Origin of the sequence: Maribacter huludaoensis (assembly GCF_029350945.1) — a bacterium.
Classification (GTDB): Bacteria; Bacteroidota; Bacteroidia; order Flavobacteriales; family Flavobacteriaceae; genus Maribacter; species Maribacter huludaoensis.
The window spans coordinates 60,046-175,388 of record NZ_JARKMS010000001.1 but is presented as its reverse complement, the minus strand read 5'-3'; the positions used below and the strand labels follow the sequence as shown (position 1 = coordinate 175,388).

The following is a 115,343-nucleotide window of genomic DNA, read 5'->3' as shown; positions in this document are numbered from 1 at the left end:
TCTAGCGCATATACGTGCAGTGCTTTGTTCTGAATTTCTGAAGTCAAATTTTGAAGCGCAGCGATATTTGCGGTATAAATACTTCTACCATGCGTACCCACCACTAAATGTTTGGCATCTTGTTGTATGACCAAATCATGAACGGCAACATAGGGCATTCCATTTTGGAAAGATTGCCATGTTGTTCCCCTATCCAATGAAACGTATAAGCCATTATCCGTACCAACAAATAAAAGGTTTTCATTTTCCGGGTCTTCTACTATAACGTTCACGGCAGATGTAGGTATGTTATTAGAAATGTTTTTCCAAGTAGACCCTTTGTCATCACTTACAAAAATATAGGGAGTAAAGTCGTCTGAACGGTAACCGTTTAATGTAGCATATACTCTATTTTCGTTATGTTTTGAAGCAATGACCCTGCTTACCCATAAATTTTGAGGTAGGTTATTAGATACGGTTATCCAACTACCACCACCGTTATCAGTTCGTTGAATTAGACCATCGTCACTACCGGTATATAACAATCCGAATTTATAGGTAGATTCAGAAATTGTGGTCAAGGTACCATAGGCTACATTACCTTGTTTTCCTCCTTGGGTCAGGTCAGCTGAGATAGTTTCCCATGTGTCTCCTTTATTTAAGGAACGATGCATTTTATTACTGCCCATATATAAAATATCTTGGTTATGGGGAGAAAGTAAAATAGGAGTTTGCCAGTTGAAACGGTAGGGAGCCTCGCCTAGCTCATGTTTTGGTTGAATATAATTTCTTTGGTCTTTTTCTAAATCGATTCTAAAATAATTTCCGAATTGATATCCCGTGTAAACGATATTAGCGTTGCGATCGTCAATCTCTACTTGCATACCATCTCCACCTAAAATAGATTTCCAAGGGTGTTGCCCTGTTTGCTGCCATTCGCTGTTTTCCTCTGCATTGTGCGGTCCCATCCAAACTCCGTTGTCTTGTAATCCGCCATATATGTTATATGGTTTTTCATTATCTACGGCAATGGCATAAAACTGACCAACCGTGGGAGAGTTGTTCTTAAACCAATTTTTACCGTCATCGTAGCTCGTGTTAACTCCGCCATCATTCCCGTTAATGAGATGACCGGGTAATTTTGGATTGATCCATAATGCATGGTGATCTGAATGAACGTTATCACCATTTATTGATGTATATGTTTTGCCGCCATCTTTAGAAGCTATAATGGGTACACCGGCTAAATAAATGGCATCAACATTATTAGGATCAACAGTAACCTGGGCAAAATAATACCCGTAGCTGTAAAAAAGGTCGTCTATATAGTCTTCGTTTTGTTTTGACCAAGTTTTACCGCCATCATTACTTCGGTAGACTTCTGCACCAATAACCGGCGTATCAAACAACATACTGTTGGCATCTTCTAAATATAACGCCAAGTCTGCCGGTTGTACGGCATTACTACGAACCATTTGCTTGACATTGGCAGCTCTATATTTTTCGTGAAAATTATTGGTTTTTAGAAATTCGTTCAGCTCTTTGTCGTTCAGCTTCAAGAACTGTTCTTTGGAGAGCGATTTAAAATCATCTTTTGTTAAGCCCGACTGTTTCTCCTTTTTTTCTTTGGATTTTTCTCTTCTAAATTGATTGTCATGAACCGCATAAAGAATGTTGTCATCAAAAACAGCTAAGCCAATTCTACCAACTCCTTCTCCCGTAGGAAATCCGCTTGAAGGTGTTGAAATTTTTGTCCAAGTGGTGCCGGCATCTGTACTTTTGTAAATGCCAGAACCTTCTCCACTACTGCTAAAATTCCATGCTTTTCTATCTTTTTGCCAAGCTGCTGCGTATTGTATCTGATAATTATTAGGGGAAACCGCAACATCGATGATACCTGTATTGTCATCAATGAATAAAGTTTTTTTCCAAGTTTTACCGCCATCTGTGGTTTTGTAAATGCCGCGTTCTTTGTTAGGAGAATATAAATGACCAGTAACGCCCACGGTTACTTCATTTGCATTATCAGGATTTACTATAATGCGCCCAATATGGTGCGAATCTGATAAGCCCATATGTTGCCAGGTTTTACCCTTATCGGTAGACTTTAATATCCCGATACCGGCGTAAGATGAACGTGATGAGTTATTCTCTCCCGTACCTGCCCAAATGGTTCCGCTTTGCCAATGAACCGTAATGTCGCCAAGATTCTGGGTTTGGGTTTCATCCATTACCGGAGTAAAGGTGTTGCCGTTATTGTTAGTGTACCACAATCCGCCAGAAGCGTATGCTACGTAATATTCTGTTGGGTTGTTGTCGTTGACCGCTAAATCTACTACACGACCACTCATTACAGAAGGACCTATATTTTTTAATGGAATATTTTTGACCAGTGAATTGGCATCCATAGCCTGTTTGGCAATCAATGATTCATCTATTTTTTCAGATGTAGTTGGTTGAACCTGTGCCGATACTATAGAAATACCGATTAGTAATAGGAAATAAAACTGTTTCATTATAATGTTTTTGATACTGCAGATGGTAAGTTACTGATTAGTTTTTAGAGCTGGTTTTCAATTTCTTGATCAATTCTTGTGATTTTAACGATACCCTTGATTGTGATTCTTTAATGGCGTTTTTAATATCACCATTTGATTTTGAAACAACATCGCTGGTGGTTGAGATGGCTTTAACGTACCAATCTTCCCAAGCTTCTAGAATAGCCTTTTCATTCTCAATAGAGTTACCATCCTTAATAGCGTTTACACTTAATTGAAATTCGGTCTGTAAACGGTCTATGGCTTTTTGTTCCAATAAAGATATTTGTTCTAAGGCAAATGCGGTATTTGAATTTACTAGGGTGAGTCCGCTCACTAGTGCCGCAGTACCCACATTTTTCATGGTTTCTTGTGAAACCTTGTCTATACGGTCATTATCGGTATGGTAAAATTGGTCTGTAAAATGCCAAAGTAAAAGTCCGGGTATATCAGCTTGTAAAAACGGAGTGTGATCGCTGCCGCCTTCAAACGGGTTGGTTTCTACCACCCAATTCGCAAATTCGCCCTGTTTTTTAAAGGTCGATGTTATAAAATCATTTAAATAGTGTGGTTTCATGTCCTTCAGTTTCAAAACTTCACCGCCCCATTCACTATGTTTATCATTGCCACGAGTCCAAATAGTACTTGGGTCTGGCATTTTTTCAATTAAGAAAGTGCCGCCTGTTACTGCAGTATTTTCGCCTACCATATCAAGACTAATTCCCCATTTAATTCCTTTTGCACGCTCTGAATTTTCTTGAATATACCGGTTGGTAGAAACAATTTCATCGCCCCATAAAAAAGTCATACTTCTTTTAAATGCTATTTTGTTTTCGCCAAATAATTTGGCTGCGGTTTTAGCCATTTCTAATTGCGTGCCAACACCCGTTGCGTTGTCATTGGCGCCGGGTTCTTGAACATGTGCGCTGTACACCAAACGTTCGTTTGGCAATTCACTTCCTTTAATATCGGCAACAATGGTTAGTTCTTCGGATGGATATCTTTTGGTTTCTATCTTTACTAAAACTTCGGTAGTACCTGTTTTAAGTTGTGATATTAATTTTTCTTTTGCCTCATATGACAGGGCAATGCCCCAAAAATCACTATCAGATGGTGAAGGAAGACTTCTAAATTGAATTGAAGTGGTATTTTTCTCTGGTTGTAAATACTCTGGGTTGTCATAGGTGAGAATTCCTATTGCCCCTTTTTTCATTGCGGTTTTGTACAACTTTCTAGCACTCATTTCTGCAAAAACTACTTTGTCTTTCATGGAGGCGGACTCCATATCTTCAACAGATGTTACCCATACAACTTCTGCCTTAATACCCTCTTTTGGGGTAGAAGCCGAATTTAAATAAGTCATGTTCCTATTGGTTTGCGAAAGTAGCAAGGGCATTTCTTGACCTACAATTTGTAGTGACGCTGAAACAGGTTCCCAAGTTTGGCGGCTCATTGCTCGCTTTTCAATACGGTAGGTAAAACGGTCACCAATTTTTGCATCCTCTTCTAATACATAACCTGCGGCTTTTAGACTATCTGCAATAAGGTGAATTGTTTTATTAAAACCGGTGTTGCCTACAACACGCCAATAATCTTCTACAAAATCTGTAGTTTCATAGGCAAGCTTACCAGTGAATTCTGGGCGAACAAGCTCAAAATAATCTACTGGTTTTTCTTCAGGTTGCTGAGAGCATCCTGCTAAAAAAGAAAGGCAGAGTAATGCGGGTACAATGCCCTGCCTTAATAATTTTCTTTTGATGGAGATTACTCTTCCCATTTCCATTCGTTGCCAATGATCAATTTCTCCTTTAAATCATTTTTGATCATGAATTCTTTAGTGGTTTCACTATCCATTTTTGTTGCTGGTAAAGTATCGGCATTTGCCAGAGCATACAACATCATTGTACCAAAACGTGCCGTATTTTTCATATGGTCTTCATTCACCAAATGAAAATCGTCACAATCAGAATGGTAGCATCCGTAGATAGAGCGGTCTAAATTACTATGTACCGATAAAATGGGAACTCCCTCAAGCATAAATGGTTGGTGATCGCTATGTAGCCCAGATTTGTTGGAGAATTTGTTTTGATAAATAGTATCCTGTTTTTGAATGGCAGCACCTAAATCTTTAAAGAACTGTTCATTATCTAGTTTACCGCCCGCATTCATACCTATTGGGTTACCGGACATATCTAGATTCATCATATATTTAATGTTTTCAATGGTATTGTTTTCAACAGCTTGTTCTACCAAATATTTAGAACCTAGTAAACCTTGTTCCTCTCCCATGAACATAACAAACTTCACGGTTCTTTTTGGCTGTAGATTATTAGCCTTGAATGCCCTTGCAATATCAAGCACCGCAAATGAACCAATACCATTATCTATGGCACCGGTAGCCAAATCCCAAGAATCTAAATGACCACCAATTACAATTTCTTCTTGAGGTATTTCCGTACCTGGTAATGTTGCAACTACGTTTCTTGCCTTAATCATATCGCTTGTATTGGTCATGTCAATTTTGGCGGTAGCTTTTTTGGTCTTCAATGTTTCTTTTAATGCCATGCCATCTTCCTTGCCAATACATACGGCAGGTATTGGAATCAACTCTCCTGTAACCGAAGCTGTACCTGTAAGCAAAACGCCATTATCCACTTGGTTAATGATAATAATACCAATAGCACCATATTTTATGGCTAAAGCCGTTTTCTCGCTACGGTGTAAATTGTTTAACCCTTCTTCGCTACCTGGTAGAATATTAATATATACCAAAGCTATTTTTCCTTTTACGGCATCTGGGTTTGCTGCATAGTCTGCATCTAGTCCATTGCCCATGTCTACAATTTCACCGGTAACGTGTGCCTCTACAGGTGCATGACCTAAAGTGACTACCATAACATCATCCTCGTTGATGTTTAAAGCAACTTCGCCTCTTGCCCATGCCTCAACTTCAAAAGTTTGGTAAACAACATCTTCAAAACCATATTCCTTGAATTTGTTATAGGTGTATTCTTCTGCCTGTGCACCGTTGGTAGATCCTGTTAACCTATGACCTATAGTTTCGGTAGCTTCCTTTAATGTGCTATAGCCTTTGGAATTTTGTTTTATTTCGGTATCAATACGGGCAAAAAGATCGGTTTGTGTTTCTTCTTTCGGCGTTTCTGAACATGCCTGTAAACATAGTGTACCTAAGATGAGGTAAGCAATTTTTCTCATGAGTTGTCTTTGTTTGGTTTAGGTATACAAGTTAGCCATTTTGTAGCTAAGAAGTTGTGCTAACATTCTTGTAAATTTTATAATTCCATGCCCTATTTTTTAAGGAAACAACACATAATGCGTAATTTTATATCAAAATATAAATTCATGAAATACGATCAAATACCTAACTCCCTATTTATAAAGAACCGTAAGAAATTTATGGACTGCATGCAACCTAAAAGTATTGCAGTTTTTAACTCTAACGATATTTACCCAATAGGAGCCGATAGTGTTTTGCCTTTTGAGCAACATAGAGATATATTTTACCTATCCGGTGCTGATCAAGAAGAAACGATACTGGTGTTATTTCCCGATGCTGTAAATAAAAAACATCGCGAAGTTTTGTTTGTTCGTGAAACCAATGAGCATATTGCCATTTGGGAAGGTGAAAAATTAACCAAAGAAAAGGCTACGGAAGTATCTGGTATAGAAACCATTTGTTGGTTGCAAGATTTTGATAAAATCTTCTTCGATCTAATGACCGAAGCCGAGACTATTTATTTTAATACAAACGAACATTACAGGCAGGCGGTAGAAACACAGACTAGAGAAGATCGGTTTATTGAAAAATGTAAGCGCGAATACCCTGCTCATCGCGTAGCAAAAAGTAATCCTATTTTGCAGGAAATTAGAGGTGTAAAAGAGCCTGAGGAAATTGAAATTATGCAAACGGCTTGTAATATCACTGAAAAAGGATTTCGCAGACTGCTTGGTTTTGTGAAACCGGGCGTAATGGAATATGAGATTGAAGCAGAACTTTTACATGAATTCGTACGAAATAGATCTAAAGGTTTTGCTTACCAGCCAATTATTGCTTCTGGCAATAATGCGAATGTATTGCACTACTTAGAGAATAATAAGCCTTGTAATGATGGCGATTTAATTTTGATGGATGTTGCAGCAGAGTATGCAAATTACTCAAGTGACTTAACAAGGACTATTCCTGTAAACGGTACATTTACAAAGCGCCAAAAAGAGGTATACAATGCTGTTTTGCGTGTAAAAGACGATGCTACCAAAATGTTGGTGCCTGGTACGCTTTGGGCAGAATATCACAAGGAATGTGGTAAAATAATGACCTCAGAACTTTTAGGTCTTGGTTTGTTGGATAAAGCCGATGTACAAAATGAAAATCCCGAATGGCCTGCATACAAGAAATACTTCATGCACGGTACAAGTCACCATATTGGTTTAAATACACATGATTACGGGGCTTTGAAAACACCAATGAAAGCGAATATGGTGTTTACCGTAGAGCCAGGTATTTATATACCTGCAGAAAATATGGGTATTCGTTTAGAAGATGATGTAGTTATTCAAGAAAAAGGAGAACCTTTTAACTTAATGGCGAATATTCCGATTAAGGCAGATGAGATAGAGGAATTAATGAACAACTAAATAACAAGCATGAAATTAGTATCGTGGAACGTTAATGGAATTAGGGCTTCGGTTAAAAAGGGATTTGAGGATGTTGTAAAGGAATTTGATGCCGATGTATTTTGTGTTCAAGAAACCAAAGCGCAAGATGATCAGGTTGCCGAAGCATTGAAAGATATTACAGACTATGAACTGTTTAGTAATAGTGCCGAAAGAAAAGGGTATTCTGGTACTGGAATTCTTTCTAAACAGAAACCCGTGGCGTTCAACAAGAATATGGGGGTAGAAATTCATGATTTAGAAGGAAGGATTACCCATTCTGAATTTGAACACTTTCATTTGGTGAACGTCTATATTCCAAATAGTGGTAGTGGACTAAAAAGATTGGATTACCGTGCAGGATGGGATAAAGATTTTACCAATTACCTAAAAGAGCTTTCAAAATCAAAACCGTTGATCATTACAGGTGATTTTAACGTGGCACATACTGAGAACGATTTAGCCAACCCCAAAAGTAATTACAACAAAACTTCTGGATTTACCCAAGTGGAGATAGATGGGTTTGACCATATGTTGAAAGAGGTCAATTTAGTTGATAGTTTTAGAAAACTACACCCTACTACGTTCAATAAATATACTTTTTGGAGTGCACGTGGTGGTGCAAGGGGTAGAAACGTGGGCTGGCGTTTAGACTACTTTTTGGTAAGCGAATCTATTTGGGAAAAAGTAAAGTCCGCCGAAATTCATGATCAGATTATGGGCAGTGATCATTGCCCGATCAGTTTAGAAATTGAATTTTAGAAATTCGCTTTAATCTGTATTTGTTCTGGCTAAAAGATTGGTCAGAACAAATGCTAAAAGTGCTGGAAAGACCCAGCCTAAACTATACTGCTGAAGCGGAATCCACGAAAACGTATTTGCTTCAGGTGTTACTGCTCCTATACTTCCCAAGAAATCAGGAATACTAAATAGTATGGTGGCTATGGTTACCGCTCTAAATACCAAAGACGATGCATATTTATCTGGCACTACATTCAAAACAATGAGTATAATGGTAATGGGATAAATGAACATTAAAGAGGGTATGGCTACGGCAATAATATAAGCTACATTGAACTGACCAACAAGAACACCTAATACACTACCAATAATAGCCATAATGGTATATGCCGATTTTGACTCATTAAATCTTGATGCTACAAAATCTGCCGTACCGGTTACGATACCTACTGCGGTGGTAAAACATGCTAAACCTACCAGTATACTTAAGAACAAATTACCGATGTTACCTAAACTCTGTTTTGCTAAACCGGATAATATTTCTGTTCTGGTCGTTTCTGCATTAAAGACAGCATGAGATAAGGCTCCAGAAAGAATAAGCCCCATATAAATTAAAAACAAGGCCAAACCGGCAAACCAAGCAGCATTTCTAATTAATGTTTTCTTTTCGTCATAGGTTGCGTCAACATATTTTAGGTTGATGGATATGATGATTACCCCACCAACAACTACAGCGCCAATGGCATCGAATGTTTGGTAGCCTTCTAGTATTCCGTTGACAAACGGACTGGCAATCGTAGTGCTTCCAAAATCAAAGGGGAAAGAGAAAATCGTTATTCCTATTACCAAAAGAAGAATTAGGATTATTGCCGGCGTCAATATCTTGCCCAGTATATTCAATATTTTAGAACGGTTAAGTGCAAACAATAACACCAAAGCAAAATAGATACTACTAGTGTACCAGGAAGATATATCCCAAAATGGCTGAATGGCCATTTCATGCGTTACAGATGCTGTTCTAGGGCTGGGAAGTGCTATGGCAATGGCGTATATGAAAAATGCATATATTAAGCTGAAAGTAGGTGATACCTTATTGCCAAAGTCTATAAGGGAACCTTGTAATTTTGCATGGGCCAAAATACCAAAAATGGGAATGGCAACCGCAGAGAGTCCAAAACCGATAGTGACTACCAACCATTGGTCACCAGAATTGAAGCCTAGTAAAGGAGGTAAAATAAGGTTGCCTGCTCCAAAAAAAAGAGAGAATAGGGCAAAAGCTGTAATTAAGGTTTCCTTCTTCTTGAACATGAATGCAAAGTAAGTGAAAGATTATTAAATAACAGGAGGTAGAGGGTTTTTCAATTTTTATAACCGCAAAAAAAAGTGCATTGACAACATGTTAGATCAAACTCACAACAAATAGTGGTGCAGACCTTTAATATACAGTACTTTAACCAAAGGAAATAAAGCTTATGCAATTTTCCGTTAGTTTCAATTTAAAATATTAATAGCATTTTCTCGATCACCCAAATCGAAATTTTTGCAAAAACATCCTACAGCATGAAAAAAATATTCTGCAGCATCTTTGGCCATCACTATTCAATATCCAAAAAAGTAACATCTCATATTAAAGAGTATAAATGTATACATTGTCAAAAAGAAGTAACTACTGATGTAAGTGGTAAACTTTCTGCTTTGACACCTGAATTACAAGATATCAATAGAACTTTAGAACATATATACCAAAGAAGACATACTACCGCTGCACAACAGCAAGTAGCCTAATTGTCCGCTTTTAGTTAAATGAATTCCAACCCTGTGCGGTTAACGGAATCTTAGTATTGTTCCTGGAAATTAAGTAAGCCCCTTCGTCTTTTCCCGTGGTATGCCCTATGACGGTCAAGTGTGGATTGCCCTTTATTTTTGGGAATTCTTTTTGGTCTATTGTAAACAATAGTTCATAGTCCTCTCCACCGCTTAACGCTACAAGGGTGCTGTCTATCTTGAATTCTTCACATGCAGATATTACGGTAGGGTCTAACGGAATTTTGTCCTCGTACAAGTCAATTCCCAATCCGCTGCTTTTACTCAAATGAAGAATTTCTGAAGAAAGTCCGTCACTAATATCGATCATAGATGTTGGGTGAACTTCCAATTGTTTCAATAACTCAGGAATATCTTTTCTGGCTTCAGGCTTTAACTGTCGCTCCACAATGTAAGAATAAGGTTCTAGATCTGGTTGGCTGTTAGGGTTCACTTTAAATACTTCTTTTTCTCGCTCCAATACCTGTAAGCCCATATATGCTGCACCTAAATCACCGGATACTACCAAAAGATCATTTGGTTTTGCACCAGAACGGTAAGCTATGTCTTCTTCTTTTGCAATACCAATTGCGGTAACGCTGATCATTAATCCTGTTTTTGATGAGGTTGTATCACCGCCCACTAAATCAACATTGTATGTTTTGCATGCCGTTGCCACACCTGCATAAAATTCCTCAAGTGCCTCTAATGGAAATCTATTTGATACCGCTAAGGAAACTGTTACTTGTGTAGCTGTTGCGTTCATGGCATAGATGTCAGAAAGATTGACCATGATAGATTTATAACCTAAATGTTTTAACGGCATGTAGGCAAGATCAAAGTGCACGCCCTCTATTAATAGATCGGTACTTAATACTGTCTTTGTTTTTTCATAATCTAGCACGGCGGCATCATCGCCAATTCCTTTTACGGTAGATTTTTGAGTAAGTTCAAAATCTTTGGTGAGGTGTTCTATAAGCCCGAATTCACCTAATTTCTCTAATGATGTTCTTTCTTGTTCTTTATCTTCTAGCATGTTGCAAAAATAAGAAGTAAAACAAGATGTACCGCATAAAAAATCCGAAGCTATAAAGCATCGGATTTACTGTTGAATTTTAGAATGGTATTGTAGTCTAACCTAACGAATACCCATCTCTATAATTGCGTTTTACATATTTGTTCGCAGGTTCAAAATTGGTAATTTTCATATTTTCTGCATCCCATTGTAAACGTTTTCTACCATGGTACTGTTTTCCGCCGCCCCAAAAGCTTGGATTTTCAACGGTGGGGTCTATTTCAAAATAAGATTTTAACGCCAAGTTGCCAATTAAAATACTTTCGGTAAATGGTCCGGCGTAATCAAATGATGAACTGGTTTCCGCATTTCCGTAACCGGCCATACATGCATTTACCCATTGCACGTAATGGCCTTCTGGTACGCGGGCTATTGTTTCTTCAACTTCAAACTGTTCATTTAGGCTCAGTGGAAGTAAACGCGGATTTGCACCATAACAATCTGCCATTAACTTTCCTTTGGTACCTATGAACAATACACCACCATCCCAGTTTCCTAAAGCTTCATCATCACCTAGTTCCTCTGGTCTTTCAGGTAATAGTCCGCCATCCATCCAAGTAACTTTAATCTTTCCTTTGCCATCCGTTCTTGGGTAGCTTAAATGTATTTTACTAGAATTAGGGAAGCTTTTAGGGTAGTCTTTATATTGAAAATTTCCGCTGAAGGAGTCAGATACACTACATTCTACGGTATCCGGATACAAAATGGGTAATATTCTGTATACCGGATCCATAATATGGCATGCCATGTCACCTAATGCACCTGTTCCAAAATCTGACCAGCCTCTCCAATCAAACGGAAGGTAGGCCTCATTGTAATCTCGCATTGCTGCCGTATTTAACCAAAGATCCCAGTTTAGACCTTTGGGAATACGATCTTTTTTAGTCGGTGTTTGTAATGCCTGTGGCCAAATGGCTCTGTTGGTCCAACATTTAACGGTATGTACCTCACCTATGATTCCAGTATCGTACATTTCTTTCATGGTACGCACGCCATCACCAGAACCGCCTTGGTTACCCATTTGAGTAACAACTTTGAATTTTTTGGCAGCCTCTGTTAACATTCTTGCTTCCCAAATATCATGGGTCAATGGTTTTTGAACATAAACATGCTTCCCCATGGACATTGCTTTATAAGTTGCAACGGCATGGTTGTGATCAGGGGTAGAGACAGATACGGCATCTATGTTTTTGTCTTCCTTATCTAACATTTCCCTGTAATCATTGTAATAGGATGCTTTTGGAAAATTTGTTCTTGATGTAACCGACTGTCTATCATCTACATCGCAAAGCGAAACAATATTTACATTGGGGCTTTCGGCAAAAGATGTAATGTCGCTTTGTCCTTTTCCGCCCACACCTATACTTGCTATGTTTAGTTTATCGCTCGGGGCAACATATCCGTTTCCCCCTAAAACGTGTCTGGGTACGATCATAAAACCTGCTGCTGCCATACCGGTATTTTTTATGAATGTTCGCCGGGTGTTATCTTTGTCGTTAATTTCTTTGTTTGGCATAAGTTGTTGTTGTTTGATTTGGTATTGAAGGTAATAGAAATCTGTTAGATTTTTGTTGATTGTAAAATGATTTGATAGATAAAGTAGGAATTTTTTAGGTGCGAGTTGTTGATTGTTAGTTGATTAAGATGTGTGATTGAGTTTTACATTTGATAACAAAATTGTTTTAAAGGCGCATCATGTTAATTGTTGACGGTCTATGATTATAAGGTGTTTTACAATGGGTAAGTATTAAATTTCTTAGGTATATACAGGCAAATCATGTTTTTACTAAAGTTAATTTTGAGTAGTAGATTTATAAAAAAAGATAGTATAAAAAGACAATTATGCTTCTGTTTGAAACTATAGTATTTCTCTATTAGAATATACTTTATAATAATGTTAGGTTCTATGGTAAAAACCTACTTATAACGTATATTTGTAAACTATTTTAGATTAAATCGGGATATTATGATTCAAGTATCAGAAACGGCTAAACAGAAAGTCATCAGCCTTATGACAGAAGAGGGTTTTGATGCTTCTAAAGATTTTGTGCGTGTTGGTGTTAAGAGTGGCGGGTGTAGTGGATTATCTTACGAGTTAAACTTCGATAATAAGAAAGATGAAGCTGATAAAGTGTTCGAAGACAATAACGTACGAATTATCGTAGATAAAAAGAGCTTTTTATATTTAGTAGGAACTGTGTTGGAATACTCAGGTGGTCTAAACGGAAAAGGATTTGTTTTTAACAACCCTAACGCACAAAGAACCTGTGGTTGTGGCGAAAGTTTTTCATTATAAAATAAAGTAAAAAGAGAAAAAGGAAATAAGTAAAGGTAATTATGTATAGTTCTTTTGAAGATTTAGAAGTATACAAATTATCGATAACGTTTACAGGGAATATTTATAGATTGCTAGAAAGGCAGCCTCTGAAAAATGATTTTTCAATGGTTGATCAATTAAGTAGAGCAACAATTTAAATTTCAAATAATATTTCCGAAGGTTTTGAACGAGAAACGGATAAGGAATTGATTAGGTTCCTATATTTTGCGAAAGTATCTTGAGAAGTGAGAAATCTTTTCAATGTAATGGAGGAAGTAGGATATTTTGATAAAAGGGAATTAATAGAGTATAGAGCGCAAATTGTGGTAATTTCAAAGCAGCTAGCAAACTATATTAAATATGTTAAGAGGAGATGTAGTTAGTTTTTAACTCATTAACTTTTAACTTATTAACTATAAATATATGGCATATACAGAAGAAGAATTAAAGAAAGAACTGGAAACCAAAGAATATGAGTATGGTTTCTATACAGATATTGAGTCCGAAACGTTTCCCAATGGTTTAAACGAAGAGATCGTTATTGCTATTTCTAAGAAAAAAGGAGAGCCAGAATGGATGACGCTTTGGAGATTGGAGGCTTTTAAGTACTGGAAAGAAATGGTGGAACCTGAATGGGCAAATGTTCATTATGAAAAGCCGGATTTTCAAGCGATATCTTACTACTCTGCCCCAAAGAAAGCAGATCCGAACAAAACTTTAGATGATGTTGATCCAGAGTTGTTGGAGATGTACAAGAAGTTGGGTATTTCTGTAGATGAGCAAAAGAAACTTCAAAATGTTGCGGTAGATATTGTAATGGATTCCGTATCCGTAGCAACAACATTTAAAAAGACCTTGGCAGAAAAAGGTATTATTTTCTGTTCTATTTCAGAGGCTATAAAAGAGCATCCAGAATTGGTAAAGAAATATATTGGTTCTGTTGTTCCACAAAGAGATAATTTTTATGCCGCATTGAACTCCGCTGTTTTTTCAGATGGTAGTTTCTGTTATATTCCTAAAGGTGTTCGTTGTCCAATGGAATTATCGACATACTTCAGAATTAACCAAGCAGGTACAGGTCAGTTTGAGCGTACATTGGTTATTGCTGATGAAGATAGTTATGTAAGTTACCTTGAAGGTTGTACAGCACCTTCTAGAGATGAAAACCAACTGCACGCTGCGGTTGTAGAACTTATAGCTTTAGATGGCGCCGAGATTAAATATTCAACGGTACAGAACTGGTTTCCTGGTAATAAAGAAGGAAAAGGTGGTGTGTACAACTTTGTGACCAAAAGAGCTTTGTGTGAAAAAAATGCAAAGGTATCTTGGACACAGGTTGAAACTGGTTCTGCAGTTACCTGGAAATATCCTTCTTGTATCTTAAAAGGGGATAATTCGATTGGTGAATTCTATTCTATTGCCGTAACCAACAATTACCAACAAGCAGATACGGGAACTAAAATGGTCCATATTGGTAAGAACACCAAGAGTACCATTATTTCTAAAGGTATTTCTGCAGGAAAATCTCAAAATAGTTACCGTGGACTGGTGCAGGTGAACAGCCGTGCAGAAGGTGCACGAAACTTCTCTCAATGCGATTCTTTGTTGATGGGTAATGAATGTGGTGCACATACTTTTCCATACATAGAAGCAAAGAATAAGAGCGCTATGATAGAGCATGAGGCTACTACCAGTAAAATTGGTGAAGACCAAATATTCTATTGCAACCAGAGAGGTATTGATACAGAGAAGGCGATTGCATTAATTGTAAACGGTTTTAGTAAAGAAGTACTAAATAAGCTACCAATGGAATTTGCTGTAGAGGCCCAAAAATTATTGGAAATTAGTTTAGAAGGTTCTGTAGGATAAATAATAATTAAGATTTTTAGTAAAACGCCATAGGCGCCACAATATTTAAAGTAACATATTATGTTGAAAATTAAAGATCTGCATGCTAATGTAGAGGATAAGGAAATATTAAAAGGAATTAACTTAGAGGTAAAGGCAGGTGAGGTACATGCCATAATGGGACCAAATGGTTCAGGTAAGAGTACATTGGCTTCTGTAATTGCCGGAAACGAAAATTTTGAGGTTACCAAAGGCTCTATTGAACTTAGTGGTGAAGATTTAGAAGATGTATCCCCAGAAGAAAGAGCGCATAAAGGTGTTTTTCTTTCTTTCCAATATCCAGTTGAAATTCCTGGTGTTTCCGTAACCAACTTTATGAAAACGGCTATCAACGAATCTCGTAAGGCAAAAGGTTTAGAGGACATGCCTGCCAAGGATATGTTGAAATTAATTCGTGAGAAATCTGAGTTACTTGAAATTGACCGTAAGTTCTTATCTAGATCTTTGAACGAGGGATTCTCTGGTGGTGAGAAAAAGAGAAACGAAATTTTTCAAATGGCAATGTTAGAGCCTAAAGTTGCCATATTGGATGAAACCGATTCTGGTCTGGATATTGATGCCTTAAGAATTGTTGCTAGTGGTGTCAATAAGCTAAAGAGTAAGGATAATGCCGTAATCTTGATTACTCACTACCAACGTTTGTTAGAATATATCGTGCCAGATTATGTACATGTTTTGCATAACGGTAAAATTGTGAAATCTGGTGGTAAAGAACTTGCGCTAGAGTTAGAAGAAAAAGGATACGACTGGTTAAAGCAAGAAACAGCGGTGTAATTAAGTATACAGTATTCAGTGGCAGTAATCAGAGATTATAACTGCCAACTGTTACTGCAAACTGGCAACTGAAAAAAATATGGATTTAAAAGATAAATTGATTTCCTCTTTTATGGCGTTTGAGAACAACGTGGATGTAGAGCATCCGGTACATGATGTTCGTATGGCGGCCATAAAAAACTTTGAGGAAAAAGGGTTTCCTTCTAAAAAGGAAGAGGCTTGGAAGTATACTTCGTTGAATAGTATTCAAAAAATAGATTTCAGCATATTTCCAAAAAAAGAAAATGCGTTGGAGTATAAGGATGTAAAACGCTATTTTATCCACGAAATAGATACCTATAAGATTGTTTTTGTGGACGGTATTTACAGTTCTTACCTTTCTGAAACTACGCATGACGGTGTAGATATCTGTTTAATGAGTGCCGCGCTGACAAAACCGATGTATAAGCCGGTTATAGATGTGTATTTCAATAAAGTAGCTTCTAAGGACGAGTCGTTGACTTCATTGAATACGGCATTTAGTAGAGAAGGAGCTTATATTTACATACCTAAAAATAAAATGCCTAAAAAACCAATTGAAATTTTGCATTTCTCTACGGGTAATGAGGCATCTTTATTATTACAACCAAGAAATTTAATTGTAGTAGAAGAAAACGCTGAGGTTCAAATTATTGAACGTCATCAAAGTTTAACCTCAAACGAGGTACTTACCAATGCGGTTACGGAAATTTTTGCCGCTAAAAGTGCTATCGTCGATTTTTATAAGATTCAGAACGATGTTGAATCTGCATCATTAATTGACAATACCTATATTGATCAGAAAGACAAAAGTCTTGTAAAAGTACATACGTTCTCTTTTGGAGGTAAATTGACACGTAACAACCTTAACTTCTATCAAAACGGGGAGTATATAGACTCTACCATGAAAGGTGTTACTATATTAGGAGAAAAGCAGCATGTAGATCATCACACTTTAGTACATCATATAGAGCCAAATTGTGAAAGTCATCAAGATTATAAAGGAATCTATGGTGATGCTTCTACAGGTGTTTTTAACGGTAAAATCATCGTTGATAAAATAGCTCAAAAGACCAATGCTTTTCAACAGAATAATAACATTCTAATTAGTGATAAAGCTAGCATCAATACAAAGCCTCAATTAGAGATTTTTGCAGACGACGTAAAATGTTCTCACGGTTGTACTATTGGTCAATTAGATGAAGATGCATTGTTCTACCTACAATCTAGAGGTATTCCACAGAAAGAAGCAAGAGCATTATTAATGTATGCGTTTGCAAATAACGTTTTGTCTTCTGTTCGTATACCAGAATTGAAGATTAGAATTAATAAATTGATTGCAGAAAAACTAGGGGTGAACCTTGGGTTTGATTTGTAGATAAGAGCAATCTACTTAACATATTGTTATAAGACTTTAAAAAGCGACACTTCATCAGTGTCGCTTTTTTTATGAAAGAATTTACTTATAAATTAACGGCTTAATAATAAACCAACAACCAATTTACCTATGAAAAAACACTATTTGTTTGTGCTTTCTTTTTTCATTTTCAATGCCTCTATTTGGGCTCAACAAGCTAGATTTGGAGTAAAAGCTGGATTAAATGTATCTAACATAGATAATAATGATTCTTTTTATGATAAAAATAGCAATTATAGAACTTCATTTCATACAGGTCTTTTTGCTGAAATACCATTGAGTTCTAAATTTTCATTTCAGCCAGAGCTGTTGTATTCTTCAATAGGTAAAGTAGATGAATATGATTTAAATTATAGAAGTTTTGACTTAGAACCGTTAAGCGCAGATTCTTTTAAGCTCGTGCAAAAAAGAAATTACCTTGCTATTCCTTTAACATTCAGGTGGTTCGTAGGAGAACGTTTTTCTATCAATGCAGGACCCCAAGTAAGTTTTCTTTTAAATACCGTAAGTAAAGCTAAAGGAGATGATTTACCTGAATCTTTTAATGAAGTTTATAAAGCTTCAGGAGATTTTAAATTAGATTATGGGGCTGTTCTTGGTGTTGGTTATACCATAAATGACAATTTAAATATTGGTCTACAATATTATAGAGGGTTGAAAGATTTATTTGGTGATTCTGATTTTGATATCATTGATCGTAAAGCTTACCATTCTGTGTTTCAATTAACGGCATCATATTCTGTTTTCTAAATTAAATTCAATTAAAATTAACAGTTCGTTAAGTAATCCTTAACGAACCGTTGTATTTTCTTATAGCCTAAGTTATTTGCGGAGTTACCTATTCCTGGTCTATCTGCTCTTAGACCTCAAATTGGTATAGGTTATTCGTTTAGTATAGTTGATATATATTATGATAACGGAGATCAATTTTTTTCTGATAATATCAATACGGAAGGAGGATTAAACCTAAATCTGGGATTATCTTATGACATATCTCAACGATTTTTTGTTCAGGTACAGTATGATTATATTAATTTGAATTTTGAAGGAGAATCTGAAATTAATTGTCAAACAAGTACTTACGATTTTAAAGAGAAAACAGGCTTTTTAAAAGCTGGTGTCGGATTTCGGTTTTAAAACTAACAAATCAACCACTTCACAAAAGGATAAACAATACCCGATATGTTTTCATTATCGGGTATCTTTGTATATAAGAAGATTGACTATGTTAGATATTAAAAAAATAAGGGAAGATTTTCCAATACTTAAGCGTCAGGTAAACGGTAAGCCATTAGTTTATTTGGACAATGCCGCTACATCACAAACGCCACAACAGGTTATTGATGCTATTGTAGATTATTATCAGAACTACAATGCCAATATACATCGTGGGGTACATACGCTTTCGCAAGAGGCTACAGATAAGTATGAGCAGGCTAGATTAAAAATTCAGAAGCATTTTAATGCCGCCAAATCTTATGAAATCATATTCACGTCCGGAACAACGCATAGTATAAATCTTGTTGCAAACGGATTTTCCTCACTCATAAAGAAAGGAGATGAGGTTATAGTTTCAGCAATGGAGCATCATTCTAATATTGTGCCATGGCAAATGCTATGTGAACGTACAGGGGCTGTTTTAAAGGTAATACCTATGAATTTGGATGGAGAATTGCTAATGGATGTTTATGAAGATTTACTATCGGATAAGACTAAGCTGGTTTTCTGTAATCATATTTCGAACGCTTTAGGAACTATTAACCCTATTGAAGAGATTATTGAAAAAGCGCATGCAGTAGGTGCAGCCGTATTAATTGATGGGGCACAGGCAACTCCGCATTTAGTTGCTGATGTACAAGCTTTAGATGTTGACTTTTATACCTGCTCGGCTCATAAAATATGTGGACCAACAGGTGTTGGTATGCTATACGGTAAAGAAGAGTGGTTAAATAAATTACCACCGTACCAAGGCGGAGGTGAAATGATTGCCGAGGTAACTTTTGAAAAAACGACCTATGCAGATTTGCCGCATAAATTTGAAGCGGGTACGCCTAATATTTGTGGTGGTATTGCTTTTGGTGCCGCTCTAGACTATATGAACGCTATTGGCTTTGAAGAAATTGCCAAATATGAGCATGAGTTGTTAGAATATGCCACACAGGAGTTACTGAAGATAGAAGGACTAAAAATTTACGGTACGGCAAAAAACAAGACTTCTGTTATTTCTTTTAATATAGAAGGTGTACATCCATATGATATGGGTAGTATTTTAGATAAGTTGGGTATTGCGGTACGTACCGGGCACCATTGTGCACAACCTATAATGGACTTCTTTAAAATACCAGGTACGGTGCGGGCAAGTTTTGCTTTCTATAACACAAAGGAAGAAGTAGATGTGTTGGTACAAGGTGTTTTAAAAGCTAAGAGCATGTTGCTTTAAAGCTTATTAATTATTTAATCATTATTGGTCTTATCGTAACATTTCTTTAACATAATGTTAATATTTTGTATATTAGGTCACACTAATTATAATACATTAACTATTTATGAAAAAAGTAATTCTAAGCGCAGCTTTACTAGGCTTGTTTCTAGTCTCTTGCGAAAATGATTCCCCTAACATTGATGATACGGTAGAAGATTTTCAGGAAGTACAGATAGATATGAGCGACTTTAGCTTATATGTTGATCAAGATGATATTGCAGGTAAATCTGCCAATAGTATTGAAAAATGTGTTTCTATGAAAAACTTGGAATACAGATTGTCAAAAAATAAAGGTCTGGCTAAAAAGATGTATGATATTGAATACAATACTCGTAAAGCTATTGCATTAAAAAACCAAGGGAAAGGTAAACCCGGAGGAGGAAATGGTGGTGGAGGAAGTACACCCACAATATTTGAAGGGTCAATTACTATTCCTGTAGTTGTTAATATTATAGAACAGTTTTCAGGACAGGTTACCCAGAACCAAATCAACTCTCAGATAAGAGTTCTAAACGAGGACTTTCAAAATAATAATAGTAATACGGTTGGGGTTCCTTCGGAATTTGCAGGTCTTGTTGCAGATGTTGATGTTGCTTTCGTATTAGCAGGTGTCAATAGAGTAGTAAATTCCAAAGCATCTTGGGGAACTAATGATGCTATGAAAATCCCTTCTCAAGGTGGTATAGCACCAACAGATCCATCTAGTAACTTGAACTTATGGGTTTGTGAAATAGGTGGTGGTATACTTGGTTATGCACAATTTCCTGGTGGATCAGAAGCTACTGATGGTGTTGTGATCGGTACCAATTTCTTTGGAGAAACCAATGCTGGAGGTATTTATGGAAAAGGACGAACCGGAACTCACGAAGTAGGACATTGGCTGAATCTTCGTCATATTTGGGGTGATGGCAGATGTAATAGAGACGATTTCGTTGCGGATACACCTTCTTCAGATGCTCCTAACTATAACTGTCCATCATATCCTACAGTAAATTGTAGAACTGCGGATATGACAATGAATTATATGGATTATGTTCAAGATGATTGTATGTATATGTTCACTGCTGGTCAAAATGATCGAATGAGAGCATTATTTGTTGCAGGCGGACCAAAAGAAAGCTTTGTAAATTAAATACGGTTAAAGCTATTTGATATTTAGGGACATCTTAAAAGATGTCCTTTTTTGCTTTAAAAATTCTAAGAATGTGAAATTTTAAATCAGTGTCAAAAGTAATTTTCTCTATTTTTTAATTTTAAATAGTACTTTAAAAAAGGTTTTTCTAAATAGAAAAAATTACTTTAATTAATTAAATAAGAGCTATTGCCAAAACTGTTGATTGGCATAATTACTTGTTGTAATTTTGTACAAAATAAAGCAATGGAAATTAAAGAGATACAAGAAGAGATTATTGATGAATTTTCCATGTTCGATGATTGGATGCAGCGGTATGAGTATATGATCGAGTTGGGTAAATCTTTGCCATTGATCAAAGAAGAATTCAAGACCGATGATAATATTATAAAAGGTTGTCAAAGCAAGGTTTGGGTACATGCGGAGCTTGAGGATAATAAGTTGGTTTTTACCGCGGATAGTGATGCTATTATTACAAAAGGTATTATTGCCATTTTAATAAGGGCGTTCAGTAATCAAAAGCCACAGGATATATTAGATGCGGACACTGAGTTTATTGATGAGATTGGATTAAAAGAGCATTTATCGCCTACACGGGCAAATGGTTTGGTAAGTATGATCAAACAGTTGAAGTTATACGCAGTGGCGTATCAAACACAAATTGAAGAATAGAAATTATGAGTGACGAAAATATAGCAGAGGATAGTGCAGAATTAGGGGAGAAAATTGTTCGTATTTTAAAAACAATTTATGATCCGGAAATTCCTGTAGACATCTATGAATTAGGTTTAATTTATGATGTTTTGGTAAACGAGGACAATGAAGTAAAGATTTTAATGACACTTACTTCTCCTAATTGCCCCGTAGCGGAAAGTTTGCCTGCAGAGGTTGAAGAGAAAGTAAAATCTTTGGATGCCATTAAAGATGCAGAGGTAGAAATTACTTTTGATCCACCTTGGACGCAAGATTTAATGAGCGAAGAAGCGAAATTGGAATTAGGATTACTTTAATCATAAAAAGCAATTGATAACGTGCTTCTATGGAAGATGAAATTGTAAATAAAGTTGCCCAAAGCAAATTGATCACCTTTAACCTTGAGGATTATTATTCAAAAGGTGAAAGAATGGTTTTGGACATCAAAGATTGGCTGTATGAAGGCTTTATTCTCAAAGAAAAAGAATTTAGAGCCTTTGTTGATGCCCATGACTGGTCGCAATATAAGGATGCATACGTTGCCATGCATTGTTCCACAGACGCTATAATACCTGGCTGGGCTTACTTATTGCTAAGTGTAAAGCTTAGCGGTATAGCCAAAAAAGCTATTCAAGGTAGTTTGGTAGATTTAGAAACAAGTATATACCAAAATGTTATTGAAACTATAGATGTTTCTGATTATCAAGATAAGTTGATCATTATAAAAGGCTGCAGTAAAAAACCTGTTCCTGCCAACGCTTATTTGTTTCTAGCAGAGCGTTTAAAACCAGTTGCAAAGTCCATTATGTATGGTGAGGCATGTTCTTCTGTGCCATTATATAAAAGAAAATAACATAATCGTGTTAAAAGAAGTTGCGAAGTATTATTACCTTTGCGCCACTATAAATTATAAACATTAATTATTATGAAGAAAATTGTATTAACTCTAGCCCTTGCATTTGTTGCAACTGTTGGTTTTTCTCAGACAGAAGAGGAACTAAAAGGTCAATTAAGTGCAACAAAAGATTCTATTGCGGCTATTCAAGGAAGAGCTGACGCTATTCAAGGTGCTATAGATGCATTGCCAGGATGGAAAAAAGGTGCATTCGGTACTATCGGTGCCAACTTAAGTAGCTTTAACAACTGGTACGGTCAAGGTACTCCAGATTTATCTTCTGGTAACATTGGTGTAACCGTAAACGCTTTTGCTAATTTGAACGAAGAGAAGTTCTTCTGGAGAAACTCTGGTAACATTAATTTAGGATGGGTAAAGTTTGACGATAAGAACGATCCTACAGATGATGATAGCTTTAAGCAAGGTACAGATGTATTCAATATTACTTCTCTTTACGGAAGAAAGCTTAGTGAAAAATGGGCTATTTCTGGTTTAGGCGAGTACAGAACCACAATATTGAACAACTTTAACGATCCAGGATACCTTGACTTAGGTGTTGGTGCTACTTGGACTCCTATTGCAGATTTAGTAGTTGTAATACACCCATTAAACTACAACTTTGTATTTAGTGATAACGATGCAGTATTTGAGTCTTCTTTAGGTGCTAAAATAGTTGCTGATTATACAAAACAAATAGGTGCGGTTAACTTTAAGTCTAACCTTTCTATGTTCCAAAGCTATAAGAGCGGTGATCTTTCTAACTTAACTTGGATCAATTCATTTGGTTACACCTTATGGAACGGTATTGGTTTAGGTTTTGAATTTGGTCTACGTGATAACAAGCAAGAAGCTTTAAATTTTGCATTGACTGAAACTCCTACTGAAACGTTTGATACAGTTGATAATAAATTACAAACCTATTTCTTAATTGGTCTTAACTACTCTTTGTAGTCTTAGATAGTATTTTAAATATTAGTATATATTAAAAAAGCCCTCTAATTAGAGGGCTTTTTTCGGTTAAGTATTATCGTAAAATTTGGGGTTTTACTTTTTAGTTTTCATAAGTTAAATATCGATTTGGGGTCAAGACTTATCTTAAGTACACTGTAAAATTAATGCATAAGGTCTTGTTGCAAACAATTTATGTTGTGAACTGATCGCATAATGTGGTGAGATTTATCATCGGTTTAATTTCATCGATGAACTACATCTTTTCACTTATAATTGGGTTCTAATACTGATCTAAATGTTCTGGATAAAGAAAATTATTATAAGGAAAGCGGGTTACGTGAATATCTCTGACTTCATCATAAACACGTTTTCTAAACTCATCTAGGTTCTCTTTATTCAATGCAGAAATAAAAATGGCACGGTCGCCTACTTTTTCCATCCATGTTTGTTTCCAGTCATTAATGGTAAAATGCTTTCCGGTACGTTCGGTGACCAGATCATCATCATCAATAGTTTCGTGTTCATATTGATCGATCTTGTTGAAGATCATGATGCTTTTCTTATCTGAACTTTTAATTTCGGACAAAATTTGGTTTACAGATTCTATATGCTCCTCAAATTGCGGGTGGGAGATATCCACTACATGTAATAATAGATCTGCCTCCCTTACTTCATCTAAAGTACTTTTAAAGCTTTCTACTAGTTGTGTAGGCAGTTTTCTTATAAATCCTACCGTATCACTTAACAAGAACGGTAAGTTCCCTATAACTACCTTTCTTACCGTAGTATCCAAGGTGGCAAAAAGTTTGTTCTCTGCAAATACATCACTTTTACTAATGACGTTCATTAAAGTAGATTTACCAACATTGGTATAGCCAACTAAGGCAACACGGACCAAAGCACCACGGTTGCCCCTTTGGGTCTCCATTTGTCGGTCAATTTTTTTCAACTTGTTTTTAAGTAGTGTAATACGATCCCGTACAATACGTCTATCCGTTTCAATTTCCGTTTCCCCGGGTCCGCGCATACCTATACCACCTTTTTGTCTTTCAAGGTGAGTCCATAGTCCGGTAAGTCTTGGCAGCAAATATTCATATTGTGCTAGCTCTACCTGGGTTCTAGCGTAACTTGTTTGTGCACGTTGAGCAAAGATGTCTAATATTAAACTGGTACGGTCAATTATTTTACATCGTAATTGTTTTTCTATATTACGTTGTTGACCTGGGGTAAGTTCATCATCAAAAATAACGGAACCTATTTTGTGTTCTTCTACATAACGTTCCACTTCATCCATCTTACCGCTTCCTATAAGAGTTTTTGGGTTGGGTACATCCATTCGTTGTATAAAGCGTTTGGTAACTTCACCACCGGCCGTATAAGTAAGAAACTCTAGCTCATCTAGATATTCGTTTACTTTTTCCTCACTTTGTTCTTTATTGATAACACCAATAAGAACCGCTTTTTCATAATCAATACTCTTCTTTTCTATCATAATACCGTAAAGTGCAAAATTAAGCAATTACCGATAAGCTATTTTGTATTTTTAATGGCTCGATAATCGAGATAGTATACATTAAGACATTCTTTAAAATTTCAATCTTTTTATATGGAATTTCAAATGGTTAGATCTTAATGAAGTTACCCATTAAAAAGAAACATGCGATTTTCATTTTTTAAGAAAAAAACTAAAAAACAGCGCTATTCGGTTGCGTTCTACAATTTAGAAAATCTATTTGATCCAGAACGTAATACCAAGATTTTGGACAAAGATTATACACCAAATGGAGCAAAAAAATGGACGATGGAACGATACCATCGAAAACTTTACAAATTATCTAAGACCATTGTTAAGATTGGAGAGGAGGATCATCCTTACCCACCTGTTTTATTAGGTGTTGCCGAAGCTGAAAATAAGAGTGTATTCAAAGCATTGTTAGAAACTAAAGCTTTGAAGGATATAGATTATGGATATATACATTATGATTCTCCCGATGAACGCGGTATAGATACAGGGCTTATTTATCGCAAACGCTTTTTTAACGTGCTACATTCAGAACCTTTAACGTTAATGGTAGATAATGCCGGTGGGGTAAGGGATACTACAAGAGATATACTATATGTAAAAGGAGAATTAAATAAAGAATTGGTGCATGTATTTGTAAACCACTGGCCCTCTAGACGAGATGGCGGCGTAGAGACAGAATACAAAAGGGTTATTGCCGCAAATGAAATTGTTCAGAAAGTTGATATTATAAAGGAGACAGAATTAGAACCCAATATTATTGTCATGGGCGATTTTAACGATGATCCCTCTTCAAAAAGTATGCAGATTTTAAAATCAGAGGCAGCTTTGTTCAATCCTTTTGAGACTTTACACATACCTGAAACTACGGGGTCTTCTGTATATGGTAATAAATGGAACATGTTCGATCAAATTTTGGTGTCGAATTCCTTTTTTAATTATCAAAAGAATACACATAGTTTTGATAATGCTGCCATATTTGATCATAAATCATTAAAGGAGAAGAAAGGAAAATATAAAGGATCACCTTACAGAACATTCGTTTCTGATCGATATATGGGTGGTTATAGTGATCATTTTCCGGTGTATGCCATGTTTACTTTTAATTCTTAAAAGCTTCGTTAATCGAGAGAATAATCTTACACATCGCAAATTGATGTTTTCACAACAGGTTCAACATTATGTTTAGGCATTTCGTCGAATAAAACTGTTCATTCATCGAAACCTTAAACAAGGTTGGTATTATTGTAGTCCAAATCTTACAAAACACCTACAGATGAATACGTACATTACCACCGATCGTACCTATAGTATCTTGTTTATACTATTCTTTGTTATCACGACAGCAAATGTCGCAAACGGACAAATCTCAACAGAGCGTCTTAAAATTAAGGCTAACAACAAGAAAATTGAACTTGCGAAATTCAAGTCTAATTTGGTTTCCGAGTATGACGTTGAAAGGACACATCTTAAAGAGGTAGCAAAGTTGAATAATTGGAAAGTCAAAGAAACTTTGGCTAACGGCAAAAAAATAGAGCTACAGGCTATTGGCGAAGATGGTAGTCCTTTGTATTATGAAACTTATGCTGACCAGGCCGGTGTAGTTTCTAGGGCAAGTGCATTAAATACAGATGGTCTATTGGGCTTGAATTTAGATGGTGATGGAATGGAAGTAGGTGTTTGGGATGCCGGTGTTGCCTTAACAAATCATGTTGAATATACATCTAGAGTTACAATAGGCGATAAAAGCACAGATGTTGATGCGCATGCAACCCATGTAACGGGTAGTATTATTTCTACAGGTATTAAAAGAGATGCTAAGGGCGTAGCCAATAAAGCTAAGGTAGTATCTCATGATTGGACAAGGGATAAAATTGAAGTTACCGAAGCTGCTGCCGAAGGTCTTCTTCTTTCTAACCATTCTTATGGTATTAAGGCCAGTCGTGTACCAGACTGGTATTTTGGTGCCTACACCAAAGTAGCACAGGATTGGGACAAGATTATGTACAATGCCCCTTATTATCTTATGGTCACCGCGGCCGGAAATGCTCAAAAGAACAGGGATAATCTAGATCCTATATATGGTCAATCTGCAGATGGTTTTGATGTACTATTAGGATTTACCATTGCAAAAAATAATATTACGGTTGCGGGAGCAAATTCTAAAGTTGATGCCAATGGAAATTTAAAAAGAGCAGATGTTTGTACCTATAGTAGTTTTGGTCCTGTTGATGATGGTAGAATAAAGCCGGATATTGCCGGTAACGGTGGTACCGTTCTATCTACTGATGCTGCTAGTAATACAAGTTATGAGACTTCTTCCGGTACTTCTATGGCTACGCCAGGTGTAACAGGATCCTTGTTATTGTTGCAACAGTACCACAAAGAATTATATGATACCTATATGAAAGCGGCAACTTTAAAAGGTCTTGCCCTGCATACGGCAGATGATATAGACGCCTTAGGGCCGGATTATAAAATGGGATGGGGTATCATGAATTCTAAAACTGCTGCCGAAGTATTGAACAACAAAGATTTTTCTAGCCATGTTTCAGAAGAATCGTTAGAAAACGGTAGTTCATTTTCATTTGATGTTACCGCAGAAGGTAATGAAACCTTGATAGCTTCTATTTCATGGACAGATGTACAATCTAGTTTTATCAATTCAGGTGATTTGAACAATACTACCGCCGCATTGGTAAACGATCTTGATATTAGGGTAACAAAAAACGGACAAACATTTTTACCTTGGAAATTAAACCCTGCACAAGCAGAAAACAATGCAATTAAAGGAGATAATAAAGTTGATCCTTTTGAAAGAGTTGAAATACCTAATGCCAATGGTACGTACACCATTACGGTTACACATAAAGGAGCGCTTGTAAATGATATACAGGATTTTTCTTTGATCGTTACCGGGGTTGCTATGACCACTTGTTCCCTTAATGCGCCAGAAGTTAGTCTTAACGAGAAAAAGACTAGTAATGTTACCTTAGCCTGGAACGCTTCTGAAGAGGCTCTTTATGAAATTCAATACAAAGAGGTACATGAAGAAAATTGGACTACGGAATACATCTCTGAAAATAACTTTAGCTGGAGCAATTTGCTGACAGATGCTACATATTCATTTAGAACAAGAACGTTCTGTTCTCAAAATATAGCATCTGAATTTAGTGAAGTGGTCACATTTACTTTTAAAGGGGAAAATACCGAGTTAGAAAAATTAAACCTTATGAACCAGGGGTCTGCGATACCGTTTAACGTTTATCCAAATCCTGCGGTAAATGAAATTCATTTGAACGTTAAAACTTCGGAAAATACGGTGTATAGAATAATGAGCGTAAGCGGCGTACCTTTAAAGACAGATAAAGCTACAAGTTCTATTATAGATGTTTCTGAACTACCATCTGGTCTGTATGTATTGCAAATTCAAGATCAAACACTAAGTAAAAGCACAAAATTTTATAAATATTAATAGGCTTTAATGGCACCGCCAAAGAGTACTATACCGCTAGGCTTACCTGGAATTTAAAAATTTGTTTCCTGTGAATGCCTAATGGGCTTGCCCTGAGGTGTTTTACTTAATTCTTCTGGATTGGGTGGTGAAGGAAAGACCTTGCTGCCCAACGGTGGAGTTCATAATGCCTTCAAATAATGGTTCTGGGCTTGTTTTGGGCGCATGCCATTCAAAAATAAAATTAGAACCTGTGCCGCCTTCAACATCCATCTCGTCAATAATGATTTCAACGGTTTCAAGGGGTGCCAAATAGATAGGGTGAGTAAAGTAGTTGCGTAAGGATACGCCATGCGTATCAAAATACTCTGCCTTGGTCAAGTATATAGTGTCCACATCGCTGGTATTTCGTAAACTGACCATAGCCGTTAAATTGTGTGTTTTATGTTCAGAACTGCTATAAATTTGGGAATAGATGGATAAGTATGATTTTCCGTGTTCTAAAGAATCCATAGTTTTTATGGTAGCCTTTCTCTTAGTCCAGTTTTCAGGATTTATAGAGCTTATTTCCTTTTCTTGCACACAGCTTGCTACTAATACAATTACCGAGAATAATAGGATAACTTTTTTCATACGTATGGTTTGTTTAAAACAAATGATGGTACCAACAAAATTACACCATTAGTGCTGTTTTTATATCGGCTAGTGCTAATTTTAACGTCATACTATTCATTAGCAACCTTCTTTACCTCTATATCGGTCAATAGCGGTTGATTTCTAAGCCTTATATACACTTGTGCAGTTGTGAGGACATCTAACTCACAGTAGTTGACAATACGGGTTAAATCATTTTGCTCGTAATACACCACGCGCACCATACTGCCGTCAATATCTTCTTTGGGTGATGGTATGCCCAGTACATGTGCCATTAATTTTAAAGAGGTATAGTGCTTGTAATCACCAAACTTCCAAAGCTCCATGGTATCTATATGCGGAACTTCCCATGGTTTTTTGCCGAATAAGTCTAGTTTTTGTGGTAATGATATACCGTGAATAATCATTCTGCGAGCTATGTACGGAAAATCGAATTCCTTACCGTTATGGGCGCAAAGCACATGTTTGGCATGATTAAAATGCTCGTCCAAAAGTTCCTTAAAATCCAGTAGTAGCTTATATTCTTCACCGTGAAATGTGGTAATTCTAAAATTTCTTGTATTGCCTTGAAAAGTAAAATAACCTACCGAAATACAAATGATTTTACCAAACTCCGCCCAAATACCTGCACGTTCATAAAAATCCTCTGCCGTAATTTCGTCTTTACGTTGGTATTGAGATTTATGAGCCCACAATTCTTTGGTGGTATCATCCAACTGGTCAAAAGCACTTTTTTCCGGCACGGTCTCAATATCTAAAAACAAGATATTTTCAAGATGTATTTTATCGGGCATAGAAAGGTAAGATACTAATAAGTAAGAAATTATGGTAATTTCATTGTTGTCTTACTTACAATAGCTGTTTTTTTAATTCTTTGGCAATCTCACCGATCTAATTATATATGAAATGGTAAACCAACCAACCAGTCTGTTTTTTGCTGATAAAATGAGTTTAAAATTCTGGAAACTAGCGGTAGTCTACACCTTTGCATCGATAAAATGTCAAGTGAACGAAGTTAAATGGGTGTTTTGGGTATTGAACAAACCAAGTGGTCTGTTTTTTGGAAGCTTAAACGAGCTGTTTCAGAACCCTTTTTCTTCCTTAATGCCTTTTCTGGGGCTTATTAGTTCTCTAAAGCACGTTTAAAATCCACTATTTCTGATAGGTAGATTTCATTCAAATATTCGTTGTAGTAATCCTCTCTTTTAAAGGCTATATTACTTTCTGCTTTAAGAATATGGGCTTTGGCTTTCTCCAAATCCCCAAGTTTTTGATAGGCTTTTGCAATGCCGAAGTGCGACTCTGCTACGTTTTCCGATTGCTGTAATGCGCGTTCAAATTCGGTTATTGCTTTTTCGTAATTTCCAAGTTCATATTCACAAAGTCCTAGGTAGACGAACGTATGTATATCTACCCAATCTTCTTTTTGCGTTTTAATGTTACGGTTAAACATTTCAATAGCTTTTGGGTAGTCTTTTTTGCCGAAATAACATTCTCCACGTAAAAAGTCAATATCCTCGCCCCAAGGAGCATCAGTTACGTTTGGGGTAAGATTGTCAAGTCTATCAAAGTCAAGTAATGCTTTATCGTAATCACGCATTTTACGCAACCTGATCCATCCGCGATACCCTAAATGTTTAACGGGGTCTAGCTCAACAGCCTTGTCTAAATATTCAAAACCTTTACTGAAATCTCCGCCTTTATTAAAAGAAACGGAACGCTCCATCCAAGCATCGCTGTTATCCGGTGCATATTCAATTGCTTTTTCATAATGATGAATTGCTACAAGAAAGTCCGATTTCTCCAGATCTGATTTTAAATGCCACCAAATGGTAGATCCAATAACCAGAAATAGAATAATGGAAACTAAAAATAGGAGTAGGTATTTAAAAAATTTCTTCAATTTTTCCGTTTTTAATTTTTAATTTAATGAGGTTGTAGGTCTTAAAATCTTTATCTCTTTCCCAATCTGTTAAACTTAGTGCAACGGTCTCCAATTCTTTAATTAAAGTGCCATTATTGAAAACCGTAGGTTGATAATCTTCGTCAATTTGAAATGTTTCCATTTCGCAAAATTCACCTGTTTTGGTAATGTAAAGTTTCAATGTCATAAAACCGTTACTTGGTTGTATGTTGGTTTCGGTTAGTTGAATTTTTTTGAACGCCTTTCGCAGCGTTGGGTTTTCGCCTCTTATTCTGCTATTGATATTATTTGCCCAGTAAGGCATTGTACGTTCTTCGCAGTCGTTATTTTCTTGCGAAAGGGCTAGAAAGGGTAAAAAGGTTATTAGGAGAAAAAGTTTTTTCATTTGATGGGTAAGCTATATGGTTGGGCTAAAGGATAATTTATTTGGATTTATATATTGGTTTTTTATTGTATTAGATTTTGACTAATGAGCTTTTATAGATTTCTTTTTCAAAACTTGAATTATTTCATTTTCTCTTGCTTTGGATATATAAAATTCATCCGATTCTAATATAGATTTATGTGTAGTATGATTCTCTATAAATGGCATTATTTCAGATTTCACGTGCTTTAGCCATAAATCTACGGTCGAGTTAAGTTCTTCTGCATTGTTTCCTTCAATAGGCTGAATTTTGGTTTTAGCAATTACTAAATATTGGTCATTGTATACATCTCCAATTTCATCGTCAAAATAGGTTATGGTCATATCATAATAGCCATATCCAAAAGTTTTGTATTCAAAAAAGATAAAAACGGATAATCCATTACCTAATATTTTAAATAATCGCTTTGATGTTTTGGTATGTCTTTCAAAACCTTCCGATAGAAAAAAAGGAACAATCTTTTCGCTAAAGACTTTGTCAAATTCTTTTTTCCTATTCTTGGTTGTAAATACTTCGGGTATTTGTTTTTTATTCATGTTAACCTTTCAGTTAATCGTAGTACATAGGTAAGAAAACCTTTCGTTTCCGCCTGCCTGCCGGCAGGCAGGTCTGCGCACCAAGCTAAAGCTTTAGTTTTATTTTTTCTTGTCCAAAGCTAAATCCATTAGATTTTGCGACTTTATAAATATACGCAGACCCTTGGTTTTAACCTAAAGCCCACATTACGTTGAGGTTTTTTGGTACCAGGTTATTAGTCGTGAATTACAACCTCCAATTGTCTGTTAAGTATTCCTTTTCCGCCAGCCATCAAATGTTTAATTTTTTGATCTACGATTCTTAAGTTCACAATAATTAAACTAGGTGAGGGGTCTTTCATATATTTTCCTTGTTGAATATGAAAAGAGTTTTTCTTGATATTTAAAATGTCAAATAAATAACAGGCAAGAGGGCCAGCTGCCATTCCTGTTCCTGATTCCTCTAATATTCCATAGCGAGGACCAAACATTCTCGAAGTAGCGTCAGATTCTGTATCGGTAGAGAATACATAGTAGCCTATTAAATCGAACGCATCGCTTACTTCACTGATTAAATCAAAATCAGGAATTATATTCTTTAAAATTTCGTTGTTTTTAACCGGAACAAGTATAAATGAATTCCCTGTATTTACTAATTGAATTGGTGCATTTGGTATCAAATCGCTTTTGTTTAATCCTAATGATTTTAAAACCACACTTTCTTTGTTACGTACATCTGTATATTTTGGAGCCAATTGTTCCATGAATGCCAAATCACCAATTAGTTCTATTTTTCTACTTCCATCAATAGTTTCTTTTGAAGAACTATCATTTTTTAAGGCGCCAATTTGTTTTAAATAAGAAAATGCTGCTACAGTAGCATGCCCGCAATGCGCTATTTGTTTAGTTGGAGTGAAGAAATCCAACTTAAAATCATCCGTCATAGATTTTGAAACAAAAGCAGTTTCCGATAAACCTACTTTTTTAGAAATCTCAAGTTTATTTCTATAAGATAAGTCATCTGCATTTAAAACTACACCAGCTGGATTACCGCCTTTGCCATTTTCTGCAAAAGCATTGAGAATTTGTACATTAATTACTTTTTTTGAACTGTCCATTTTATTTTATTCTTATGTTTATAAGATGGACGTAATTAGTTTAAAAAAGACGTACTAAATTTTAATCATTTTCAAAATCTATTAATTTACCTGCACTATCCGATTCTACATTTGGGCAATCTAAAATGTTTTCTCTTAAAATCTTTTTAGCTTTTTGAACTCTTGATTTTGTGCCGGAATATGAGATTTTTAAGTGTTTTGCAAGTTCTTTTTGAGAGTAGTTTTTAAATGCGGTTAAAATAATTGCTTCTTTATGTTGGGAAGAAAGGTTTTCTATTTTTTGATTGATACAATTAGTTAAGTTATTGTAATCAAAATTATCAACCTCCGTTTCTGGGATTTCTAAATTATTTATTGATACGTTTTTTTTATTTACTTTTCTAAAGTAGTCAATAATGGTATTCCTTGTAATTTGGTATACCCAAGAAGTAAGATTGGAAGTATGTTTTAGTTGATGGATTTTGGTTTGAACTTTTATAAAAACCTCCTGATGAATATCTTTTGATGTTTGTTCATCCTTTATTTTTCCTAAAATGAATTTATAAAGTTCTTCATTTAAGTCAATCCAAATCGTATTAATTTCAGTTTTCACAGTGTTGTTTTTAGCTTGTTGCGGTTTCGGCTAAGCGTAGTGCGGAAGTCAGGAAACATTTCGTTTCCGCCTGTCTGCCGGCAGGTCTGCACACGAAGCTAAAGGTTATTTTTATTTTTTCTTGTCCAAAGCTAAATCCTAAAGATTTTGCGACTTCATAAATATACGCAGACCTTTTGATTTTAACCTAAAGTCCGCATTACGTTTAGGTTTTGATAGCAAAAGTATTTATTCCCTTTATTAGATATTTATTTCTGTGTAATAAAATATTATTCTACTAAACTTTAATACTTTTTTATTATTTGTGTGCTAAATGTTTATTTATAATAGGATAAAACCAATAATTAAATTTAGTTTTTTTTATGAAAGGTTTATCATGTAAAAAGTCGTGCAATAGATTTGTGAAATAAAATTTGTCACCATTATTAAATTGTATTGCCCAGTACCCAAAGTCGGAGATATGCATTTTAAATCGTCCCTTATTATCAATGTTATTCTTGTGGTACATTCCTAAGTTATAAGTAGATTTATCTATATCGCTTAATTTGTACCGCTTGGTTAATCCTTTAATTTCAATGATTATTACATCCGATTCCATATCTATTTCGAAATTTGTATCCTTATTTTCGATATAAAAATGAATTAAAAGTATAAAAGCTGGAATATTCCAAACTAATACTACAAAAATAAAAGCTTTGATGAATAGGGGAGAATATTCAAAATTTGTAACTCCTTTAGAGTAGAAATAAACAGAGATAATACTTACAATAACAATTATAAATACCAGATTTTCCTTCAAAAGGATTTTAATTAATTTGTTATTTAGTTTGTATTTCTTTTTCAAAATGTATGTAACGGTCCCGACTATGAGTAGTTGCGTGGGTTAGCGATTAACTTTACAAGTATACACCAAGTTGGAAATTGCGCAGGAATTTCCATAGAAGGCGAGAACAAGCAATTACTCATAGCCATTGTTGGCAGTAGTGTTTTTAATTTAATTAAGTTCATTTTTCGATATTCAGCTTCTTCTTATAAAATTTGGTTGAAAAAAATATCATTATAGTTCCAATTATTGTAGGCATTATAAAGTTCATAGTTGTATTTCCAAATAAATCTTGAATAGATACAAAAGCTGTTGTAGCTGCTATAAACGAAATAAACATTCTTGTAAAATGTTCAAAATACCAGTCTAATTGTCCGTAAATCTGTTTTTTCAATGGTTTGAGCAGAACATACTTAAAAATATCTTGAACTGTGACAAAAGTAAATATACCACCAAATACTGCGAAAATAATCCAATACGATTTGGACCCTTTTATAAATAGATTAATTGCATAACCAAGCATTACTATTGCTAAAAGTCCTCCGAATATAAATGTAGATTTTTCAAAAATTGTAATTCCGCTGTTTTTCAGTTTTCCAATCCTTGAACCGGTCAATGCAAAATAGAACCCAAAGATTCCGACAATTGTAATTAAAAATCCACCTAGATAAGCCCCAGATATAAGAACAACAAACCAAGAATACAAATATACATTCCCTAGAATTTTATGAATTTTCCCACCTTTCTTTAGAAGTATTTGTAAAAGACCAGAGATAAAAATTATTATTCCTGTAATTGTGTGTATCAGTAAAATTGATTCTCTTTCCATTTTTAGGTCCTTATAAATTCAGGTGTTTTCGCACATGTTCGTTAAGAGAGATAGTTTACACAAGTTAAAGGTTAGGGTTTACACTAAATTAGTTGCTAACCTTGTAGATTGTTGTTTGTTTCTTAGGTTTCTTTGATAAAAGAGACCTAAAAATACATTTCTGTAAAAGACTTTCCAAGTCATGATAAATTTGATTTTCATCTCAAATTAACTCCTAAAAAAGTGTAAACGATGTCCCTTTAACGTACCGCATTAATCACAACGGTCTCGTATAACCGTCAGATATAGGTTATTATGCATTAATATTTCGGTTTGGAACTGTCTTTAGCAATGCTGAGTGGATTCGGACGTAGTCGAATCTGCCGTTATTGCAGTTATAAATTGTTATACGCTGGCTTTTTTCATTCCGCTACTAATTCCGTTTTGTTATTTTCCTTTTTAATTAAATATAATATTCTGCCGAAATATATTAAAAATGGAATTCCGCTCCCTAGAGTAATTGCAAATAGGAAATTATCACATTCCCAAGCTCCATAACAAACAAAAAGGAATGAAATCAGCATTAAAGTCAGTCCAATATAAATCCAGTTCTTTTTGTTCAAAATATTTTTTGAAAACAATAGTGAAATTGAAATTAGTTTTCCAATTAAGGAAACCAAAGCAATTAAAATCAGACTACTTTCAAAAGGATATTCTTTCTGAAAATCAAATCCGTTTTTAATCAGAATCGGAATACTTATAAATTCAAACATTACCATTATTCCGTAACCGTGTCCAGCAGGAACACCAATCAGAATTATTGAGTTCAGAATTAGTGTTATTATTATCGCTCTTTTTATCAATTAAAGTTCGGTTTTCAGCTGTTCGTTAATATACATGGTTTACAAAAGTTATAGATTAAAGTTTACACTAAATTAGTTTCTAACCTTACTGATTGTTCTTTTTTTCTAAATACATGTTCATCAAAGTAACCTAAAAATACATTTCTATAAAACACTCTCCAAATACCATTACCAATGTCTAGAGCACCGATGGGTTTACCTTGGAGCGAAGCGGAAAGGTAAACCCAATTGTATGACTTCCATCTTATAGCTCCATTTTGGGTAACTTTTAAAACTTTCATTTTGGCATCGTAGTCAAAGTTTGGTATTTTTTCTGGGAATGGACTGGTTGAGAACTCATGAACCGAGGCCGGTGTTTTCATGTTCAGCGCTTCATGAGGTCTTACGTGATTATATTCTTTTACAAATTGGTTTAGACGTCTTTGTTGGGCTTTTAGGTCATAAGCCGAAGGCTTGGCACAAGCGGCTTTTAAATCGCGGTGCATACGTTCATGTCGTCCGTTCTGTTCAGGGTGTGCTGGATCTGAAAACACGGGCATAATGCCTAGTTCAATAAACCAATAAGAGAGTCTGGTGAATCTTTGTATTGCAGCAACGGAACCAAAAGGACTTCCATTGTCGGTATGTATTTGTCCAGGGATACCGAATTTCCTAAAAACCCTTTTAAACTCTGCCTTTGCCGATGCAAGGTTTTCTTTGTAATGCCCTTTGGCAGTAAATACAAATCGGCTTTTAGAATCGGCAATGGTAAGTGGATGACAGTAGATTTTGTTGCCCATCAAGAACTTACCCTTATAGTCGGCACTCCATACTTCATTGCATTCTTTGGGGTCGAAAACGGGATGTATGGGCTTGACTCTTCTAAGTCGTTTTTGAGGCGATACCAAACCGTGTTTTTTGAGGATGTTATGAACGGTCAACACAGATGGGATCAATTCATCGGAGAAATCTATATACAACAAGGTGTGCAACTTTTTAGCGCCCCATGCTTTGTGTTTTTCCTTCAATTTAAGAATTTGACCCACCACTTTATTATTGGTGGCGTTAGGGTGTGGGCTACGTGGTTTTCTGGAGAGTTCCCTAAGCCCTTCATAACCTTCATTTTCAAAGCGGGCAATGATTTTGTATGCCGTTGGTCTTGAAATATTAAAGACTCGACAAAGCTCTGTGATGGTATATTTTCCAGTACGCCATTCACAGATAAATTCAATTTTTTGTTCCATAATCGTTGATTCTTTCCAAGGCATAGCATATGAATTTTGGTTTCAAATGCAACTTAAAAAGTGTAAACGATGTTTCTATAACTTTGTAAAGGATGTTTGTATATCGTACCAAATTACATACAACGTTTAATGTATAGTGTGTTTGCTTCCCAAAGGGAGCATATACACTATACATAGTGTTATCTGTTTTTTATTTTTTTAATATCCACAATAAAGCTAAAATTATCAAACAAATGGGTAATACAATTTTCATCATCCAAATCCGATAATCGTCTTCATTTTTCCAAAATTCTTTTTCAGACTGTTGATATTCATTTTTCATTTTAGTTTTAAGATTACTACCCAATCTTTTTTTCATTTCGAAAATCAGCTTTTCAGGTTCTTTCAAAGCGAAAGTTGTAAAATGATAATTTTTACCATTTGAAAATAGTCTTATCTCTTTTCCTTTTCTAAAAGAGTAATCACCTCCATTACTTTTAGTTGTTATAAACCTCATACCAGCATCCGAAATTGATTTCCATTCAATGTGTTTTTTTCGTCCTGTTAATGGATAATTTAGAATTATATATTCCTTAGTGATAATTACCGAGCATAGCATTAAAGAATTAGATGCGATTAAACCTCCTAGAAAGATAAAACCTAATGGAAAAATTATGAACCAATTAATTCCTGATTCTTGGGTATTTAAAAGGAAATTAATTCCAATTCCAATCAAAAAAAGACTACCTAATATCATTACAACCAAATTAAAGGTTGATAACTGACTTTTATAAATAACTTTTGAGTTTTTATCAGGCATTGGCTATTTTAAGAATTTCGTTATTAGATTTGGTAATTACAGATAACGACAGAGCTATGAACAGTGTCCCTTGGGGCATTGTTCATAGGTTCTGTTGTATGTAGTTTTCTTTTATCCCTGATTAATTTAATTTCTATTTATGAAATTAAGGATAAAAGAAATAATAGTTTAAGATAGCGTAAAACTATTCGGGATTATTTTTTGAGATTCCCCTGGCCCATGATTTTTAGGTATGGCTAAACAGCGTTGGCCAGGGAAGTATAAAACCATCGGCATTTATTGTTATAAAACACTAGAAAATTGACTTTTAAAAAAATTTTACCGTCCTTGATACAAGTAGTTTTAACGTGTCAACGTTTTGTGAGCGAGCTCCCAACGCTGAAAGCAAAACTACTTGGGGCATGTCCTTCCTTTAAGTCAGTCCTAACATAACAATAAGTGCCGAGTACATCCGATTCGCATCCCGCAACATTGCTCACGTAACCCTTGAAAAATAAAACCGCTCGCTAGCTTAAATTACATACAACGGTTAGTATATGAAAAGTAGGCGGTTTCGAAGCACCAAATTTTCGGTTTAGCACAAAGTTTGATACGAGCCAAAACTCTTTAATTTATTACTGCTTCGCCTATTTTTTATATACATTGTTCTATGCCGTTTTTTATTCAGTTCGTTGTTTTATCCATTCAGTCATTATTTCCAAAACTTTTGGTGAGAAAGTCTGTTCAATAGTTGCATATTCATTTGGTAATCCAGTTTCACTTTCTTGAAATAAATGATTTAAATTTTCCAATTGTTTTGTTTCAACATCCTTGTTTCCATTTTCTTTCAAGATCATTTCAATAGTTTCTAGGTTTTCTTTTGGTGGTACTTGTAAATCATTCGACCCATTAAGGGCTAGAACTGGACATTTGGTTTTGCTCAGAGACGTTTGAGGGTCAAATTTAATAAAATCAGTTAACCAAGGTATTGACATCTGTTCTGATAAAGCTTGTATTTGATTTGTAGGCAACATTCCTCCAAATACATTGTCAAAATAATTTTTTAGTTCTGTTTGTAATTGGGTATTGTTATTGTTTGATTTTAAAATTATGTCATAAGCACCTTTCATATTATTTTGTCCTTGCGTGATTCCAACCTCTGGAACGCCCATTTTTCGCTCTATTAATTCTTTTTGTAAAAGCATAAGCTTATCGCCTCTTATTCCTGAGCCAGCAAGTATTACAATAAAAGAAACGTCTGTATTTTCACTTGCTATAATTGGTGCAATTACACCTCCTAAACTATGCCCAATTAATCCAATTTTTGAGTTATTAATCTCTTTATGGGTTTTTAAAAATTCAAAAGCACTTTTAGTGTCATTTACAAATCCTTTGAGTCCAGTTTCATTATAATTTCCTTCTGATTCGTGAGTTCCTCTATCGTCAACTCGTAATACAGCAATTCCGTTTTTAGTTAGGTAATCTGCGATTACTAAAAATGGTTTATGGTTCATTAGTTCGGAATTTCTGTCTTGTGGTCCACTACCACTAATCAAAATTACAGCAGGAAAATCTGAACCCATTTTTGGATATGTAAGGGTTCCTGCAAGAGAAATGCTATCAAGGTTATTTTTAAATACAACATTTTCACTTATATATTCAAAAGGTTGTTTGGGTTCTTGAGGTCTACTACTTTGAGAATATGAATTTATTGAGATAATTGTTGTAATTATAAGATATACAAGTTTGGTTTTCATTTTGCTAGTTTTTTTAGGTTTTGAAATTTTAGATATGAATAGACCACAGGAATTATGGTTATTATAGCCGTGATAACTATAAACAATGTAAAATTAGTTTGCTTTTCTAATAACAAACTTGAAATTATAACGATAAGACCACCAATAAACCAAATTTTCCCTCCTAATTTGTGTGTTTCTTTCCAAACAGTTTCGTTTTCTAAAGACCAAGGTGTTCTAATTCCAATGAAGTAATTTGCTTTTATTGTTTTAAAATAATTTCCAAGAATTACATAAAGTGAGCCTATTAACAATACAATATAATTTGGATTAGCTATAGATTGATTTTTTGCAGAATAAATTATGAATAGTGCTAATATTGACATAAATGTGGTCAATAAGAATTTTATTGTTTGAAGCTTGTTGCCCATTTTATTCAGTTTGTTTTTTGGGTCAATTTTAGGAACAACCAAAAAGATTACATACACAAGTAGTGGTAATAGAATAGGAATGATTATAAGTTCTGATTTATCTCCGTATCTATCTATTTCTCCTTTTAGATTCCAATGCATAGGAACTTTACTTGGTAAATCATTCCATAGATATGCTAAATAGATAAATGGCAAAAGCATAATTGCAATTAGTGGTAATTCCTTTTTTAAATTCATATTTATTTTTTTAAAGTTAATATCCAGTTTAGCAAATCTTCCAGTATGCTTGTGTTTAATGAATATTCAATAAACTGCCCTTTTTTTTCGCTTGTTATTAAATCAGCTCTTTTAAGAATATCCAGATGATGTGAAATACTTGGTTTGGATATATTAAACCTATCTGCAATTTCTCCGGCATTCATATCTTTTTCTTTTAATAGCTCGACAATTTGTCTTCTGGTTTCATCATTTAGTGCCTTGAAAAGAGAATTCATTTATTTATATATTTAGACAAATATCTAAATATTATTTCAAATGACAAAATATTCAGTTTTCAAATGGCATAGAACTATTGTATATGTACACAATTGCACATATCCCTCTATATTGTAGAATATGTGCAATTGTTTTTCTGTTTACTAATATACTATTAAAGAATAAACCTACAATAATCAGCAAAATTTACATTACGGGAAACCATAAACGTAAAATTTAATATAAATCTAAACGAAGTATTTGCGCTAAAAGGGAAAATCAGCTAACCGACCAACCGGTCTGTTCTTTCCTGAAAAAAGGCATTGCAATGGTAGAATTGTACGATGGTTATGACAATAGAATCGACGAAATACAAGGTTTATGGCATTTAGAGGGAAATTTGAATAGGTAACAAACCAAGTAGTTTGTTTTTTAACGAGATAGAATAGTGCTTTTAAAACAAACTTTGCTGTTTTGTAGGGCTTTCATGGTTCAATAACCACTGTTTTCTGTGTAGCCCGCCGGCGTAACCGGTAAGTGAACCATCTGTACCTATGACCCTATGGCAAGGCACCACGATCCATAACGGATTTCTGGCATTTGCGGATGCGGCCGCCCGGGTAGCATTTGGGTCTCCCAAAGTTTTGGCAAGTTCTAAATAAGATCTAGATTTTCCGTAGGGAATATTCTGTAATTCTACCCAAACCTTTTTCTGGAATTCCGTTCCGTGAGGATTCAGCTTTAGATCAAATTGGGTTCTTACACCTTCAAAATACTCGTTCAGTTGGTATACGGCATCCTCTAATGTTTCCGGTATTACATCCGTTAAAGGTTCATCAGAGTTCAAGACCGTTATAGCTGTAAGTCCGTCTGCATCCCCAACAATTTTGGCTATGCCCAAAGGTGTATCTATGTAAGCAATGTCGGCCATAATGGTGAGTACTGGTTATTCGTCCGGTGAAGTTGGTTTTTCTATGACTCCCGTTGCCTGAGCACGTTTTTCCCAATTTTTACGGGCAAGACTCTGCAAATCCGCAATATTGTCGCTCTCATCCATAATTTCAAGCCCTAGAAGGGTCTCGATCACATCTTCCATGGTTACAATACCGCTAACAGAACCATATTCGTCTACCACAAGTGCAATGGCTTCACGTTTTTCTATGAAAATTTCAAATAATGTAGGGATCGGTGTACTTCTACGGGTAACCAATATTTCTCGTTTAATATCCTTTAAAGGAATATCACCGTTCTGGTTGATCATTTCTTCCAATACATTGTCCTTTAAAACAAAACCGGTAATGTTATCAATGTTATTGGTGTAAATAGGAATTCTAGAGAAGCGTAATTTGGGATTGTCGGTAAAGAAATCTGCAATCGTTTTTTCATCTGAAGCTACTTTCATAACCGCCCTTGGGGTCATAATATCTTTGACCAAAACTTCATCGAACTTCAAAAGATTTTTGATGATGGTAGATTCGGATTTTTCAAAAACACCCTCTTCATGCGCCATATCTGTCATGGCATGAAAATCTTCCCTACTTAATACACTACCATGATGGTTGCCACCGCCTACCATTTTGGTAAATAAACGCAACAACCAAAGTAAGCCTGTATATTTTAAGCCCAACACCATAATATTCAATGCCTTGGTAGAGAAATTCGCCAATTGTTTCCAGTAGGTTGCGCCAATGGTCTTAGGTATAATTTCAGATGCTACCAGAATTAGTATGGTCATAATGGTAGATACAACGCCTACCATTAGGTCTTCGGTAAATTCTATGCCAAAAATAGAGCTGGTCTCGCTACCGTAAAGTTCGGCATAGGCCGCCTTTGCCTGCACACCTACCAAAATTGCACCAACGGTATGGGCAATGGTATTTATGGTCAAAATAGCGATCAACGGCTGATCGACATCTTTTTTAAGACCTTCCAAGGTTTTTGCATAAGAGTGGCCTTCTTTCAATTTTACGTTGATGAAGGTTGGGGTAATACTCAACAATACCGCTTCTAGTATAGAACACAGAAAGGAGAAGAAAATAGAAATAAATGCGTAAAATAGTAATAGTCCCATAGGGTTGTTTTATAAATCGAAGATATTAATAAAAATGCTAAGGTTGGTGCTGTTTTGCGTTATCAAATGCCTGATAAAATATTTGTTGAACGGACGGACGTATATTTAAGCGGTAAATATTCCTATTTTCTCGTGTAGGATATACCCTGTTCGATAAGAAAATATATACCATTTGATGCTCTGGATCTGCCCAGACAAAAGTTCCTGTAAAACCGCTATGCCCAAAACTAGATGCTCCTACTTCTGGCGCGGGGTAAGCATTGGTAATCTTAAACGTATTATTCTTTAAATAGGGTTTATCAAAACCAAGGCCCCTTCTATTATCGTTATCGGGATATTGTACTTTGGTAAATTCCTTTATAGTTTTTTCAGAGATGTATCGTTTACAGGCATAAAGACCGTTTTGCAGGAACATTTGCATAATGATCGCCAGATCGTCTGCAGTACCAAACAGCCCGGCGTTGCCAGAAATACCACCTAATAAAGATGCATTTTCATCATGTACCCAACCTTGGGTTAGTGTATGTCTGTACATAGTATCGACTTCGGTCGGGACAATTTTATTGTTGAAATTTTTGGTACTCGGCAAAAAACCAAAGGTTTTCATACCAAGTGGTCTGTAAAATTCCTGCTCCATATAATCTTCATACGGAATGCCCGTTATTTGAGAAATCAGCTCTGGAAAAATTAGAAATGTGAGTCCGGAATATTTATATTTCTTCTCTGCTGATACCTTAGAACGATTGATGATGCGATACATTTTTCTATTGTATCTATTTTTTACATAGATACCTTCATAAGCTTTGTTACTAAACCTTTTATTCGGTTTACTGCGGATAAACCTCTTTTTAAACCGACCGTTATTTTTTAAGGTTTTGCTTAAGAATACAATGTAAGGTTCTAAACCAGCTTGATGCGCCAATATCTCGCGAAGCGTAATGTTTACTTTGTCTTTTTGACTTTTCCAAGGTTTCCAATAGGTGCTGAAAGGAACATCTAAACTCAACTTGCCTTCATCTACCAATTTCATGATGGCAGGTAGCGGACCTAGAATTTTGGTGACCGAAGCTAAATCATAAATATCATTTTTAGCAACAGGTTGTATGCTGTCATAGGTATGAAATCCGTATGCTTCATGGAAAATGATATTCCCCTCTTTCGCAATTAAAACTTGCGCCCCTGGAAAAGCGTTATTTTTTATACCATTTGTTACAATACTGTCTACGTTTCGATATATAAGGGCAGAATCCAATGCGTAGGCCTTCAACGAAGATTCTTGTAAACTAGAACCCACCGGAAGCAACAATGGTGTGGTGCGCTCTACCTGTGCAAAGCCCACAGCGTAAAATAAACCGAAAAGTATATATAAATAATTACGCATGTAAACCGTTCTTTAACCTAATAGTTTAACGGCATCTTTGGCAAAGTAACTAGCTATGATATTGGCACCTGCTCTTTTAATTGCGGTCAATTGTTCCATCATTACGGCATCATGATCTAACCATCTTTTTTCAGCGGCTGCTTTTACCATGGCATATTCACCTGAAACTTGGTACACGGCAACGGGCACATCAAATTCATTTTTAATTTCACGGACAATATCCAAATAGCACAATCCCGGTTTCACCATAACAATATCCGCACCTTCATCAATATCCAACTGCGTTTCGCGAATAGCTTCAAACCGATTCGCATAATCCATTTGATAGGTCTTTTTATCCTTAGGTACATTTTTGATATCCACAGGGGCAGAGTCTAAAGCATCTCTAAACGGACCGTAGAAAGCACTGGCATATTTAGCACTGTATGCCATGATGCCGGTATTGGTATACCCTTCATCTTCCAATGCTTCACGAATGCTGATAATACGACCGTCCATCATATCGCTAGGAGCAACAAAATCTGCACCCGCCTGTGCGTGGGATACACTCATTTCCGCTAATACATCTACACTTTCATCGTTTAGAATTTGTCCGTCGGCAACAATACCATCATGACCGTAAGAAGAATAGGGGTCAAGGGCAACATCTGTCATTACCAACATCTCTGGGCAAGCACTTTTTACTGTCTTGATCGCCAATTGCATTAATCCGTTTTCGTTCAATGCCTCAGAGCCGCTGTTATCCTTTAGATTATCAGGTACCTTAACAAATAACAGAACAGAGCGCAGCCCCATTTCCCAAAGTTCCTTTACCTCTTTGGTCAAGTTATCTAGACTAAGACGGTAATAGTTGGGCATAGAAGGTATTTCTTCTTTAATTCCCTTGCCCTCAACTACAAAAAGCGGGACCAAAAAGTCACTTGGAGAAATGATGGTTTCACGAACCAAACTACGTATTGCTTCTGAGGTTCTTAATCTTCTTGGGCGTATAAGTGGGTACATAGTGTAATTTTTAAATGCTTATTTAGATTCTTGACTTTTTTTAATGATACTTTTAAGCCGTTCTTTTCTAAGCGCGGCTTCCTTCTTTAATTTGTTCTTCTTTCTTTCCATGAGCTTGGCATGCTTTGCTTTGTTCAACGTGTTTTTTGCTTTGCCTTTTTTTGCCATATTCGAATATTTAAATTCAAACGCTCAATCGCTTTAAAGCCTTAGTTGCTATGCCATAAAACGTGCATCTCTTGAAGTTTTACAAAAATAGGGGAATTTGAAGAATAGCTATAGTGGTTATTACTTATTTTTATGGGCTTAGCCGATAATTGATTCTTGATGCAAAAATTCAGAGAACTATTAAAGTTCAAATATACATGGCGTAGCTATCAACAAAAATTTTTGGATGGTTTTCAAAGCCATATTAAAGACGAGCATTTACATGTTGTTGCACCACCGGGATCTGGCAAAACCATACTTGGCTTAGAAATTCTAATTCGTATAGGTAAACCAACTTTGGTCTTGGCGCCTACATTGACCATACGTAACCAATGGCGTTCTCGGTTGTTAGATTTTTTTGCGGTTCAAAAAGATTTCGATCAGTATTCCTTAGACCTAAAAAAACCTAGCTTAATTACTTTTTCAACCTATCAATCATTATTTTCCTTAACCAAGTCTTTCGATGAAAATGAGAAACAACAGCTGTTAGATTTTATCACATCGCATGGCATTAAAACCTTAGTGTTAGATGAGGCGCATCATCTTAAAAATGAATGGTGGCAATGCCTTTATCATTTAAAGCAAATAGAAGGTTTAACGGTGGTCTCGTTGACCGCAACTCCGCCTTATGATAGTTCTACAACAGAAATCAATCGTTATTTTAGTTTATGTGGTCCTATTGATGATGAAATTGCAGTACCAGATCTTATTAAGAACGGAGACCTTTGTCCGCATCAAGATTTTGTGTATTTCTCCAAGCCTGAAGAGGCACAGATCAAATACATTGTAAACTACCGAGAGCAGATTTTAAATTTTACCAATCAACTTCTTGTAAATAAGGAGTTACAAGAAGCGTTGATCACTCAGGATTTCTATGTACACCCAAAGGAATCTTTGGAATATATCTATCAAAATCCTACTTTTTTCAGTTCGGTTATTATTTATCTGAACGCTTTCGGTTATGCCGTAAATGAGCAGAACTTAAAAATTCTTGGTTTTTCTAACAACGATGTAAACTTTCCCAGTTTTACCTATGAATGGTCAGAAGCATTGTTACAGCATTTATTGGTGGATCAACGGAAAGCATTTAGTGCTCTTGAAGCAATTTTATTGCCTTTGGAAAAGGAACTAAAGCGTATAGGGGTTCTCGAAAATAGGCGGGTAAATTTTGTTGGTGATGAGGTTTTGTATAGAAACTTATCCAATAGCCCTAGTAAGCTTGAAAGTATTTATCAAATTGTAAAAAGTACCAATGCCAATTTGGGCGGTGCTGCTAGAACGGTCATTTTGACTGATTTTATCCGAAAGGAGTTTTTAAATTTTGAAGGAAGCGATACTAAAGTCTTAAACAAGCTTGGGGTAGTGCCTATTTTCAAATACATTTTGGCCAAGCAAAGTGATTATACACAACTTGGTGTGTTAACAGGGTCATTGGTGCTATTGCATGAAACTGTTTTGCCAAATTTGAAAGCGCTTTTAGCTATTGAAAAGCTGCATGTGCAGGCTGTTGAGGGTGCTATAGGATATCTTTTTATACAAGTGCCCGATACGTTTAAACATAAAATAGCAGAATCTGTTACGCAGTTATTTCAAGATGGAGCAATAAAAACCTTGATCGGTACAAAAGCTTTTCTAGGCGAAGGGTGGGATGCACCTTGTATTAACACTTTGATCTTGGCGTCTTATGTAGGTTCTTTTGTTTCTTCCAATCAAATGCGAGGTCGCGCTATTCGGGTAGATGCACATAATCCTGATAAAACAGGTACTATTTGGCATTTAGCCTGTTTGGACCCAACTGCTACCGATGGTGGTAAGGACATGGAAAAACTACAGCAACGTTTTGAAGCCTTTACAGGGGTATCGCTCCGTGATGAAATTTATATTTCCAACGGAATAGACCGATTGGTATTACCTCTGGTATGGAATGAAACTACCGATTTAGCAACGATTAACGCAGAAATGCTAGAAACCGCACAACAGAAATCTGACTTTCTATATAGATGGAATCACGCCATTGAAAAAGGTTCCATTTTGGTGCGAGAACTTAAGATACCCTCCGCCGGTGATCAGCCTTTTGCCAAAACAAAAAAATTACATGCCTTAAATGCAGGTAAGTATGTGATGCTAGAAGTAGTTTTAGGGGTGTCTATGTTTGTTCCAGAATTTTTAATTAAAAATATGGGTGCCGTTTTGGGCAAAGGCATTTTGCAGGTTTTTTATATATTCTGCGCAGCCCTTCTTCTTGGTTTTGGACCAAAAACGTTCAAAGCATTAAAGCTTTACTTTCTATTTGGTAATCAATACAAGAAAACAAAGAAAATAGCAAAAGCGGTGTTGGGGTATTTGCTAGATGATAAGACTCCGTACTTTGAATCTAACAATGCTACCATACATGCCGAACAGAATTTAAAAGGAACTTTTTCTACCTATTTAAAAGATGCTAGCCAACATGATAGTAATGTATTTATCTCTCTTTTAGAAGAGATTATAGCGCCCGTTGACAATCCACGATATTTACTGGTAAACAGCAATTGGTTTAAGCGAAAGTTGAACATTAGAAATTACTATGTAGTTCCAAAGGAAGTGTCTAAAAACAAAACCGAAGCTTTGATTTTTCAAAAACATTGGAACGCACACGTAGATGGCTCTAAAATACTTTTTACGAGAACTTTAAAAGGCAGAAAAGTGTTGTTAAAAGCTAGATTTGCCCATTTAAAATATCAATTTGAGGAAGTATCTAAAAAGACGATCACCTGGAAATAGTTTAAATGCTTATTTCCCCAACCAAATAACAAACCCCGTTACCGGATATTTTTACACGGTCTCCATGATATTCACATTGTATATCGCCGCCACGCTCAGACAATTGTTTGGCGGTCATTACTTTCTTGTTCAATTTCTCTGACCAATATGGGGTTAAGGTGGTATGTGCAGATCCGGTAACTGGATCTTCCGGTATACCGCATTGCGGAGCAAAAAAGCGTGATACAAAATCTACATCGTTACCCTTTGCAGTAATAATGACACCTCTACAATCCAACTCGTTCAACAGATGAAAATTTGGTTGCATGGCTTCTATTTCCTCCTGGGTTTCATAAATAAGCATGTAATCGGTCTTTCCTTTAAAGGTCTTTGTAGGTGTTTTGCCAATGGCCTCCGATATATTGGCTTGTTCTGATACCGCTATTAATTCATCTGCAGGGAAATCCATCGTTAATAATCCCGAGTCGTCCTTTTGCACCAATAATTCTCCACTTCTAGGAGAAATAAACCGAAGCGTATTTTCTTGGTAATCGTAGTGGTTATACAGGACGAAGGCGGTCGCAAGGGTAGCATGTCCACAAAGATCAACTTCAACTTCTGGGGTAAACCAGCGTAACTCATAATGATCATCTTTGGCAACGGCAAAAGCGGTTTCGGCTAAATTATTTTCGGCAGCTATCTGTTGCATTAAACTGGTGTCTAACCAAGATTCTAGAATACAAACTGCTGCTGGGTTGCCTCCATACAGTTTAGAGGTGAATGCATCGATCTGATATATTTTTTGCTTCATATCACTAAGGTTTATTCTATTCCGAATTTACGACTTATCTCATCAGCTTTTTGAATCCACTTTCTTGGTGCGTCAAATCTGTAGCCCACGTAGAATTCAAGAAAACTTATGGAGTCGTCCAAAATAAAATTTTCATCTGAAGTATGGCTTAAGAGCTGGGTGTTGATGTTTACGCCGCTAAAAAAATTTTCAGAATTATAGCCACCCGTCAACCTAAATATAAGTTGTGCCAGTCCATTGAAAGAGGTTTTGCCTTCCGTACTTGAATAATTGAAACCTAACCCGCCAGTGGCACCGGCAGAAACAAGATAGTTTTCATCAAAGACCCAATTGTAGTAGTAACCCGGACCAATGGCCACTTTTAAGGATTTTTCCAATTGATTGTCAATTATGGGGTCTTCTAGTCTAAACTTAGTGTAATAGTAAGATATACTGGGTATAAAACTGCCAACACTCTGCTTTTGCCATTCATTTTGAAAGCCTATTGCCCGAAATGAAAAATCTTCGTTAAAAATGTAACTGGAGGTTCCGCCTATTTTAAAGGTTCTTAGATTATCTATCGGTAAGGATAAATCTGCGGTTCTAATAAAGAAGCCTTTTTGTTTGTAGATATCCAACGTCTGCATAAATTGACCAAAAAAGGTTCGGATGTTAAAGGTGATCAATTTAGAATCTCCGTTGTCCTTGTTCTCTGCCAAAAAGTTAGGAGCATAGCCAAAATCGACTTCTAGAAAACGAAATAGAACCGATACCCCTAAATAGCTTTTATCGTTGGGTATAAATTCTGTTTTATTACGTGTTATCTTGTCCCTAACGGTGAAACTGTTAGAGGTGGTCTGTAGTGACAACCTAACGGTTACCTTGTCAGGAAAAGCTTTTTTATATGGTGAATTTTGAGCGGAACATATACAAATTGAGTATAGTAAACTCAATGTTAGCAGTGTTCTTAAACCCATGCTTTTGGTGCTTTTAAAATATGCAACAAACGTTCTTCCTCACTGCCTTTTTCGGGTTGATGGTCATAACGCCATTGTACATGTGGAGGCAAGCTCATTAAGATACTTTCTATTCTTCCGTTCGTCTTTAACCCGAATAAAGTTCCTTTGTCATGGACTAGATTAAATTCTACATATCTTCCTCTTCTAATTTCTTGCCAATCTCTTTGTTCCTTAGTGTAGTCAAGGTCTTTGCGCTTTATAACGATTGGTACATAACATGATAGGAAACTGTTACCTACTTCGGTAACAAAGTCGTACCACTGTTGCATATTCATCTCTGGAGTAGCTTTGCAATAGTCGAAAAATATACCACCTAGTCCACGTGCCTCATTTCTATGGGTGTTCCAAAAATACTCATCGCATCTTTTTTTATAGGTATCATAAAATGTTGGCTGATGTTTGTCGCATGCTGTTTTGCACACTTGGTGAAAATGAACGGCATCTTCATCAAAAAGGTAATACGGAGTTAGATCCTGACCACCACCAAACCATTGATCTACAATTTCACCTTGCTCATTATACAATTCAAAGTAACGCCAATTGGCATGAACAGTAGGTACCATAGGGTTTTTTGGGTGCAAGACCAAGCTTAATCCGCATGCAAAGAAATTACCTTCTTTCACTTTAAAATATGCTTTCATACTATCGGGCAATTCGCCATGAACGCCAGAAATATTTACGCCTCCTTTTTCAAATACTGCCCCATTTTCTATAACACGGGTTCTTCCACCGCCACCTTCATGGCGTTTCCAGATATCTTCTTGAAAAGTAGCTTTACCGTCTACTTCTTCTAATTTGGCGGTTATCGTATCTTGAAGTTGTTGTATGTATGTGTAAAATTTATCTTTCATTTTCTAAAACGTAAAGTTCCATATCTAACGGTTCTTCGTTAGGTGGGGTAAAGGATTTTTTTAAGGTTTCTTTCCAAAGATAACCACATTTTTCTGCGACCCTAATACTACCAATATTCGTTTTGTGTACAAGAATCCGTAGCGTATGGATATTCGGCAATTGTAATGCCCATTTAGAAATGGTTTCTACCGCAATAGTGGTGTATCCTTTATTGACTTGGTTATAATCTATGCAGTAGGCTAATTCTGCTTCATTTTTAGCAAGATCAATAGCTTTTACATACACCAGCCCTATTATTTTACGGTTTTGAGGCTCTTTTAGGGTAAATAGATATTCCTCGTGTTTAATAAACTCGCTGACTTTCTTTTCAACAAAAAGATTGGACAGGGTAGGATTTAAATTTGACGCAAGTGTACTGGGAAAAAATCTACTTAAGTGATTTTCGTTTGCACAGCAAAAATCACATAATCGCCACCCGTCTCGCTCATATATAGGATTGATTTCGAAATCTGGTAGTTGAAAAGAATTCATGATGCTACTGTAATTTCGGCTATATGTTACAAATGATTGAAATTAAGCCGGCTTATATTCTTTTACGGCGTCAATAAAGGCTTTTGCGTTTTCTACCGGAACATTGGGTAAAATACCGTGCCCTAAATTTACAACATAGCTATCCTTGCCAAACTCGTTGATCATTTGGTGAACCATTTTCTTGATTTCTGCCGGTGGAGAAAGCAATCTGGCGGGATCAAAATTTCCTTGAAGGGTAATTTTGCCACCACTTAAATAACGTGCGTTTCTTGCCGAACAGGTCCAGTCCACACCCAATGCAGATGCACCTGATTTTGCCATATCACCCAAAGCGAACCAACAACCCTTACCAAAAACAATGACCGGAGCCTCGCCTTTTAAAGCATCTATAATCTGCTGAATGTACTGCCAAGAAAATTCTTGATAATCCGTTGGCGATAACATCCCGCCCCAAGAATCAAATACCTGTACTGCATTTACACCAGCAGCTACTTTAGCCTTTAAATAGGCAATGGTGGTATCTGTAATTTTTTGAAGCAATTCATGTGCAACAACGGGCTGTGTAAAACACAATTCTTTAGCCTTATCGAACGTTTTGCTGCCTTGTCCTTGCACACAGTAACACAAGATAGTCCAAGGGGAACCTGCAAAACCGATCAAGGGAACTTCATTGTTCAGTTTCTCCTTGGTAGCTTTTATAGCTTCCATTACATATCCTAAGGTTTCGTGAACATCTGGAACAATGACGCTATCCAAATCTTTCTGATTACGAATAGGATTCGGTAAATACGGACCAAAATTCGGTTTCATTTCCACATGAATGTTCATGGCCTGTGGTATCACTAAAATGTCACTGAAAAGAATAGCGGCATCCATACCATATCTACGAATAGGTTGTACCGTAATTTCAGATGCCAATTCAGGAGTCTGACATCTTGTGAAGAAATCATATTTTTCCTTGATTGCCATAAACTCAGGTAAATATCTACCTGCTTGGCGCATCATCCATACTGGTGGTCTTTCTACAGTCTCACCTTTTAATGCTTTTAGAAATAGGTCGTTTTTTAAGCTCATAGTTTATGTTGTTCGTCATTGCGAGGAGCCTTTTTGCTCCGAAGCAATCTGTTTGTTGGTGTTCCTAAGAAACAGATTGCTTCGCTATGCTCGCAAAGACGTTAATTTTTAATTTTTTAGCCAACATCCATTGGCTAATCTTCATAATCCGCATTCACCAATTCAATAACACTTTCTACCGTTGGTATTTTGGCAACTTTAACTTCAGTGAAATGTTCCCTGGCCGCTTTTGCAGTGGTTTCGCCTATGCAATACGCAATTTTATCTGCCGAATTTTCTTGAAGATAACTTTCAACGTTAGACGGACTAAAGAACATGATGCCTTTTACGGATTCTGGTATGGACTTACCGGATAATTTTGTTCTATATGCTTCAATGGCATTGACCGTAATGTTGTTTTCCTCTAAAATAACAGGCAATTCTTCCAAGCTAAGATTTCCGTGAAAATAGGTAACTTCTGTACCATCAATAAATTCCACTAAGTGATTGGCCAGGTCTTTCGCATTGTTTTCGTAATGCGTTATTTTGCCAAACTTATTTTTTATAAATCGTCTTGTTTTTCTACCTACACAATAGATATTCTTAAAATTTAATTCGGACACATCTCTACTTGCCAATACTGCTTCAACCGCATTTTTGCTGGTGAAGACTACATTCTTGTGCTCCTTTTTAAGAACAATCGGAGAAATACGATTAAAATTGATTTTTATGAAATCATCTGAATCCGCATTTACAGAAATATTAAGGCTAAGTTGCTGTTGAGGTGTAAGTTTCTTTGTAGAAAAAATGTTTACCTCGGTTCCAGCACTTGCCAATTCCGTCATTAAACGTCTACCACCACGTGCTAAAATCGTCTTGGCACAGTCAATACCTAAATTTTGGTGTTTGCCAAGTGGTGCTGTTAATTCGGTTTCTAGCTTTTTGCTGCCATCAACATTTAATAATACGCCCTTAAGCGTAACAATATTTTCTTTGTTGATATAGGATAGTGCCCCTATAGGTGCGCTACAACCACCTTCTAGTTCCCTAAGAAATTGTCTTTCCAGGGTAACACAGGTATCGGTTTCCTCATGGTTCAATTGTGCACATGCTTCACGAACTTCTTCATTGTCCTCCATGGCTACTACCATAATAGCTCCTTGGGCAGGTGCGGGCAACATCCAGGTAAGTCCAATGGTATTCTCTGGCTCTAAACCAATACGTTCCAAACCTGCAGCGGCAAAAATGGCACCGTTCCATTCATTATTGTACAATTTCTCTAAACGGCTGTTTACATTGCCCCTTAGATCTACAACAGTGTGTGTTGGGTATCTGTTGAGCCATTGTGCCTGTCTACGTAAACTGCCGGTAGCAATAACGGCATCACGTGCTCCCAAAAACTCTTCATTGTCTTTAAATGCCATGATATCCATGTAATTACCACGTTTTAAAACAGCGGCCTTTACAATCCCTTGCGGTAGGGCAGTGGGTACATCTTTCATGGAGTGTACCGCAATGTCAATATCGCCATTGATCATGGCAACATCCAATGTTTTGGTGAATACTCCGGTGATACCTAATTCATACAAAGGCTTATCTAAAATTAAATCCCCCGTAGATTTTACAGGAACTAATTTTACAGTATGGCCTAATGCTTGTAGTTGATCTTTTACGGTATTTGCCTGCCATAGCGCTAACTCGCTATCGCGTGTGCCTAATCGTATTACTTTACTCATTTTTCGTCCAATTCTAATTGAAAAACTTTTTGGATAAATTCTAAACTTGAATTGGAATCTACCGAGTCATCTTTAAGATGATTTGCAAATTGTTTGGTTATTTTTTGAATGATGCGATTGGTGACTACATCTGCCTGGTGCGAATTAAAATCGACCGTTTTTTTGGATTGGTAGTCAAGCTCTTCATCCTTTATAGTCTTTAACTTTTGTTTTAAAGCTTTGATAACGGGAGCAAATTTTCTGGTTTCCAACCATTGGTTAAAATCATGCTTTACCTCTTCGTTTATAGCTTCCGCTTCTGGAATAAATTGCTTTCTACGTTCCAATGTCTCATCGGTCATTTGAGATAAATGATCTAAATGGATGACGGTTACGTTGTCCATATTTGAAACGCTTGCGTCAACATTTTTGGGAACGGACAAATCTAATATCAATAAAGGTTTATTGGTATAGATCAATTCTTTGGTAATCGTTGGTTTTTGTGCACCTGTGGCAACCACAAGAATATCGGATTTTCTTATTTCCGATTGCAAATCGCCGTAATCTTTTACCATAAGGTTGAACTTCCCCGCAATTTGTTCAGCTTTACCTTTGGTTCTATTGATAAGGGTAATGTGTGAGTTTTTGGTGTGCTTTATTAAATTCTCGCACGTATTGCGGCCGATCTTGCCAGTACCAAATAATAGAATGTTCTTATCGGATACATTTTCAACGTTACGCATAATATATTGTACGGACGCGAATGCTACGGATGTGGCTCCGGAAGAAATCTCAGTTTCGTTTTTAATACGTTTACTAGCTTGTATGATACTATTACAAAGACGTTCAATAAACGGATTGGCAATACCCAATTCCTTGGAGCGCTTAAAACTTTGTTTTAACTGGCTAATGATTTCAAAATCACCCAGTATTTGGCTATCCAAACCTGTACCTACACGAAACAAGTGATTGATAGCTTCTTTGTTCTTATAGACATATGCCACTTCTTGAAATGCTTCAACGGTTCCGTTAGAGTGGTCACATAATAATTTTATAAGTTGAAAAGGGTGTTGGGCAAAACCATGTAACTCGGTCCGGTTACAGGTAGATGTTGCCAATAAACCATCTATGCCCTGATTTTTAGCTTCTTGCAAAAGTGATTTCACGGCCACTTCGTCCAAACTAAATTTACCACGGGCCTCGGCATCGGCCTTTTTGTAGTTTAGGCCAATGGTATAAAAGGAATTATGTTTAGAAATGTGATAGTCCTTCATAAAGCGGATACAAAAATATGAGCATCCTTTCAATAAAAACAACGCTAGAGGTACAATTAATGTCGTCTGCCGAATTTTTGGGCAAAATATGACATTTATCAGTTTATTAGCCATAATTTTATGGTGGTTTCAGTCAATAACTATAATTTTATTTAGATGCTTTCTAAATAGATATAAAATTAATTGAGGAAAATGGATTTAAAAAGTAACGCTCAAGGGTCATATGACGAAGTTATGATCGAGGACGGATTTTACGTTCTTAAATTTCAAAATGATGAAGATATAGCAGTTCAATATTCTCGTGATATCAATAAACGTTTTATACAATTTCACTTCTGTTTAAAGGGTAACGGCACCTATAATTTTAATCAAGGAAATTATAGTTTAGATGTAAAGGAAGAGAACTCTTTGTTATTGTATAACACGCAGTTAGATCTACCGTTGAATTTAAGTCTAAATCCAAAATCATCATTGGTTTCCGTGGTGATGACCTTACGAAAATTTCACTCTCTTTTTACTGCAGAAGCAGATTATATACCATTTTTAAGTGCCGATAATACTGAGAAAAAGTATTATGCTCAAGAACCATTTTCCCCATCGATAGCCGTTATTTTGAGTCAGATCGTAAATTATAATTTACATCCGTCTATAAAAGCGCTGTATGTAAAAGGTAAGATTTATGAATTGATTGCCTTGTACTTTAATAGAAGCCCCAATGCAGATATTGAACAGTGCCCGTATTTGGCAGATGAGGAAAATGTAAAGAAAATCAAGAAAGCCAAAGAAATTATTTTGGCCAACATGGCCGAACCACCAACATTGGCAGAACTGTCAAGTGAAGTAGGCTTGAGTCTAAAACGCTTAAAAGAAGGATTTAAACAGATTTATGGAGATTCTGTATATAGTTTTCTATTTGATCACAAGATGGATTTTGCAAAGCGATTATTAGAAACCGGTCAGTATAATGTCAATGAAATAGGGCTTAAAGTGGGGTATAGTACCTCAAGTCATTTCATTGCGGCGTTTAAGAAAAAGTATAACACGACACCTAAAAAATATTTATTGGCTATGGCAGGGGGCAATGCTTAAAGTGGTCTTGCAACCATAATACCTGTATTGCTTTTAATTCCTTTTAAGTAATCTGCTAAAGGTTTTTTTGATACTTCAACCTCCATAGACCCGGTTGATGCATGTAGTAAGTGAATTCTACCATCTTTTTCGCGCGTAGCGATACCCGTATGGGTAACGTCCAAGCCATTGATGGAAGTTGCTAAAGCAATAATATCACCAGTTTGTATTAAGTGTTCGTTGGCGGCAATATCATCTTGTGGCAACACACAAATAGCCTGACTATTCAAATAGTTTTCGGATGCTTTGATTTTTGAGAAATTAACATCATCTGCCAAGAAGGGATACAAATCTCTGTGCGTGCTCATAAAATTAATATCCTTAGTGATTGCTGCGCCACCAATTTCACCGGTAATATCTTTAAGAAGCCCTTTTTCGGCATTGTTGGCAATCCACTCGGAGAAATAATGGAGGCGAGAGGCATAACCATTTAAAGAACCATCTTTATATCGTATAATTTCAAGATTTTTTAAATAAGCGTCAAAGGACATTTCTAGCTGACGGAGCAGAAGGGAAAAAGCAAGCACGTTCTCCACAAAAGTGGTACAATCCAATCCTTGTAGGTTTACGACCAAGGTTTCTTTGTCACCAATTTCCAACGTTTTGGCAACATACGGTGTTTTCATAAATGTTTTACCAACGCTGACCATAGTGGCGCCAATATCATCCTGAAACATACCGTCTATTTCAACTAATTTGCTCACAACAGCCGCTCTGTCTTTTTGGGAGCATGTGATTTGTTGGGCTTGGACGGATATGTAAGCAAAAAAAGAAAGAATTAGTACTAAATGTCTCATTACGCTAAATTATGAATTGTTATTTTCATCCGAGGATTTTTCCAACAAAACCCTGTTCTTGGCTATACTTTCCGGATAATTTTTCTGTAAAAATGTAATTAACTTTTCACGTACATGAACACGAAGATCCCAAGCGGTGGGCGAATCTTTGGCGCTCATAAGCGCTCTTATCTCTACACTGTTTTGTTTGCTGTCAGTAACTTGAAGTACATTGACCTCTTTGTCCCAAAGCTCTGTGCCTTCCAAAATTCTGGTCAGCTCTTTACGGAGGGCATCAAATGGCACATTATAATCGGTATAAAGAAAAACGGTTCCTAAAATATCAGATGAGGTTTTGGTCCAGTTTTGAAACGGTTTCTCAATAAAATAAGGTGTAGGTACGATCAACCTTCGTTTATCCCATATTTTTACGACCACATAGGTCAATGTTATTTCCTCAATACGCCCCCATTCACCTTCTACAATTACCACATCATCTATTTTAATAGGTTGCGCTATGGCAATTTGAATACCGGCTAGGACAGTACCGATCATTTTTTGGGCAGAGAACCCAATGATAATACCGGCAACACCTGCAGAGGCAAAAATACTGACGCCCAATTCACGAATACTCTCAAAACTCATGAGCACTGCACCAACCGCAAAAATTATAATGATGAAAATAAAAATGCGTTCAAGAATATTGAACTGGGTGTATATTTTTCTAGCCCTTAAGTTATTCTCGACATTAACATCATAATTACTAACTATAATGGTTTTTATAATTTTTAAAAGATTTAGTGACAACCAAGTAAGTGATAGAATAAAGAGAATAGTACTTGCCTTTTTAAAATAATAGGTATAATCTTCTAATTGTAATAATGTTCTTAATGAAGGTGATCTAAGCCAGATAGATACTATAATTAAAAATATTGGGCTGCTTATCTTTTTAAACGTACCGTGCGGTATTAAATACTTAGGGTCTTTACCAAATTTTTTAATGATAAATGAAATGACCCAATAGGTAATTAAGACACCTAAAGTAGAGGCTATAAAAAAGTAAAGTGCTTTTGTTGGCACGGTATCAAAAAAAGTATTCATTATAAAATGTGTTATAGTTTTTGATGAATTACAACTTACTAAAATTAAATAGCACTAAAAATTATTTGACCAGTTATTAGATTGCTTTATAAGAGTATAGAAAAACTATTGTCAAAAATTAAAATATCATCGATTTGCAAGTGTTATTTTTGCAATCGAATAACAAACACATGCGCTATGAAAGGAGTATTATTGGTTAATTTGGGTTCACCTGATAGCCCTACCCCAAAAGATGTTAAGCCTTATTTAGATGAATTTTTAATGGATGAGCGTGTCATAGATGCGCCAAAGTGGCTAAGAACAATTTTGGTAAGAGGAATTATTTTGCAGACCAGACCTAAAAAATCTGCAGAAGCCTATGCTAAAATTTGGTGGGAAGAAGGTTCTCCACTAGTGGTAATTTCTGAGCGTTTTACCAATAAATTGAAGACACAGACCAATATGCCGGTTGCTTTGGGTATGCGTTACGGTAGCATGTCTATCAATAAAGCTATGCAAGAGTTGAAAGATAAAGGAGTTGATGATGTGCTGTTGGTGCCTTTATATCCACATTACGCAATGTCTAGTTTTGAAACTGTTGTTGTAAAGGTGTTAGAAGAGCAAAAAGCTTCTTTCCCTGGAATGAAGATTACAACGTTACCTGCTTTTTATAAGCATCCTGAATTTATCAAAGCACTTTCAGAAAGTATAAAAGACGGGTTAGAAGGTTTTGATTATGATCATATTTTATTTTCATACCATGGTATACCGGAACGTCATATTCGTAAAAGCGATCCCACCAGTTTTCATTGCAAAATAGATGGTACTTGTTGTAACGTAAATTCTGTAGCGCATAATACCTGTTACAGACATCAAGTATATGACACTACAGAAATGGTAAAAGCCTATTTGGGTCTAAAAGAAGAACAAGTAAGTTCGTCATTTCAATCTCGTTTGGCAGGTGACCCTTGGCTAAAGCCGTATACAGATTATGAGTTTGAGCGATTGGCAAAAGAAGGCAAGAAGAAATTAGCTGTTATTACTCCCGCTTTCGTGAGCGATTGTTTAGAAACCTTGGAAGAAATTGCTATGGAGGGTAAAGAACAATTTATGGAAGCTGGTGGTGAAGATTACAAGCATATACCTTGTATGAACGATAATGATGCCTGGGTGAGCGTCATGGCCAAATGGGTAAACGATTGGCAAGCTACTGATAAATTAGATGTAGTACCAAGTACCTAGTGTCCTCTAAATTCTAACAAAATCACTGCTATGAAAATTGAAGAAATAGAATTAATACTAGAACCGTTAAGAGAACAATTAAGAAATCATGCCCTTTATGGGAAATTGAAGTCCGTTGAAGATATAAAAGTATTTATGGAGAGCCACGTGTATGCCGTATGGGATTTTATGTCGCTCTTAAAGGCTTTGCAAATTAATCTTACCTGTACAACGTTACCGTGGAAACCGGTAACGAATACAAATACCGCACGGTTTATTAATGAAATTGTTTTAGAAGAAGAAACAGACGTAAATGAATTGGGGGCATTAAAAAGTCACTATGAAATGTACTTGGATGCTATGGTAGAAGTAGGTGCGGATACTAGTAAAGTAACCGATTTCCTAAGTAAAATTGATTCGCTTGATACGGTTTTAGCAACAATTAGTAATGCCAATTTAAATGATGCCGTACAATCATTTTTGTCATTTACCTTTAAAACGATACAAACGCAGGAACCACATAAAATTGCAGCTGCATTTACTTTTGGTAGGGAAGATTTAATACCAGATATGTTCTTGAAAATTGTAGATCAGGCTGGTGCTAATGCATACCCTAAATTACAATACTACCTAAAAAGACATATAGAATTAGATGGGGATGAGCACGGTCCGCTTTCATTAAAAATGATCCAAGAATTGTGTGGTGATAATGAAGCCAAATGGCACGAGGTATTGGAATGTTCTGTTACTGCATTAAAAGAGCGTATTAATTTATGGAATTTCATTGCAGATTCAATTGTAAAGGAACAAGCAATAGTGGTATAGTTATATTATTTCTCAAGGAATGAAAAATTAAAAGTTAAAACTCAATGCAATGGCAAACGTTTCCGCAGAACAATTAGGAACGGAATCAATATCTAGTTTGCTTATAAAACAAGCATTGCCTGCCAGTATCGGTATTTTGGTAATGTCACTCAATGTTCTAGTAGATTCTATCTTCGTTGGTAATTGGATAGGATCTATTGCTATTGCAGCTATAAACGTAGTTTTACCCATTTCTTTTTTTATAGGTGCTTTAGGTATGGCCATTGGTATTGGCGGTGCCAGTATTATTTCAAGGGCCTTAGGTGCCGAAGATAAAGAGAAGGCATTACGCACTTTTGGTAATCAAATTTCATTTACCATTTTGATTACCACAACAATGGTTGCCGTAGGGCTTACTTTTGTTGATACTCTAATCCCTGCATTTGGTGGTAAGGGCTCTATTTTTGAGTTGGCTAAAATCTATTATGTTATTGTGCTGTATGGTGTCCCTTTCTTAGGTCTTAATATGATGGGTAATAATGTGATTCGATCGGAGGGCAAACCCAAATTTGCCATGATCGCCATGATAATTCCGTCAATTGGAAATTTGATTTTGGATTATTTGCTTATTAACGTGATGGATTACGGTATGGTAGGAGCCGCTTGGGCCACCACCATAAGTTACTTGCTATGTTTCCTTTACATCGTTTATTTTTTTCTATCCCATAATTCAGAATTAAAACTGAGTCCAAAATATTTACGCATCAAGTTTTCACTAATCAAGGAAATAAGCTCACTTGGGATGGTGACCCTTTCTCGACAGGCTGTAGTGAGCGTAATTTATCTATTGATGAATAACATTCTTTTTGATTTGGGAGGTGAGGCAATGGTAGCGGTATATGCTATAATCGGTAGAATGTTAATGTTCGCCCTTTTTCCGGTATTCGGTGTCACACAAGGTTTTTTGCCCATTGCAGGGTTTAATTATGGTGCTGAAAAGTACGATAGGGTAAAAGAATCTATATACACCGCTATAAAATATGCGGCAATATTGGCAACAATCGTTTTCGCCGGACTCATGATTTTTCCTGCTGAAATAGCCGGACTCTTTTTGAGCCATAAGCCTAATATGAGCGAATTGGAATTGGCAACCAATACTTTTGTTTTGGAGCATACCCCTTCTGCCATGCGATGGGTATTTGCCGCTACTCCCATTATTGCCTTACAGCTTATTGGTGCGGCTTACTTTCAGGCCATAGGAAAAGCGGTGCCGGCACTATTATTGACCTTATGCCGACAAGGGTTCTTCTTTATTCCGTTAATACTGATCCTACCAAATTTTCTAGGTGAACTAGGTGTTTGGATCTCCTTCCCCATTGCAGATGTACTTGCAACCATTGTTACAGGGTATTTTTTGAATAAGGAAATTGATAAGAATTTGGTTTAATTCAATGGTAAATCAAACCTTTCAAAACATATTCCGTAAGTAGCTTTAGAAACGCTAAAGAATACGAATATGATTTTTATTTTATCACAATTGATCGCGGTTGCCATATTTCTATTGGTATGGAAACTGAAAGAGTTGATTTCCAATCAAAATACATATATGAAGCTGCTAAAGGAAGAAGTTCCTAAAGCAGCTAAATTGAGAAATTAGGTTAGTTTGCAGGTTGTGCATGTAACAACTCCATTCCGGTAGATGACCTAGGTTTAAAACCTGTCCAGTCTTTTTCGTTGGAATCTTCCTGAACGTCCAAAAATTTGGTGTTGTCTTTGTTTTTTAAATGCTTACCTATGAAGGCAGTTACAAAATGCTGGTTGATATTATTCATTTTGCGCTGATCCCAAGATGGCTCTGCGTATCTGTAATATTCATCTATATGTAGACCTGGTGCCAAAGCCTCCGCTGGAGGTGGGTTAGGGGCTACATTATGTCTTGCATTCATATAGGTCAGTAAATAACGGTCGGCATTTACTGCGCCCTCGTATATGGCTTTTATTCCCTTTTCATAACCAGAGATATCATCTTGGCTGCCGGCAATAAAAAAAGTAGGGGTTTTTAATCCTTTTAATCCTTCGGCATCCCAAACACCACGTTCCATTCCCCATGGTGCAAATGCTACGATTGCCTTAATTCTGGCATCGGTCATTTTTTCGTAAGCAGCATTTCCGGCTGTATGTACTGAGATTGCAGTGCTGCCGCCGGTCATTCCTGTAAAGAATTGTGACAGACCAGCGCTATAACCGGCCCCGCCAACATTTAATACACCGTAGCCTCCCATAGAGTACCCTATAATTGCGGTATTGTCAGCATCTACTACACCTTCTAAATTATTCTTAGAGCCTTTTGCACCCATTTTCTCCATTTCATTGATTACAAAACGAATATCCTTTGGTCTATTCAATAATGTGCTTTGAAATGCATTGGCGTCTTTGAAAGTAGAATCGGTATGATCTATGGCGGCAACGATATACCCTTTAGATGCAAGGTTTTCGGTTAAATAGGTCATTAAGTATCTAGAGCCAACATAACCGTGAGAAACAACAACCAAAGGAAACTTATTCCCGGTCTTTGGTGTGGCATCTCTATATGCCCGTCCCTTAAAGGTAAATGGAGTTAAAGGTCTTAACGAATCTCCCCTAGTCCCCATGACTTCATCATATACAACGGTTTTGGCATCGTCGCCTACATTGGCAGGATACCAAACTTCAATCGTAATTGGTCTGTCATACGTTGGGTCGTTACCTTCTTTTGAGTTTAAAATATCTACTTGGTTGGGGTTAACAAGTTTTACCGTCTTTACACCTACCTTATATTCCCCTCTGGCACTTAGCTCTGGTGCATCTGGTAATTGGTCTCCGTAAAGAAAATCATTGGTTTGGGCATTAACCGTATTCATTGTCAATCCGTTGAATAGAATGGCAATTAACGATGCCGAAAATAATAGTGTTTTAAATTTCATAATTGTTAGTTTGTTGCTCTAAATATAAGAATACTTTAATTGTTCGCATATTTTATTGTTAATGTTATAGAACTGATTTTTTTTACTTTCTGGAAATACTTAATTATTTAAATAGGAATAGTTACCCTTCTTTTTGAAGATTGAATTTGTAAATGCCTAGTAAATTTTCATTTTGATAATAATCCTGTTCTAGAGATGCTAATAAAATCTTAAAATCAACATTTACTCAACTAATTGTTTAATTTTAGAGAAGACTAACTTCAAACTATCAAAATGAAAAAGCACCTTACCAATGCTGGCATACTCTTGCTGGCATGTTTGCTATTGCCGTTATCGGTACTATCTCAAAGAAGAAACAAATCACAAAGTACTGTACCGACCTACCCAGAAGAATTATATTCTAGTTTAGATTATAGATTAATAGGTCCGTTTCGTGGTGGCCGTTCTGCAGCGGTAACAGGAGTACCCGGGGAACCCAATTTGTTTTACTTTGGCGCAGCTGGTGGCGGAGTTTGGAAAACACTGGATGGCGGCCGAACTTGGGATAATATTTCCGATGGATATTTTGGTGGAAGTATTGGTGCCGTAGAAGTTGCAAAAAGCGACCCTAATGTCATTTATGTTGGTGGTGGTGAAAAAACCTTAAGAGGTAATGTATCTTCTGGTTACGGAGTGTGGAAAACCGAGGATGGCGGTAAAACATGGGCTACCGCCGGATTGGAAAAAAGCAGGCACGTACCTCGTCTTCGCGTGCACCCTACAGATTATAATACAGTTTATGCTGCTGTGCTTGGTGATATTTATAAACCAACAAAAGACCGTGGTATATATAAAAGTACCGATGGTGGAAAAAATTGGAAACAGGTACTTTTTGTAAACGAACAGGCCGGTGCGGTAGATCTGACTTTTGATCCTAACAACCCAAGGATATTATATGCATCTACATGGCATGCACAACGTACGCCTTACAGTTTAATTAGTGGTGGCGATGGTTCTGCACTTTGGAAAAGTATGGATAGTGGTGAGACTTGGACAGAGATTTCCAAGAATGATGGTTTTCCTACCGATACTTTAGGTATAATAGGAGTAGCTGTTTCGCCTAAAAACTCGGAAAAAGTTTGGGCAATTGTTGAAAACAAAGATAAAGGTGGATTATATCGTTCAGAAAATGGAGGTAAAACATGGTCTCTTGTAAATGAAGAACGTAAAATTCGTCAGCGCGCATGGTATTACACTAGAGTGTATGCCGATACTCAGGATGAAGATGTTGTTTATGTGCTGAATGTAAACTACCATAAGTCTACCGATGGTGGTAAAACGTTTAATACCTTCAATGCTCCGCATGGGGATCACCATGATCTGTGGATTTCTCCTGAAAATTCTCAACGTATGATCATTGGTGATGATGGTGGTGCACAAATTTCCTATGATGGCGGAGAAACGTGGAGCACCTACTACAATCAGCCCACAGCTCAATTTTATAGAGTCACTACAGACAATTCTTTCCCGTATAGAATTTATGTGGCACAACAAGATAATTCAACCTTGCGAATAGAGCATAGAAGTGATGGTCGTACTATTGATGATAACAACTGGGAGGAAACTGCAGGAGGTGAGTCTGCATGGATTGCCGTAGACCCAACCAATGATGATATTGTCTACGGTGGTAGTTATGACGGATTTCTAACTCGTGTTAATCATGAAACGGGTTCTGTAAGAGGAGTCAATGTATGGCCGGACAATCCTATGGGAGCCGGAGCAGAAGCAATGAAGTACCGTTTTCAATGGAATTTCCCTATTCTGTTCAGTAGACATAATCCTAAGAAACTATATACCTTTTCCAATTATGTGCATGTAACTGAAAATGAAGGTCAAAGCTGGGAAGTTATAAGTGGTGACCTTACAAGAAATGACCCTACAAAATTAGGTTCAAGTGGCGGTCCAATTACTCAAGATAATACCAGTGTTGAATATTACTGTACCATTTTTACGGCAAACGAGAGTCCTTTAAAAGAAGGTTTGCTTTGGGTAGGTAGTGATGATGGATTAATACACGTTTCAAAAGATGCCGGTGCAACGTGGGAAAATGTTACTCCGCCGAATATGCCAGAGTGGAATATGATCAATAGTATTGAGCCATCTAATTTTGATGAGGGTACCTGCTATGTTGCGGCAACGAGATATAAGCTGGGCGATTTTCAACCCTACCTCTATAAAACAACGGACTATGGTAAAACATGGTCAAAAATAACGAACGGTATACCTGCTGAACATTTTACAAGGGTGCTTCGTGAAGATCCTAAAAAGGAAGGTTTGTTATATGCCGGTACGGAAACCGGTATGTATGTTTCGTTCAACGACGGGGTTAGCTGGTCTTCTTTTCAAATGAATTTGCCAATTGTGCCAATTACGGATTTAACGATCAAAGATGATAACCTCATAGTAGCTACACAAGGTAGAAGTCTATGGATTATTGATGATCTTACTGTTTTACATCAGTTAGATGAAGCTAAGAAAAGTGCAAGTACTGTATTGTTTAAGCCAAAGGATTCTTATAGAACTAAGGGTATGGCAGCTAAAAAGCCCTTCAAAACATCAGGTCAGAATTTAGAGAACGGTGTAATTACGCATTTTTTACTTAAGAATTATTCAGAGAAAGATACGGTTCAGCTGACCTATACTAGTATGGCAGGTGATACCTTGGCGCTATATAAAAATCATTTGAAGAAAGATGGGTTGCTGAGCGGAGTAGAAGCGAAAAAACTTGAAGTTAAAAAAGGCGGGAACACTTTTGTTTGGGATACGCGAGGTAAAGGAGCTACCAAATTGGAAGGTATGATTTTCTGGTGGGCTAGTTTTGACGGGGCAAAAGCAGTGCCTGGTGATTATAAAGTTCATTTGAACGTAAACGGCAGCAATAGTAGCGAAACGTTTACCATTTTGCCAGACCCAAGAGCGGAAAGTTCAGTGGCAGAAATGCAACAGCAATTCGATTTTATTACCGATATCAACACTACCATTGAGAATGCGCATCAATCTATAAAGAAGATTAGAGATGTCACCAAGCAACTGAATTCATTTATGGAGCAGTATAAAGATGACGCTAGAACCAAAGATTTGATCGAAAAGGCAAAAGTGATGAAAGAGAAACTTGGCGAGGTAGAGAAGGCGCTGTATCAGACTAAAAATAGAAGTAGACAAGATCCTTTGAACTTCCCTATCAAGCTCACTAACAAATTGGGACATTTAAATAGCTTGGTTTCTATAGGGGACTTTCCACCAACTGAACAAGACATTGCCGTAAAGAATGAACTAACGGCCAAAATCAATAAAGAACTTCAGATTTTTAACGAGGTAATATCATCAGAACTCAAAGAATTCAACAAAGAGTTTAATGAATTGAACTTGAACTATTTGTTTATTGATGACAGTAAGTAAGGTTCAAAACTGTCATTTCGAGTGAATTTTTGAAGTATGAAAAAATTAGTATCGAGAAACCTTTTGTGTTCCCAATGGTTCTTGATACTAATTTTTCTTTAGTCTTTACTCTAAGAAAAACCACTAGAACAGACAATTTAGAATATCAGAATTAACCACCTAACTACCACACATGAAAAAACAACTATACTGCTTTGTCACGTTACTGGCAACCACCTTAACTTTTGCACAAACTGCCAATGATTACTTTGAACCTTTAAAATTTAGAAATATTGGTCCGTTCAGGGGTGGGCGATCGGTAACTGCTACGGGCGTTATTGGTGACCCCATGACGTACTATATGGGTACGACAGGTGGCGGAGTTTGGAAAACCGAATCTGCAGGGCAACGGTGGGAAAATATTTCTGACGGATATTTTGAAATGGGTTCCGTTGGTGCTGTTTCGGTATCGGCATCTAACCCTAATATTGTATATGTTGGTATGGGTGAACATGCGCCACGTGGTGTAATGACATCTTACGGCGACGGTGTATTTAAATCTACGGATGCCGGAAAAACATGGAAGAAAATGGGACTTGAAAAAACCCAGCATATATCACGAATTATCATTCATCCTACAAATCCAGATATTGTTTATGTTGCCGCACAAGGAGTCCTTTTTGAAGGCAATGCCGAACGTGGAATCTACAAATCTATAGATGGAGGAAAAACGTGGAAAAACACGCTTTTCGTTAATAATTTGACCGGTGCTTCTGAACTGTCTATGGATGCCAATTATCCGGAAATTATGTACGCTGCTATGTGGGAACATCAACGTATGCCCAATATGATGGTAAGTGGCGGACCCGGTAGTGGACTTTATAAATCTACCGATGCAGGTGAAACCTGGCAAAAAATACATAAGGGATTACCTGAGGAAAAAGGAAAAATGGCTATTGCCGTTAGTCCGTCAAACTCTAACAAAGTATATGCATTGATTGAAAGTGATTCCAATGCGGATAAAGGCGGACTTTTCGTTTCAAATGATGCCGGAGAATCTTGGAGTATGGTCAGTGGAGATAATCGTTTAGTACAACGCGCTTGGTATTATATTGAGGTTTTTATAGACCCTAATGATGAAGATACGGTGTATGTTCTAAGTGCACCGGCGCTACGTTCTGAGGATGGTGGAAAAACATGGGAAACGCTTTCTGGCACTCATGGAGATTATCATAACCTATGGATCAATCCAGATAATTCTAAGAATATGGTGATTGCCAATGATGGTGGGGCTGCCGTTTCTTTCGATTATGCAAAAACTTGGTCTACACAAGATAATATGCCCACAGCTCAATTTTATAGAATTAGTGTAGACAATCTATTTCCGTATAATATTTATGCCGGTCAACAAGATAATACCGCGGTCAAAATTGCAAGTGCATCTATGGGTAGAAGAAGTATAACGGAACAAGATTGGACATATACTGCCGGTGGCGAAAGTGCTTTTTTAGCTTTTGATCCAGATAATCCCCGTTATGTTTTGGGCGGTAGTTACCTAGGTACTATTGAAGTATTGGATATGGAATCGAAGGCATCTACCAAAATTATGGCGGCACCCATTCAATATTTGGGTAGGGAAGCTAGAAATATGAAGTACTTGTATAATTGGAACGCACCTATAATTGGTTCTAAACATGAGCCTGGTACATATTATCACGGTGCACAATTGGTTTTGCGTACCAAGGATATGGGTGTAACCTGGGAAGAAATATCTCCTGACCTTACGCGTGATATCGATGCAAAACAAGGAAATGGTGGAGGTCCGTATACCAATGAAGCTGTTGGTGCGGAAAATTATGGTACGTTGGCATATATCTTGGAATCCCCACACGAAAAAGGATACATATGGACCGGAAGTGATGACGGATTGGTGCATTTGACCAAAAATGGTGGCGAAACTTGGGAGAACGTTACCCCTAAAGGGTTAAAGGAATGTTTGATCAATGCGATTGAAGTTTCTCCGCATGATCCTGCTACGGCTTATATTGCTACCACAAGGTATAAGTTTAATGACTACACGCCTGGATTTTATAAAACAACCGATTATGGCAAAACATGGACGGCAATAAACTCAGGGATTCCGTACGGCGCATTTACCCGCGTAGTTCGTGAAGATGAGTTTAAGAAAGACCTGTTATATGCAGGTACCGAAAAAGGAATGTATGCATCATGGAACGGAGGTAAATCTTGGGAGCCTTTTCAATTGAATTTGCCAAAAACCCCTATTACCGATTTAAAAGTTCATCAGGGAGATTTAGTAGTGGCTACTTCTGGACGCTCGTTTTGGATTTTGGATGATATTATTGCCTTAGGCCAATATCAGCCTTCTAAAAAAGGACTTCAGATGCTAAAGCCAAAAGAAGCCTATAACGGTTCTTGGGGCAGTCCTTTAAATGGTGATTCTTCAAAATTTACGGGCAGTGATCCTTTTGAAGGTATCAACCCTGCAAATGGGGTGGTATTGTATTATGAGCTTCCAAAATTAAAAGATAGTACGGCTATAACTTTAGAAATTACAGATGCTAAAGGTAATGTAATCAGAACCATTAGTTCTGAAAAAGATCCTACTTACACGCCTCATAATGGTGGTGGCGCTCCACCGGCACCGGTTTTAAGTAAAAATGAAGGTTTAAACCGTTTTGTTTGGGATATGAAACATCCTATCATGCCAGGTATACCAGATGTCTATATTGAAGCTGGGTTTTCAGGTCATAAGGTTTCTCCTGGTAGCTACACGTTTACATTAAACGTTGATGGTCAAAAAGTGACTACTACGGGTATTATAAAAGAATTGCCTACCTATGAAACAAAACCTGGACAGTACGAAGAGTTCGATGTATTTATGACCGCTGCCGAAGCAGAATTGACCGTAATGCACAATATGGTCAATCAGTTATATGCTGCTCAAAAAGAGTTGACAGCGATTTTAAAAAAAGTAACGGATCCAACGGTGAAAACTGCCGGTGAAAAACTACTGGCCGATATGAAGGCCTGGGATGCTGAAATGGTGCAACGTAAATCCCAAGCTTATGATGATGTGGAGAACTTCCCTAATAAATTTACGGCTGAATATCTGTTCATGATCAACCAGACCAATAGCAGTATTCCCAGATTGAATAAGTCAAGTATAGACAGAAAGACTGAGTTAGACGCGCAATGGACGGGTCTAAAAGCTAGGGGAATTCAATTAAAGGATACGACAATACCTGCTTATAATAAAACCCTGTGGGATGCAGGAATTGGGGCAATAAGATTATAAAATAAGTTCTATCCGCTTTTGCTAACTTTGAACATCATTATAATAAGAAATGAGAATTGAGCTTGAGCTTGTTTTTTGCTCTTGAACTTGTTTTTAAAACTTGAGTTTGTTTTATAATCCTATGTCAGAATATTACAATTATATAAAGTCCTTGCATCTCATCTTTGTAATCACATGGTTTGCAGGGCTTTTTTATATACCTAGGTTATTCATTTACCATATTGAGGCGAATGCTAAACCATCACTTGAAAAAGAGATTCTTTCCAAACAGTTGAAGTTGATGACCAAACGCTTGTGGTATATTGTTACATGGCCATCGGCGGTATTGGCAGTGTTCTTTGCTATTTGGTTGCTGGTCATTTATCCAGGATGGTTATCACAACCTTGGATGCATGTTAAACTAGGTTTCGTGGTCCTATTGATTTTATATCACTTAAAAAACCATCAAATTTTCAAGAAGTTTCAAAGCGATGATATTCAGTATACTTCTAAATTTATGCGAATATGGAATGAAGGTGCTACGTTGATTTTGTTCGCCATTGTATTCTTGGTGATTTTAAAGAGTTCTTTTAATTGGATTTTCGGAGTAATAGGTATTATCGTTTTAGGTATCCTTTTAATGTTAGGTATACGACTGTACAAAAGAATTAGAAGTAAGAATCCTGAAGCTTAGTTATTTATCTTTAATTATGATTTTATAGATTTTTTTGCCGCAATTTTGGCTTTTGGCAGTATAAGTTTAAAAGTAGCCCCTTTACATTTTCCTTCTGATTCTGCGATTATGGTACCACCATGTGATATGGCAATCTGTTTCACCATATACAAGCCTAAACCCGTTCCTTTAATATTGTCATGAAATCGTTCAAATGGGGTAAATAATTTATCTAACGCATTTTTATCCATACCCAAACCATTATCCTTGACCAAAAAGATATTATTGTCACCTTCCTCTTCAAAATCTACATCAATTCTAGGGTTAGGTTGGTCTCCCATATATTTAATGGCATTATCCAAGAAATTACCAAAAACCTGTATTATTCTATTACGATCTCCAAAAATATTTGGCAGATTCTCAGCTATGTTAAGTTGTATGTTTTTGTTTTTTAGCTGACCTTTAATAAGATTTCTTGATAGCGCCAATATTTCATTGGTTTTCAACAACTCATTTTTATTCTCAATTTTACCTAATCTGGCAATTTCCGTAATGTCAGAAATTAATTCGTTCATATTATTACACGAGACATCTATTAGGCTCAAATACTCCGCTACATCCGGATGGTCTTCCAATTCCATTTCTAACGGTATAAGACTAGCTAATCCTTTAATGTTGCTTAACGGACTTTTTAAATCATGTGATACGGCAAAAGTGAAACGTTGTATTTCTTCGTTTTTTAATTTTAAGTTGTTTGCAGCCTCTACAAGTTTGTTTTTTTGAAGTTGTAATTCTTTGGTGCGTTCATCGACCTTTAGCTCCAGCCTTTTTTGATTTTTTCGAATATTCAATAATTTAATATGTTGAGCTATATAGAATAATAATAAGACCAGGGCAACCATTAACAGTTTAAACCACCAGGTCTGCCAATAAGGCGGGGTAATTGTTATATGAAGGTCAATTTCATTATCTACCCAAACGCCATCAGAATTGGTTGACTTCATTTTAAGCTTGTATTCCCCGGGGTTTAAGTTGGTGTATGTTGCTGTAGGATTGTTGCCTACGTAATTCCAGTTTTTCTCAAATCCTTCAAGGTAAAAAGCATAGTTTACACTTTCTGGTCTTCTAAATGTAAGTGCTTTAAAATCAATATTAAAAACAGATTGATCGTGACTAAATGTTAATGAGTCTACTTGGCTGATATCTTTTTTTAAAACCCCAAACTCATCATTGGGTAAAACGGGTTGATTAAAAATTTTAAGTCCAGATACAAACAACCTAAGCGTATCTTTTCGCTTTTCAACATCTTTGGCGGTAAATACATTTAGTCCATTTATCCCTCCAAATAGGAATTCCCCTTTTTTAGTGGTCATTGATGAACTTGCTATGTATTCTTTTGCCTGTAGACCGTCACCTATATCATAATTTATAGTTTCACCTGTTTTGGTATTGTATCTAATAATACCATCTTCGGTGCTAAGCCATAAATTACTGTCTTGGTCATTGATAATGCCTTTTACAGCATCGTTCTTAAGACCCTTTTCTTTTGTAATTGCTAAAAAGGAATCTTTTTCGGGGAGATATTTTAATAGTCCGCCCTGGGTACCCACCCATACATTGTTTTCATTATCTTGTATAATGACATTGACGAATCTATTGGTTAAGCTGTTTTTGGTATGATAATGAACAATTGACCAATCATTATCATTCTCTGTTAGCTTAAACAGACCTGAGTTTAAGGTGCCGATCCAAATATTACCTTGATTATCTTCGAATATTTTATGTAAAGAATTTATGGTAGTACCGTCTATGTCAGATATGAGCGTTATATTTTCATACTTATCCGTCTTAGGATCATATAGTTGAACTCCCGCAAAATAGTTTACGACCCATATTCTTTCCTTTCTATCTTTTAATAGGTCTATAACTATATTGGATTTTAAAAAAGAGTTTTCTGAGGTTAGTACACTATAATTTTTGGTTTTAGTATTCAGAACCGATATACCATGGGTCCAAGTTCCCGCCCATAATTCGTTTTCTTTAGTTTCTAAAATGGAAAGAACAACATCGCTATTAAAGGTTTTGTTCTTTAAAGAGTAGTTTTCAAAAGTATTTAGAGACCTATTCCAATAATTAATACCGCCACCATCTGTACCGATCCAAATGTTGCCCTTGGGGTCTTCCAAAAAGCAATTGACAAGTTTGTTACTAAGTGATTTTGGATTAAACGGATCAGATTCTATATGTTGAAACTTGTAATACCCCTTGTCATAAAAATTAAGCCCACTTTTGTAAGGTGCTACCCACATGGTGCCATTTCGTGTACATAATATTGCCCATATAGAGTTTCCTGCTAACGAATGGGGCTTTGTTACATCGTATTCTACGTGGTTCTTTAATTCTAAATTTTTAGAATAGATATATAAACCTCTGTTTTCTGTACCGACCCAAAGTTCATCATCCAAATTTTTTTCTAAAGACCGAATACCAAAACCGGGACTAGTTTCTTTTTCTTTATGAATACTTACCGTGTCTTCCTCTACCGTCAATTTATATAACATACCATTACCGGAACCTAATAAGAAGTTCTTTTTGGAAAACTCTATACCTGTAATGATTGCTTCTGTCTCTAGAATGTTACTGGTAATATTCATGTCAAAATCTAGCAAAAGCGTATTGTAGGTAAAAATGACCAGTACCCGCTCATTATCTAATATTTCAACCTTTACAACTTTATTTAATCTTGGGTTTTCTAATTGTACAAGCTCATTGGGTGGTGAAAAGTGTTTTAGTTTTCCTGTTTTCAACTCATATTTGTACAAACCTGTTGATTCTGCACCTAACCATAACACATCATCTTTTCTTACGATAGTTTCAAAAACTTCATTACTTATTGTTTTGCCCTCATTTTTAAATGGATATGGAGTTATTATATTTAGACTACGATGGTAAAGGCTTAGTCCTTCATTGGTACCAATGATTATATTTTCATCATCTTCATATAATGATACAATATATTCATGGGTCAACCCCGTTTTTCCGTCCGAGCTCTTGATATATATTTCAAAATCTTTACCATCATATCTATTAAGCCCATTACGGGTGCCGATCCAGAGAAATCCACAACTATCTTCTAAAAGAACCGTAGCGGTACTTTGAGATAAACCATCTTGAATATGTTGAAATTCAAGGTTTTCTTGTTGTTGGGATCGTGTTATATGCGACACTAAGAACACTACCAAATAAGTAAGAATGATAGGGAATTGTTTTATTTGCATGCTTGTTCTTTAATAATCTACTACGTACTAACGCAAATAAATGTAAGAAATTACTTCCAAATCATTTATTAACCTGTAATAATTTTTATATAGCAATTTATTTAAAAATAAGGTTAGTTTTATTTGAAATGATATTTACTGAATTGAATGAGATATCAGCAGCTTTAAACCATGTTTATTTATTATCACGCCTTTTTTGAGCTTAGGATATATTTGGTGTAAAGCGCATTGTTTTATTTGGTGGATGTTGCTATTACAAGATAAAAATTGATCTAGCTAAATGAAACATATAATTAGAAAGTGCAGCAAAAAAAGTAGTGCTACGCTTTTTTTTGAATTTTTTATTTGTGCACGTATTGCCCAGTACATAGCATAACGATAGAGATGGTCGTCTATACATTGTGCAAGACCAGTTCTAACATCATTTTTAATTGAGTTAGGTTTATCAGAAGAAAATAAAATTACCGTTAGTCCAATTAAAGTAATGTTAGTAATGAATGGGTACATACAATTCTAATATAAAATGTATCATTTTCTAATTTACATTTGGTGGCAATAGGTTTTTGATTTGCTAACTTGATTTTTTTTGGTGCGATATTTGCTAACTTTAGACGAAATAACAACAACTTGTTAACTAGAGTATCTTTACGGTCACGCATTTTCCTATCCATGATATTTTTGGTGCTCATTGCATCTGTATTAATAGCTGGGGTTACGGTATACCAATATCGTGAACAATCAAAGGATTATCATGAAAATAGAATGGAGCGTAAAGAGGAACAAATACGCCAAAGTATTGATCTTGCCATTCAAAAAACTACCTATCCTGTTACTACAGAAAATCTTGATCTTATTTTTAAAAATGAAATCTATGAGATTGCCGTAGTACAGAACATGAACTTCAATATTTATAGTTTAGATGGTGAGCTTATTAAAAGTTCTCGCCCAAAATTTGCAAACGACTCAATTTCCATGTGCCTAGATCCAGAGGTTCTTAATAAGTTGGAAATTAGTCCAAATAAAAGATATATTCGTGAAAATGCCTTGGCAGGAGATAAATATCAGGCATCATTTACCTATATAGCCGACCAAAAGTTTAAACCGATCGGTATCCTTAATTTGCCTTATTTTGAAGATAATTCATTTAATGATTATGAGCTAAAAGAGTTTTTATGGCGTTTGTCCGGCGTGTATTTGTTAATGTTGCTTATGGCCATTGCTTTTGCATTTTTTATCTCTAAATACATTACAAGATCTTTGGAGACCATTTCTGATATGATGGAAAGAACGGGTCTAAGCAAACAGAACAAGAAAATATTCATTGAAAACCCGGGGGAGGAAATTGAAAAATTAATAAGTGCCTATAATGGCATGATCGACGAACTTGGCCATAGTGCGGTAAAACTGGCAAAGAGTGAACGTGAACAAGCTTGGCGAGAAATGGCAAAGCAAGTAGCGCATGAGATAAAGAATCCTTTGACACCAATGCGATTGACCGTACAAAGTTTTGAACGAAAATTTGATCCAGATGATCCACAAATTCACGAGAAACTTAAAGAATATTCAAACACTTTAATTCAACAAATAGATACGATGAGTAGTATTGCCTCAGCGTTTTCTAATTTCGCCGAAATGCCGGCACAACAGAACGAGACACTGAACGTGGTTAAAATTGTAAAGTTGGCTTTGGATATTTTTAATGAAGATTATATTCATTTTATATCGGAAGAAGAGGAAATTATTGCGAAATTAGATCGAACACAATTAATTCGTGTAGTAACCAATTTGGTTAAAAACGCAATACAAGCCGTACCGGATGTTGAATCTCCAAGAGTTTTGGTAAGTGTAGCATCTGAAGGAGATATGGTAAAAATATCCGTGGCAGATAACGGTCACGGTATTGAAAAAGATAATGAAGAAAAAATATTTGAACCTAAATTTACCACAAAGACCAGTGGAATGGGTTTAGGTTTGGGTATGGTCAAAAATATTGTGGAAACGTACAAAGGATCCATCAACTTTACATCTCATTTGGGTAAGGGTACGGTGTTTTGTGTTAAGTTTCCTAAAGAAAATATATAACTCAACAAATCAACAACAATGTCATACGAGACTTTATTAATTGAAAAGGAAGATACAACTGCAATTGTAACTATTAATCGCCCCAATAAATTAAATGCCTTAAACAAGCAAACTATTGGCGAATTACATGATGCTTTTAAAGATTTACAAAAAGATAAAAGTATAAAGGCCATTATTTTAACTGGTAGTGGTGAAAAGGCATTTGTTGCCGGTGCCGATATCTCTGAATTTTCAGATTTTAGTGAGAAAGAAGGAAAAAAATTAGCGGCCAAGGGTCAAAAACAGTTGTTTGATTTTGTTGAAGATCTTTCCAAACCTGTAATTGCAGCGGTCAACGGTTTTGCATTGGGCGGTGGTCTGGAACTGGCTATGGCTTGCCATTTTAGGGTAGCGAGCGACAATGCTAAAATGGGATTGCCGGAAGTTTCTTTAGGTGTTATACCTGGTTATGGTGGTACGCAACGTTTACCCCAGTTAGTGGGCAAGGGAAGAGCTATGGAAATGATCATGACCGCAGGTATGATTTCTGCAGATCAAGCGCATGCCTATGGTTTGGTAAACCATGTAACTTCCCAAGAAGAATTACTACCATTGTGCCATAAAATTATCTCTAGAATAACCAATAACTCATCTGTAGCCATATCTCATGCAATAAAAGCAATAAATGCTGGTTTTAAGAATACTGTAAATGGTTATGAGCAGGAAATTGAAGCCTTTGGAGCCTGTTTTGGAACAGATGATTTTACCGAAGGTACCACTGCATTTTTAGAGAAAAGAAAAGCAGAGTTTCCAGGTTCATGACATAAACCAAACCGGTTATGTTAAAACGTAGCGCTTTATTATTTTTATTGGTCATTAATGTACTAAGTTCTTTTGCACAAGAAGAATTGGTTTCATATACCATTGGCGAAAAATTCCATGATAAATATAGGTATTCCAATATGCTTGCCATTGCTGATGACGGTAATGACGGTACCGTTGTTGTACGTGCCTATTACACAGGTATTGTTTTAAGGCCTAAGGGTTATTTTATTGAACATTACAATAAGGATCTAGAGCTTGTTTCTGAATATAACTATAAACTTAAAAATGCCAATTTTATAGATGCCTATGTACGTAATGGGCAAGTTTATTTGTTGTTTTTAGAGTATAACTATAATTCTAGAAGTTATCAGTATGAAGTGCATAGAAGTCCGTTCTCTCAATTTCAGTTTACTAAAGAAACGCTATTATCTATAGCGTCAGACCCTGTAGAGCAGCCTTTGGACAGAAATTTTTATAACAGAAACTTTTCTTCTGGCTTTACTACCTCTATTTTGTTCAACGATGAAAAGTCGGCATTTGCCATTACAACACACTATAAAAAAAGAAAGATAGATCAGCACTATATACATGTGTTCGACGCAGGTCTTAATAAAATAATGGAGCATGATTTTTCTGATGAGGTAGAGGAAAAAAACTATGCTTTTGAAAATATTGTTTTTTCCAAAGATTTACAGAACGTCTATTTGGTAGGTAAAGCTTACTTTAAAAAGAAGCGTTTTAATGCTACGGAACGAAAGTTTCAGTATGAAATGGTCAGAGTTTCTAAAAGCGGTAGAAGTGTACAGTCTTTCTTTACTCCCGGTAAATTTCCTGAGGCCTTAAAGCCTATTTTTAAAGGAAACGAGTTGTTATGTGTCGGTTTTTACGCAGATAGAAAGGACAATAGGTATAATGGTATCGCTTACTTTAATTTAGCACCCAATTCCCTTGAATTAAAAGCTGAAAAATTTAACCCGTTTTCAGAACAGTTTATGATGGATAAGTTTGGCCGTGAAGATGATAAGGCTATCAAAGATTTGGTTTTTAAGGGAATGAATATTACCAAGGAAGGGAACATTCTATTCAATGCCGAGGAGTATTTTACAAGTAAGAGTGTACAATCTAACTCTAGTGGTGGTCGTGTTGCGGTAACTAGATATCACCATAATGATATTATCAGTGCAAAATTAAGCGCAAACGGAGATATGGTATGGGCAAGGAATATTAACAAAACGGAGGTAACGCAAGGTGATGGTGCATATGCATCTTATAGTGCCTATACTAAAAACAATACTACCTACTTTTTCATCAGTACATCTTCAGAGAATCCGCAACAATTGAGTGAAGACCGTATTATGTTTAAACAAGGATTAAGTAGAAATAGAAATGTCTTTTTAATCCGTTTGGATGAAAACGGACATATGAAATACAACAAGGTTATTGACGATACCGAAGCGCGACTACCTTTAATGGTATCTGCACCTTACATTGATAGACAGAATGATGAATTAATGTTCTATGCTAAAAGAGGAACTAAAAAGCAATTGGTTCAAGTAGGTGTTAAATAAATATATTATTAGGATTTATTCCATAATTTTGGACTAAATCCTAATAATGAATTTAAACTTTCCGTTAAAGGGTAGGGGAGCCCAAAAAAATACTAGCAATAAATTTTCTACTTATAGCTATGAGACAAGAGATGATTTTCTTGAGTTTTGTCGGTTAGAAGGAGAAATTGCCGATAGAAATAAAACACAGTACCTGCCTATTTTTCCAAAAACAATAATCAATAAAGTTGCCAGCCCAGATGTGGGTATGAGTTACTCTATGAACATGTATCAAGGTTGTGAGCATGGCTGCATTTATTGTTATGCTAGAAATGCTCATGAGTTTTGGGGCTATAGTGCCGGATTGGATTTTGAGCGGAAAATTCTGGTAAAACATGATGCTCCAAAACTACTAGAGGCTAAATTGAAAAGTAAAAGCTGGAAAGCTACTACAATAGTAATGTCTGGCAATACAGATTGTTATCAGCCTGCAGAAAAGGAATTTCAGCTAACAAGAAAATGCTTGGAGATTTTCTTGAAATATCGCCATCCGGTAGGGATAATAACTAAAAATGCATTGATATTACGTGATCTGGATATTTTAAAAGAACTTAATGAATATGGCTTAATTGGCATCAATATTTCAGTTACCTCATTATCCGAAGAAACAAGAAGAATTTTAGAACCTAGAACTACTACCACTAAGAAACGTTTGGAAGCTATACGTGTGCTATCTGAAAACGGTATACCGGTAAATGCCATGTTGGCACCAATTATTCCTGGAATAAACAGTCATGAAATTTTAAATTTGGCTAAAGCGGTTTCAGAAAGTGGTGCTGTTTCTATGGCGTTTACGGTAGTTCGTTTAAATGGGGCAATCGGTGAAATATTTACGGATTGGATCCGTAAAACGTTACCCAATAAAGCTGAAAAGGTATTGCATCAAATACAAGAGTGCCACGGTGGCAAATTAAACGATAGTAGATTTGGAGTAAGAAGTCGTGGTGATGGTAAAATTGCTACTCAGATTCATGATATGGTTCGTTTAGCAAAAAGAACCTATTTTAAGGATAGATCGTTTCCTAAATTGAATACCAATCTACATGAATCTTATAAAGACGGGCAGTTGAAATTATTTTAGTATAAGTCTATTTGGGAGCATGTGTTAAGCAGTACAATGAATATTAGCGATATTATCTTAACCATTAAGGTAAAGACGTGTATATGAGTTAAATAATGTAAATAAGTCAAAAATTTATCCATTTAAATTAGCAGGTAAATTTAAAATAGTATGCAAAAGCATTGGATAATTAATTTCTTTGAAAAGTTTTGTTAAAATAAAGTCCAAAGTATCATTCTAAGCGTAGATAGGGAGAAATAAATATTAGAACTATTTATCAATACCAAAACACTACCAAGGGGAATATGAAAACTTTAAAGAATACTACCAAAAACACAGACAAGAAACCGTTCTTTTCTAGAATGAAACACTTAATTGAAAATGCCAATGCATGGGGCGTTTTTGTAATGGGCAGCACGTTTGTGCTCATGTTTGGTTCGGCTTATTTAGCGTATATATTACAAAACGACTTTACCCAATTGCATTTAGAGCGTAGAAGCACCATGATCGGGTTTATATTCATGATTGTTGCTGCTGCTTTTTTCGTTTTTAAATTGAGTTTCTTTATTTACACATTTATTAGATTTTTAAAGTACAAGGCAATACCATCTGTTTCTGATGAAGAATTGCCAAAGGTTACCGTTATCGTTCCTGCCTATAACGAAGGAAAGCAAGTTTGGGCAACATTGAAGAGTTTAGCGGAAAGTGATTATCCAGAAGATAAGATTCAGCTCCTTGCCATTGATGATGGTAGTAAGGACGATACTTGGACTTGGATGAAAGAAGCCAAGAAAGAATTGGGCGATAGAGTTTCTATTTGCCAACAACCTAAGAACATGGGTAAACGTCATGCTTTGTACAGGGGTTTCAATGAAGGTACCGGTGAAATTTTTGTTACGGTAGACAGTGATTCAATAGTAGATAAGGATACTTTAAGAAATTTAGTAAGTCCTTTCATTATTGATGAAAATTGTGGAGCTGTAGCCGGTAATATTCGTGTGCTTAATAACAAGAAAGAGATTTTGCCAAAAATGCTAGACGTTAGTTTTGCACTTAGTTTTGAGTTTGTACGTTCTGCGGAAAGTACCTTGAATTCTGTATTGTGTACACCGGGTGCTTTAGCGGCTTACAGAGCAACTGCCGTATTTGGTTGTTTAGATAAATGGATCAATCAAACATTCATGGGGCAAGCATCTGATATCGGTGAGGATAGAGCAATGACAAACATGATCTTAAAGCAAGGTTTCCACGTGTTGTTCCAAAGAAATGCGGTTGCCTACACAAATGTTCCTGAAAAATATAAAGGGCTTTATAAAATGTTCATTAGATGGGGCAGAAGTAATGTACGTGAGAACATACAAATGTCTAAATATGTTTTTACAAACTTTAGAAAAGGACCAAAAGCAGGTACGCGATTATTGTTCTTTAGCCAGTTTTCTAGAATTGTATTGTGTTATCCTTTTGTTCTTTTCATGTTGATATTTGTACTTACACACCCATTACTGTTCTTAAGCTCCACTTTTGTAAGTATATTGGTGTTATCTACTTTTCCTGTTTTGTTCTATGCCAAAAGATACTCTTTGTCAGAATCTTTTTGGGCATACTCCTATAGCGTACTTTTTACGTTCGGTCTTTTTTGGATCACACCTTATGCGATAGCAACTGCAAGTAGAAGTGGTTGGTTAACAAGAGAGTTGCCACAAAAATAATCTACTTCATTTATAAAATATAAAAAGGGTCTTAACGAAAGTTAAGACCCTTTTTTAAATGGTTTGATGTTGTTGAATTATATTGTAAACTTAACTTAAATTTTTTAAAGGATTCCATTCCTGGTAAAATTGCTCCAGAAAATCAATCATATATTGGTGTCTTTCTTCAGCTAATCGCTTACCTGTTTTAGTGTTCATTTTATCTTTAAGAAGTAATAATTTTTCGTAGAAATGATTTATAGTAGGGGCTTTTGACTTTTTATATTCTTCCTTGGTCATATTAAGATTAGGTGGTATGCTAGGGTCGTATAGCGCTCTATTCTTAAATCCTCCAAAATTAAAAGCCCGTGCTATACCAATGGCGCCAATGGCGTCTAAGCGATCGGCATCTTGCACTACTTTAAGTTCTTTAGAGGTAAATGGTTTTCTTTTCATCTTACCATCTATCAGGCTGGCTTTAAATGAGCTATATTTTATAATATTGGTTACGTGGTTAATCGTTCTTTTTGGTACACCAAGACTTAATAAAAAATCTTCCGCCATTTTTGGTCCCAAGGTTTCATCACCATCATTAAACTTGGCGTCGGCAATATCATGAAGAAGTGCGCCTAGGCTAACGACCAAAAGATTTAGGTCATCTTCCTCTTTTGCAATTAGCATACTGTTATTGAAAACACGTTGTATATGAAACCAATCATGCCCACCTTCGGCATATTTCAATGTTTCCTTAACAAATGTTATGGTTTCTTCTACAATTTCTGAATGGGTCATTTAAAGGAATTTATACCGCTAACTACGGATGCTTCAATTTGTTGAATAAGTTCGTCTAAGTTGCCTCTGTTCTCTAAAGGTTGTTGTACATCTAAACGAACTTTGGCACCTAATCCCATTGGAAATTGACCAAAACGAACCAGTTTCCACGAATTATTGATACTTATGGGAACAATCAATGCGGAAGGCGCTTTTTTAAGAAGCATTTTTAGGCCCATAGGCTTGAATGGTTTTGGATGCCCGTCCCTACTTCTGGTTCCTTCAGGAAAAATTACCGCACTTCTATTATGTTTTTCAATATAAGAACCTAGTTTGCCAATTTCCATGATGGCGGATTTACCATCTTTTCTATCAATTAGTACAGAGCCTCCGTGAACTAGGTTAAATGAGACGCTTGGTATGCCTTTTCCCAATTCCTTTTTGCTTACGAACTTGGGGTGGTATTTGCGCATATACCATATTAGTGGCGGAATATCGTACATGCTTTGATGGTTGGTGACAATGATCAAGGGCCTATCGGTCGGTAAATCAAAATTATTTGTAAAGTTATAGGTAGTCCCTAAAATATTAGTGCTACGCATTAAACAAAAGTTCAATTTGCTAACCGTTGGTTTTAGACCATTATAGCCAAATATTTTAAAACCTAACCATTGAATAGGGTGAAAGATAAGCAGGCATAGCCCAAATGCCACGAAAAAAAAAGGGGTTATGATATATGAAAGCAACTTCTGCATCTTACAAAAATAAAAAACCGCTCAATTAGAGCGGTTTTTTAATCCCATTATTTTGTGGGAATATATAGTGTATTTAAAATTTAGCAGAACTCGTCATAAGCCTGAGCCAAATTCTGAGCGATCATTTCAGCTGGTCTACCTTCAATATGGTGGCGCTCTATCATATGAACCAATTCACCGTTTTTGAACAATGCCATAGATGGTGAAGAAGGAGGGAAAGGGACCATTAGGTTTCTTGCCGCATCAACAGCTTCTTTGTCTACACCTGCAAATACAGTTACTGCATGATCAGGTCTTTTGTCGTTTTGCAAGCTCATTTTGGCAGCAGGTCTTGCATTTGCCGCTGCACAACCACAAACAGAATTTACAACCACTAAAGTTGTTCCTTCTTTATTGATGGCATTTGCTACTGCATCTGCTGTATATAATTCTTCAAATCCGGCAGAAGCCAGGTCATCTCTCATTGGTTTTACTAATTCCGCAGGGTACATATTCTTAATGTTTTAATTAAACTGTTACAAAGATAATCAATTAGTCGCAGCACTGCTTCAGACCTTAACTTTTCATTGGCCTAACTTTCTCTGCGTAATATTTTATCTTTGGCAAAATTGAGATTTAGAAATGATTAAATGGTTGGGAGCTATAGTAGGCTTTTCTTTTAGAGGATTATCAGGAGCGGTGTTAGGTTTCTTTGCCGGTAGCATTATAGATAGTTTTTTTGGGTCTAATAAAGGTAGCGCACGTAGTGTGTTCGAAGATTATACAAGACCTAATGTTACCGCGGCAGATTTTGAATTGAACCTGTTGTCACTTTGTTCTATTGTTATTAAAGCGGACGGACAGGCCAGCCAGTCGGAAATGGATTATGTTCGTCAGTATTTCGTTAGTACCTATGGTAAAGATAAGGCCAATGCCATTTTTAGAAGTTTTAACGAAATAAATAAAAAGGGACAGATATCCGCACAGAAGGTATGTACTTTTTTGGCACAACGTACACGTTATGAAGTGCGTTTACAATTATTGCATTTTCTATTCGGTATAGCTCAGGCCGATGGTAATATTAGTAATCCTGAAGTTCAGAAAATTAGGGAGATAGCAGGGTATCTAAGGGTTTCTCTCAACGAATTTGAAAGTATTAAGGCCATGTTCGTAAAATCTGCGAACAACTCCTACAAAATTTTGAATATAGAAAAATCGGCAACGGATGCCGAAGTGAAAAAGGCATATCGAGAAATGGCTAAAAAATACCATCCGGATAGGGTAAATACAAAAGATGAGGCTATAAAGAAGGGTGCGGAAGAAAAGTTTAAGCAAGTACAAGAGGCTTATGAGACCATTCAAAAAGAACGCGGTTTAAATTAAACAGGTAACTTTTAAGGTAGTTTGGAATGCAAGAATTTTGGTTTTACATTAAATTAGGTTTACAACATGTGTTGGATATCAATGCATATGATCATATATTGTTTTTAGCTGCACTGGCACTTCCATTTACTTTTAAAAGTTGGAAGAATGTATTGCTTTTGGCCACTGTTTTTACCTTTACGCACTGTTTGGCATTAGTATTCTCCGTTTATGAAGTATTGGTTATAGATGCTAGTTATATCGAATTTTTAATTCCTGTAACCATAGTTAGCACGGCACTCTTCAATTTAGTGGAAAGTAGAGATAGAAAAGATGATAAAGCTATTTGGTTTCATGTACTCGTTACTGGTATTTTTGGACTAGTTCATGGTTTTGGATTCTCTAATTATTTTAAAATGATGATTATGGGAGAAGAAGATAAGTTTGCACCATTATTAGGATTTGCAGGCGGTATTGAATTATCTCAAGTAGTTATCGTTTTGTTGGTATTGATGTTAGCCTATGTAGTTCAAACCATTTTTAAGGTAAAACAGAGCTTATTTGTAATGGTAGGTAGTATTTTGATCATATTAATAACATTGCCATTGATTTATGAAACATTTCCTTTTTAGATTGTTAAAGTTTAGCTTAACATATTGTTCTAACTGAACAAAGCGGTTACTTTAGGGTAAGTGCTTGAACAAAGTTTACTATAAATGAAAAAAGAGAAGCAATTAAAATATGATAGGGCGTATTTACGTATGGCCAAAGAATGGGGTATGCTTTCTTCATGTAAGCGAAAGCAAGTAGGGGCAATTATAGTTAAAGATAGAATGATTATCTCTGACGGTTACAACGGTACCCCAACAGGTTTTGAAAATTATTGCGAGGACGAGGATGGATATACCAAATGGTATGTCTTACATGCAGAAGCAAATGCAATCTTAAAAGTTGCCAGTTCTACACAATCATGTCAAGGGGCTACTTTGTACATCACTTTATCACCCTGTAGGGAGTGTAGTAAACTAATTCATCAGTCTGGCATTAAACGTGTAGTATACCAACTAGGATACAAAGATGATTCAGGACTAAAGTTTTTGGCAAAGGCGGGGGTTGAAATACAACATATGCCAGAAATAAATGTTACTATCTAACGTTTACATCTATGATGAATAAAAAATACAGTGCTCTATTTCCTTTAATTATCGCTTCTGCGCTTGCATTGGGATTTTTTATAGGCGGAAAACTGAATTTTAACGATTCTCCCGAACGTCTTTTTTCTACGAATTCAAAGAAAGATAAACTTAATAGACTTATTGATTACATTGACTATGAATATGTAGATGATGTGAATACGGATAGTATTGTAGACGTTACCGTAAATAGTATTCTAGAAAAATTAGACCCGCATTCAGTTTACATTTCAGAAAAAGAAATGTCTGGTGTAACCGAAAATATGAAGGGTGATTTTGTGGGTATTGGTATCAATTTTTATGCTTACAAAGATTCTATAGCGGTTATTAAGACTGTAAAGGACGGACCAAGTTATTCTAAGGGAATTTTGCCCGGTGATCGTATTTTAATGGCGGATAACGATACGTTGTTCGGTAAAGACTATCCTAGCGAGGTCATTGTAGAAAAATTAAAAGGAAAAGAAGGCACTTCTATCGATCTTACCGTTTATAGAAAATCTGAAGACAGAACGTTTAAGGTAAAGGTTAAACGTGGTATTGTTCCTTTAAAAAGTGTTGATGCATATTATATGCTTACAAAGGACATTGGGTATATAAAAGTAAACCGCTTTGCAGAATCTACGTATAAAGAATTTAAAGATGCTTTGGTTGAATTACAAAAGCGTGGTGCTGGCAAGTTGGTATTAGATCTTCGTGACAACCCTGGTGGTTATTTGGGTATGGCAGAAGAAATGGCAGATGAGTTTCTTGAAGATGGTAAGCTTATTTTGTTTACCAAAAACAAAAAAGGTAAGATCAACAAAAGTTATGCTACAGATGAAGGTAGCTTTGAAGATAAGCCAATCTATGTATTGATCAATGAAAGGTCTGCCTCTGCAAGTGAAATTGTAGCAGGTGCTTTACAAGATAACGATATAGGTACTATAGTTGGCCGAAGATCTTTTGGTAAGGGCTTGGTGCAACGCGAAATGGCCTTGGGCGACGGTTCTGCAGTAAGGTTAACCGTTTCTAGATATTACACACCAACAGGTAGAAGTATTCAAAAAACATACGCAAACGGAACTAAAGATTATTATCAACGTTTTACAGATAGATTTCATAGTGGTGAAATGATTTCTGTTGATAGCATTAAAGTAGCGGATTCTTTGAAGTTTACAACACCTAAGGGAAAAGTGGTATATGGTGGCGGTGGTATTATCCCAGACGTATTTGTACCTATTGGCAGCAATGAAAAGGAAGCTGTTGAGAGTATGGATAATCTAGGGTTTTTATCGTTCTTCGTATTTGAGCATTTAGATGAAGATCGAGAAAGATATGCCCATTATACGCAGGAAGAATATGTGAAAGATTTTAGGGTTGACGACATCCTTTTTGAGAAATTTGTATCGTATTCCATAGATAGAAATTTAAGAATGAACTTCTATGATTATGAACAAAGTATAAAACGATTCTTAAAAGCGAGTATTGCAGAACAGTTGTTCAATACGAACATACATGCCAAAATAAAGTCAGACGAAGACCTAATGTTACAAAAGGTTCTTGAACTAGATGCCGGCACTATTCAGCAACAAGAATCTGGTGAAATTAAAGCCAATAATTAATCTTCATTAATTTTATCTCGAATCTTTCTACTGGTAATGAAAACCAAAAGAAGCACAATGGCGCATAATGAAGCCATTATACCAATTAATGCTATGGTACTATTTTTTTCAAAAGGGTCGGCAAAATTCACTAGAGTTACATTATAGGCAATAAGCGCTATTGCAATTACAATGAATATTATGGATAATGTCTTGCTCATAAACTTGTTTTTATAAAAGTACAACCTTCTATCGGTCTAGAAAAGTTCATTGATATTTGCGGCGAACAATTTAACAGCTATGGCCATAAGAATTACTCCAAATACTTTTCTAATGACGTTTACCCCATTCTTACCTAACATTTTTTCAATCTTAAGAGATGATTTAAGTACTATAAAAACAAAAATAATGTTCACCACGATCGCTACTATAATATTCTCTACATAATATTCTGCACGTAAAGAAAGTAACGATGTCAGCGTACCTGCACCGGCAATTAAAGGGAAGGCAATTGGTACAATGGAGGCACTTTCCGGTTCATCATCTTTGTACAATTGAATGCCTAAAATCATTTCAATGGCCAAAAAGAATATAATGAACGCACCGGCAACGGCAAATGAATTTACATCAATGCCGATCAAACCTAATATTTCATCTCCTAGAAACAAAAATGCGACCATAATCACTGCAGCTACGATCGATGCCTTTTCAGACTGAATGTGACCTACTTTTTTTCTAAGACCAATAATAATGGGTATACTGCCTAAAATATCAATTACGGCGAATAAAACCATACTAGCGGTTGCAATTTCCCTCAAGTTAAAATGAAATTCCATCTTTCAATTTTTTTGCAAATTTACGTTTATAACTATGCACTTAGATGTTTATTGTTAAAATTTTCTAAGACCTATACTTTTTAAAAAATGTATCTTGCGCCCTTTAAATTAGGTTATGTTTCAATTAGGGAAAACCATAGTATCCGAAGAGATAATAGAAAACGATTTTGTGTGTAATCTAAGTGCATGCAAAGGTGGTTGCTGTGTTGATGGCGAAGCAGGTGCGCCGGTGGAAGATTCTGAAACTGAGATAATGGTAGATATCTATGCTAAAGTGAAGCCTTTTTTAAGACCAGAAGGTGTTGCGGTTATTGAAGAGCAAGGTGCTTTTATCAAAGGTGAAGATGGTGAGTGGGAAACACCTTTGGTTAACGGTAGTGAATGTGCCTACGTTATTTTCGATGAAAAGAAAATAGCTAAATGTGGTATTGAAGAAGCCTTTAATCAGGGAGTAATTGATTGGAAAAAACCGGTTTCATGCCACCTATATCCTATTAGAGTACGTGAATACACAGAATTGACCGCTGTCAATTATCATAAATGGCAAATCTGTGATCCCGCATGTGCCTTAGGTGACGAGTTAAAAGTGCCGATCTATAAATTCGTAAAAGAGGCTTTGGTTCGCAAATTTGGAGAAGAATGGTATGCTGAATTAGAAGAAGTGGCAAAAGACCATCTTAAATAGTAGGTATATAAATTACGATCTGTGTACCGATCGGGTTTGTGTTATCATCAAATTTATCAATGATATCCACATGGAAGAAATTCTCATAATCACGAGAAAAATTTGCAAGTCGTTCTTTAGTGATATCAATACCTACAGACTTTCTTTTTAGTAGTTTACTGTCTTTAATTTTCTCTGCGGCATCTCTACCTACACCGTTATCGGTAATAACAATTTCTATAAATCCGCTTTTACCTTTTTTTACTTCTAGGTAAATATTCTTTAAGCCGTCTTTAGATGATAGTCCGTGCCATAGCGCATTCTCTAAAAAAGGCTGTAAAATAAGTGAAGGTATTTTAATGTTATGCGGGTCTATGTCATCTTTAATATGAACATTGAAGTTAATTTCATTTGAAAATCTAATATTCTCAATGTTCATATATAATTCTACTGTTTCCAGTTCTTCTGCCAGCGTAATTTCTCTTTGGGAAGATGCTTCCAATATTTTACGTACTAGTTTTGAGAACTTGTTTAAATAATGAACGGCATTCTTTTTCTCATTGTTTATAATATATAATTTTATGGAATTCAAAGAGTTGAATAAAAAATGCGGATTCATTTGACTACGTAACATACTCTGTTCTAAAGTCAATAGTTTTTTGTCCGCATTAAGTTGACTTTGACGATAAAGAATATATAGTATGCCGATCAGTAATATTAAGGATATACCAATGATAATAAGCATGGTCTTATTCTTTTTCAACCTTAATCGTACAGATTCGTTTTCTTGGGCAAGCCGCTCTAGCTGATTGGCTCTTATTTGAGATTCATACCTTAAGATCATATCATTTACATATCTAAGGTTAAGCGCATTCGTTATACGTTCTTCATACTTTTTAGATTCTTTGAAATACTTCATACCCTTCTCATAATCATCTTTTTTTATCCAAAGTTCAGATAAGAATTTATTGGCATCTGCTATTTCAATATTAAATTCATATTTCTCTGCAAGTGCTAAACCAGATTCTAGGTTGGTTTCGGCAGCATCATAGTCTTCCAATCTAATATTTGCCCAGCCAAGGTTAATGTAAATTGTAGTAATTATCTTTTTGTCATTTAGGGATATGGCTTTTAGTAAATTGGTTTCTAGTATATTGATTGCTTCTTTAACCTTGCCTTGGTGAACATAGACGTGGGCTATGTTATAATTGGCTTTTATTTTACCCGTACTGGAGTCCATAAGTTCATAATAAACCAATGATTTACGGAAATTTTTTAAACCAGGCTCTAGTTTACCTTGAGATTCATAACACTCTCCTAAGTTGAGGTGATTTATGGCCAAACCCAATTTATCATCAAGTTCTTTTTCCAGTAGCATTGCTTTTTCATACTTCTCTATGGCCAGTTCATACTGCTCTAGCATTTGATAGATACTACCAATGCTGTTCAATGATACGATAATACTTTTTTTGAGCCCTAAATTAGGATTTGCAACCGTTTCGGCTAATTCTAAGGCATCTTGACTGTAATCCAAAGCAGATTTGAAAGCATCTGTACGTCTATGTACCGTACTTATCATATTAAGGCTATAAACCCTAAATTCTATATTGTCTGCCTCTACAGATGCCTTTAGCGCTTGTTGATATAAGTCAAGCGATTTAACATATAATGATTGATCGCGGTAAATACTGCCAAGATTATTTAGGGCATATGCCTGTCCTAAATAATATTTATTTAAAAGTGATTTTTGCTCTATATACCGCAGTGCGATAGTGTCGTTGCTAAATGTGCCCAGTAGTCTATCTATTTCTTGACAAGTTTTAGGAGTTGCCTTTAGCAAACTATCCGTACTTCTTTGTAAGCTTAGAGGTATGTCTTGAGAGTGGACAAGATTCGTTAACACTAAGGTGTGCAGAAGAAGGAATAGAATTTTGTACTTGAGTTTACGCACTATTAATTTAAGAAAAGCTGAATAATATTTATGAGAGCCAAGTTAATGGTTTAAAGCATGTCTAAAAAATCTGATTTTTTTTGCCTGGATACAGGAATTTTATGATTTGATTTTAATACCACATAGCCATCTGTCTTAAGAAACTCTTTTATCTTATTTAAATTAATGATGTATGAATTATGAATTCTAAAAAATGAATCTGAAGGTAATAGTTCATTTACTTCTTTCAGCTTTTTTGTAAGTACTATTTTTTGCCCATCATTTAAAAATATGGTGCTATAATTACCATCAGATTCAGCGTATAATATTTCATCACTTTCCAAAAACAATATCTTACCATCCGTATTTAGGGTAATGCGCTTGTGTATTGCTTTGGAATTATAATTTATAAGTGCCATTTCTAAATTTTCCACAGAAAAATTTGAACTATGGAATTTTTTTATTTTTACAATGGTTTCTTCCAAATCATCCGTATCAATGGGCTTTAAAAGATAATCTAATGCCTGACTTTTTATCGCTTTCAACGCATATTGATGATACGCGGTGGTAATAATAACGGGGAAATTTTTATTTGTAAGTTTTCTAATAAACTGAAAACCGTCCATTGTTGGCATTTCTATATCTAAAAAAAGGCAGTCTGGCGTGTTTTTTTCTAAATAGGACAATGCTTCATGGGGGTTTGTAAATGATGCTATTACATTGATTTCATCACTAAAATTTGTTAGTTCCCAGGTGAGGCTTTGAAGCGCTTTAATTTCATCATCAACGATTACGGCTTGTAACATAAAAGATCGGGTATCAAGTTAGAAAGTTATGAAAAATTAAATGCTTGTCTAATTTTCTGGTATTAATTTGTATCAATGGAGGAAATATTGGTGTAATCGGTAGATTTTGGTCCCAGGGTTTTAAATCACATACCATTAATAAAAAGAAAGAAAAAGACTACAAAAGTAAAATTTTGTGAACTGGACTAAATTTTTGTTTTCCGATTATACAAAAAAAGGCACAGGTTATACAATATAGGTCTACCAGTTTTGAGCTTAAATTTACCTTTAGCAAAGAACTTCAGGTTGTTATAAATGAATTTGATATGAGGAAATGCAGCATTATGTTGGCATTATTTATAGTAGTCTTATTGATTGCTTCTCAGTTTATGAAGGAAGAAGGGCGTTTAAATGAAAATTTGGCTGTAGCGAACAAAGTTCAAGACCAGAATTTTAATAGACCTTAATTATAAATCCATGCAGAGCATTATTAGATTTATATACAAGTCTTTTAAAATAGTTTGTTTTTGGTTTGTACCATTCATTTTACTTGCGGGCGGTTCAAAAGCGGATTTTGAAACGTCAAGTTTAAGAGACGGTACTTGTAGTTTTGATATTGAAGGTAAAATGAGCTTCCATTTAGACGGAATAGCAACCTTTGAAAATAGTATTGAAGAAGATAAATTTTGTAATACAACAGAAAAATTGTTGTTGCGTTTTGTTACTTGTGATGATGCGCAGTTGCAAACTTTAGAGTTTATAATTGCATCTAAAAAAAAAGGTAATTATGGGGTGCAATCAGGAACATATAGTGTTCAAAATATTGACCGACTGATGAAAAGTTTCAGTGGGGTTTTTGGTTTTGCAGATATGGGAGGTTTAAGTGAATTGCCTTTTTTTGTAAAATCCGGGAACATTATTATTGCCGATAGTTATGCTAACATTATAGATGGTAGATTAGAGGTACAATTAGAAAATACAAAGGGAGAAGCATTATACATTAATGGTTCTTTTAATGCAGAAATAAAGGTTTAAAATTAGTACGGTTCTTTATAAGATAGTGTATGTTATCTTATATCTAATGTTTGAGCGCCAAAATAAGTATAACTACGATTCGTCGTACGATTACATTCTAAGAAAAGGTTTCGGGGGAACTACCTTTATTAGACTTGGTGGGCATTTTTCATAATAGAAGCATTAGTGGGACCGTACATTTTTTTTGTCCTGTATATTATGAGCATAAATTACTATTGATTGGGCGATATGGATTTAAATTGTGAAAGCTTAAATGATTTTAATCCTGAATTATATAACAATTAGTGTTACATGTTCTATTGGTAATAGAGGTTATTTCAAAGAAATATTTAATCGGAATTTTCTATAAAAAATAAAAAAGACCCCGCATAATGGGGTCTTTTTTATATACGGCTAAGCCGAGGTTAAGTAAGGGGGGTCTTATTTATCGTTAGTGATATATGGCTTTAATACTGTTGAAAAAACTAACGCAGCTGCATATATCATCAATATTGTGATGTAATTATCCATAACTTAAGTATTAGAGTATAAGTTATATACGTAGAAAATCTGTGTTTGGATTACGGAAATTTAATCGTATCGTTAAATAAGGTATGGTACGTTAATCTTATGGCACTTTTAAGGTTGTACCACTTATAACTGAGTCTCATTTTAAACAATTCTATTGAATGAGACTTTATCTTTTTATACAGATAGAAAGATAATTTTGATGCCAAAAATAAACCGGCATAAACGAGTAAGGTTTGTAGGTATTGGGACATATACAAAGAAACGTATAAGTAGGTAATTTCTTACAATATAGATATGCATTTCATCGAAAAGTGTTTCGTTTTTCGATGAAATGCAATTTTGATCATTTGTATTTGTCCTAAATCTTAAGGTATAGATTTATAAAAAAGCATCAACTTTTTTATAAGCCTCAATAACGGCTAGCTCACCTTCCTTGCCATCTCTAGAGTTACCATGTTCCATACCTAAAACCCCGTTATATCCTTGGGCATGTATCCATTTAAATACATTGTGGTAATTAATCTCCCCTGTCGTAGGTTCATTTCTACCAGGGTTGTCTCCAATTTGGATATATGCAATTTCAGACCAAGAGGCTTCCATATTAGGTATTAGATTGCCCTCTTGTATTTGCTGATGATAAATGTCGAACAATATTTTACATGAAGGCGAATCTACCGCGCTACAAATTTCAAATGCCTGTGGTGAATCCGTTAAAAATAAACCTGGGTGATTTCTGAAATTTAAGGGCTCCAAAACCATAGTAATATTATGTGGTTCCAATAATGCCGAAGCTTGTTTTAGACTTTCAATTACATTGGCGGTCTGGTAACCCATTTTTAGTTTTAAGTCTAAATGACCTGGTACAACGGTCATCCATTTGGCGTTTACCCGTTTTGCAACCGCTATAGAGTTTTTGATGTCATTTAAAAACTCTTCCCTTTTGGTTTTATCTCCAGATGCCAAGTTGGGTGTTTTCCAATGTATTTCATGTGCTACAAATACACCCATTTCCAACCCACGTTCTTTCATGGTTTTCGCCATTTTTTCTTGCAGCGCTACAGGTCGTTTTCGCATTTCATTATCTTCAAATGCCGTATAACCTTGATCTGCCATAAAGTTGAGTTGGTCTATAGGGTCGTCACCGGCCAAATGTTTAAACATGCCCAAATGAGGTGCGTATTTTAAATTGTATTTATGGGCAGATCCCTCATTGGTAAATGCATTTGCATAAGATAACGTGCTGCCTATTGAGATTGCACCCGTGGTCAGGGCAGATTTTTGAATAAAGCTTCTTCTTTTCATGAGTATTGTATTTAAATGAAAATAGCCAAGAACAATGAAAAACTGTTCTTGGCTATTGAATTATAAATTATCGGTTATTTATAACGACCAAGCCTTACCTTCTGTAAGCTCTTGAAGGTCGCCACATGCTACATATTCACCTGGTACAGGTAAGTATGCCAAAACATTTTCACCAACATATTCAGAAGCTTTATAGCCCCAAATAGTCATACCTCTTAAATTATTTGCAAAAGCAAATCTTGAAACTTCGTCATCTAATTCAGCTGTATTACCATCTGCAATAGCTTTTGTATAACTGTTTATAGTCTTGAACATCTCTGCTTGTTCATCCTTATTATACTTTAAGGATGCAGCCAAAACTGGTTCAAGGTCCTCTACGGTCAAATCTTCAACTTTTTCTTTACCAGAATCTGCCAAAGCTTTATTTGTAAACTTGGACATGGACATTTTAAGAAAATCTTGTTGTTCCTTTTCCATAACATCTTTTGCAAATCTGTCAATAAAAATATCAACTTGCACTTCTGAGGCAGAAGGTGTATCTGTTTTTGGTAAAATAATATCTACTAATTTAGAAAGAACCGCTCCTTCGTTTTGAGCTAAAAATTCTGGAGTCCAAGTAAGGGCAGGTTCACTTTTACAACTTTGTACAATTGATAATAATGTTGGGGTGGCCACCATATATCCAAGTGACATTCCCATATTTTTTAATACACGTCTTCTATCCATTATATGTTTCCTTTTTTAAGTTGTTCAATTGCGTGGTTTGCAGCTCTGGCCGTAAATGCCATATAGGTTAAAGATGGATTTACACAGCTGGCAGAAGTCATAAATGATCCATCGGTTACGTATACATTTGGTACATCATGTAATTGGTTATTACCGTTTAAGACAGATGTTTTTCTGTCCCTACCCATACGTGCAGTTCCCATTTCGTGAATTCCAAGTCCTAGCGCGCTTTCTTCATCATACCCTTTTACGTCTCTAAGACCTGCTTTTTCTAGCATCTCTACTGCAGATTCTAACATGTCTTTACGCATTTTTAGTTCGTTTTCTTGTAGCTCTGCATCGAATGTTACAGTAGGTAGGCCCCAATCATCTAGTTTATCATAATCTAGTGTAAATCTATTGTTCTCGTATGGCAATACTTCACCAAAGCCCATCATACCAAATGTCCATCCACCAGGTTTTAAAACGGCATCTTTTAAGTCTTTACCATGAGACAGTTCAGCAATAGATTCTTGCCAGTTGCCTCTAGATGCACCGCCCTGATATCCAAATCCTCTTAAGTAATCCTTTCTATCGGAATCGCCACCTAGATTTCTAAATCTTGGAATATAGATACCGTTAGGTTTTCTACCCTTGTAGTACTTGTCATCAAATCCGTCAAATTTACCGGACGCACCAACTTTTAATTGGTGGTCCATTATATTACGGCCCAATTGATCAGATTCATTACCCATACCGTTAGGGAAAGTTTCAGATTTTGATTGCATCAATATAGAGGTAGATGCAATTGCAGAAGCACATAAGAAGATAACTTTAGCCTTGAATTCAAAAGTTTCCTTTGTATTTGCATCAATAACTTTTACACCTGTAGCTTTCTTTGTGTTTGGGTCATAAATTACCTCATGTACAATTGAATCTGGTCTAAGTGTCATATTACCTGTAGCTTCTGCCGCTGGTAACGTTGATGAAAGACTGCTAAAATAAGCTCCAAAAGGACATCCTCTAATACATCTATTTCTAAATTGACATTTGCTTCTTCCATCAAATTGTTTTGTTCCGGTAATATGTGCAACTCTACCAGAGGTTACTACGCGGCCATTAAAATTTTCTGCCACTTTCTCCCTGAACACTTGTTCTACACAATTGAGGTCCATCATTGGTAAAAATTTACCATCTGGCAACTGTTCCAAACCTAGGTTTTCTCCACTTACACCAATATATTCTTCTACCTTGTCATACCAAGGTGCTATATCTTTATAACGTACAGGCCAATCTACGGCAATACCTTCTTTTTTATTCGCTTCAAAATCTATGTCACTTAAACGGTAACTTTGGCGCCCCCATTGAAGAGAACGTCCACCAAGGTGATATCCTCGCATCCAATCAAAACGTTTAGTCTCGTTGTATGGGTGTTTCAGGTCATTAACAAACCACATGTTGCTAGCTTGGTTTGTAGTATAACCTGTTCTGTTCTGTTTTGGTTGCTGCTCTATTATTTCTTTCGTCGGCTCACCGGCATTAGGAAAATCCCATGGGTCTTTGTTGGCCGTTTCATAATCTTCAATATGTTTTACCATTCGGCCCCTTTCCAAAACCAGGGTTTTAAGGCCTCCTTCACATAATTCCTTAGCGGCCCAACCGCCACTAATTCCGGTACCTACAACTATAGCGTCATAGGACTCTTGTTCTTCGTTATAATAAAATTTGCTCATAAAAGTTGTTTAATCTATAAATTTATTAAATATTATATTAATTCTATACATTTATTGTCCATTCTTATTGCGAAATTCGCTAAAATTAACCTTCGGTTAGATGAATGAGCTTATTCATGATTTTAACGTCAGTGGTCAATATTATATTTCAAACAACAACAAACTACCAAAACATGAAAAGAAAAAGTTTTATTCGGTTCGCATCTATTGCAGGTATCGGTATCTCGTTATTAGGAACTTACGCTTGTAAGGAAACTAAAAAAGATAAAGTAGATAATACAGAAATTGTAATGGAAGAAAGTACTACAACTCCATTTTTTAAAATATCATTGGCACAATGGTCTATGCATAAAATGATAAGGGAAGATGGTGTGGATCCGTATTCATTTGCAGAAAAAGCCAATGATTGGGGATTTACCGGATTGGAATATGTGAGCCAGTTATATAATCCTGAACTGGAAGATGCAGATTATTCTGAAGAAGCAATGGCAAATTTTGTAGCAAAATCCAATGCAGAGGCAGAAAAGTATGGAATGAAAAATGTATTGATCATGATCGATGGTCAAGGTAATTTGGCCGTTGATGATGAGGTTGAAAGAAACCAAACCGTTGAGAAGCACAAAAAATGGGTAGACGCCGCCGCCGCAATGGGTTGTCATGCCATTAGGGTAAACCTTAATGGAAGCAATGTTCCTGAACAATGGATAAAGAATTCTGTTGATGGGCTTACAAAATTAGCTACCTATGCAAAAACCAAAGGAATTAATGTGTTGGTTGAAAACCACGGCGGATTATCATCTAATGGTGAACTTCATGCCCAGGTAATGAAAACCGTAAATATGGATAATTGTGGTAGTTTACCTGATTTTGGAAACTTTTGTATAGAACGTAAACCAGATAGTAGGGACTGCCTTAAAGCGTATGACAAGTATAAGGGTGTTAAAGAATTAATGCCCTATGCAAAAGCTGTAAGTGCAAAATCCAATAATTTTGATACTGATGGTTATGATACCGGCATTGACTATGTAGAAATGCTTAAAATCGTAAAAAATGCAGGTTATACAGGTTTTATAGGTGTAGAATATGAAGGGTCTGAAATTAGCGAGGCAGACGGTATCATTGCAACAAGAGATCTTTTGTTAAAAGCAGCAAAAGAAATAGAATAATCAATAGTATGATTTATGGAGACTTTTTTTAATGAAATATTCGATTATAATTTTCACTGTAATAAAAAACTTATTGAACAATGTTTGGCACTCGATTCTGTATCACCGGAAACCGTACGTCTGTTCAGTCATATTTTAAACGCACACCATATTTGGAATGCAAGAATTTTAAACAAGCCTAGTGAATACGACGTTTGGCAAGAGCATGACGTAAAAAATTGGGCAGATATCCATTATGAAAATCAACGCAGCTCTTTTGAGATAGTTACCAATGCCGATAATTTTGATAAGCGTATAGATTATGAAAATTCTGAAGGGCGTTTATTTACAAATACCCTGCAGGACATTCTTTTTCATATCATTAATCATTCTACAAATCATAGAGGGCAAATTGCCGTAGATTTTAGAAATCATGATGAAATACCTATAAGCTCTGATTATGTTTATTATAGAAGATAAATGATATAACATATTTTACAGCTTTTATGTTATTTAGTTCATTACGGTTTTCATAATTTTATTTTTTATTAATCTCAGTACATAATTTTATTTATAAAATTCAATTTAAACAACAACAAAATGCCAAAGAAAATACGATTAGGAATATTAGGTGGGGGTGGAGACTCTCTGATAGGAGTGTTACATAGAGTAGCATCTTTCATTAATGATAATTATGAAATTACGGGTGCTGTATTTAACCCTGATTTTGATGCTAATATGGCTTTTGCCAAAGAAATAGATGTACCATTAAATAGGATATATAAAGATTTTGATACCTTGATTGAAGAGGAATTGAAATTGCCTGAAGATGAGCGTATACAAGTTTGTTCAGTACTTACGCCAAACTTCTTACATTACCCAATGGCAAAGAAGTTATTGGACAATGGTTTTAGTGTTATATGCGAAAAGCCAATGACCACAACCTTAGAAGAAGCCAAAGATTTACAAAAGGCACATGCCAAGGCAGGTACTGTTTTTGCTTTGACACATACATACACCGGTTACCCTATGGTGCGTCAAATGCGTGAAATGATCAAATCTGGTGCTTTGGGTAAAATTCATAAGGTAGATGCCGTTTATTACCAAGGATGGATCAATACTATTATACATGATAAGGAGAAAAGATCATCTGTTTGGAGATTGGATCCTAAAAAAGCAGGTATAAGTTCATGTATGGGAGATATAGGTGTTCATGCTTTCAATATGGTAGAATATACTACAGGATTAAAAGTTAAAGAGCTGCTTTGTGATTTCAATTACCTATATGAAGATAACCAAATGGATGTGGATGGTACTGTACTAATACGTATGGGGGATCATGTAAAAGGTGTTATTAGAGGTAGCCAAGTTGCTACTGGTGAGGAGAACGGATTGGCTATTTCTATTTATGGGGAAAAAGGAGCGTTTAGATGGGAACAAGAAAGACCTAACTTTTTATATAAATTAAGTGATACTGAACCAACACAAATTTATAAGCCTGGTCATGCCTATAACTCTGAGCTGTCTTTAGACGGAACAAAATTACCGGCCGGGCACCCAGAAGGAATTTTTGATTCTATGGCTAATATTTATAAAGGTGTGGCTAGGGCCATTAGAGGAGAAGAATACAATGATGGTGAATTCCCTACTATGGCAGACGGCGTTCGTGGAATGAACTTCATTGAAGCAACCGTTGATTCACATAAAGGTGGAAATACTTGGGTTACTTTAGAGAATTAAACCTAAACGATACACTATAAAAAAGAGCCGCAAATTGCGGCTCTTTTTGTTATGTAGTTTTTTGAAAACCTATTTTAATTAACTTTTTTAAATGTCTGGCAAACAACAATCATACTGTCCTTTGGTTCTCTTTTAAATTCTTGTAATTCCTTTGTGAAAAATTCCCAATGGTATTTTTTCCAACTATCCAAAGACCTGTCACCGTTTGCTTCTAATTGCGCATAAGCGGCATCAATACTAAAATAGGGTTTAAGTGTTACGGAGGTTGTGACAACAATGCATTGCGCTTCACCGTTCCAATCCGTAACCACAATATAATCACCAATTTTGGGTAAAGGTTCGTTTCTGTTTTGTAAGCCTAACAACGAATGGGATATTGCCTTTTTATCACCACTTTGTATTAATCTAACGCTTTCATTGGCATCATGTTCATTATTGCCAAAACACATGGTTTTTGGTGTCTCATGAAAGACATCTTCGAGATGATTTTTTAAATAATTACCCCACATATTTCTGGCCGAAGTATTTTCCATAAGCTGATATTTTCTTTAATCTATAGGATTTAATAAACGTAATTCTTTGTAATTAATTTCAACATCAAGAAAATTTACCTGCTTTAAGCTGTTCGGCCGCATGGTTTGCGGCTCTGGCAGTAAATGCCATATAGGTCAATGACGGGTTTACACAACTAGAAGAAGACATGAAGGCGCCATCCGTTACATATACATTTGGTACTAAATGTACTTGATTGTGCTTGTTAATAATAGAGGATTTTGCGCTATGTCCCATTCTGGCCCCGCCCATTTCGTGAATACCCAAACCTGGTCCGCTAGACTCTTCATAAGAAGCTACATCTTTAAAGCCTGCAGCTTTAAACATGGTAACAATCTCTTTTTTGATGTCTTCACGCATATTATACTCGTTTTCCTTAAACTCTACATCAAAAGCTAGTTGAGGTAAACCCCATTTGTCCTTTTCGGTAGGGCTTAGGGTTACTCTATTATCATCATAGGGTAAGAACTCACCAAACCCCGTTACGCCAATGGTCCAGCGACCTGGTTTCAATACAGACTCCTTTAAGTCCTTGCCATATGAAAGTTCTCCAATATCTTTTGACCAATCTCCTCTGCTGGCCGTGCCTTGGTAGCCAAAACCTCGTAAATATCCATTCCGTCTTGTTTTTTCGCTCAAGTTTACAAAACGTGGTATGTAAAACCCGTTGGCTCGTCTTCCTTTATAATATTTATCTAAATAACCATCTACTTTTGCAGTTGCACCTAATTTGTAATGGTGGTCCATAATACCTCTTCCCAAAGCATCGGAATCGTTTCCTAATCCGTTCGGGAAGCGCTCAGATTTAGATTGTAATAGAATACCGACCGATGCCATTGCAGATGCGCATAGAAAAATCACCTTTGCCTTAAATTCAATTTTCTCATTCGTTTCTGCATCTATTATTTTAACACCAGTTGCTTTTTTGGTAGTATCATCATAGATGATTTCATACACTATAGAGTTTGGTCTTAGGGTCATATTTCCGGTTCGTTCCGCTGCCGGTAATGTTGACGAGTTACTACTGAAATAACCGCCAAATGGGCAGCCACGCCAGCATCGGTCTCTGTTTTGGCAAGTACCACGGCCTTCAAAAGTGGCATTGGGATCGGTAATGTGTGCGGCCCTACCAATGGTAATCAATCTTCCGTCTTCGAATTTTTCTGCAATGTTGTTTTTAAAATCCTCTTCTACACAATTTAATTTCATGGCAGGTTGAAAAATTCCGTCAGGTAAAACATCTAATCCTAAGGTTTCTCCACTTACACCTATATATTTTTCAACTTTATCGTACCAAGGAGCAATATCCTTATATCTAACGGGCCAGTCTACGCCAATACCTTCTTTTTTGTTGGCTTCAAAATCAATATCGCTCCAACGGTAACTTTGTCGACCCCAGGTAAGTGATCTACCGCCTACTTGATATCCACGAATCCAGTCAAAACGTTTGGTCTCTACATACGGGTGGTCTAAATCGTTTACAAAGAAATGCTTGGAATCTTCTTTTGGGGCCCATCCTACACGAGATTGAACATGATACTTTTCTTTATCTTCTTTAGAAAGTTCCCCTTTCAACGGGTAATCCCAAGGGTCATCATTCACGGTAGGATAGTTTTCAATATGCTTTACCATAGGACCACGTTCCAAGACAAGGGTTTTTAAGCCCTTCTCTGTTAATTCCTTAGCGGCCCAGCCACCACTTATTCCTGTGCCGACCACGATTGCGTCGAATATTTCATCTTTATTCATGCCTGAATTTTTATCTTTTTCTGATGGTAATCCCTATATTTATAGCAAATCTTTAAAGTTTAGAGAAGAACTTGATATAATTCTTAAATATAAGATTTTTCAAGAGATTTGATAACTCATGGTCAACAACAAATTCAAACAACAATAGATAGTATTTTTTTATGAAAACAATTAAAGGACCAGCCGTTTTCTTGGCACAGTTTGTAGACAGTAAAGCTCCATTTAATTCTTTGGACGGAATGTGTAAATGGGCAGCTGATCTGGGATATAAAGGCATTCAAATTCCTACATGGGAAAGTTTTTTGATCGATTTGGACAAGGCTGCCGAAAGTCAGACCTATTGCGATGAGCTAAAGGGTAAAGTAAACTCTTATGGATTAGAGATTACGGAACTTTCTACACACCTTCAGGGTCAACTTGTAGCGGTACACCCTGCGTATGATTTAATGTTCGATTCTTTTGCTCCAAACAATGTACACGGTAAACCAAAGGCAAGAACGGAATGGGCAATTGAAACCGTAAAGAAAGCAGCGACTGCAAGTAGAAGGTTAGGGCTAAAAGCGCATGCTACTTTTTCTGGGTCGTTGTTATGGCATACCATGCACCCTTGGCCACAAAGACCGGCCGGTTTAGTGGAAATGGGCTTTGAAGAATTAGCAAATAGATGGTTGCCTATCTTAAATCATTTTGATAAAGAAGGTGTAGATGTCTGTTATGAGATTCACCCTGGCGAAGATTTACATGATGGGGATACTTTTGAGCGTTTTCTAGAAGCTACAGGCAATCATAAAAGAGTAAATATTCTTTATGACCCAAGTCACTTTGTATTGCAACAGTTAGACTATATCACGTACATCGATCATTATCATGAGTTTATAAAGTCTTTTCACGTGAAAGATTCTGAATTTAACCCAACAGGTAAAAAAGGTGCTTTTGGTGGCTATAACGATTGGGGAGATAGAGCTGGTAGATACCGTTCTTTAGGTGATGGACAGATAGATTTTAAGACCATCTTTTCTAAATTGACACAATACGGTTGTGATGTTTGGGCGGTAATGGAATGGGAGTGCTGTATAAAAAGTCCGGAGCAAGGTGCTCGTGAAGGGGCTAAATTTATATCGGACCATATTATTGAGGCAACAGAGAAAACTTTTGATGATTTTGCCGGTGCAGCGACAGATAAGGAAATGTTGAAAAAAATGTTAGGTCTGTAATTTGTTGATGATGAAAAAGTATATCGTTAGTGCGATGTGTTTTTTGTTTTTTGTTGCATGTATGCAAGAGAAAAAGCAAACATCAAAAACGGTTTTGAACGATGAAGCTGAAATTGTTGTTGATGATTGGCAAATATTGTTCAATGGTACTTCGTTAGATCAGTGGAAAGAGTTTAAAACAGACGGTATTAGCGATGCTTGGAGAATAGAAGGTGATGCTTTGGTATACATGCCACCTGAAGATGAAGAGCATAAAAATCATGATCTTGTTACAAGGCAAGAATTTACCAATTTTGTTCTAACGTTAGATTGGAAAATATCAGAAGCAGGTAATAGCGGTGTTTTTTGGGGCATTAGCGAGGATGAAAAATTTGGAACAGGGTATCAAACCGGACCTGAAATTCAAATATTGGATAATCATAAGCATCCAGATGCAATGGTAGGTACAAACCGTCAAGCGGGTGCATTGTACGATATGGTTTCTCCTTCAAAAGATGTTACCAAACCAATAGGTGAGTGGAATACTATGACCATTTCTGTCAATCACAAAGAGCAAAAAGGTAGTGTAATTTTAAATGGTATAGAAACGGTATCCTTTCCGTTAGCAAATGAAGAATGGAATGCCATGGTGGCAACATCAAAATTTGCTGAATGGGACGGATTTGGGGATTACACCACGGGTAAAATAGGATTGCAGGACCACGATAATAAGGTATGGTTCAGAAATATAAAAATTAAACAACTTTAAATTGCATTAGGTGATGATAAAGAATACTACATTAATTATGTTCGGAGCTATATTGGTTTTGGGGTCTTGCCAAGAAAAAGTAACTACCGATGTTGTTGAAACTATGCAGGCTAAAGATAGTGTTATAGTTTATGAGGAATATATGGGCGAAGAGCCTACCAAGCCCGAGCAAACCGAATTTTACGAGCCTAAAGTGCCAGTTGTAAAGCCTGGTAGTACTGGGACTGCCCCAAGTGATGCCATTGTGCTTTTTAACGGTACTGACTTAAATAATTGGATAAGTACAAATGATAGTACGGCTGCTAAATGGCACGTGAACAAAGATGGTAGTATGACGGTTAATGATAAGACCGGAAACATACAGACCAAACAGAATTTTGGTGATGTGCAATTGCATATAGAATGGAAATCTCCGTTACCCGTTCAGAGAGAAGGGCAGAACAGAGCAAATAGTGGTGTGTTTTTAAATGGTTTGTATGAAGTTCAAGTATTAGATCAAAATGATAACCCAACCTATGTAAATGGGCAAGTAGGTTCTATATACAAGCAACACGTGCCGTTGGCTATGGCTTCTGTTCCAACAGGGGAATGGAATACTTATGATATTGTTTATCATGCGCCAGTATTCAATAAAGACGGCGGTAAAATAAAATCTGGCACTATTACCGTAATCCATAATGGCGTGTTGGTACAAGACCACGTTGAACTGAAAGGTACTACGCCTTATATTGGGTGGCCTAAAAACCCCGCTCATGGAAAAGGTCCTTTAATGTTACAAGATCACGGCGACGATAGTCGTGTAAGTTTTAGAAATATTTGGGTAAGGGAACTTTAATATTATTATCAATTATAGATTAAGGGGCAGACAAGAATAATTTTGTATGCTCCTTAATTATTTAAGTAGGGTAAGTTGTTTAACGTATAATTTTTCAATTACCTTACCTTTGTCTTAATCTTAAAAAGTATTTATGATTCAATCGATGACCGGCTTCGGAAAGCATGTAGTTCAATTACCTAATAAAAAAATTACGGTAGAAATAAAATCGCTTAATAGTAAGAGTATTGATTTAAATGCACGTATGCCGTCAAGTTATCGTGAGAAAGAATTGGAATTAAGAAAATTGGTAGCTAATTCATTATTGCGAGGTAAGGTAGATTTTAACTTGTATGTTGAACTCACCGGTAATGAAACCTCTACCCAGGTAAATGAAGTAGCTGTTAAACAATATATGGGCCAATTGAAAAATATTGCCGATGGTGATGACCTTAGATTGTTAGAAATGGCATTGCGTTTTCCAGATGCCATGAAAACAGATAAAGATGATATTGACGAATCTGAATATGAGGCTATTAAAGAGGCGTTAAAAGGGGCTTTGGTAGAAATTAATATGTTTAGGTCTGAAGAGGGCAGTGTTTTAGAAAAAGATTTTTTAGCGAGAATAGCTTCTTTGGAGAAGTTGCTAGAAAAGGTAGTTGCTATTGATCCAGACAGACAGGCAACAATACGTGAGCGTTTAGAAAAGGCGGTTCAGGATATAAAGGCAGATGTTGATGCAAACAGGTTTGAACAAGAGCTTATATACTATTTGGAAAAGTATGATATTACAGAGGAGAAAGTTCGCTTGGCAAATCATTTGGATTACTTCAGTAAAACGTTACAATCAGACGATAGTAATGGTAAAAAATTAGGTTTTATATCTCAAGAAATTGGTCGTGAAATTAATACGATCGGGTCTAAGGCCAACTTTGCCCCAATGCAGCAGCTTGTGGTACAGATGAAAGACGAGCTTGAGAAAATAAAAGAACAAATGTTAAACGTACTATAGATGAAAGGTGGAAAACTAATCATTTTTTCTGCGCCCTCAGGAAGTGGAAAAACAACCATTGTACGCCATTTATTGGCACAGCCAGAATTGAATTTGGCTTTTTCGGTATCTGCAACTTCACGCCCAAGAAGGGGAAAGGAAAAGAACAAAGAGCATTATTATTTCATGTCGGTTTCAGAATTTAAGAATCATATTAAGAACGATGATTTTCTGGAGTGGGAAGAGGTGTATAGAGATAACTTTTATGGTACGTTAAAAAGTGAGGTTGAGCGACTTTGGGCAGAAGGCAAGAACGTTATTTTTGATATTGATGTTGTTGGCGGATTACGAATTAAAAAGAAATTTCCTGAACAGACCTTGGCGGTTTTTGTAAAACCCCCTAGCGTTGATGAACTTAAAATAAGACTTAAAAAGAGGAGTACAGAAAGTGAGGACAAAATTAACATGCGTATTGCAAAGGCATCGGTAGAATTGGCGACGGCACCTCAATTTGATAAGATTATTAAAAATTATGATCTTGATGTGGCTTTAAAAGAAGCGGTGGATCTAGTAGCAGATTTTGTTTCTGAAGACAAAGACTAGTATGTTATGAAGAAGGTAGGATTATACTTTGGTACCTTTAACCCTATTCATATAGGTCATTTAGTCATTGCGAACCATATGGTAGAGTTTTCTGATTTGGATGAGGTTTGGTTCGTAGTTACCCCACAAAGTCCGTTTAAGGTCAAGAAAACGCTTTTAGACAACCATCAAAGATTTGAGATGGTTTATGAAGCCACAAAAGACTACGATAGGTTAAAACCTAGTAATATTGAATTTAACTTACCCCAGCCGAATTATACGATAAATACCCTTGTTCATTTGGGGGAAAAGCACCCAAATGGATATGAATTTTCGTTGATAATGGGTGAGGATAATTTAAAAGGGCTGCATAAATGGAAGAATTATGAGGCAATTTTAGAACTGCATAACATTTATGTGTATCCTAGAATTTCAGAAGGCGCTATTGAGCATCAATTTCAAGACCATGAAAAGATACATCGGGTAAATGCTCCTATTATGGAAATCTCTTCCACGTTAATACGAAAGGAGCATAAGAACGGTAAAAACATTAAACCATTATTACCACCAGAAGTTTGGAAATATATGGATGAAATGAATTTTTATCGCTAGTCAATTACATTCGCTTTGCGTAAGTTATCGGTAGCTAAGTAAACATCACCTTTATTATAATACCAGGCACGTACTTTAGGAATTTTTATACCGTTCACCATAATCATTTCTGAAAGTAGAATGTACTCGCCATCATTTTTACTTTCATCATGAAAGAACTGATATACTTCCATGGCGTAGGTTTTAGGGTCAAAGTAAAAATACCAAGTATCATTACCTACTTCTTTTTCATACGTAGCTTTTAATACTAAATACTCCTTTCCCTTAAAAGTCTTCTTAATTACGTTATTATCTATTATTGTGCCCTTATCTTTTAATTTCATAGGAAGACCATATAAAAAAGTATAATAGTTTTTCATCATCTTTGCGCGATCACAGCTAATATTCAAGCTATCCTTGATCTTTGGAAATATAGAAGTACTGCCGTTTAATTTTAGGGTACATTTACTATTGTCCAATTCAGATTCAATTGTGTAATTGTTTTTTTTGACTGTTGTTTTAAAATAATTGTTTGGAAGCTTCATTTCAATAACAGTACTACGTGGACTGTTTTTTGGGCTTTCCATTTCAATCAGCATTTTTCCTTTAAAACTAGACCAGTTGTTTTCTGGGTCGTGATAGGCAATGGCACGTTCTAGCAATTGAGTTCCGGTGATTTCTTGTGCATAATTTAATACTCCTTGCAGCAAGAAAATCGTTAGCAAAACATATTTCATAAAACGTGTTTTTTAAAGTGTATCTCTTTTAGTCTAATGTTGCCGGTTTAACATCTGCATCATGTTCCTTATAATACAGTTCCAGTAAATCCATGGTAGCTGTCATTAAATCTTTAGTTTCAAGTAATATAGTAAAGTATAATGTCGTGTTTTTAGGGCTAGATTCCTCTGACCTTGTACGCTCTACCTGTGCGCTAATTTTTTGAGAAACCAAATCGTATAATTCTTGCTTATTGTTGAGTATGTTACCAATTTTTTCGAATGATCTCTCTTCAAAAGCGTGATAAGTATTATCTAAAATCTCGGCTAGTTTAATATCTATTTGTTTAAGCTCTTTTATTTGGTTGTACTTTAATTTCTTGTGGTTATTGTTCACATGTTTATGGCTTACTTTACCAATGTATTCCAATGATTGTGAAATATCCGTTAAGTGTCCCATGGCATTAATGTAGAAATTACTGGCACCAATGTGGGCTTCTTCTAGATTTTTAATGAAATAGAAGGTATGATTTCTTAGATCCTCAATTTCGTTTGCCAATTTGGCGCCTTGCTTCTTGTTTTTTTGAAGTGAGCTGAGGTCTTGTTTTGCTAGTCCGTTTATTGAGTTGGAATAAATTTTATTCGCTCTTTTTACAACGTTGGCAATGTTTTTTGCACTTTCTTCAATTACACCTTGTATAGAGCTACTTTCTGCACGCTCTAATATTTCCTCTTCTTTGGTTTCTTTTAATTTTTTGGTGTGAGACAAATAGTTTTTGCCGATCAGAACAAAAGCAAATACCAATAAGATACTTATGGCATAAATACCTCCTAAATGAATAATGTAGGCTATGATGGCCGCAGCTACGAAAGCTACGATAGCCGTAAAGAACCAACCGCCAATAACATTTAGAACACCGGCAACTCTGTATACGGCACTTTCAGAACCCCAAGCTCTATCTGCCAATGACGTACCCATTGCTACCATAAAAGTTACGTATGTAGTAGATAAGGGCAATTTTAACGAGGTAGCCAAAGAGATCAATACACTGGCCACCATTAGGTTTACAGAAGCCCTGATAAGATCAAAAGCGGGTTGGTCTTTAGCCTTTGCCTTTTGTGCATATGATGTTGGCTTTATAAATTGAGTATCAATTTTCTTTTGTAATGATACAGGAATTAAACTGTTCAAATTTTTAGATGCAATTATTGAAAATTTCACTATTTGTCTTGATAGATAGTTTGGCTCAAAACGTTCGTCACCTTCGTCCTGTCTAGATAGGTCAACACTTGTTTTTACTACATTCTTAGCTTTTGAAGAAAACCATAATGTAACTACCATGATAACCCCAGAAGCCAACAATAGGTATGTTGGGGTTTGTACGGCAACCGCTAATCCTTTCATATTATAGTCGGAAGCTAACTGACCAGAAGCGGACCAACTTTGAAATGATTCATATGCAGCTAAAGGAACACCAATAAAGTTTACCAAATCATTACCTGCAAATGCCATGGCCAGGGCAAAGGTGCCCAGAATTATAATGATGGTATAGATATTCCATTTCATGAAAGTTGTGGCAAACCATGATAGTGCAAACCATACAAAGAAATTTCCCAATAAAAATAATTCAGGATTATTACCAATGAACATGGTTGCTTCAGGGCTTAATATTGAGGTTCCCTTGAGCCCTTTGATAAGGATAAAATATATAATTGCCGTAATGGCCATACCACCAAAAATTGCACCAACCCACTTTGGTTTTTCGTTGAACTTGAAGGAGAGTAATATTCTGGTAATAAATTGTACAATTGCTCCAATGGTAAAGGCTATGACCACGGATAAAAGTATACCAATAATAATCTCTGTTGCCTTATCTGTATTTATATAATTTGAAAGATGGGTGAAATTGCCGTCTCCCGAATAAATTTTCACCAATGATATGGCTACGGCGGCACCTAACAGTTCGAAAACGATGGACACTGTAGTTGACGTGGGCATACCCAAGGTGTTAAAGAAGTCCAGTAGTAGAATGTCCGTTATCATAACGGCCATAAAGACAATCATGATTTCTGCGAAGACAAACTCAGATGGATTGAAGATTCCTTTTCTCGCTACTTCCATCATTCCGCTTGATGATACCGCCCCAAAGGCGATGCCTACACTGGCTACAAGCATTATGGTTTTAAAGGAAATTGCTTTAGACCCTATTGCTGAATTTAAAAAATTGACGGCATCATTACTAACACCAACAATTAAATCTGTTATGGCTAAAACCGCCAACGCAATAATCATGAATAAATATATGTTCTCGCCCATCAAAAATTTAAATAAGGAACAAAAATGACATTATAAATTATCATTAAGGTTAAAATAAGGTTATGAAGTTAATATCGTATACTTTACATAGATTTTTACCTTTGCAAAGAAACTAAGTTTAGTGGATGAAAATACTAATTTCTTTTCTAAAAAGAATTTTTGTTTTAACATCAAAATCATTTACCTGATAGAAGAGTTTGTAAATGGTAATTGACGCCGCCCTAATTTTAGCTTGTTTTATTAGCTGCTAACTTTAAAGTGCTTTCAGTGGTGGCGCTAACTTTGGCCGTAGAAGGTAGTGCTATTCTTTTGGCATATAATGTTTCCAGAATTTCCGTTTGCTCACCTTCATTTACCGTAATTTCCAAGTGCATAGGTTCATAGCCTACAAACTGAATTACCATGTTATGGGTGCCCACGGCTACATCGTTAAATTCAAAATTGCCCCTAAAATTGGTTTGAGTAGAATATGCAGCGTTGTCCATACTTACAGAAGCCATTAGTAACGGCTCGTTAAAAAACTCGCCGTCTAAAACTTTACCTCTAATTGAACTGGTCTCTTGTGCAAATGACAAGGAAGTTATTACAAGAGCAAATAGAACAAATAATTTCTTCATTGGTTATTTATATTCTAGTGCAAAGAAAGAAAGCTAAGGTTAAGTTAAGGTTATCATAGGTTTATGAATATATGTTTTAAAGGTTAAGATTCTGGTGTATAATTGTTTATCGCAGCCAATGCTTTCGGTATCAAAATGAGTAAATGGCGTATCTTGCAAACTTTAAATTAACGAACATGAATTGGGAGCAGTTACTTTCTTTACGAAGACAAGGCGATAAGAACAAGAGATTAAGAAATGAACAAGACGAAACAAGGTTGGGTTTTGATGTTGATTATGATCGTATTATCTTTTCTTCTGCATTTAGAAGTCTACAGGATAAAACCCAAGTAATTCCATTATCTAAGACAGATTTTGTTCATACAAGATTGACCCATAGTTTAGAGGTATCAGTGGTCGGTAGAAGTCTAGGTAGGTTGGCAGGGAAAAAAATTATTGAAAAACATCCCTATTTAAAGGAAGTTCATGGCTATCAGTTTAATGATTTTGGAGCTATTGTAGCCGCCGCAGCTCTGGCACATGATATTGGAAATCCGCCTTTTGGCCATAGTGGAGAAAAAGCTATTGGTGAATATTTTAAAACTGGAAACGGATTAAGGTTCAAGGAACTACTTTCTGAAGTGGAATATCAAGATATTATCGATTTTGAAGGTAATGCCAACGGATTTCGATTATTGACACAGGATAGGGCAGGTGTATCTGGTGGGCTTCGTTTAAGTAATGCTACCTTGGGCGCCTTTATGAAATATCCTAAAGAGTCTCTGCCTAAAAAACCTACAAACCATATCTGCGATAAAAAATTTGGATTTTTTCAAAGTGAAAAATACATATTTAAAGGAGTTGCGGAAGATTTGGGTTTACAAAGTAGAAGTGCTGACGGAAGCTTTTCTTACAGTAGACACCCGTTAACGTTCTTGGTAGAGGCCGCAGATGATATTTGCTATACCATAATTGACTTTGAGGATGGTATAAATTTGGGACTCATTTCTGAGGATTATGCTTTGGAATACCTAATAAAACTAGTAAAGGATTCCATAAATACCAAAAAGTATAATTCTTTGGAGTATATGGAAGATAGGCTTAGCTATTTGCGTGCCTTGGCCATAAATACGCTGATACAGGATGCAGTTTCTATATTTATTGAAAATGAAGAAAGTATCTTGAACGGTACTTTCGATGTTTCATTACTGGAAAAAAGTAAATTTAAAGCACAAATTGAGGATATTATAAGTTTAAGCGTTCAAAAAATTTATCAATCTCAAGAAGTTGTGGAAAAAGAAATAGCGGGTTATACTATTATTTCTGATATTCTAGAGGTCTATATCAACGCCTTGATCGGCAAAAAGAACAACAATGCCTCTAACTACCATAAACTTATATTAAGGACCTTACCTGGGTTTTATAGAGAAACAAATGTATCGTTATATAAAATTGTATTGAATACTTGTTGTTACGTTGCTAGTCTATCTGATAGTGCCGCAGTACATATGCACAATAAAATCAAGGGTAAAACACTTTAGAAACCATATAAAATACCTACGCCCAATACTTGTTTAAATTGAATTTTTGGTACACCAGGGTTTACTATAGTGCCGTTATCGTTTTTGACCACATCAAAAAGAATATCGTCATCATAGATCATTTGTGTGCCCAAACTCGTACTTATAAATTTATTGACCTTCATATTAAGGGTAAGCTCCCAATCTATATCAACGTTTCCAAAGCTTTTTATGTAATCTGTATAAAGATTCAATCTACTTTTCATTTCAATATTATCCGCTATGGTATAATTAAAATTGTTGGTAATCAAAATACCTAGTTCTAATAAATGATTTTCACCTGGTGTAATTATATTGCCATCTGCATCTAAAATGGCTTCTTGAACACCAAAAGCCCCATTGTCAGCCAAATCTTGATCCAATACAAAGGTTGATTTTTGTGTCAATGGTGATAGGTAAAGATTAAATTTTTCATCCTTTGTAATATAGGACGTACCTGCACCGAACAGTAAATAGCCAGGTGCCATAAATCTTGATATGGGCGTGTCTCTGTCAGGGTATTTATAACCGTTGGAAAATTGTGTGTTAAAATTTAATTGAACCGAATAGAACCACCTACTATCATTGTCTTTTTTGAAACCTAAGTTAGAACTTAAACGGATTACATCTTCGGTTTTTCTAAGTTTACGCCCTTCTTGGGCATTTAATCCGTAGCGTAATTCTAATTTATTATCCCATTGAAAATTATTGAATTTATACTTTCTTGCAAATTTTAAAAAACCTAGCCCACTTATGGCATTGTCACCACCTGCATTCCAGTTTACAAAGGCCACTTCACTGATGTTTATGCCAAAACTATTTTCCGTTTCCCAAAAAGAAGGAACTCTAAAACGTTGAAAACCTTTCTGTAGGGTTTTTGTCTTTTTAAAGTCGATATTTGGTATTTGAAGGTTGACATCTTTTTTGGGAGTATAAATTTTGTCTACCGTTCTGCGAATTACAATAGTGTCAATGGCAACGCTATCTACGGTTACACTGTCTACAATAATTGGCGCTGGTATTGTGTCTTGTGCAAATGCTAAAGAAGTTACCAAAAGAAATAACGCAATTGAAAGCTTAAGCGATTTAAAAACCATCATTTTCATAGAAATTGTTGTACATATTGTTTTACGGACATCTTATCTATTCCTGCTTTTTTATACAGTTTTTCGGTGGCACCGTGCGTAATAAAGACATCAGGAATGCCAAATATCTTAATTATTTTATGGATTCCAATATTATTTGCATATTCTAACACACTACTCCCAAATCCGCCAATGGCAGAACCGTCTTCTAGTGTAATAATATGATTGAATTTCTGAAGTATTTCTTTCAATAGATTAGAATCCAAAGGCTTTATGAAAGGGAAATTATAATGGGCTATTGCATCGGGTCGGTTTAGTTCTTCTATCATTTCAGATATCATATTGCCGATCGGTCCTGTACTTAAAATTGCAATTTTATTTCCCTTCTTTAATTCTACAGCTTTACCTATGCTCAGTTTTTTCATTGGTAATTGCCAATTCAACATCTTACCTCTACCGCGCGGATATCTTATTGCAATAGGATTTTTTAGTCCTAACTGAGACGTATACATGATGTTTCTTAATTCTACTTCGTTCATAGGAGAAAAAATAATCAGGTTGGGAATACATCTTAAGTAAGAAATGTCAAATACGCCATGATGTGTAGGTCCGTCCTCACCTACTAGACCTGCGCGATCTAAACAGAAAATAACCGGTAAGTTTTGTATAGCTACATCATGGATTACCTGATCATATGCACGTTGTAGAAAAGTGGAGTAAACATTACAGAATACAACCAACCCATCCGTGGCCATACCTGCAGCTAAGGTTACCGCGTGCTGTTCTGCAATGCCCACATCAAAAGCACGTTCTGGAATTGCTTGCATTAAAAATTTTAAAGAGCTGCCCGTTGGCATTGCGGGAGTTATACCTACTATTTTAGTATTTCTTGTTGCAAGCTCTACTAAAGTCTTGCCAAATACATCTTGAAATTTGGGTGGCTCGGCAATACTGTTCTTTTTTTGCAATTCGCCCGTTTGCTTATCAAATTTACCTGGGGCATGGTAGGTAACCTGATTTTCTTCTGCCTTTTGCAGGCCTTTACCTTTGGTGGTAATGACATGTAACAATTTAGGACCCTCAACTTTTTGTAATCGTTCCAACTCTTTTATTAAGGTAGGTAAGTCATGGCCGTTTACAGGCCCTGAATAATGAAAATTTAGGCACTCAAAAATATTCTCTTCTTTTGCGGTACCAGTTTTTACATTGGTCAAATATTTTTTCAATGCTCCTACGCTTGGGTCAATACCCATGGCGTTATCATTAAGCACCACTAGAATATTGGCATTGGTGACCCCTGCATGATTTAGGCCTTCAAAAGCCATACCGCTGGCTATAGATGCATCGCCTATTACAGCAATATGTTGTCTTCGAAATTTTCCATGTAGTTGGGTGGCTAAAGCCATGCCCAATAAAGCTGAAATAGAGGTAGAGCTATGCCCGGTACCAAAAGCGTCATATTCGCTTTCTTGCATTTTAGGAAAGCCGCTTATACCACCAAACTGACGGTTGGTATCAAAAATATCTTTTCTACCGGTCAGTATTTTATGACCGTAAGCTTGGTGGCCAACATCCCAGATGAGTTTGTCCACTGGTGTATTGAAAACGTAGTGTAATGCAATGGTCAATTCCACAACACCTAAGCTGGCACCTAAATGCCCTTCTTTTACAGAAACAATGTCAATTATAAACTCACGTAATTCACTAGCCAATTGCTCTAAATCTTTTTCTTTTAGAGATTTAATATCATTGGGCGAATTGATATGTTCTAGTATTGATTTCAAGCTGTGCATATAATGAAGACAAAAATACTTTTTTAAAAATGAAACTATCGTATTTTTGAACCTATGGTTCTACCCTACGACGATACTTATTTTATGAAAAAGGCACTTCAAGAAGCAGCATATGCATTTGAAGCCGGTGAAGTGCCCGTTGGTGCAGTTATTGTAGTGCAAAATAGGATCATTGCAAGGGCGCATAATCTCACTGAAAAATTAAACGATGTTACGGCACATGCAGAAATGCAGGCAATTACTTCGGCCGCTAATTTTTTAGGTGGAAAATATTTAAAGGACTGTACGCTATATGTAACCTTAGAGCCATGCCAAATGTGCGCCGGGGCGCTTTATTGGAGCCAAATAGGAAAAATTGTTTACGGAGCAAAAGACTTGCAACGCGGATGCGGGGCAATGGGAACTACCTTACACCCAAAAACCAAAATATTGGGGGGCATTCTTGAAGAAGAAGCGGCAAGCCTATTACAGCAGTTTTTTTTTAAAAAAAGAAAGTAGTGGCTTGGGTATAAACGAATAACCACGCATAAGCGTGGTTATATATTTCTATAAAAGAGATTTATAGTACCTGTATTTGACCGGCAACAGTACCTTTTCTTCCTTCTTCCTCTTCATAACTCACTTTGTCGCCCTCCCTAATTTCCGTGCCATGTAAAGCGGTGGCGTGAACAAAAATATCTTTTCCAGTTTCTTCGTTGGTTATAAACCCATAACCTTTAGATTCGTTGTAAAATTTGACGGTACCAATCATTGTATTGA

At 36.0% G+C, this 115,343-nt stretch carries 107 protein-coding genes (1 of these 107 running past the window's edge); 51 read left to right on the top strand and 56 right to left on the bottom strand.

The genetic code is table 11. The features are described 5' to 3' along the window. The 3 genes in view from PXC01_RS00740 to PXC01_RS00730 are tightly spaced (at most 37 nt apart) and all read right to left on the bottom strand, a layout consistent with a single transcriptional unit that may run on beyond the window. Positions 1 to 2,495, bottom strand: the 5' portion of a protein-coding gene (locus PXC01_RS00740) for a WD40/YVTN/BNR-like repeat-containing protein (RefSeq protein ID WP_276470466.1). Its footprint begins 352 nt before the window's first position; 2,495 of the gene's 2,847 nt are visible here — the first part of the coding sequence; the start codon lies at positions 2,493 to 2,495; its stop codon lies off the left edge, out of view. A 37-nt stretch (positions 2,496 to 2,532) separates the two neighbouring features. Continuing rightward, positions 2,533 to 4,293 carry a M28 family peptidase gene (locus tag PXC01_RS00735; RefSeq protein WP_276470465.1) on the bottom strand — a complete coding sequence of 587 codons (1,761 nt, stop codon included), beginning with the start codon at positions 4,291 to 4,293 and terminating at the stop codon, positions 2,533 to 2,535. Then, positions 4,281 to 5,732, bottom strand: coding sequence for a M20/M25/M40 family metallo-hydrolase (locus PXC01_RS00730; RefSeq protein ID WP_276470464.1), 1,452 nt, complete (start codon positions 5,730 to 5,732; stop codon positions 4,281 to 4,283). Before PXC01_RS00730 ends, PXC01_RS00735 begins: the two co-directional genes overlap by 13 nt. A 147-nt stretch (positions 5,733 to 5,879) precedes the next feature. On the opposite strand from PXC01_RS00730, the gene PXC01_RS00725 reads away from it, so the two are divergent. Further along, positions 5,880 to 7,172, top strand: a complete 1,293-nt coding sequence (locus tag PXC01_RS00725) for an aminopeptidase P family protein (protein WP_276470463.1) — start codon at positions 5,880 to 5,882, stop codon at positions 7,170 to 7,172. A gap of 9 nt (positions 7,173 to 7,181) precedes the next feature. Further along, the gene (locus tag PXC01_RS00720) at positions 7,182 to 7,952 is read left to right on the top strand and encodes an exodeoxyribonuclease III (RefSeq protein ID WP_276470462.1); all 771 of its coding nucleotides are present in this window, start codon (positions 7,182 to 7,184) and stop codon (positions 7,950 to 7,952) included. A 9-nt stretch (positions 7,953 to 7,961) separates the two neighbouring features. On the opposite strand, the gene brnQ is transcribed toward PXC01_RS00720, so the two are convergent. Further along, complete coding sequence (gene brnQ, locus PXC01_RS00715) at positions 7,962 to 9,239, bottom strand: branched-chain amino acid transport system II carrier protein (RefSeq protein WP_276470461.1); 1,278 nt, start codon at positions 9,237 to 9,239, stop codon at positions 7,962 to 7,964. A gap of 252 nt (positions 9,240 to 9,491) precedes the next feature. On the opposite strand from brnQ, the gene PXC01_RS00710 reads away from it, so the two are divergent. Next, positions 9,492 to 9,716 (top strand): hypothetical protein, encoded by a 225-nt coding sequence (locus PXC01_RS00710; protein ID WP_276470460.1) that lies wholly within the window; start codon positions 9,492 to 9,494, stop codon positions 9,714 to 9,716. Between the two features lie 10 nt (positions 9,717 to 9,726). Here the strand turns inward: PXC01_RS00710 and thiL are convergent, their stop codons facing one another. Both thiL and PXC01_RS00700 read right to left on the bottom strand, forming a co-directional pair. Continuing rightward, positions 9,727 to 10,770 (bottom strand): thiamine-phosphate kinase, encoded by a 1,044-nt coding sequence (gene thiL, locus PXC01_RS00705; RefSeq protein WP_276470459.1) that lies wholly within the window; start codon positions 10,768 to 10,770, stop codon positions 9,727 to 9,729. 97 nt (positions 10,771 to 10,867) lie between these two features. After that, positions 10,868 to 12,325: a Gfo/Idh/MocA family protein gene (locus PXC01_RS00700; RefSeq protein WP_276470458.1), complete on the bottom strand. Its 1,458-nt coding sequence runs from the start codon at positions 12,323 to 12,325 to the stop codon at positions 10,868 to 10,870. Between the two features lie 450 nt (positions 12,326 to 12,775). Here PXC01_RS00700 and PXC01_RS00695 point away from each other — a divergent pair, with 450 nt between their 5' ends. The 13 genes from PXC01_RS00695 (at position 12,776) to PXC01_RS00640 (ending at position 23,396) form a co-directional block, all read left to right on the top strand. Beyond that, positions 12,776 to 13,105 (top strand): HesB/IscA family protein, encoded by a 330-nt coding sequence (locus PXC01_RS00695; protein WP_058104477.1) that lies wholly within the window; start codon positions 12,776 to 12,778, stop codon positions 13,103 to 13,105. Positions 13,106 to 13,284: 179 nt separating this feature from the next. Then, positions 13,285 to 13,368, top strand: coding sequence for a four helix bundle protein (locus PXC01_RS18435; RefSeq protein ID WP_420828577.1), 84 nt, complete (start codon positions 13,285 to 13,287; stop codon positions 13,366 to 13,368). A gap of 181 nt (positions 13,369 to 13,549) precedes the next feature. Then, the gene (gene sufB, locus PXC01_RS00685) at positions 13,550 to 14,995 is read left to right on the top strand and encodes a Fe-S cluster assembly protein SufB (protein ID WP_276470456.1); all 1,446 of its coding nucleotides are present in this window, start codon (positions 13,550 to 13,552) and stop codon (positions 14,993 to 14,995) included. Between the two features lie 60 nt (positions 14,996 to 15,055). Further along, positions 15,056 to 15,808 carry a Fe-S cluster assembly ATPase SufC gene (sufC, locus tag PXC01_RS00680; protein ID WP_276470455.1) on the top strand — a complete coding sequence of 251 codons (753 nt, stop codon included), beginning with the start codon at positions 15,056 to 15,058 and terminating at the stop codon, positions 15,806 to 15,808. 79 nt (positions 15,809 to 15,887) lie between these two features. Beyond that, complete coding sequence (gene sufD, locus PXC01_RS00675; RefSeq protein WP_276470454.1) at positions 15,888 to 17,204, top strand: Fe-S cluster assembly protein SufD; 1,317 nt, start codon at positions 15,888 to 15,890, stop codon at positions 17,202 to 17,204. Positions 17,205 to 17,333: 129 nt separating this feature from the next. Further along, entirely contained in the window at positions 17,334 to 17,993 is a 660-nt protein-coding gene (locus PXC01_RS00670; RefSeq protein WP_276470453.1) for a porin family protein, read from the top strand. A 90-nt stretch (positions 17,994 to 18,083) separates the two neighbouring features. Beyond that, entirely contained in the window at positions 18,084 to 18,380 is a 297-nt protein-coding gene (locus tag PXC01_RS18430) for an outer membrane protein (protein WP_420828576.1), read from the top strand. 88 nt (positions 18,381 to 18,468) lie between these two features. Beyond that, complete coding sequence (locus PXC01_RS00665) at positions 18,469 to 19,683, top strand: aminotransferase class V-fold PLP-dependent enzyme (protein WP_276470452.1); 1,215 nt, start codon at positions 18,469 to 18,471, stop codon at positions 19,681 to 19,683. A 106-nt stretch (positions 19,684 to 19,789) separates the two neighbouring features. After that, positions 19,790 to 20,857 carry a zinc metalloprotease gene (locus PXC01_RS00660; RefSeq protein WP_276470451.1) on the top strand — a complete coding sequence of 356 codons (1,068 nt, stop codon included), beginning with the start codon at positions 19,790 to 19,792 and terminating at the stop codon, positions 20,855 to 20,857. 246 nt (positions 20,858 to 21,103) lie between these two features. Continuing rightward, on the top strand, positions 21,104 to 21,529 hold the full coding sequence (locus PXC01_RS00655; protein ID WP_058104471.1) for a SufE family protein: 426 nt from the start codon (positions 21,104 to 21,106) through the stop codon (positions 21,527 to 21,529). A 5-nt stretch (positions 21,530 to 21,534) separates the two neighbouring features. After that, positions 21,535 to 21,867, top strand: a complete 333-nt coding sequence (locus PXC01_RS00650) for an SUF system Fe-S cluster assembly protein (RefSeq protein WP_058104470.1) — start codon at positions 21,535 to 21,537, stop codon at positions 21,865 to 21,867. 29 nt (positions 21,868 to 21,896) lie between these two features. Continuing rightward, entirely contained in the window at positions 21,897 to 22,403 is a 507-nt protein-coding gene (locus PXC01_RS00645; RefSeq protein ID WP_276470450.1) for a DUF2480 family protein, read from the top strand. A 72-nt stretch (positions 22,404 to 22,475) separates the two neighbouring features. Beyond that, complete coding sequence (locus PXC01_RS00640) at positions 22,476 to 23,396, top strand: DUF3078 domain-containing protein (protein WP_276470449.1); 921 nt, start codon at positions 22,476 to 22,478, stop codon at positions 23,394 to 23,396. 280 nt (positions 23,397 to 23,676) lie between these two features. Here the strand turns inward: PXC01_RS00640 and hflX are convergent, their stop codons facing one another. Continuing rightward, positions 23,677 to 24,888, bottom strand: a complete 1,212-nt coding sequence (gene hflX / locus PXC01_RS00635) for a GTPase HflX (RefSeq protein WP_276470448.1) — start codon at positions 24,886 to 24,888, stop codon at positions 23,677 to 23,679. Between the two features lie 165 nt (positions 24,889 to 25,053). Between hflX and PXC01_RS00630 the strand changes: the two genes are divergently transcribed. Both PXC01_RS00630 and PXC01_RS00625 read left to right on the top strand, forming a co-directional pair. Next, a complete protein-coding gene (locus PXC01_RS00630) occupies positions 25,054 to 26,031 on the top strand; it encodes an endonuclease/exonuclease/phosphatase family protein (RefSeq protein WP_276470447.1) in 978 nt (325 codons plus the stop codon). A 163-nt stretch (positions 26,032 to 26,194) separates the two neighbouring features. Beyond that, positions 26,195 to 28,393, top strand: coding sequence for a S8 family serine peptidase (locus PXC01_RS00625; protein WP_276470446.1), 2,199 nt, complete (start codon positions 26,195 to 26,197; stop codon positions 28,391 to 28,393). A 102-nt stretch (positions 28,394 to 28,495) separates the two neighbouring features. Here PXC01_RS00625 and PXC01_RS00620 read toward each other — a convergent pair whose 3' ends face one another. Beyond that, complete coding sequence (locus tag PXC01_RS00620) at positions 28,496 to 29,005, bottom strand: DUF3124 domain-containing protein (protein ID WP_276470445.1); 510 nt, start codon at positions 29,003 to 29,005, stop codon at positions 28,496 to 28,498. Between the two features lie 92 nt (positions 29,006 to 29,097). Further along, entirely contained in the window at positions 29,098 to 29,820 is a 723-nt protein-coding gene (locus PXC01_RS00615) for a 3'-5' exonuclease (RefSeq protein ID WP_276470444.1), read from the bottom strand. A 112-nt stretch (positions 29,821 to 29,932) separates the two neighbouring features. Between PXC01_RS00615 and PXC01_RS00610 the strand changes: the two genes are divergently transcribed. Then, a complete protein-coding gene (locus PXC01_RS00610) occupies positions 29,933 to 30,172 on the top strand; it encodes a hypothetical protein (RefSeq protein ID WP_276470443.1) in 240 nt (79 codons plus the stop codon). Here the strand turns inward: PXC01_RS00610 and PXC01_RS00605 are convergent. The 18 genes from PXC01_RS00605 to PXC01_RS00525 form a co-directional block, all read right to left on the bottom strand. Further along, the gene (locus tag PXC01_RS00605; RefSeq protein ID WP_276470442.1) at positions 30,150 to 30,929 is read right to left on the bottom strand and encodes a tetratricopeptide repeat protein; all 780 of its coding nucleotides are present in this window, start codon (positions 30,927 to 30,929) and stop codon (positions 30,150 to 30,152) included. The two genes, PXC01_RS00610 and PXC01_RS00605, sit on opposite strands and share 23 nt — an antisense overlap. Continuing rightward, a complete protein-coding gene (locus PXC01_RS00600; RefSeq protein WP_276470441.1) occupies positions 30,913 to 31,335 on the bottom strand; it encodes a hypothetical protein in 423 nt (140 codons plus the stop codon). Before PXC01_RS00600 ends, PXC01_RS00605 begins: the two co-directional genes overlap by 17 nt. An 81-nt stretch (positions 31,336 to 31,416) precedes the next feature. Further along, the gene (locus PXC01_RS00595; RefSeq protein WP_276470440.1) at positions 31,417 to 31,911 is read right to left on the bottom strand and encodes a hypothetical protein; all 495 of its coding nucleotides are present in this window, start codon (positions 31,909 to 31,911) and stop codon (positions 31,417 to 31,419) included. 215 nt (positions 31,912 to 32,126) lie between these two features. Further along, positions 32,127 to 33,008: a PhzF family phenazine biosynthesis protein gene (locus tag PXC01_RS00590; protein WP_276470438.1), complete on the bottom strand. Its 882-nt coding sequence runs from the start codon at positions 33,006 to 33,008 to the stop codon at positions 32,127 to 32,129. Between the two features lie 61 nt (positions 33,009 to 33,069). Continuing rightward, entirely contained in the window at positions 33,070 to 33,600 is a 531-nt protein-coding gene (locus tag PXC01_RS00585; protein WP_276470437.1) for a sigma-70 family RNA polymerase sigma factor, read from the bottom strand. A gap of 298 nt (positions 33,601 to 33,898) precedes the next feature. Continuing rightward, positions 33,899 to 34,444: a PH domain-containing protein gene (locus PXC01_RS18460; RefSeq protein ID WP_476703486.1), complete on the bottom strand. Its 546-nt coding sequence runs from the start codon at positions 34,442 to 34,444 to the stop codon at positions 33,899 to 33,901. A 160-nt stretch (positions 34,445 to 34,604) separates the two neighbouring features. Next, positions 34,605 to 35,252 carry a hypothetical protein gene (locus tag PXC01_RS00580; RefSeq protein ID WP_276470436.1) on the bottom strand — a complete coding sequence of 216 codons (648 nt, stop codon included), beginning with the start codon at positions 35,250 to 35,252 and terminating at the stop codon, positions 34,605 to 34,607. A 401-nt stretch (positions 35,253 to 35,653) separates the two neighbouring features. Next, a complete protein-coding gene (locus PXC01_RS00575; protein WP_276470435.1) occupies positions 35,654 to 36,094 on the bottom strand; it encodes a hypothetical protein in 441 nt (146 codons plus the stop codon). Between the two features lie 62 nt (positions 36,095 to 36,156). Continuing rightward, positions 36,157 to 37,341 (bottom strand): IS481 family transposase, encoded by a 1,185-nt coding sequence (locus PXC01_RS00570; RefSeq protein WP_276470434.1) that lies wholly within the window; start codon positions 37,339 to 37,341, stop codon positions 36,157 to 36,159. Positions 37,342 to 37,507: 166 nt separating this feature from the next. Continuing rightward, on the bottom strand, positions 37,508 to 38,116 hold the full coding sequence (locus PXC01_RS00565) for a hypothetical protein (protein WP_276470433.1): 609 nt from the start codon (positions 38,114 to 38,116) through the stop codon (positions 37,508 to 37,510). Between the two features lie 659 nt (positions 38,117 to 38,775). Beyond that, the gene (locus PXC01_RS00560; RefSeq protein ID WP_276470432.1) at positions 38,776 to 39,852 is read right to left on the bottom strand and encodes an alpha/beta hydrolase family protein; all 1,077 of its coding nucleotides are present in this window, start codon (positions 39,850 to 39,852) and stop codon (positions 38,776 to 38,778) included. Further along, positions 39,849 to 40,499: an SdpI family protein gene (locus PXC01_RS00555; RefSeq protein ID WP_276470431.1), complete on the bottom strand. Its 651-nt coding sequence runs from the start codon at positions 40,497 to 40,499 to the stop codon at positions 39,849 to 39,851. Before PXC01_RS00555 ends, PXC01_RS00560 begins: the two co-directional genes overlap by 4 nt. 2 nt (positions 40,500 to 40,501) lie before the next feature. Continuing rightward, a complete protein-coding gene (locus tag PXC01_RS00550) occupies positions 40,502 to 40,756 on the bottom strand; it encodes an autorepressor SdpR family transcription factor (protein WP_276470430.1) in 255 nt (84 codons plus the stop codon). Between the two features lie 434 nt (positions 40,757 to 41,190). Next, positions 41,191 to 41,667 carry a methylated-DNA--[protein]-cysteine S-methyltransferase gene (locus PXC01_RS00545; RefSeq protein ID WP_276470429.1) on the bottom strand — a complete coding sequence of 159 codons (477 nt, stop codon included), beginning with the start codon at positions 41,665 to 41,667 and terminating at the stop codon, positions 41,191 to 41,193. A 15-nt stretch (positions 41,668 to 41,682) separates the two neighbouring features. Then, positions 41,683 to 42,807: a CNNM domain-containing protein gene (locus PXC01_RS00540; RefSeq protein WP_276470428.1), complete on the bottom strand. Its 1,125-nt coding sequence runs from the start codon at positions 42,805 to 42,807 to the stop codon at positions 41,683 to 41,685. Between the two features lie 37 nt (positions 42,808 to 42,844). Beyond that, positions 42,845 to 44,188, bottom strand: a complete 1,344-nt coding sequence (locus tag PXC01_RS00535) for a serine hydrolase domain-containing protein (protein WP_276470427.1) — start codon at positions 44,186 to 44,188, stop codon at positions 42,845 to 42,847. 12 nt (positions 44,189 to 44,200) lie between these two features. Then, positions 44,201 to 45,190, bottom strand: a complete 990-nt coding sequence (gene hemB / locus PXC01_RS00530; protein WP_276470426.1) for a porphobilinogen synthase — start codon at positions 45,188 to 45,190, stop codon at positions 44,201 to 44,203. Between the two features lie 18 nt (positions 45,191 to 45,208). Next, positions 45,209 to 45,358 carry a hypothetical protein gene (locus PXC01_RS00525; protein ID WP_276470425.1) on the bottom strand — a complete coding sequence of 50 codons (150 nt, stop codon included), beginning with the start codon at positions 45,356 to 45,358 and terminating at the stop codon, positions 45,209 to 45,211. Positions 45,359 to 45,517: 159 nt separating this feature from the next. Here PXC01_RS00525 and PXC01_RS00520 point away from each other — a divergent pair, with 159 nt between their 5' ends. Beyond that, the gene (locus PXC01_RS00520; RefSeq protein WP_276470424.1) at positions 45,518 to 48,160 is read left to right on the top strand and encodes a DEAD/DEAH box helicase family protein; all 2,643 of its coding nucleotides are present in this window, start codon (positions 45,518 to 45,520) and stop codon (positions 48,158 to 48,160) included. 1 nt (position 48,161) lies between these two features. On the opposite strand, the gene PXC01_RS00515 is transcribed toward PXC01_RS00520, so the two are convergent. The 7 genes from PXC01_RS00515 to hemA form a co-directional block, all read right to left on the bottom strand. After that, positions 48,162 to 48,950, bottom strand: a complete 789-nt coding sequence (locus PXC01_RS00515; protein WP_276470423.1) for a PhzF family phenazine biosynthesis protein — start codon at positions 48,948 to 48,950, stop codon at positions 48,162 to 48,164. A gap of 11 nt (positions 48,951 to 48,961) precedes the next feature. Next, a complete protein-coding gene (locus PXC01_RS00510; protein ID WP_276470422.1) occupies positions 48,962 to 49,906 on the bottom strand; it encodes a DUF4421 family protein in 945 nt (314 codons plus the stop codon). Beyond that, complete coding sequence (gene hemF / locus PXC01_RS00505; protein WP_276470421.1) at positions 49,897 to 50,799, bottom strand: oxygen-dependent coproporphyrinogen oxidase; 903 nt, start codon at positions 50,797 to 50,799, stop codon at positions 49,897 to 49,899. The genes PXC01_RS00510 and hemF overlap by 10 nt, the downstream gene beginning before the upstream one ends. Next, entirely contained in the window at positions 50,789 to 51,331 is a 543-nt protein-coding gene (locus PXC01_RS00500) for a GNAT family N-acetyltransferase (protein ID WP_276470420.1), read from the bottom strand. Before PXC01_RS00500 ends, hemF begins: the two co-directional genes overlap by 11 nt. A 42-nt stretch (positions 51,332 to 51,373) precedes the next feature. Next, on the bottom strand, positions 51,374 to 52,405 hold the full coding sequence (hemE, locus tag PXC01_RS00495; protein WP_276470419.1) for a uroporphyrinogen decarboxylase: 1,032 nt from the start codon (positions 52,403 to 52,405) through the stop codon (positions 51,374 to 51,376). A gap of 134 nt (positions 52,406 to 52,539) precedes the next feature. After that, positions 52,540 to 54,120 (bottom strand): hydroxymethylbilane synthase, encoded by a 1,581-nt coding sequence (gene hemC / locus PXC01_RS00490; RefSeq protein WP_276470418.1) that lies wholly within the window; start codon positions 54,118 to 54,120, stop codon positions 52,540 to 52,542. Continuing rightward, the gene (gene hemA, locus PXC01_RS00485) at positions 54,117 to 55,373 is read right to left on the bottom strand and encodes a glutamyl-tRNA reductase (RefSeq protein WP_276470417.1); all 1,257 of its coding nucleotides are present in this window, start codon (positions 55,371 to 55,373) and stop codon (positions 54,117 to 54,119) included. Before hemA ends, hemC begins: the two co-directional genes overlap by 4 nt. 192 nt (positions 55,374 to 55,565) lie before the next feature. On the opposite strand from hemA, the gene PXC01_RS00480 reads away from it, so the two are divergent. Further along, complete coding sequence (locus tag PXC01_RS00480; protein WP_276470416.1) at positions 55,566 to 56,462, top strand: AraC family transcriptional regulator; 897 nt, start codon at positions 55,566 to 55,568, stop codon at positions 56,460 to 56,462. On the opposite strand, the gene PXC01_RS00475 is transcribed toward PXC01_RS00480, so the two are convergent. After that, positions 56,459 to 57,298 carry an N-acetylmuramoyl-L-alanine amidase-like domain-containing protein gene (locus PXC01_RS00475; protein WP_276470415.1) on the bottom strand — a complete coding sequence of 280 codons (840 nt, stop codon included), beginning with the start codon at positions 57,296 to 57,298 and terminating at the stop codon, positions 56,459 to 56,461. The two genes, PXC01_RS00480 and PXC01_RS00475, sit on opposite strands and share 4 nt — an antisense overlap. A gap of 9 nt (positions 57,299 to 57,307) precedes the next feature. Further along, positions 57,308 to 58,378, bottom strand: a complete 1,071-nt coding sequence (locus tag PXC01_RS00470; protein WP_276470414.1) for a mechanosensitive ion channel family protein — start codon at positions 58,376 to 58,378, stop codon at positions 57,308 to 57,310. Positions 58,379 to 58,555: 177 nt separating this feature from the next. Here PXC01_RS00470 and hemH point away from each other — a divergent pair, with 177 nt between their 5' ends. The 4 genes from hemH to PXC01_RS00450 all read left to right on the top strand — a co-directional run bounded on the left by hemH (position 58,556) and on the right by PXC01_RS00450 (position 62,039). Continuing rightward, on the top strand, positions 58,556 to 59,599 hold the full coding sequence (gene hemH, locus PXC01_RS00465; protein ID WP_276470413.1) for a ferrochelatase: 1,044 nt from the start codon (positions 58,556 to 58,558) through the stop codon (positions 59,597 to 59,599). A gap of 30 nt (positions 59,600 to 59,629) precedes the next feature. After that, positions 59,630 to 60,403 carry a DUF3050 domain-containing protein gene (locus PXC01_RS00460; RefSeq protein ID WP_276470411.1) on the top strand — a complete coding sequence of 258 codons (774 nt, stop codon included), beginning with the start codon at positions 59,630 to 59,632 and terminating at the stop codon, positions 60,401 to 60,403. Between the two features lie 49 nt (positions 60,404 to 60,452). Continuing rightward, positions 60,453 to 61,829, top strand: coding sequence for an MATE family efflux transporter (locus PXC01_RS00455; RefSeq protein WP_276470410.1), 1,377 nt, complete (start codon positions 60,453 to 60,455; stop codon positions 61,827 to 61,829). Between the two features lie 69 nt (positions 61,830 to 61,898). After that, complete coding sequence (locus tag PXC01_RS00450; RefSeq protein WP_156894553.1) at positions 61,899 to 62,039, top strand: hypothetical protein; 141 nt, start codon at positions 61,899 to 61,901, stop codon at positions 62,037 to 62,039. Between the two features lies 1 nt (position 62,040). Here PXC01_RS00450 and PXC01_RS00445 read toward each other — a convergent pair whose 3' ends face one another. Then, the gene (locus PXC01_RS00445; protein ID WP_276470409.1) at positions 62,041 to 63,345 is read right to left on the bottom strand and encodes an alpha/beta hydrolase family protein; all 1,305 of its coding nucleotides are present in this window, start codon (positions 63,343 to 63,345) and stop codon (positions 62,041 to 62,043) included. A 273-nt stretch (positions 63,346 to 63,618) separates the two neighbouring features. On the opposite strand from PXC01_RS00445, the gene PXC01_RS00440 reads away from it, so the two are divergent. The 3 genes from PXC01_RS00440 (at position 63,619) to PXC01_RS00430 (ending at position 70,754) form a co-directional block, all read left to right on the top strand. Then, on the top strand, positions 63,619 to 66,783 hold the full coding sequence (locus PXC01_RS00440; protein WP_276470408.1) for a WD40/YVTN/BNR-like repeat-containing protein: 3,165 nt from the start codon (positions 63,619 to 63,621) through the stop codon (positions 66,781 to 66,783). Positions 66,784 to 66,955: 172 nt separating this feature from the next. After that, positions 66,956 to 70,081, top strand: a complete 3,126-nt coding sequence (locus tag PXC01_RS00435) for a glycosyl hydrolase (RefSeq protein ID WP_276470407.1) — start codon at positions 66,956 to 66,958, stop codon at positions 70,079 to 70,081. A 121-nt stretch (positions 70,082 to 70,202) separates the two neighbouring features. Further along, positions 70,203 to 70,754, top strand: a complete 552-nt coding sequence (locus PXC01_RS00430; RefSeq protein WP_276470406.1) for a CopD family protein — start codon at positions 70,203 to 70,205, stop codon at positions 70,752 to 70,754. 14 nt (positions 70,755 to 70,768) lie between these two features. On the opposite strand, the gene PXC01_RS00425 is transcribed toward PXC01_RS00430, so the two are convergent. After that, complete coding sequence (locus PXC01_RS00425; protein WP_276470405.1) at positions 70,769 to 74,011, bottom strand: ligand-binding sensor domain-containing protein; 3,243 nt, start codon at positions 74,009 to 74,011, stop codon at positions 70,769 to 70,771. Positions 74,012 to 74,680: 669 nt separating this feature from the next. Here PXC01_RS00425 and PXC01_RS00420 point away from each other — a divergent pair. The 5 genes from PXC01_RS00420 (at position 74,681) to PXC01_RS00400 (ending at position 81,273) form a co-directional block, all read left to right on the top strand. Then, complete coding sequence (locus tag PXC01_RS00420) at positions 74,681 to 76,093, top strand: sensor histidine kinase (protein WP_276471243.1); 1,413 nt, start codon at positions 74,681 to 74,683, stop codon at positions 76,091 to 76,093. An 18-nt stretch (positions 76,094 to 76,111) separates the two neighbouring features. Then, a complete protein-coding gene (locus PXC01_RS00415) occupies positions 76,112 to 76,894 on the top strand; it encodes an enoyl-CoA hydratase/isomerase family protein (protein WP_276470404.1) in 783 nt (260 codons plus the stop codon). A gap of 17 nt (positions 76,895 to 76,911) precedes the next feature. After that, complete coding sequence (locus PXC01_RS00410; protein ID WP_276470403.1) at positions 76,912 to 78,465, top strand: hypothetical protein; 1,554 nt, start codon at positions 76,912 to 76,914, stop codon at positions 78,463 to 78,465. Positions 78,466 to 78,511: 46 nt separating this feature from the next. After that, entirely contained in the window at positions 78,512 to 79,585 is a 1,074-nt protein-coding gene (locus PXC01_RS00405) for a PA0069 family radical SAM protein (RefSeq protein ID WP_276470402.1), read from the top strand. A gap of 284 nt (positions 79,586 to 79,869) precedes the next feature. Beyond that, the gene (locus PXC01_RS00400) at positions 79,870 to 81,273 is read left to right on the top strand and encodes a glycosyltransferase family 2 protein (RefSeq protein WP_412759664.1); all 1,404 of its coding nucleotides are present in this window, start codon (positions 79,870 to 79,872) and stop codon (positions 81,271 to 81,273) included. 90 nt (positions 81,274 to 81,363) lie between these two features. Here the strand turns inward: PXC01_RS00400 and PXC01_RS00395 are convergent, their stop codons facing one another. The 3 genes from PXC01_RS00395 to PXC01_RS00385 all read right to left on the bottom strand — a co-directional run bounded on the left by PXC01_RS00395 (position 81,364) and on the right by PXC01_RS00385 (position 83,269). Then, the gene (locus tag PXC01_RS00395; RefSeq protein ID WP_276470401.1) at positions 81,364 to 82,044 is read right to left on the bottom strand and encodes an HD domain-containing protein; all 681 of its coding nucleotides are present in this window, start codon (positions 82,042 to 82,044) and stop codon (positions 81,364 to 81,366) included. Continuing rightward, positions 82,041 to 82,778 (bottom strand): lysophospholipid acyltransferase family protein, encoded by a 738-nt coding sequence (locus PXC01_RS00390; RefSeq protein WP_276470400.1) that lies wholly within the window; start codon positions 82,776 to 82,778, stop codon positions 82,041 to 82,043. The genes PXC01_RS00395 and PXC01_RS00390 overlap by 4 nt, the downstream gene beginning before the upstream one ends. 80 nt (positions 82,779 to 82,858) lie before the next feature. After that, positions 82,859 to 83,269: a BrxA/BrxB family bacilliredoxin gene (locus tag PXC01_RS00385; RefSeq protein ID WP_276470399.1), complete on the bottom strand. Its 411-nt coding sequence runs from the start codon at positions 83,267 to 83,269 to the stop codon at positions 82,859 to 82,861. A 130-nt stretch (positions 83,270 to 83,399) separates the two neighbouring features. Here PXC01_RS00385 and PXC01_RS00380 point away from each other — a divergent pair, with 130 nt between their 5' ends. From PXC01_RS00380 to PXC01_RS00365, 4 genes are all read left to right on the top strand, one after another. Beyond that, positions 83,400 to 84,140 (top strand): TerB family tellurite resistance protein, encoded by a 741-nt coding sequence (locus PXC01_RS00380; RefSeq protein ID WP_276470398.1) that lies wholly within the window; start codon positions 83,400 to 83,402, stop codon positions 84,138 to 84,140. A gap of 26 nt (positions 84,141 to 84,166) precedes the next feature. Further along, positions 84,167 to 84,751: a HupE/UreJ family protein gene (locus PXC01_RS00375; RefSeq protein ID WP_276470397.1), complete on the top strand. Its 585-nt coding sequence runs from the start codon at positions 84,167 to 84,169 to the stop codon at positions 84,749 to 84,751. Positions 84,752 to 84,835: 84 nt separating this feature from the next. Further along, positions 84,836 to 85,273 (top strand): deoxycytidylate deaminase, encoded by a 438-nt coding sequence (locus tag PXC01_RS00370; RefSeq protein WP_276470396.1) that lies wholly within the window; start codon positions 84,836 to 84,838, stop codon positions 85,271 to 85,273. Positions 85,274 to 85,287: 14 nt separating this feature from the next. Continuing rightward, on the top strand, positions 85,288 to 86,913 hold the full coding sequence (locus PXC01_RS00365) for a S41 family peptidase (protein ID WP_276471241.1): 1,626 nt from the start codon (positions 85,288 to 85,290) through the stop codon (positions 86,911 to 86,913). Here the strand turns inward: PXC01_RS00365 and PXC01_RS00360 are convergent. Together PXC01_RS00360 and PXC01_RS00355 are read right to left on the bottom strand one after the other, a co-directional pair. Beyond that, positions 86,910 to 87,113 (bottom strand): hypothetical protein, encoded by a 204-nt coding sequence (locus tag PXC01_RS00360; RefSeq protein WP_276470395.1) that lies wholly within the window; start codon positions 87,111 to 87,113, stop codon positions 86,910 to 86,912. The two genes, PXC01_RS00365 and PXC01_RS00360, sit on opposite strands and share 4 nt — an antisense overlap. Positions 87,114 to 87,149: 36 nt before the next feature. Continuing rightward, complete coding sequence (locus tag PXC01_RS00355; protein ID WP_276470394.1) at positions 87,150 to 87,728, bottom strand: MarC family protein; 579 nt, start codon at positions 87,726 to 87,728, stop codon at positions 87,150 to 87,152. A gap of 115 nt (positions 87,729 to 87,843) precedes the next feature. Here PXC01_RS00355 and PXC01_RS00350 point away from each other — a divergent pair, with 115 nt between their 5' ends. Then, positions 87,844 to 88,413, top strand: coding sequence for a DUF3109 family protein (locus tag PXC01_RS00350; RefSeq protein WP_276470393.1), 570 nt, complete (start codon positions 87,844 to 87,846; stop codon positions 88,411 to 88,413). Here the strand turns inward: PXC01_RS00350 and PXC01_RS00345 are convergent. Then, positions 88,406 to 90,295, bottom strand: a complete 1,890-nt coding sequence (locus tag PXC01_RS00345; RefSeq protein ID WP_276470392.1) for a tetratricopeptide repeat-containing sensor histidine kinase — start codon at positions 90,293 to 90,295, stop codon at positions 88,406 to 88,408. The two genes, PXC01_RS00350 and PXC01_RS00345, sit on opposite strands and share 8 nt — an antisense overlap. Before the next feature lie 98 nt (positions 90,296 to 90,393). Next, entirely contained in the window at positions 90,394 to 91,128 is a 735-nt protein-coding gene (locus PXC01_RS00340; protein WP_276470391.1) for a LytR/AlgR family response regulator transcription factor, read from the bottom strand. A gap of 305 nt (positions 91,129 to 91,433) precedes the next feature. On the opposite strand from PXC01_RS00340, the gene PXC01_RS00335 reads away from it, so the two are divergent. Together PXC01_RS00335 and PXC01_RS00330 are read left to right on the top strand one after the other, a co-directional pair. Continuing rightward, complete coding sequence (locus PXC01_RS00335; RefSeq protein WP_276470390.1) at positions 91,434 to 91,574, top strand: hypothetical protein; 141 nt, start codon at positions 91,434 to 91,436, stop codon at positions 91,572 to 91,574. Positions 91,575 to 91,584: 10 nt separating this feature from the next. Beyond that, positions 91,585 to 92,142 carry a hypothetical protein gene (locus PXC01_RS00330; protein ID WP_276470389.1) on the top strand — a complete coding sequence of 186 codons (558 nt, stop codon included), beginning with the start codon at positions 91,585 to 91,587 and terminating at the stop codon, positions 92,140 to 92,142. Between the two features lie 888 nt (positions 92,143 to 93,030). On the opposite strand, the gene PXC01_RS00325 is transcribed toward PXC01_RS00330, so the two are convergent. From PXC01_RS00325 to PXC01_RS00315, 3 genes are all read right to left on the bottom strand, one after another. Continuing rightward, positions 93,031 to 93,954: a hydroxypyruvate isomerase family protein gene (locus PXC01_RS00325; protein ID WP_276470388.1), complete on the bottom strand. Its 924-nt coding sequence runs from the start codon at positions 93,952 to 93,954 to the stop codon at positions 93,031 to 93,033. A 78-nt stretch (positions 93,955 to 94,032) separates the two neighbouring features. Further along, entirely contained in the window at positions 94,033 to 94,680 is a 648-nt protein-coding gene (locus PXC01_RS00320) for a gluconate 2-dehydrogenase subunit 3 family protein (protein WP_276470387.1), read from the bottom strand. Continuing rightward, the gene (locus PXC01_RS00315) at positions 94,680 to 96,392 is read right to left on the bottom strand and encodes a GMC oxidoreductase (protein ID WP_276470386.1); all 1,713 of its coding nucleotides are present in this window, start codon (positions 96,390 to 96,392) and stop codon (positions 94,680 to 94,682) included. The genes PXC01_RS00320 and PXC01_RS00315 overlap by 1 nt, the downstream gene beginning before the upstream one ends. Before the next feature lie 173 nt (positions 96,393 to 96,565). Between PXC01_RS00315 and PXC01_RS00310 the strand changes: the two genes are divergently transcribed. The 3 genes from PXC01_RS00310 to PXC01_RS00300 all read left to right on the top strand — a co-directional run bounded on the left by PXC01_RS00310 (position 96,566) and on the right by PXC01_RS00300 (position 99,277). Then, entirely contained in the window at positions 96,566 to 97,558 is a 993-nt protein-coding gene (locus PXC01_RS00310) for a sugar phosphate isomerase/epimerase family protein (RefSeq protein ID WP_276470385.1), read from the top strand. A gap of 15 nt (positions 97,559 to 97,573) precedes the next feature. After that, a complete protein-coding gene (locus PXC01_RS00305) occupies positions 97,574 to 98,017 on the top strand; it encodes a DinB family protein (RefSeq protein WP_276470384.1) in 444 nt (147 codons plus the stop codon). A gap of 120 nt (positions 98,018 to 98,137) precedes the next feature. After that, on the top strand, positions 98,138 to 99,277 hold the full coding sequence (locus PXC01_RS00300) for a Gfo/Idh/MocA family protein (RefSeq protein ID WP_276470383.1): 1,140 nt from the start codon (positions 98,138 to 98,140) through the stop codon (positions 99,275 to 99,277). A 74-nt stretch (positions 99,278 to 99,351) separates the two neighbouring features. Here PXC01_RS00300 and PXC01_RS00295 read toward each other — a convergent pair whose 3' ends face one another. Then, positions 99,352 to 99,810, bottom strand: a complete 459-nt coding sequence (locus tag PXC01_RS00295) for an ASCH domain-containing protein (RefSeq protein ID WP_276470382.1) — start codon at positions 99,808 to 99,810, stop codon at positions 99,352 to 99,354. 64 nt (positions 99,811 to 99,874) lie between these two features. Continuing rightward, positions 99,875 to 101,578, bottom strand: coding sequence for a GMC oxidoreductase (locus PXC01_RS00290; RefSeq protein WP_276470381.1), 1,704 nt, complete (start codon positions 101,576 to 101,578; stop codon positions 99,875 to 99,877). Positions 101,579 to 101,739: 161 nt separating this feature from the next. Here PXC01_RS00290 and PXC01_RS00285 point away from each other — a divergent pair, with 161 nt between their 5' ends. From PXC01_RS00285 to nadD, 6 genes are all read left to right on the top strand, one after another. Beyond that, entirely contained in the window at positions 101,740 to 102,792 is a 1,053-nt protein-coding gene (locus tag PXC01_RS00285) for a sugar phosphate isomerase/epimerase family protein (protein ID WP_276470380.1), read from the top strand. Positions 102,793 to 102,853: 61 nt separating this feature from the next. Next, entirely contained in the window at positions 102,854 to 103,540 is a 687-nt protein-coding gene (locus PXC01_RS00280; protein ID WP_276470379.1) for a 3-keto-disaccharide hydrolase, read from the top strand. Positions 103,541 to 103,553: 13 nt separating this feature from the next. Next, positions 103,554 to 104,375, top strand: a complete 822-nt coding sequence (locus PXC01_RS00275; protein ID WP_276470378.1) for a 3-keto-disaccharide hydrolase — start codon at positions 103,554 to 103,556, stop codon at positions 104,373 to 104,375. A gap of 133 nt (positions 104,376 to 104,508) precedes the next feature. Beyond that, positions 104,509 to 105,366 carry a YicC/YloC family endoribonuclease gene (locus PXC01_RS00270; protein ID WP_276470377.1) on the top strand — a complete coding sequence of 286 codons (858 nt, stop codon included), beginning with the start codon at positions 104,509 to 104,511 and terminating at the stop codon, positions 105,364 to 105,366. After that, positions 105,367 to 105,948, top strand: a complete 582-nt coding sequence (gene gmk / locus PXC01_RS00265; RefSeq protein ID WP_071340976.1) for a guanylate kinase — start codon at positions 105,367 to 105,369, stop codon at positions 105,946 to 105,948. It abuts the gene before it with no gap. A 6-nt stretch (positions 105,949 to 105,954) separates the two neighbouring features. Then, complete coding sequence (gene nadD, locus PXC01_RS00260) at positions 105,955 to 106,539, top strand: nicotinate (nicotinamide) nucleotide adenylyltransferase (RefSeq protein WP_276470376.1); 585 nt, start codon at positions 105,955 to 105,957, stop codon at positions 106,537 to 106,539. Here nadD and PXC01_RS00255 read toward each other — a convergent pair. The 3 genes from PXC01_RS00255 to PXC01_RS00245 all read right to left on the bottom strand — a co-directional run bounded on the left by PXC01_RS00255 (position 106,536) and on the right by PXC01_RS00245 (position 110,168). Next, a complete protein-coding gene (locus PXC01_RS00255; protein ID WP_276470375.1) occupies positions 106,536 to 107,255 on the bottom strand; it encodes a DUF6503 family protein in 720 nt (239 codons plus the stop codon). The two genes, nadD and PXC01_RS00255, sit on opposite strands and share 4 nt — an antisense overlap. A gap of 28 nt (positions 107,256 to 107,283) precedes the next feature. Beyond that, positions 107,284 to 109,551: an inorganic phosphate transporter gene (locus tag PXC01_RS00250; RefSeq protein ID WP_276470374.1), complete on the bottom strand. Its 2,268-nt coding sequence runs from the start codon at positions 109,549 to 109,551 to the stop codon at positions 107,284 to 107,286. A gap of 227 nt (positions 109,552 to 109,778) precedes the next feature. Next, positions 109,779 to 110,168: a carboxypeptidase-like regulatory domain-containing protein gene (locus tag PXC01_RS00245; protein WP_276470373.1), complete on the bottom strand. Its 390-nt coding sequence runs from the start codon at positions 110,166 to 110,168 to the stop codon at positions 109,779 to 109,781. Between the two features lie 176 nt (positions 110,169 to 110,344). Here PXC01_RS00245 and PXC01_RS00240 point away from each other — a divergent pair, with 176 nt between their 5' ends. Beyond that, positions 110,345 to 111,688 (top strand): deoxyguanosinetriphosphate triphosphohydrolase, encoded by a 1,344-nt coding sequence (locus tag PXC01_RS00240; RefSeq protein ID WP_276471240.1) that lies wholly within the window; start codon positions 110,345 to 110,347, stop codon positions 111,686 to 111,688. Here PXC01_RS00240 and PXC01_RS00235 read toward each other — a convergent pair. Together PXC01_RS00235 and PXC01_RS00230 are read right to left on the bottom strand one after the other, a co-directional pair. Beyond that, a complete protein-coding gene (locus tag PXC01_RS00235) occupies positions 111,685 to 112,806 on the bottom strand; it encodes a DUF3078 domain-containing protein (RefSeq protein ID WP_338089430.1) in 1,122 nt (373 codons plus the stop codon). The two genes, PXC01_RS00240 and PXC01_RS00235, sit on opposite strands and share 4 nt — an antisense overlap. Before the next feature lie 2 nt (positions 112,807 to 112,808). Continuing rightward, entirely contained in the window at positions 112,809 to 114,584 is a 1,776-nt protein-coding gene (locus PXC01_RS00230; protein ID WP_276470371.1) for a 1-deoxy-D-xylulose-5-phosphate synthase, read from the bottom strand. Between the two features lie 54 nt (positions 114,585 to 114,638). Here PXC01_RS00230 and PXC01_RS00225 point away from each other — a divergent pair, with 54 nt between their 5' ends. Beyond that, entirely contained in the window at positions 114,639 to 115,082 is a 444-nt protein-coding gene (locus PXC01_RS00225; protein WP_276470370.1) for a nucleoside deaminase, read from the top strand. Between the two features lie 61 nt (positions 115,083 to 115,143). Here PXC01_RS00225 and PXC01_RS00220 read toward each other — a convergent pair whose 3' ends face one another. Then, the gene (locus PXC01_RS00220; RefSeq protein WP_276470369.1) at positions 115,144 to 115,335 is read right to left on the bottom strand and encodes a cold-shock protein; all 192 of its coding nucleotides are present in this window, start codon (positions 115,333 to 115,335) and stop codon (positions 115,144 to 115,146) included. Positions 115,336 to 115,343 lie beyond the last annotated feature (8 nt).

Coding starts and splice junctions, on each gene's coding strand:
- PXC01_RS00240 (WP_276471240.1), top strand. CDS start 110,345: ATGAATTGGGAGCAGTTACTTTCTTTACGAAGACAAGGCGATAAGAAC.
- PXC01_RS00535 (WP_276470427.1), bottom strand. CDS start 44,188: ATGCGTAATTATTTATATATACTTTTCGGTTTATTTTACGCTGTGGGC.
- PXC01_RS00670 (WP_276470453.1), top strand. CDS start 17,334: ATGAAAAAACACTATTTGTTTGTGCTTTCTTTTTTCATTTTCAATGCC.
- hemA (WP_276470417.1), bottom strand. CDS start 55,373: ATGAAGGACTATCACATTTCTAAACATAATTCCTTTTATACCATTGGC.
- PXC01_RS00615 (WP_276470444.1), bottom strand. CDS start 29,820: ATGCCCGATAAAATACATCTTGAAAATATCTTGTTTTTAGATATTGAG.
- hemF (WP_276470421.1), bottom strand. CDS start 50,799: ATGAAAGATAAATTTTACACATACATACAACAACTTCAAGATACGATA.
- hemB (WP_276470426.1), bottom strand. CDS start 45,190: ATGTACCCACTTATACGCCCAAGAAGATTAAGAACCTCAGAAGCAATA.
- PXC01_RS00710 (WP_276470460.1), top strand. CDS start 9,492: ATGAAAAAAATATTCTGCAGCATCTTTGGCCATCACTATTCAATATCC.
- PXC01_RS00220 (WP_276470369.1), bottom strand. CDS start 115,335: ATGATTGGTACCGTCAAATTTTACAACGAATCTAAAGGTTATGGGTTT.
- PXC01_RS00230 (WP_276470371.1), bottom strand. CDS start 114,584: ATGCACAGCTTGAAATCAATACTAGAACATATCAATTCGCCCAATGAT.
- PXC01_RS00500 (WP_276470420.1), bottom strand. CDS start 51,331: ATGAATTCTTTTCAACTACCAGATTTCGAAATCAATCCTATATATGAG.
- PXC01_RS00430 (WP_276470406.1), top strand. CDS start 70,203: ATGTCAGAATATTACAATTATATAAAGTCCTTGCATCTCATCTTTGTA.
- PXC01_RS00515 (WP_276470423.1), bottom strand. CDS start 48,950: ATGAAGCAAAAAATATATCAGATCGATGCATTCACCTCTAAACTGTAT.
- PXC01_RS00315 (WP_276470386.1), bottom strand. CDS start 96,392: ATGAGCAAATTTTATTATAACGAAGAACAAGAGTCCTATGACGCTATA.
- PXC01_RS00355 (WP_276470394.1), bottom strand. CDS start 87,728: ATGGAATTTCATTTTAACTTGAGGGAAATTGCAACCGCTAGTATGGTT.
- hemH (WP_276470413.1), top strand. CDS start 58,556: ATGAAAGGAGTATTATTGGTTAATTTGGGTTCACCTGATAGCCCTACC.
- PXC01_RS00720 (WP_276470462.1), top strand. CDS start 7,182: ATGAAATTAGTATCGTGGAACGTTAATGGAATTAGGGCTTCGGTTAAA.
- PXC01_RS00325 (WP_276470388.1), bottom strand. CDS start 93,954: ATGAAAAGAAGAAGCTTTATTCAAAAATCTGCCCTGACCACGGGTGCA.
- PXC01_RS00420 (WP_276471243.1), top strand. CDS start 74,681: ATGATATTTTTGGTGCTCATTGCATCTGTATTAATAGCTGGGGTTACG.
- PXC01_RS00405 (WP_276470402.1), top strand. CDS start 78,512: ATGAATTTAAACTTTCCGTTAAAGGGTAGGGGAGCCCAAAAAAATACT.
- PXC01_RS00290 (WP_276470381.1), bottom strand. CDS start 101,578: ATGAATAAAGATGAAATATTCGACGCAATCGTGGTCGGCACAGGAATA.
- PXC01_RS00295 (WP_276470382.1), bottom strand. CDS start 99,810: ATGGAAAATACTTCGGCCAGAAATATGTGGGGTAATTATTTAAAAAAT.
- PXC01_RS00725 (WP_276470463.1), top strand. CDS start 5,880: ATGAAATACGATCAAATACCTAACTCCCTATTTATAAAGAACCGTAAG.
- PXC01_RS00645 (WP_276470450.1), top strand. CDS start 21,897: ATGGAAGATGAAATTGTAAATAAAGTTGCCCAAAGCAAATTGATCACC.
- PXC01_RS00350 (WP_276470393.1), top strand. CDS start 87,844: ATGTTTCAATTAGGGAAAACCATAGTATCCGAAGAGATAATAGAAAAC.
- sufB (WP_276470456.1), top strand. CDS start 13,550: ATGGCATATACAGAAGAAGAATTAAAGAAAGAACTGGAAACCAAAGAA.
- PXC01_RS00560 (WP_276470432.1), bottom strand. CDS start 39,852: ATGAAAACCAAACTTGTATATCTTATAATTACAACAATTATCTCAATA.
- PXC01_RS00450 (WP_156894553.1), top strand. CDS start 61,899: ATGATTTTTATTTTATCACAATTGATCGCGGTTGCCATATTTCTATTG.
- PXC01_RS00285 (WP_276470380.1), top strand. CDS start 101,740: ATGAAAACAATTAAAGGACCAGCCGTTTTCTTGGCACAGTTTGTAGAC.
- PXC01_RS00235 (WP_338089430.1), bottom strand. CDS start 112,806: ATGATGGTTTTTAAATCGCTTAAGCTTTCAATTGCGTTATTTCTTTTG.
- PXC01_RS00425 (WP_276470405.1), bottom strand. CDS start 74,011: ATGCAAATAAAACAATTCCCTATCATTCTTACTTATTTGGTAGTGTTC.
- PXC01_RS00255 (WP_276470375.1), bottom strand. CDS start 107,255: ATGAAATATGTTTTGCTAACGATTTTCTTGCTGCAAGGAGTATTAAAT.
- PXC01_RS00225 (WP_276470370.1), top strand. CDS start 114,639: ATGGTTCTACCCTACGACGATACTTATTTTATGAAAAAGGCACTTCAA.
- PXC01_RS00620 (WP_276470445.1), bottom strand. CDS start 29,005: ATGAAAAAAGTTATCCTATTATTCTCGGTAATTGTATTAGTAGCAAGC.
- PXC01_RS00320 (WP_276470387.1), bottom strand. CDS start 94,680: ATGGATAGAAGACGTGTATTAAAAAATATGGGAATGTCACTTGGATAT.
- PXC01_RS00655 (WP_058104471.1), top strand. CDS start 21,104: ATGGAAATTAAAGAGATACAAGAAGAGATTATTGATGAATTTTCCATG.
- PXC01_RS00525 (WP_276470425.1), bottom strand. CDS start 45,358: ATGGCAAAAAAAGGCAAAGCAAAAAACACGTTGAACAAAGCAAAGCAT.
- PXC01_RS00410 (WP_276470403.1), top strand. CDS start 76,912: ATGTTAAAACGTAGCGCTTTATTATTTTTATTGGTCATTAATGTACTA.
- PXC01_RS00475 (WP_276470415.1), bottom strand. CDS start 57,298: ATGAGACATTTAGTACTAATTCTTTCTTTTTTTGCTTACATATCCGTC.
- PXC01_RS00380 (WP_276470398.1), top strand. CDS start 83,400: ATGATTAAATGGTTGGGAGCTATAGTAGGCTTTTCTTTTAGAGGATTA.
- PXC01_RS00660 (WP_276470451.1), top strand. CDS start 19,790: ATGAAAAAAGTAATTCTAAGCGCAGCTTTACTAGGCTTGTTTCTAGTC.
- PXC01_RS00360 (WP_276470395.1), bottom strand. CDS start 87,113: ATGAGCAAGACATTATCCATAATATTCATTGTAATTGCAATAGCGCTT.
- PXC01_RS00280 (WP_276470379.1), top strand. CDS start 102,854: ATGCAAGAGAAAAAGCAAACATCAAAAACGGTTTTGAACGATGAAGCT.
- hemC (WP_276470418.1), bottom strand. CDS start 54,120: ATGAGTAAAGTAATACGATTAGGCACACGCGATAGCGAGTTAGCGCTA.
- PXC01_RS00600 (WP_276470441.1), bottom strand. CDS start 31,335: ATGAAAAAACTTTTTCTCCTAATAACCTTTTTACCCTTTCTAGCCCTT.
- nadD (WP_276470376.1), top strand. CDS start 105,955: ATGAAGAAGGTAGGATTATACTTTGGTACCTTTAACCCTATTCATATA.
- PXC01_RS00610 (WP_276470443.1), top strand. CDS start 29,933: ATGGTAAACCAACCAACCAGTCTGTTTTTTGCTGATAAAATGAGTTTA.
- gmk (WP_071340976.1), top strand. CDS start 105,367: ATGAAAGGTGGAAAACTAATCATTTTTTCTGCGCCCTCAGGAAGTGGA.
- hemE (WP_276470419.1), bottom strand. CDS start 52,405: ATGAGCTTAAAAAACGACCTATTTCTAAAAGCATTAAAAGGTGAGACT.
- PXC01_RS00250 (WP_276470374.1), bottom strand. CDS start 109,551: ATGGGCGAGAACATATATTTATTCATGATTATTGCGTTGGCGGTTTTA.
- PXC01_RS00550 (WP_276470430.1), bottom strand. CDS start 40,756: ATGAATTCTCTTTTCAAGGCACTAAATGATGAAACCAGAAGACAAATT.
- PXC01_RS00630 (WP_276470447.1), top strand. CDS start 25,054: ATGCGATTTTCATTTTTTAAGAAAAAAACTAAAAAACAGCGCTATTCG.
- PXC01_RS00385 (WP_276470399.1), bottom strand. CDS start 83,269: ATGTACCCTGCGGAATTAGTAAAACCAATGAGAGATGACCTGGCTTCT.
- PXC01_RS00330 (WP_276470389.1), top strand. CDS start 91,585: ATGCAGAGCATTATTAGATTTATATACAAGTCTTTTAAAATAGTTTGT.
- PXC01_RS00700 (WP_276470458.1), bottom strand. CDS start 12,325: ATGCCAAACAAAGAAATTAACGACAAAGATAACACCCGGCGAACATTC.
- sufC (WP_276470455.1), top strand. CDS start 15,056: ATGTTGAAAATTAAAGATCTGCATGCTAATGTAGAGGATAAGGAAATA.
- PXC01_RS00275 (WP_276470378.1), top strand. CDS start 103,554: ATGATAAAGAATACTACATTAATTATGTTCGGAGCTATATTGGTTTTG.
- PXC01_RS00540 (WP_276470428.1), bottom strand. CDS start 42,807: ATGGGACTATTACTATTTTACGCATTTATTTCTATTTTCTTCTCCTTT.
- PXC01_RS00640 (WP_276470449.1), top strand. CDS start 22,476: ATGAAGAAAATTGTATTAACTCTAGCCCTTGCATTTGTTGCAACTGTT.
- PXC01_RS00415 (WP_276470404.1), top strand. CDS start 76,112: ATGTCATACGAGACTTTATTAATTGAAAAGGAAGATACAACTGCAATT.
- PXC01_RS00545 (WP_276470429.1), bottom strand. CDS start 41,667: ATGGCCGACATTGCTTACATAGATACACCTTTGGGCATAGCCAAAATT.
- PXC01_RS00435 (WP_276470407.1), top strand. CDS start 66,956: ATGAAAAAACAACTATACTGCTTTGTCACGTTACTGGCAACCACCTTA.
- PXC01_RS00735 (WP_276470465.1), bottom strand. CDS start 4,293: ATGGGAAGAGTAATCTCCATCAAAAGAAAATTATTAAGGCAGGGCATT.
- PXC01_RS00245 (WP_276470373.1), bottom strand. CDS start 110,168: ATGAAGAAATTATTTGTTCTATTTGCTCTTGTAATAACTTCCTTGTCA.
- PXC01_RS00445 (WP_276470409.1), bottom strand. CDS start 63,345: ATGAAATTTAAAACACTATTATTTTCGGCATCGTTAATTGCCATTCTA.
- PXC01_RS00340 (WP_276470391.1), bottom strand. CDS start 91,128: ATGTTACAAGCCGTAATCGTTGATGATGAAATTAAAGCGCTTCAAAGC.
- PXC01_RS00520 (WP_276470424.1), top strand. CDS start 45,518: ATGCAAAAATTCAGAGAACTATTAAAGTTCAAATATACATGGCGTAGC.
- PXC01_RS00555 (WP_276470431.1), bottom strand. CDS start 40,499: ATGAATTTAAAAAAGGAATTACCACTAATTGCAATTATGCTTTTGCCA.
- hflX (WP_276470448.1), bottom strand. CDS start 24,888: ATGATAGAAAAGAAGAGTATTGATTATGAAAAAGCGGTTCTTATTGGT.
- PXC01_RS00590 (WP_276470438.1), bottom strand. CDS start 33,008: ATGGACAGTTCAAAAAAAGTAATTAATGTACAAATTCTCAATGCTTTT.
- PXC01_RS00665 (WP_276470452.1), top strand. CDS start 18,469: ATGTTAGATATTAAAAAAATAAGGGAAGATTTTCCAATACTTAAGCGT.
- PXC01_RS00595 (WP_276470440.1), bottom strand. CDS start 31,911: ATGAATAAAAAACAAATACCCGAAGTATTTACAACCAAGAATAGGAAA.
- PXC01_RS00375 (WP_276470397.1), top strand. CDS start 84,167: ATGCAAGAATTTTGGTTTTACATTAAATTAGGTTTACAACATGTGTTG.
- PXC01_RS00730 (WP_276470464.1), bottom strand. CDS start 5,732: ATGAGAAAAATTGCTTACCTCATCTTAGGTACACTATGTTTACAGGCA.
- PXC01_RS00365 (WP_276471241.1), top strand. CDS start 85,288: ATGAATAAAAAATACAGTGCTCTATTTCCTTTAATTATCGCTTCTGCG.
- PXC01_RS00570 (WP_276470434.1), bottom strand. CDS start 37,341: ATGCCTTGGAAAGAATCAACGATTATGGAACAAAAAATTGAATTTATC.
- PXC01_RS00695 (WP_058104477.1), top strand. CDS start 12,776: ATGATTCAAGTATCAGAAACGGCTAAACAGAAAGTCATCAGCCTTATG.
- PXC01_RS00440 (WP_276470408.1), top strand. CDS start 63,619: ATGAAAAAGCACCTTACCAATGCTGGCATACTCTTGCTGGCATGTTTG.
- PXC01_RS00510 (WP_276470422.1), bottom strand. CDS start 49,906: ATGGGTTTAAGAACACTGCTAACATTGAGTTTACTATACTCAATTTGT.
- PXC01_RS00310 (WP_276470385.1), top strand. CDS start 96,566: ATGAAAAGAAAAAGTTTTATTCGGTTCGCATCTATTGCAGGTATCGGT.
- PXC01_RS00270 (WP_276470377.1), top strand. CDS start 104,509: ATGATTCAATCGATGACCGGCTTCGGAAAGCATGTAGTTCAATTACCT.
- PXC01_RS00390 (WP_276470400.1), bottom strand. CDS start 82,778: ATGCAGAAGTTGCTTTCATATATCATAACCCCTTTTTTTTTCGTGGCA.
- PXC01_RS00565 (WP_276470433.1), bottom strand. CDS start 38,116: ATGCCTGATAAAAACTCAAAAGTTATTTATAAAAGTCAGTTATCAACC.
- thiL (WP_276470459.1), bottom strand. CDS start 10,770: ATGCTAGAAGATAAAGAACAAGAAAGAACATCATTAGAGAAATTAGGT.
- PXC01_RS00470 (WP_276470414.1), bottom strand. CDS start 58,378: ATGAATACTTTTTTTGATACCGTGCCAACAAAAGCACTTTACTTTTTT.
- PXC01_RS00300 (WP_276470383.1), top strand. CDS start 98,138: ATGCCAAAGAAAATACGATTAGGAATATTAGGTGGGGGTGGAGACTCT.
- PXC01_RS00460 (WP_276470411.1), top strand. CDS start 59,630: ATGAAAATTGAAGAAATAGAATTAATACTAGAACCGTTAAGAGAACAA.
- PXC01_RS00335 (WP_276470390.1), top strand. CDS start 91,434: ATGAGGAAATGCAGCATTATGTTGGCATTATTTATAGTAGTCTTATTG.
- PXC01_RS00370 (WP_276470396.1), top strand. CDS start 84,836: ATGAAAAAAGAGAAGCAATTAAAATATGATAGGGCGTATTTACGTATG.
- PXC01_RS00400 (WP_412759664.1), top strand. CDS start 79,870: ATGAAAACTTTAAAGAATACTACCAAAAACACAGACAAGAAACCGTTC.
- PXC01_RS00625 (WP_276470446.1), top strand. CDS start 26,195: ATGAATACGTACATTACCACCGATCGTACCTATAGTATCTTGTTTATA.
- PXC01_RS00305 (WP_276470384.1), top strand. CDS start 97,574: ATGGAGACTTTTTTTAATGAAATATTCGATTATAATTTTCACTGTAAT.
- PXC01_RS00395 (WP_276470401.1), bottom strand. CDS start 82,044: ATGACCCATTCAGAAATTGTAGAAGAAACCATAACATTTGTTAAGGAA.
- PXC01_RS00580 (WP_276470436.1), bottom strand. CDS start 35,252: ATGGAAAGAGAATCAATTTTACTGATACACACAATTACAGGAATAATA.
- PXC01_RS00455 (WP_276470410.1), top strand. CDS start 60,453: ATGGCAAACGTTTCCGCAGAACAATTAGGAACGGAATCAATATCTAGT.
- sufD (WP_276470454.1), top strand. CDS start 15,888: ATGGATTTAAAAGATAAATTGATTTCCTCTTTTATGGCGTTTGAGAAC.
- PXC01_RS00650 (WP_058104470.1), top strand. CDS start 21,535: ATGAGTGACGAAAATATAGCAGAGGATAGTGCAGAATTAGGGGAGAAA.
- PXC01_RS00480 (WP_276470416.1), top strand. CDS start 55,566: ATGGATTTAAAAAGTAACGCTCAAGGGTCATATGACGAAGTTATGATC.
- brnQ (WP_276470461.1), bottom strand. CDS start 9,239: ATGTTCAAGAAGAAGGAAACCTTAATTACAGCTTTTGCCCTATTCTCT.